This is a genomic window from Paractinoplanes lichenicola (assembly GCF_016785085.1).
GTDB lineage: Bacteria > Actinomycetota > Actinomycetes > Mycobacteriales > Micromonosporaceae > Actinoplanes > Actinoplanes lichenicola.
This window is the reverse complement of the sequence record NZ_JAENHO010000002.1, coordinates 451,666-564,282: the sequence shown is the minus strand read 5'-3', so window position 1 is coordinate 564,282 and position 112,617 is coordinate 451,666. Positions and strand designations below refer to the sequence as shown.

General features: G+C 70.1%; 108 protein-coding genes, 3 pseudogenes and 1 riboswitch (2 of these 112 cut by a window edge). Of the genes and pseudogenes, 53 read left to right on the top strand and 58 right to left on the bottom strand.

Translation table 11 applies throughout. The features are described 5' to 3' along the window. The 4 genes in view from JKJ07_RS07165 to JKJ07_RS07150 are tightly spaced (at most 34 nt apart) and all read left to right on the top strand, a layout consistent with a single transcriptional unit that may run on beyond the window. Positions 1–491 carry the 3' portion of a multidrug effflux MFS transporter gene (locus tag JKJ07_RS07165; protein ID WP_202990429.1) on the top strand. The gene continues 766 nt to the left of window position 1, outside the view, so 491 of the gene's 1,257 nt are visible here — the last part of the coding sequence; its start codon lies beyond the left edge, outside the window; its stop codon occupies positions 489–491. A gap of 34 nt (positions 492–525) precedes the next feature. Continuing rightward, positions 526–1,335, top strand: coding sequence for a PrsW family intramembrane metalloprotease (locus JKJ07_RS07160; RefSeq protein ID WP_202990428.1), 810 nt, complete (start codon positions 526–528; stop codon positions 1,333–1,335). A 10-nt stretch (positions 1,336–1,345) separates the two neighbouring features. Further along, a complete protein-coding gene (locus tag JKJ07_RS07155) occupies positions 1,346–2,332 on the top strand; it encodes a phosphotransferase family protein (protein ID WP_202990427.1) in 987 nt (328 codons plus the stop codon). Then, positions 2,329–2,775, top strand: a complete 447-nt coding sequence (locus JKJ07_RS07150; RefSeq protein ID WP_202990426.1) for a GNAT family N-acetyltransferase — start codon at positions 2,329–2,331, stop codon at positions 2,773–2,775. The genes JKJ07_RS07155 and JKJ07_RS07150 overlap by 4 nt, the downstream gene beginning before the upstream one ends. Here JKJ07_RS07150 and JKJ07_RS07145 read toward each other — a convergent pair. The 3 genes from JKJ07_RS07145 to JKJ07_RS07135 all read right to left on the bottom strand — a co-directional run bounded on the left by JKJ07_RS07145 (position 2,768) and on the right by JKJ07_RS07135 (position 4,720). Then, a complete protein-coding gene (locus JKJ07_RS07145) occupies positions 2,768–3,691 on the bottom strand; it encodes an NAD-dependent epimerase/dehydratase family protein (RefSeq protein WP_202990425.1) in 924 nt (307 codons plus the stop codon). The genes JKJ07_RS07150 and JKJ07_RS07145 overlap by 8 nt on opposite strands. 361 nt (positions 3,692–4,052) lie before the next feature. Next, on the bottom strand, positions 4,053–4,190 hold the full coding sequence (locus JKJ07_RS07140) for a hypothetical protein (protein WP_202990424.1): 138 nt from the start codon (positions 4,188–4,190) through the stop codon (positions 4,053–4,055). A 59-nt stretch (positions 4,191–4,249) separates the two neighbouring features. Then, on the bottom strand, positions 4,250–4,720 hold the full coding sequence (locus JKJ07_RS07135; RefSeq protein ID WP_202990423.1) for a MarR family winged helix-turn-helix transcriptional regulator: 471 nt from the start codon (positions 4,718–4,720) through the stop codon (positions 4,250–4,252). A 93-nt stretch (positions 4,721–4,813) separates the two neighbouring features. Between JKJ07_RS07135 and JKJ07_RS07130 the strand changes: the two genes are divergently transcribed. Continuing rightward, positions 4,814–5,581 (top strand): alpha/beta fold hydrolase, encoded by a 768-nt coding sequence (locus JKJ07_RS07130; RefSeq protein ID WP_202990422.1) that lies wholly within the window; start codon positions 4,814–4,816, stop codon positions 5,579–5,581. On the opposite strand, the gene JKJ07_RS07125 is transcribed toward JKJ07_RS07130, so the two are convergent. Continuing rightward, positions 5,565–5,816: a hypothetical protein gene (locus JKJ07_RS07125; protein ID WP_202990421.1), complete on the bottom strand. Its 252-nt coding sequence runs from the start codon at positions 5,814–5,816 to the stop codon at positions 5,565–5,567. The genes JKJ07_RS07130 and JKJ07_RS07125 overlap by 17 nt on opposite strands. A 9-nt stretch (positions 5,817–5,825) precedes the next feature. Further along, positions 5,826–6,605, bottom strand: a complete 780-nt coding sequence (locus tag JKJ07_RS07120) for an SDR family oxidoreductase (RefSeq protein ID WP_202990420.1) — start codon at positions 6,603–6,605, stop codon at positions 5,826–5,828. A gap of 80 nt (positions 6,606–6,685) precedes the next feature. Here JKJ07_RS07120 and JKJ07_RS07115 point away from each other — a divergent pair, with 80 nt between their 5' ends. Continuing rightward, on the top strand, positions 6,686–7,489 hold the full coding sequence (locus JKJ07_RS07115; protein WP_202990419.1) for a helix-turn-helix domain-containing protein: 804 nt from the start codon (positions 6,686–6,688) through the stop codon (positions 7,487–7,489). Positions 7,490–7,615: 126 nt separating this feature from the next. Continuing rightward, a complete protein-coding gene (locus JKJ07_RS07110; RefSeq protein ID WP_202990418.1) occupies positions 7,616–8,155 on the top strand; it encodes a hypothetical protein in 540 nt (179 codons plus the stop codon). Here the strand turns inward: JKJ07_RS07110 and JKJ07_RS07105 are convergent. Further along, positions 8,122–9,204 (bottom strand): alkene reductase, encoded by a 1,083-nt coding sequence (locus JKJ07_RS07105; protein WP_202990417.1) that lies wholly within the window; start codon positions 9,202–9,204, stop codon positions 8,122–8,124. The genes JKJ07_RS07110 and JKJ07_RS07105 overlap by 34 nt on opposite strands. A 122-nt stretch (positions 9,205–9,326) precedes the next feature. Between JKJ07_RS07105 and JKJ07_RS07100 the strand changes: the two genes are divergently transcribed. Next, positions 9,327–9,767, top strand: a complete 441-nt coding sequence (locus JKJ07_RS07100) for a MarR family winged helix-turn-helix transcriptional regulator (RefSeq protein WP_202990416.1) — start codon at positions 9,327–9,329, stop codon at positions 9,765–9,767. On the opposite strand, the gene JKJ07_RS07095 is transcribed toward JKJ07_RS07100, so the two are convergent. Next, positions 9,768–10,745 carry a class I SAM-dependent methyltransferase gene (locus JKJ07_RS07095; RefSeq protein ID WP_202990415.1) on the bottom strand — a complete coding sequence of 326 codons (978 nt, stop codon included), beginning with the start codon at positions 10,743–10,745 and terminating at the stop codon, positions 9,768–9,770. Positions 10,746–10,846: 101 nt separating this feature from the next. On the opposite strand from JKJ07_RS07095, the gene JKJ07_RS07090 reads away from it, so the two are divergent. From JKJ07_RS07090 to JKJ07_RS07070, 5 genes are read left to right on the top strand one after another with little or no spacing between them, the layout of a single operon-like run. Further along, positions 10,847–11,245: a TOBE domain-containing protein gene (locus JKJ07_RS07090; protein WP_202990414.1), complete on the top strand. Its 399-nt coding sequence runs from the start codon at positions 10,847–10,849 to the stop codon at positions 11,243–11,245. Next, positions 11,242–12,024 carry a molybdate ABC transporter substrate-binding protein gene (modA, locus tag JKJ07_RS07085; protein ID WP_202990413.1) on the top strand — a complete coding sequence of 261 codons (783 nt, stop codon included), beginning with the start codon at positions 11,242–11,244 and terminating at the stop codon, positions 12,022–12,024. The genes JKJ07_RS07090 and modA overlap by 4 nt, the downstream gene beginning before the upstream one ends. Next, positions 12,021–12,803: an ABC transporter permease gene (locus JKJ07_RS07080; RefSeq protein WP_202990807.1), complete on the top strand. Its 783-nt coding sequence runs from the start codon at positions 12,021–12,023 to the stop codon at positions 12,801–12,803. Before modA ends, JKJ07_RS07080 begins: the two co-directional genes overlap by 4 nt. Beyond that, complete coding sequence (locus JKJ07_RS07075; RefSeq protein WP_202990412.1) at positions 12,800–13,834, top strand: ABC transporter ATP-binding protein; 1,035 nt, start codon at positions 12,800–12,802, stop codon at positions 13,832–13,834. Before JKJ07_RS07080 ends, JKJ07_RS07075 begins: the two co-directional genes overlap by 4 nt. A 22-nt stretch (positions 13,835–13,856) precedes the next feature. Then, on the top strand, positions 13,857–14,435 hold the full coding sequence (locus JKJ07_RS07070) for a DUF1684 domain-containing protein (protein WP_202990411.1): 579 nt from the start codon (positions 13,857–13,859) through the stop codon (positions 14,433–14,435). Here JKJ07_RS07070 and JKJ07_RS49675 read toward each other — a convergent pair. The 3 genes and pseudogenes from JKJ07_RS49675 to JKJ07_RS07055 form a co-directional block, all read right to left on the bottom strand. Beyond that, positions 14,422–14,850 (bottom strand): annotated as a pseudogene (locus JKJ07_RS49675) (adenosylcobinamide amidohydrolase); the annotation flags it as partial. The gene JKJ07_RS07070 and the pseudogene JKJ07_RS49675 sit on opposite strands and share 14 nt — an antisense overlap. A gap of 423 nt (positions 14,851–15,273) precedes the next feature. Then, positions 15,274–15,594: pseudogene (locus JKJ07_RS07060) on the bottom strand (adenosylcobinamide amidohydrolase); the annotation flags it as partial. Then, positions 15,573–16,124, bottom strand: coding sequence for a GNAT family N-acetyltransferase (locus tag JKJ07_RS07055; protein WP_202990410.1), 552 nt, complete (start codon positions 16,122–16,124; stop codon positions 15,573–15,575). The pseudogene JKJ07_RS07060 and the gene JKJ07_RS07055, both read right to left, overlap by 22 nt. 100 nt (positions 16,125–16,224) lie before the next feature. Between JKJ07_RS07055 and JKJ07_RS07050 the strand changes: the two genes are divergently transcribed. Beyond that, on the top strand, positions 16,225–17,265 hold the full coding sequence (locus JKJ07_RS07050) for a hypothetical protein (protein WP_202990409.1): 1,041 nt from the start codon (positions 16,225–16,227) through the stop codon (positions 17,263–17,265). A 63-nt stretch (positions 17,266–17,328) separates the two neighbouring features. On the opposite strand, the gene JKJ07_RS07045 is transcribed toward JKJ07_RS07050, so the two are convergent. The 3 genes from JKJ07_RS07045 to JKJ07_RS07035 form a co-directional block, all read right to left on the bottom strand. Further along, a complete protein-coding gene (locus JKJ07_RS07045; RefSeq protein ID WP_202990408.1) occupies positions 17,329–18,057 on the bottom strand; it encodes a discoidin domain-containing protein in 729 nt (242 codons plus the stop codon). Positions 18,058–18,235: 178 nt separating this feature from the next. Then, positions 18,236–19,906 carry an alkaline phosphatase family protein gene (locus JKJ07_RS07040; RefSeq protein WP_307834152.1) on the bottom strand — a complete coding sequence of 557 codons (1,671 nt, stop codon included), beginning with the start codon at positions 19,904–19,906 and terminating at the stop codon, positions 18,236–18,238. Between the two features lie 51 nt (positions 19,907–19,957). Then, positions 19,958–22,240, bottom strand: coding sequence for a putative bifunctional diguanylate cyclase/phosphodiesterase (locus JKJ07_RS07035; RefSeq protein WP_236028456.1), 2,283 nt, complete (start codon positions 22,238–22,240; stop codon positions 19,958–19,960). A 49-nt stretch (positions 22,241–22,289) separates the two neighbouring features. Here JKJ07_RS07035 and JKJ07_RS07030 point away from each other — a divergent pair, with 49 nt between their 5' ends. From JKJ07_RS07030 to JKJ07_RS07020, 3 genes are read left to right on the top strand one after another with little or no spacing between them, the layout of a single operon-like run. After that, entirely contained in the window at positions 22,290–22,883 is a 594-nt protein-coding gene (locus JKJ07_RS07030) for a TetR/AcrR family transcriptional regulator (protein WP_202990407.1), read from the top strand. After that, the gene (locus JKJ07_RS07025; RefSeq protein WP_202990406.1) at positions 22,883–24,619 is read left to right on the top strand and encodes an ABC transporter ATP-binding protein; all 1,737 of its coding nucleotides are present in this window, start codon (positions 22,883–22,885) and stop codon (positions 24,617–24,619) included. The genes JKJ07_RS07030 and JKJ07_RS07025 overlap by 1 nt, the downstream gene beginning before the upstream one ends. After that, on the top strand, positions 24,616–26,571 hold the full coding sequence (locus tag JKJ07_RS07020; RefSeq protein WP_202990405.1) for an ABC transporter ATP-binding protein: 1,956 nt from the start codon (positions 24,616–24,618) through the stop codon (positions 26,569–26,571). The genes JKJ07_RS07025 and JKJ07_RS07020 overlap by 4 nt, the downstream gene beginning before the upstream one ends. 58 nt (positions 26,572–26,629) lie before the next feature. On the opposite strand, the gene JKJ07_RS07015 is transcribed toward JKJ07_RS07020, so the two are convergent. Both JKJ07_RS07015 and JKJ07_RS07010 read right to left on the bottom strand, forming a co-directional pair. Further along, positions 26,630–29,458, bottom strand: a complete 2,829-nt coding sequence (locus JKJ07_RS07015; protein WP_202990404.1) for a Calx-beta domain-containing protein — start codon at positions 29,456–29,458, stop codon at positions 26,630–26,632. Between the two features lie 90 nt (positions 29,459–29,548). Beyond that, positions 29,549–29,628, bottom strand: a riboswitch (cyclic di-GMP riboswitch). Positions 29,629–29,844: 216 nt separating this feature from the next. After that, positions 29,845–31,026: a hypothetical protein gene (locus tag JKJ07_RS07010; RefSeq protein ID WP_202990403.1), complete on the bottom strand. Its 1,182-nt coding sequence runs from the start codon at positions 31,024–31,026 to the stop codon at positions 29,845–29,847. 217 nt (positions 31,027–31,243) lie between these two features. Between JKJ07_RS07010 and phoA the strand changes: the two genes are divergently transcribed. After that, on the top strand, positions 31,244–32,593 hold the full coding sequence (gene phoA, locus JKJ07_RS07005; protein ID WP_202990402.1) for an alkaline phosphatase: 1,350 nt from the start codon (positions 31,244–31,246) through the stop codon (positions 32,591–32,593). Here the strand turns inward: phoA and JKJ07_RS07000 are convergent. The 11 genes and pseudogenes from JKJ07_RS07000 to JKJ07_RS06950 form a co-directional block, all read right to left on the bottom strand. Continuing rightward, positions 32,562–32,831, bottom strand: coding sequence for a ferredoxin (locus JKJ07_RS07000; protein ID WP_202990401.1), 270 nt, complete (start codon positions 32,829–32,831; stop codon positions 32,562–32,564). The two genes, phoA and JKJ07_RS07000, sit on opposite strands and share 32 nt — an antisense overlap. Beyond that, a complete protein-coding gene (locus tag JKJ07_RS06995; RefSeq protein ID WP_202990400.1) occupies positions 32,828–34,036 on the bottom strand; it encodes an NADH-ubiquinone oxidoreductase-F iron-sulfur binding region domain-containing protein in 1,209 nt (402 codons plus the stop codon). The genes JKJ07_RS07000 and JKJ07_RS06995 overlap by 4 nt, the downstream gene beginning before the upstream one ends. Then, a complete protein-coding gene (locus tag JKJ07_RS06990) occupies positions 34,033–34,755 on the bottom strand; it encodes a ferric reductase-like transmembrane domain-containing protein (RefSeq protein ID WP_202990399.1) in 723 nt (240 codons plus the stop codon). The genes JKJ07_RS06995 and JKJ07_RS06990 overlap by 4 nt, the downstream gene beginning before the upstream one ends. Beyond that, positions 34,752–35,678: an FAD:protein FMN transferase gene (locus tag JKJ07_RS06985; protein ID WP_202990398.1), complete on the bottom strand. Its 927-nt coding sequence runs from the start codon at positions 35,676–35,678 to the stop codon at positions 34,752–34,754. The genes JKJ07_RS06990 and JKJ07_RS06985 overlap by 4 nt, the downstream gene beginning before the upstream one ends. Position 35,679: 1 nt before the next feature. Then, positions 35,680–35,925, bottom strand: coding sequence for a hypothetical protein (locus tag JKJ07_RS06980; RefSeq protein ID WP_202990397.1), 246 nt, complete (start codon positions 35,923–35,925; stop codon positions 35,680–35,682). A 112-nt stretch (positions 35,926–36,037) separates the two neighbouring features. Continuing rightward, on the bottom strand, positions 36,038–36,655 hold the full coding sequence (locus JKJ07_RS06975) for a response regulator (protein ID WP_202990396.1): 618 nt from the start codon (positions 36,653–36,655) through the stop codon (positions 36,038–36,040). After that, the gene (locus JKJ07_RS06970) at positions 36,652–37,815 is read right to left on the bottom strand and encodes a sensor histidine kinase (RefSeq protein ID WP_307834151.1); all 1,164 of its coding nucleotides are present in this window, start codon (positions 37,813–37,815) and stop codon (positions 36,652–36,654) included. Before JKJ07_RS06970 ends, JKJ07_RS06975 begins: the two co-directional genes overlap by 4 nt. Then, the gene (locus JKJ07_RS06965) at positions 37,776–38,567 is read right to left on the bottom strand and encodes an ABC transporter permease (protein ID WP_202990395.1); all 792 of its coding nucleotides are present in this window, start codon (positions 38,565–38,567) and stop codon (positions 37,776–37,778) included. Before JKJ07_RS06965 ends, JKJ07_RS06970 begins: the two co-directional genes overlap by 40 nt. Continuing rightward, positions 38,564–39,411: pseudogene (locus JKJ07_RS06960) on the bottom strand (ABC transporter ATP-binding protein). Before JKJ07_RS06960 ends, JKJ07_RS06965 begins: the two are co-directional and overlap by 4 nt. Before the next feature lie 120 nt (positions 39,412–39,531). After that, a complete protein-coding gene (locus JKJ07_RS06955; RefSeq protein WP_202990394.1) occupies positions 39,532–40,290 on the bottom strand; it encodes an ABC transporter permease in 759 nt (252 codons plus the stop codon). Further along, positions 40,287–41,279: an ABC transporter ATP-binding protein gene (locus JKJ07_RS06950; RefSeq protein ID WP_202990393.1), complete on the bottom strand. Its 993-nt coding sequence runs from the start codon at positions 41,277–41,279 to the stop codon at positions 40,287–40,289. Before JKJ07_RS06950 ends, JKJ07_RS06955 begins: the two co-directional genes overlap by 4 nt. Positions 41,280–41,348: 69 nt before the next feature. On the opposite strand from JKJ07_RS06950, the gene rnhA reads away from it, so the two are divergent. From rnhA to JKJ07_RS06930, 4 genes are all read left to right on the top strand, one after another. After that, positions 41,349–41,816 (top strand): ribonuclease HI, encoded by a 468-nt coding sequence (rnhA, locus tag JKJ07_RS06945; protein WP_202990392.1) that lies wholly within the window; start codon positions 41,349–41,351, stop codon positions 41,814–41,816. After that, positions 41,813–42,931 (top strand): epoxide hydrolase family protein, encoded by a 1,119-nt coding sequence (locus JKJ07_RS06940; protein WP_202990391.1) that lies wholly within the window; start codon positions 41,813–41,815, stop codon positions 42,929–42,931. The genes rnhA and JKJ07_RS06940 overlap by 4 nt, the downstream gene beginning before the upstream one ends. Positions 42,932–42,994: 63 nt before the next feature. After that, positions 42,995–43,864 (top strand): hypothetical protein, encoded by an 870-nt coding sequence (locus tag JKJ07_RS06935; RefSeq protein WP_202990390.1) that lies wholly within the window; start codon positions 42,995–42,997, stop codon positions 43,862–43,864. A 38-nt stretch (positions 43,865–43,902) separates the two neighbouring features. Then, a complete protein-coding gene (locus JKJ07_RS06930; RefSeq protein WP_202990389.1) occupies positions 43,903–44,250 on the top strand; it encodes an MmcQ/YjbR family DNA-binding protein in 348 nt (115 codons plus the stop codon). 21 nt (positions 44,251–44,271) lie between these two features. Here JKJ07_RS06930 and JKJ07_RS06925 read toward each other — a convergent pair whose 3' ends face one another. After that, a complete protein-coding gene (locus JKJ07_RS06925) occupies positions 44,272–45,147 on the bottom strand; it encodes an NAD(P)-dependent oxidoreductase (protein WP_202990388.1) in 876 nt (291 codons plus the stop codon). 476 nt (positions 45,148–45,623) lie between these two features. On the opposite strand from JKJ07_RS06925, the gene JKJ07_RS06920 reads away from it, so the two are divergent. The 8 genes from JKJ07_RS06920 to JKJ07_RS06885 all read left to right on the top strand — a co-directional run bounded on the left by JKJ07_RS06920 (position 45,624) and on the right by JKJ07_RS06885 (position 52,818). Continuing rightward, the gene (locus JKJ07_RS06920; RefSeq protein ID WP_202990387.1) at positions 45,624–46,640 is read left to right on the top strand and encodes a LacI family DNA-binding transcriptional regulator; all 1,017 of its coding nucleotides are present in this window, start codon (positions 45,624–45,626) and stop codon (positions 46,638–46,640) included. A 365-nt stretch (positions 46,641–47,005) separates the two neighbouring features. Further along, complete coding sequence (locus JKJ07_RS06915; protein WP_202990386.1) at positions 47,006–48,277, top strand: ABC transporter substrate-binding protein; 1,272 nt, start codon at positions 47,006–47,008, stop codon at positions 48,275–48,277. Positions 48,278–48,410: 133 nt separating this feature from the next. After that, the gene (locus tag JKJ07_RS06910) at positions 48,411–49,238 is read left to right on the top strand and encodes a carbohydrate ABC transporter permease (protein WP_307834178.1); all 828 of its coding nucleotides are present in this window, start codon (positions 48,411–48,413) and stop codon (positions 49,236–49,238) included. Beyond that, positions 49,235–50,128, top strand: coding sequence for a carbohydrate ABC transporter permease (locus tag JKJ07_RS06905; RefSeq protein WP_202990384.1), 894 nt, complete (start codon positions 49,235–49,237; stop codon positions 50,126–50,128). The genes JKJ07_RS06910 and JKJ07_RS06905 overlap by 4 nt, the downstream gene beginning before the upstream one ends. 116 nt (positions 50,129–50,244) lie before the next feature. After that, the gene (locus tag JKJ07_RS06900; RefSeq protein ID WP_202990383.1) at positions 50,245–50,562 is read left to right on the top strand and encodes a hypothetical protein; all 318 of its coding nucleotides are present in this window, start codon (positions 50,245–50,247) and stop codon (positions 50,560–50,562) included. A gap of 18 nt (positions 50,563–50,580) precedes the next feature. Next, a complete protein-coding gene (gene ligD / locus JKJ07_RS06895) occupies positions 50,581–51,537 on the top strand; it encodes a non-homologous end-joining DNA ligase (RefSeq protein ID WP_202990382.1) in 957 nt (318 codons plus the stop codon). A 2-nt stretch (positions 51,538–51,539) separates the two neighbouring features. After that, the gene (locus JKJ07_RS06890; RefSeq protein ID WP_202990381.1) at positions 51,540–52,007 is read left to right on the top strand and encodes a hypothetical protein; all 468 of its coding nucleotides are present in this window, start codon (positions 51,540–51,542) and stop codon (positions 52,005–52,007) included. 43 nt (positions 52,008–52,050) lie between these two features. Next, positions 52,051–52,818: an SAM-dependent methyltransferase gene (locus JKJ07_RS06885; protein ID WP_202990380.1), complete on the top strand. Its 768-nt coding sequence runs from the start codon at positions 52,051–52,053 to the stop codon at positions 52,816–52,818. Between the two features lie 6 nt (positions 52,819–52,824). Here the strand turns inward: JKJ07_RS06885 and JKJ07_RS06880 are convergent, their stop codons facing one another. From JKJ07_RS06880 to JKJ07_RS06845, 8 genes are all read right to left on the bottom strand, one after another. Continuing rightward, the gene (locus JKJ07_RS06880) at positions 52,825–53,757 is read right to left on the bottom strand and encodes an LPXTG cell wall anchor domain-containing protein (protein WP_202990379.1); all 933 of its coding nucleotides are present in this window, start codon (positions 53,755–53,757) and stop codon (positions 52,825–52,827) included. A 250-nt stretch (positions 53,758–54,007) separates the two neighbouring features. Further along, positions 54,008–54,508: a DinB family protein gene (locus JKJ07_RS06875; protein ID WP_202990378.1), complete on the bottom strand. Its 501-nt coding sequence runs from the start codon at positions 54,506–54,508 to the stop codon at positions 54,008–54,010. Then, positions 54,505–54,915 (bottom strand): MmcQ/YjbR family DNA-binding protein, encoded by a 411-nt coding sequence (locus JKJ07_RS06870; protein ID WP_202990377.1) that lies wholly within the window; start codon positions 54,913–54,915, stop codon positions 54,505–54,507. The genes JKJ07_RS06875 and JKJ07_RS06870 overlap by 4 nt, the downstream gene beginning before the upstream one ends. Before the next feature lie 15 nt (positions 54,916–54,930). After that, the gene (locus JKJ07_RS06865; RefSeq protein WP_202990376.1) at positions 54,931–55,467 is read right to left on the bottom strand and encodes an AAA family ATPase; all 537 of its coding nucleotides are present in this window, start codon (positions 55,465–55,467) and stop codon (positions 54,931–54,933) included. Further along, positions 55,443–55,964, bottom strand: a complete 522-nt coding sequence (locus tag JKJ07_RS06860) for a P-loop NTPase family protein (RefSeq protein WP_202990375.1) — start codon at positions 55,962–55,964, stop codon at positions 55,443–55,445. Before JKJ07_RS06860 ends, JKJ07_RS06865 begins: the two co-directional genes overlap by 25 nt. 5 nt (positions 55,965–55,969) lie before the next feature. After that, entirely contained in the window at positions 55,970–56,629 is a 660-nt protein-coding gene (locus JKJ07_RS06855) for a response regulator (RefSeq protein WP_202990374.1), read from the bottom strand. Continuing rightward, positions 56,626–57,732 (bottom strand): sensor histidine kinase, encoded by a 1,107-nt coding sequence (locus tag JKJ07_RS06850; RefSeq protein WP_202990373.1) that lies wholly within the window; start codon positions 57,730–57,732, stop codon positions 56,626–56,628. The genes JKJ07_RS06855 and JKJ07_RS06850 overlap by 4 nt, the downstream gene beginning before the upstream one ends. A gap of 165 nt (positions 57,733–57,897) precedes the next feature. Next, entirely contained in the window at positions 57,898–58,560 is a 663-nt protein-coding gene (locus tag JKJ07_RS06845) for an alpha/beta fold hydrolase (protein ID WP_202990372.1), read from the bottom strand. Positions 58,561–58,614: 54 nt separating this feature from the next. On the opposite strand from JKJ07_RS06845, the gene JKJ07_RS06840 reads away from it, so the two are divergent. Beyond that, positions 58,615–59,577 (top strand): helix-turn-helix transcriptional regulator, encoded by a 963-nt coding sequence (locus tag JKJ07_RS06840; protein ID WP_202990371.1) that lies wholly within the window; start codon positions 58,615–58,617, stop codon positions 59,575–59,577. A 34-nt stretch (positions 59,578–59,611) separates the two neighbouring features. Here the strand turns inward: JKJ07_RS06840 and JKJ07_RS06835 are convergent, their stop codons facing one another. After that, complete coding sequence (locus JKJ07_RS06835) at positions 59,612–62,665, bottom strand: NACHT domain-containing protein (protein ID WP_202990370.1); 3,054 nt, start codon at positions 62,663–62,665, stop codon at positions 59,612–59,614. Positions 62,666–62,821: 156 nt separating this feature from the next. Continuing rightward, complete coding sequence (locus JKJ07_RS06830; RefSeq protein ID WP_202990369.1) at positions 62,822–63,670, bottom strand: PhzF family phenazine biosynthesis protein; 849 nt, start codon at positions 63,668–63,670, stop codon at positions 62,822–62,824. A 180-nt stretch (positions 63,671–63,850) separates the two neighbouring features. Here JKJ07_RS06830 and JKJ07_RS06825 point away from each other — a divergent pair, with 180 nt between their 5' ends. From JKJ07_RS06825 to JKJ07_RS06815, 3 genes are read left to right on the top strand one after another with little or no spacing between them, the layout of a single operon-like run. Next, positions 63,851–68,041, top strand: coding sequence for a GH92 family glycosyl hydrolase (locus tag JKJ07_RS06825; RefSeq protein WP_438871365.1), 4,191 nt, complete (start codon positions 63,851–63,853; stop codon positions 68,039–68,041). A gap of 53 nt (positions 68,042–68,094) precedes the next feature. Further along, on the top strand, positions 68,095–68,508 hold the full coding sequence (locus JKJ07_RS06820) for a PPOX class F420-dependent oxidoreductase (RefSeq protein WP_202990368.1): 414 nt from the start codon (positions 68,095–68,097) through the stop codon (positions 68,506–68,508). Further along, positions 68,496–69,563: a DNA glycosylase AlkZ-like family protein gene (locus tag JKJ07_RS06815; RefSeq protein ID WP_202990367.1), complete on the top strand. Its 1,068-nt coding sequence runs from the start codon at positions 68,496–68,498 to the stop codon at positions 69,561–69,563. Before JKJ07_RS06820 ends, JKJ07_RS06815 begins: the two co-directional genes overlap by 13 nt. Here JKJ07_RS06815 and JKJ07_RS06810 read toward each other — a convergent pair. Both JKJ07_RS06810 and JKJ07_RS06805 read right to left on the bottom strand, forming a co-directional pair. Further along, a complete protein-coding gene (locus JKJ07_RS06810; RefSeq protein WP_202990366.1) occupies positions 69,560–69,802 on the bottom strand; it encodes a hypothetical protein in 243 nt (80 codons plus the stop codon). The genes JKJ07_RS06815 and JKJ07_RS06810 overlap by 4 nt on opposite strands. Before the next feature lie 88 nt (positions 69,803–69,890). Further along, complete coding sequence (locus tag JKJ07_RS06805) at positions 69,891–70,304, bottom strand: hypothetical protein (protein WP_202990365.1); 414 nt, start codon at positions 70,302–70,304, stop codon at positions 69,891–69,893. Between JKJ07_RS06805 and JKJ07_RS06800 the strand changes: the two genes are divergently transcribed. After that, positions 70,304–70,822 (top strand): hypothetical protein, encoded by a 519-nt coding sequence (locus tag JKJ07_RS06800; RefSeq protein ID WP_202990364.1) that lies wholly within the window; start codon positions 70,304–70,306, stop codon positions 70,820–70,822. The two genes, JKJ07_RS06805 and JKJ07_RS06800, sit on opposite strands and share 1 nt — an antisense overlap. On the opposite strand, the gene JKJ07_RS06795 is transcribed toward JKJ07_RS06800, so the two are convergent. From JKJ07_RS06795 to JKJ07_RS51055, 4 genes are all read right to left on the bottom strand, one after another. Continuing rightward, a complete protein-coding gene (locus JKJ07_RS06795) occupies positions 70,812–71,423 on the bottom strand; it encodes a LysE family translocator (RefSeq protein WP_202990363.1) in 612 nt (203 codons plus the stop codon). The genes JKJ07_RS06800 and JKJ07_RS06795 overlap by 11 nt on opposite strands. 123 nt (positions 71,424–71,546) lie before the next feature. Then, positions 71,547–72,362 carry a hypothetical protein gene (locus JKJ07_RS06790; protein ID WP_202990362.1) on the bottom strand — a complete coding sequence of 272 codons (816 nt, stop codon included), beginning with the start codon at positions 72,360–72,362 and terminating at the stop codon, positions 71,547–71,549. Continuing rightward, complete coding sequence (locus JKJ07_RS51060; RefSeq protein ID WP_268919089.1) at positions 72,359–72,490, bottom strand: hypothetical protein; 132 nt, start codon at positions 72,488–72,490, stop codon at positions 72,359–72,361. Before JKJ07_RS51060 ends, JKJ07_RS06790 begins: the two co-directional genes overlap by 4 nt. 21 nt (positions 72,491–72,511) lie before the next feature. After that, positions 72,512–72,646, bottom strand: coding sequence for a hypothetical protein (locus tag JKJ07_RS51055; RefSeq protein ID WP_268919088.1), 135 nt, complete (start codon positions 72,644–72,646; stop codon positions 72,512–72,514). Between the two features lie 1,619 nt (positions 72,647–74,265). Here JKJ07_RS51055 and JKJ07_RS06785 point away from each other — a divergent pair. After that, on the top strand, positions 74,266–74,769 hold the full coding sequence (locus tag JKJ07_RS06785; RefSeq protein WP_202990361.1) for a hypothetical protein: 504 nt from the start codon (positions 74,266–74,268) through the stop codon (positions 74,767–74,769). A gap of 208 nt (positions 74,770–74,977) precedes the next feature. Here JKJ07_RS06785 and JKJ07_RS06780 read toward each other — a convergent pair whose 3' ends face one another. Next, positions 74,978–75,313, bottom strand: a complete 336-nt coding sequence (locus JKJ07_RS06780) for a hypothetical protein (protein WP_202990360.1) — start codon at positions 75,311–75,313, stop codon at positions 74,978–74,980. 472 nt (positions 75,314–75,785) lie between these two features. Here JKJ07_RS06780 and JKJ07_RS06775 point away from each other — a divergent pair, with 472 nt between their 5' ends. After that, positions 75,786–76,523 (top strand): S1 family peptidase, encoded by a 738-nt coding sequence (locus tag JKJ07_RS06775; protein WP_202990359.1) that lies wholly within the window; start codon positions 75,786–75,788, stop codon positions 76,521–76,523. A gap of 153 nt (positions 76,524–76,676) precedes the next feature. On the opposite strand, the gene JKJ07_RS06770 is transcribed toward JKJ07_RS06775, so the two are convergent. Then, entirely contained in the window at positions 76,677–77,435 is a 759-nt protein-coding gene (locus JKJ07_RS06770) for a phytanoyl-CoA dioxygenase family protein (protein ID WP_202990358.1), read from the bottom strand. 26 nt (positions 77,436–77,461) lie between these two features. On the opposite strand from JKJ07_RS06770, the gene JKJ07_RS06765 reads away from it, so the two are divergent. Both JKJ07_RS06765 and JKJ07_RS06760 read left to right on the top strand, forming a co-directional pair. After that, positions 77,462–77,839: a VOC family protein gene (locus tag JKJ07_RS06765; protein ID WP_202990357.1), complete on the top strand. Its 378-nt coding sequence runs from the start codon at positions 77,462–77,464 to the stop codon at positions 77,837–77,839. A 168-nt stretch (positions 77,840–78,007) separates the two neighbouring features. Then, positions 78,008–80,044 (top strand): NAD(+) synthase, encoded by a 2,037-nt coding sequence (locus JKJ07_RS06760; protein WP_202990356.1) that lies wholly within the window; start codon positions 78,008–78,010, stop codon positions 80,042–80,044. A 135-nt stretch (positions 80,045–80,179) separates the two neighbouring features. Here JKJ07_RS06760 and JKJ07_RS51615 read toward each other — a convergent pair whose 3' ends face one another. Beyond that, positions 80,180–83,401 carry a CHAT domain-containing protein gene (locus tag JKJ07_RS51615; RefSeq protein WP_202990355.1) on the bottom strand — a complete coding sequence of 1,074 codons (3,222 nt, stop codon included), beginning with the start codon at positions 83,399–83,401 and terminating at the stop codon, positions 80,180–80,182. A 73-nt stretch (positions 83,402–83,474) separates the two neighbouring features. Between JKJ07_RS51615 and JKJ07_RS06750 the strand changes: the two genes are divergently transcribed. From JKJ07_RS06750 to JKJ07_RS06735, 4 genes are read left to right on the top strand one after another with little or no spacing between them, the layout of a single operon-like run. Further along, positions 83,475–83,807 carry an immunity protein CdiI family protein gene (locus JKJ07_RS06750; RefSeq protein ID WP_202990354.1) on the top strand — a complete coding sequence of 111 codons (333 nt, stop codon included), beginning with the start codon at positions 83,475–83,477 and terminating at the stop codon, positions 83,805–83,807. A gap of 11 nt (positions 83,808–83,818) precedes the next feature. Continuing rightward, entirely contained in the window at positions 83,819–84,349 is a 531-nt protein-coding gene (locus tag JKJ07_RS06745) for a GNAT family N-acetyltransferase (RefSeq protein ID WP_202990353.1), read from the top strand. A 37-nt stretch (positions 84,350–84,386) separates the two neighbouring features. Continuing rightward, a complete protein-coding gene (locus JKJ07_RS06740; RefSeq protein ID WP_202990352.1) occupies positions 84,387–84,773 on the top strand; it encodes a YciI family protein in 387 nt (128 codons plus the stop codon). 5 nt (positions 84,774–84,778) lie between these two features. Next, a complete protein-coding gene (locus tag JKJ07_RS06735; RefSeq protein WP_236028454.1) occupies positions 84,779–85,477 on the top strand; it encodes a SprT-like domain-containing protein in 699 nt (232 codons plus the stop codon). On the opposite strand, the gene JKJ07_RS06730 is transcribed toward JKJ07_RS06735, so the two are convergent. Continuing rightward, on the bottom strand, positions 85,456–88,638 hold the full coding sequence (locus JKJ07_RS06730) for a GH92 family glycosyl hydrolase (RefSeq protein ID WP_202990351.1): 3,183 nt from the start codon (positions 88,636–88,638) through the stop codon (positions 85,456–85,458). The genes JKJ07_RS06735 and JKJ07_RS06730 overlap by 22 nt on opposite strands. A 170-nt stretch (positions 88,639–88,808) precedes the next feature. Here JKJ07_RS06730 and JKJ07_RS06725 point away from each other — a divergent pair, with 170 nt between their 5' ends. The 4 genes from JKJ07_RS06725 (at position 88,809) to JKJ07_RS06710 (ending at position 95,592) form a co-directional block, all read left to right on the top strand. Next, on the top strand, positions 88,809–91,511 hold the full coding sequence (locus JKJ07_RS06725; RefSeq protein WP_202990350.1) for a putative bifunctional diguanylate cyclase/phosphodiesterase: 2,703 nt from the start codon (positions 88,809–88,811) through the stop codon (positions 91,509–91,511). A 64-nt stretch (positions 91,512–91,575) separates the two neighbouring features. Then, positions 91,576–92,739, top strand: coding sequence for a type III PLP-dependent enzyme (locus JKJ07_RS06720; protein ID WP_236028453.1), 1,164 nt, complete (start codon positions 91,576–91,578; stop codon positions 92,737–92,739). Positions 92,740–92,785: 46 nt separating this feature from the next. Next, positions 92,786–94,000 (top strand): hypothetical protein, encoded by a 1,215-nt coding sequence (locus tag JKJ07_RS06715; RefSeq protein WP_202990349.1) that lies wholly within the window; start codon positions 92,786–92,788, stop codon positions 93,998–94,000. A 407-nt stretch (positions 94,001–94,407) separates the two neighbouring features. Next, positions 94,408–95,592 carry an MFS transporter gene (locus JKJ07_RS06710; RefSeq protein ID WP_202990348.1) on the top strand — a complete coding sequence of 395 codons (1,185 nt, stop codon included), beginning with the start codon at positions 94,408–94,410 and terminating at the stop codon, positions 95,590–95,592. Here the strand turns inward: JKJ07_RS06710 and JKJ07_RS06705 are convergent. Continuing rightward, on the bottom strand, positions 95,576–96,199 hold the full coding sequence (locus JKJ07_RS06705; RefSeq protein WP_202990347.1) for a lipoprotein: 624 nt from the start codon (positions 96,197–96,199) through the stop codon (positions 95,576–95,578). The two genes, JKJ07_RS06710 and JKJ07_RS06705, sit on opposite strands and share 17 nt — an antisense overlap. 92 nt (positions 96,200–96,291) lie before the next feature. On the opposite strand from JKJ07_RS06705, the gene JKJ07_RS06700 reads away from it, so the two are divergent. Next, positions 96,292–96,807, top strand: coding sequence for a hypothetical protein (locus tag JKJ07_RS06700; protein ID WP_202990346.1), 516 nt, complete (start codon positions 96,292–96,294; stop codon positions 96,805–96,807). On the opposite strand, the gene cobF is transcribed toward JKJ07_RS06700, so the two are convergent. Both cobF and dinB read right to left on the bottom strand, forming a co-directional pair. After that, positions 96,801–97,556, bottom strand: a complete 756-nt coding sequence (gene cobF, locus JKJ07_RS06695) for a precorrin-6A synthase (deacetylating) (protein ID WP_202990345.1) — start codon at positions 97,554–97,556, stop codon at positions 96,801–96,803. The genes JKJ07_RS06700 and cobF overlap by 7 nt on opposite strands. Before the next feature lie 78 nt (positions 97,557–97,634). Next, positions 97,635–98,810: a DNA polymerase IV gene (gene dinB / locus JKJ07_RS06690; protein ID WP_202990344.1), complete on the bottom strand. Its 1,176-nt coding sequence runs from the start codon at positions 98,808–98,810 to the stop codon at positions 97,635–97,637. Between the two features lie 97 nt (positions 98,811–98,907). Between dinB and JKJ07_RS06685 the strand changes: the two genes are divergently transcribed. The 5 genes from JKJ07_RS06685 (at position 98,908) to JKJ07_RS06665 (ending at position 102,915) form a co-directional block, all read left to right on the top strand. Further along, positions 98,908–99,633: an ABC transporter ATP-binding protein gene (locus JKJ07_RS06685; protein ID WP_202990343.1), complete on the top strand. Its 726-nt coding sequence runs from the start codon at positions 98,908–98,910 to the stop codon at positions 99,631–99,633. A 14-nt stretch (positions 99,634–99,647) separates the two neighbouring features. Next, positions 99,648–100,385 (top strand): ABC-2 transporter permease, encoded by a 738-nt coding sequence (locus JKJ07_RS06680; protein WP_202990342.1) that lies wholly within the window; start codon positions 99,648–99,650, stop codon positions 100,383–100,385. Positions 100,386–100,402: 17 nt separating this feature from the next. Continuing rightward, complete coding sequence (locus JKJ07_RS06675) at positions 100,403–101,692, top strand: sensor histidine kinase (protein ID WP_202990341.1); 1,290 nt, start codon at positions 100,403–100,405, stop codon at positions 101,690–101,692. Between the two features lie 15 nt (positions 101,693–101,707). Continuing rightward, the gene (locus JKJ07_RS06670) at positions 101,708–102,343 is read left to right on the top strand and encodes a response regulator transcription factor (protein ID WP_202990340.1); all 636 of its coding nucleotides are present in this window, start codon (positions 101,708–101,710) and stop codon (positions 102,341–102,343) included. 200 nt (positions 102,344–102,543) lie between these two features. Further along, positions 102,544–102,915, top strand: a complete 372-nt coding sequence (locus tag JKJ07_RS06665) for an Hsp20/alpha crystallin family protein (protein ID WP_202990339.1) — start codon at positions 102,544–102,546, stop codon at positions 102,913–102,915. Positions 102,916–102,946: 31 nt separating this feature from the next. Here the strand turns inward: JKJ07_RS06665 and JKJ07_RS06660 are convergent, their stop codons facing one another. The 8 genes from JKJ07_RS06660 to JKJ07_RS06625 all read right to left on the bottom strand — a co-directional run. Further along, the gene (locus JKJ07_RS06660; RefSeq protein WP_307834149.1) at positions 102,947–103,567 is read right to left on the bottom strand and encodes a carbohydrate-binding protein; all 621 of its coding nucleotides are present in this window, start codon (positions 103,565–103,567) and stop codon (positions 102,947–102,949) included. Between the two features lie 5 nt (positions 103,568–103,572). Further along, positions 103,573–104,631: an ABC transporter ATP-binding protein gene (locus tag JKJ07_RS06655; RefSeq protein WP_202990338.1), complete on the bottom strand. Its 1,059-nt coding sequence runs from the start codon at positions 104,629–104,631 to the stop codon at positions 103,573–103,575. Between the two features lie 12 nt (positions 104,632–104,643). Beyond that, complete coding sequence (locus tag JKJ07_RS06650; protein WP_202990337.1) at positions 104,644–105,732, bottom strand: ABC transporter ATP-binding protein; 1,089 nt, start codon at positions 105,730–105,732, stop codon at positions 104,644–104,646. Positions 105,733–105,781: 49 nt separating this feature from the next. Then, entirely contained in the window at positions 105,782–106,759 is a 978-nt protein-coding gene (locus tag JKJ07_RS06645) for an ABC transporter permease (RefSeq protein ID WP_307834148.1), read from the bottom strand. Between the two features lie 169 nt (positions 106,760–106,928). Continuing rightward, a complete protein-coding gene (locus JKJ07_RS06640; RefSeq protein WP_202990335.1) occupies positions 106,929–108,674 on the bottom strand; it encodes an ABC transporter substrate-binding protein in 1,746 nt (581 codons plus the stop codon). A gap of 31 nt (positions 108,675–108,705) precedes the next feature. Beyond that, the gene (locus JKJ07_RS06635) at positions 108,706–109,731 is read right to left on the bottom strand and encodes an ABC transporter permease (RefSeq protein WP_202990334.1); all 1,026 of its coding nucleotides are present in this window, start codon (positions 109,729–109,731) and stop codon (positions 108,706–108,708) included. Positions 109,732–110,504: 773 nt separating this feature from the next. Then, positions 110,505–111,410, bottom strand: coding sequence for a TIGR03619 family F420-dependent LLM class oxidoreductase (locus JKJ07_RS06630; protein WP_202990333.1), 906 nt, complete (start codon positions 111,408–111,410; stop codon positions 110,505–110,507). A 9-nt stretch (positions 111,411–111,419) separates the two neighbouring features. Further along, positions 111,420–112,617 carry the 3' portion of an Hsp70 family protein gene (locus tag JKJ07_RS06625; protein ID WP_202990332.1) on the bottom strand. It continues 269 nt past the right edge of the window, so only the last 1,198 of its 1,467 coding nucleotides appear in the window; its start codon lies off the right edge, out of view; the stop codon is at positions 111,420–111,422.

The following is a 112,617-nucleotide window of genomic DNA, read 5'->3' as shown; positions in this document are numbered from 1 at the left end:
AGCAGCAGTTCGCGTACGTCTTCGCCGGCGGTGCGGTCGGGCTGATCGGCGCCACGCAGTTCAACGTGCGCCTGCTCCGCCGCTGGCAGCCCGTGCAGATCCTGGGTGGCGCGCTGGTCGCGGGGGCGGTGTTCGGCGCGATCTTCCTGCTCTTCGCGATCACCGGCTTCGGCGGGCTGGCCGGCGTGCTGATCCCGCTGTGGCTGGTGCTGGCCACCGTCGGCCTGGCCATGCCGAACGCTCCCGCGCTGGCCCTGTCGCGGCACGGTGAGGCCGCCGGAACAGCGGCCGCGCTGCTGGGTGCGGTGCAGTTCGGGGTGGGCGCGCTCGCGGCGCCGCTGGTCGGCGTGCTCGGCAACAGCGCCCTGGCCATGGCGATCGTGGTGGCGGGCACGATGATCGCCTCGGTCGCGGTGCTCTGGGTGGTCGTCCGGCCCGGCCGCCTTCCAGTCGACGAGTCGGCCGAACCCGTGATGGCCGTCGCACACTGAGTAATCCGGCCCGCCGGTGGGGTAGAAGCGCGCCATGCGTGAACACAACCCCCGCCGGTGGGCCTGGCTCGGCGTCCTGGTCATCGGTCTTGCTCTGTACGCCGTGGTGCTGCGGACCCTGGTCCACACACAGAACCCCAACTTCGTGCCGGCCCTGATCCTGCTCGGCGCGACCGTCGTCCCGCTCTCGTTCCTCACGTTCGCCCAGGCCCGTACGGGGAAATGGCAGGTGCCCGCCTCGGCGCTGGCGATCGCCGCGTTCTTCGGCGGGGTGATCGGCATCGTGGTGGCCGGCACGCTCGAGTACGACACCCTGCGCGGGCTCGGCGTGCTGCCGATGGTGCTGGTCGCGGTCATCGAGGAGTCGGCCAAACTGATCGTGCCGCTGATCCTGCTGCTCACGATCATGTCGCGGCACGAGCGCCGGCTGCCCTCCGACGGCCTGATCATCGGCGTCGCGTCCGGCATGGGCTTCGCGGCGCTGGAGACCATGGGCTACGGCTTCACGGCCCTGCTCGCGTCGGGCGGCAACGTCGGCAGCGTCGAGCAAACCCTGTTCGTCAGGGGCCTGACCGCTCCCGCCGGCCACACCGCCTGGACCGGTCTCACCGCGGGCGCGCTGTGGGCCCTGATCGCGGCCCCGAACACCCGGCGCGTGCTCGCGTTCCTCGCCACCTTCGCCGGCGCGGTGGTGCTGCACACCTGCTGGGACACCTTCTCGAATCCGGTCGCGTACGTGATCCTGGCCGTCCTCAGCCTGGGCTGGCTCTTCCTGGCCCTGCGCCACTACCGCACCTTTGCCGAGCGCTCCGAAGGGGCAGTGCTGCGGCCGCTGACGATCTAGTCTTCGCCGCATGCGCAGCCCGACTCAGCCCTCGGTCGACGCCGACGACATCGCCGAGATCGTCCGTGACGGTCTCGGCCTCGGGGTGTCCTCGCCCGCCTCGTCTTCGCCCGCCCTGTCTTCGCCCGCTTTGTCTTCGCCCGCCGTCGAACTCAGTGGGGGCGGGTTCGCCGCAGTCTGGCGAGCCACGCTGACCGACGGACGCGAAGTGGTGATCAAGGTGGGGCCGCCGCCGGCGGCCCGCTTGCTCTCGTACGAGGCGGGACTGCTCCCGGCCGAGGTCGAGTACTACGGCCTGGTTCGCGGCCGGGCCCCCGTGCCGGAGGTGCTCGCCTCCTCCTTCTCCCTGGCTCGCGACCCGGAGGTGCGCCCCTCCTCAGACTGGATCATCTCGACGCTGCTGCCCGGCCGTCCGCTGACCGAGGGCGACTCCGTTCTGGCGCGGCGTCAGCTCGGGGCGGCCATCGCCCGCGTGCACGAGATCACCGGCCCGCACTTCGGCTACACCGGCGACCGGCCCTCGGCCGCCGACTGGCCCACTGCCTTCGCCGCGATCCTGGATTCGCTACGGGCCGACGCCGCCGAGTGGAACGTGCCCCTGCCTCCGCTGGACGGGCTGGTCGCCCGGCATCACCGCCTGCTGGCCACGGTCACCCGGCCCGCGCTGCTGCACTTCGACCTGTGGGACGGCAACGTGCTGGTCGCGCCGGACGGGTCGCTGAGCGGCCTGGTCGACGGCGAGCGCTACCTGTACGGCGACCCGCTGCTCGACTTCGTCTCCCCGGCCCTGTTCCAGCGGATCACGCCCGCACACCCGTTCGCCGCCGGTTACGGCGTCACCGACTTCACGCCCGAGGAGCAGACGCGGATCGCGCTCTACCGCGTGCACCTCTACGTGCTGATGCTGGCCGAGCAGCCGAGCCGGGGCATGCCGCTGACCGGCGGACGGCACGACCACGTGACGAAGCTGCTCGAGGCCGAACTGGAGGAGCTGTGATCACCTGGGTCGACTCCTCGGATTCGCTCTTCGCGCCCGTGGCCGCGCTGTTCGACGAATATCGGGTGCACTACGGCTTCCCGTCCGCCCCGCACGACACGCAGGCCTGGCTGACCGAGCAGGTCACGTCGGGCCGGTTCGCGGTTGCGGCGGCGCTCGACTCCGAGACCGTACGGGGCTTCGTCACCACCGCCGTGCTGCCCGCGTCGCTCACCCTGGGCACGGCCTGGCTGGTGCGCGACCTCTTCGTGCCGCCCCGGGCCCGGCGCCGCGGCGTGGCCCGCGCCCTGCTGGCCCACGTGGTCACCGCGGCCCGAACGGCCGGCGCCCGGCGCGTCTCCCTGCAGACCGAGACCGACAACGAACCGGCCCTGACCCTCTACGCCGCGGCCGGCTTCCACCCGGTCACCGGCCTCGACATGCTCAACCTCCCCCTCAACTGACCCTCTTGATCAGCGCCTCCTCGGCCTCGGCCGGGAACGGGTCGTCCACCGGCCCGCCGCGCGCGACGTCCCACGCCAGCACGTCCACTGCCGTCTCCCGCAGCGGCCGCGTCACCAGCCCGTGCTTGCGCGCCAGCTCCCCGTCCACCAGGTTGGCCGCGGCCGCCGCCGGGTCGCCGATCCACATCGGCACGCCCATCCACGGGTCGACCCCCGCATCCAGCAACGCCTCGCTCGACACCCACAGCAGCTCGGCCGGCACGGTCACCGGGCAGGCCTCGACCAGCTCGCGCATCGTGCAGGGCCGCCCCACGACGTTGCAGACCCCGGCCGCCTCCGTCGCGACAAGCCAGCCACCCAGATCCCGTACGTCGATCAACTGCATCGGATCCTCCGGCGCCCCCGGCACAAGCACCTGACCGCCGCGCGCCATCCGCCGGGGCCAGTGCGGAAACCTCTCCGTCGGGTCGTGCGGCCCCACGATCAGCCCCGGCCGGGCGAGCAGGGCCCGCTCGCCGAACCCGTCGAGGACCACCCGCTCGCAGCGCGCCTTGCGGCCCCCGTACGAGTCTTCGTCGAGCACCGGGGAGCTCTCGTCGGCCGGGACGCTCTGATCGGCGTACACGGAAACCGACGAGACGAAGACGTAACGCCCCACGCTGCCCTCGAGCGCGGCCACCGACCTGCCGACAACCTCGGGCTGATAACCCGCGCAGTCGACGACTGTGTCGAAGACGCGGCCGCTCAGCGCGAACAGGTCGGCCGTGCGGTCACCGACAACCGTCTCCGCCTCGGGATAAAGATGCGGAGCGGTGCGGCCGCGGTTGAACAGGGTCACCTCATGACCGGCGGCGAGCGCGGCGTCGACCACAGCCCGGCCGACGAACCGGGTGCCACCGAGAACGAGCAGACGCATGGTTTTGAGGCCTTTCGAGAAGCAGCACCGGGCCGTGCACGTCGCCGTGCCGGTTGACGCGCCGCCCGCCGATGGCGCCCCGGCCGTGCCGGCCCGGATCGCCGCCGTAGGTGCGGACAGCGACCCGATACTAACGACGCTGCAACATGATCCACCGGTTGTCCACAATGCAAAGTTATCCACAGGCCCACCCGCAAAGATCGCCCCGACCTGCGAAAATAGAGTTCGAGGGCGGGGGTCCCCCTTGGTTAGGGCGGGCCCTGTTCTTGATCAGTTGGGGTGGCGATCTTGGCAGGGCTCGGGTGGGTGTGCGTGGGGTTCGGGTGGGTGTGCGGGTGAGTCGGCACGTCACGTCATCGAATTAGTCGGGCCGGCCGAAGGCGCCGATCTCGGCACGGTAGATCGCTATGACCAGCACTCCCACCGCGGCGGCCGGGAGCGGGGCGCGGCCGGCGTCGGCGAGACCGGTCAGCGCGGCAGCCGGCACAAACATGAGCACCCGGCGACCACATTGATCAGCGGCGACCCTCGTATCGAGGAGTCCGCCGGCGGCCTGGTTCAGCCGAGGTCCTGAGCCAGCCAGCCCGGGGAGTCGAAGCGTACGGGTTGCGGGCCGGCCAGGGCGACGAGGTGCTGCTCCAGCGCCGCCAGCTCGGCCTCCCCGATCTTGGCGGCCCAGTCGTCGCGGAGCCGCTCGAAGATGGCCTCGCCTGTACGCATGATCTCGAAGCCCAGCGGCGTGACCTCGAGGCGTTTGCGGCGGGCGTCGCGCGGGTCGGGCCCGGTCGCCACCCAGCCCCGCTCCTGCAGCACCGCGATCGTGCGGGCCGCCGACTGCTTCGTGATCGTGAGGCGGCGGCCCAGTTCCGAGGCCGTGTCGGCGCCGGCCGCGATCGAGCGCATGGCGAAGTCGTGCACCGGTCGGACGTCCTCGTAGCCGCGCGAGGCCAGTTCCGCGGTCGCGGAGTCGACGAGCGTACGGAAGCCGCCGAGGAGCAGCAGGGCGAGGTCGGCACCGGAACGTGACATGCGCATCAGATTACGGCAGCTCTTGGCAATCGACAGGCTAGCTGTCTATCTTGGGATCGAGAAAGACAGTCAGACTGTCGAAAAGGAGAGGTCATGAAGGGCAAGATCAACGGCACGACGCTGCACTACCTGGAAGCGGGCACCGAGGGAGAGCCGATCCTGCTGGTCCACGGCTTCCCCGAGACCTCGTACGCCTTCCACGACGTGATCCCCTTGCTCGCCGAGCACCATCGCGTCTTCGCCGTCGACCTGCGCGGCTTCGGCGACTCCGACCCGGGCGACAACGACAGCGCCACCGCCGCCGAGGATCTGCACCAGCTGATCGGCCACCTGGGGGTCGGCCCGGTGCACCTCGCGGGCCAGGACATCGCCGGCGGCGCGGTCTACCGGCTGGCCGCCACCCACCCCGAGGACGTCCGCAGCCTGATCGCGGTCGAAATGGGCCTGGCCGGCTACGGGCTGGAGGCGCTGGCCGACTTCACGCACGGCGGCGCGTGGCACATCGGCGTGCTGGCCGCGCCCGGCGTGCCCGAGATGCTGCTGGCCGGTCACGAGCGCGAGTTCTTGAAGTATCTGCTGCCGGGCGACGTCGAGGAGTTCGCCCGCAGCTATTCACGCCCCGGCGGCTGGCGTGGGGCCGCCGGTCTCTACCGCTCGATGCTGCGCGAGGGCGACGAGCTGCGGGCCCTGCCGGCCCTGGAGATGCCCGTGCTGGCGGTGAACGCATTCACCATCGCCACCATGAGGCAGGTGGCCGCGAAGGTCACCGAGGTGGAGCTGGACGGCGTGGGCCACTACGTCGCGCTCGAGGCTCCCGAACGCCTGGCCCACGCCGTCCTCGACTTCACCCGAGGTTCTTGATCTTTTCCTGGATGCGCTCGCGCCGCTGCTCCAGCGTGTCGATGATCGCGTCGTTCTCGGCGATCCCGGTCAGCGTGGTCGCGATCTCCTCCGGCTCGATATATCCCTCGGAGGTGTCGGTGTCCTGCCCGCGACGCGCTTGGGCGTCACCCCCGACGCGGCGCAGCTCGGCAATCTCCGCCTCGACGTCCTTGAGTTCCTGACGCAGCTGGTCGGCCGTGATCTCATCGCTCATCCAGCCATCCTAGGCTTCCACGCCGGCCAGCCTGTTGCGCAGTGCGGCGGTCACACCCGCGTACGAGTCGTCGCCCAGCACCAGCCGCAGCGGCGCCGGCTCGACGTCGGCGCTCGCGATCACCCGAGCCGCGTATTCGCCCGGGTCGCCCGGAATCTCGACCGACCCGTCCCGCAGGCCGCGCACGAAGGCGGCGGGCGTGTTGTCGTACGCGCTCAACGGGGTGCCGGTCCGCAGGCTGCCCCGGGCGAACTCGGTGCGCGCGCCGCCCGGCTCGACCAGGGTCACCCCGATCCCGAACGGCGCCACCTCGCCCGCCAGGGCCTCGATGAAGCCCTCGACGCCCCACTTGCTCGCGTGATAGATCGACGCCCCCGGAAAGGCGGTCAGCCCGGCCACCGACGAGAGCTGGATCAGCCGCCCGCCGCCCTGGGCCCGCAGGTGGGGCAGGGCGGCCCGGGCGGTCTGGATCGAGCCGAGCAGATTGGTGTCGAGCTGATGGCGCACCTGCTCGTCGCTGACCTCCTCGGCCGCCCCGAACAGCCCGTAACCCGCGTTCATGACCACGACGTCGATCCGGCCGAGCTCGGCGAACGCCGCGTCCACCACCTCGCGTACGAGGGGAAGGTCTGTCACATCGAGCTGCCGCAGCCAGAGCCGGTCGCGCAGATCGCCGGCCGACCCCGCCCGCCGGATGGTGCCCGCCACCCGATCCCCGCGCGACAGCAACCGCGTCGCCATCTCTCGCCCGAACCCACTGCTGACTCCCGTGATGAACCATGTCTTCATGCCGTCGATCCTGGTCAGGCAGATGCCGACCAGGGAGTCCCCCGCTGATAGGGGGTAGTCGGAGGGATACCTTCGTAAGCATGGACAACGTCCTCGGCGATTTCCTGCGCGCGCGGCGGGAACTGGTGACCCCGGCCGAGGTGGGCCTGCCGCCCGGCACCGGCCTGCGTCGCGTGCCCGGCCTGCGCCGCGAGGAGGTCGCCCTGCTGGCCGGCATCAGCGCCGAGTATTACCTGCGCCTCGAGCGTGGCCGCGACCGCAACCCGTCGGCCCAGGTCGTCGAGGCGCTGGCCCGGGTGTTGCAGCTCGACGCCGAAAGCACGGCCTACCTGCTGGCCTTGGCCGGCCCTCGCTCCCCCCGGCGTCCGGCGAGCCAGCAGGTTCCCGCGAGCATCGAGACGCTGCTGCGCACGATCAACGTGCCGGCGCTGGTGTTCAACAAATACAGCGACGTGGTGGCCGCGAACGCGCTGGCCCGCGAGCTTTCGCCCGACATGGTGCCGGGCGTCAACCGCCTGCGCATGCTCTTCACCGATCTCGAAACCCGCGCCCATCACCCCGACTGGGAGCAATACACGGCCGCCGCCGTCGCCCACCTGCGCGCCCAGGCCGACGCCGACGACCAGCGGCTGCACGCGCTGATCGGCGAGCTCTCGGTCGAAAGCGACCGCTTCCGCCGCCTCTGGGCCCGCCACGACGTCCGCACCGCGAGTGGCGGCACCTTCGTGATCCGCCACCCCCGCGTCGGCGACATCGAGCTGCTGATCGACAAGTTCGCCGTGCTGGGCACCGACGGCCTCGAGACCCTGATGCTGCACGCCGAGCCGGGTTCGCCGTCGGCACTGGCGTTGGCCGAGCTAGCTGCCTTCGCTTCCGCCGATTAGCCCGTACGAATCGACAACTGCGACAAACGCATTGACCCGAACCGAGGGTGCCTGCGATCTGGGCGAGACGAACGGCCGTAGCGCAGCTGCGGGATAAGCCTTGCGCCGGGCGTTCACGATGGACTCATGTCGATAGACGCGGTTCGCCGCCGGGGCGCCGGCTTCATCGTCGCCGCGGTGGTGCTGGTCGTCGCGGCCGGGCTGGCCGTGTGGTTGTGGCCCCGCGAGACCGACCCGCGCACCGCGGCCACCGAGGCCGCCCTCGACCGGGCGCTCGACATCGGCGGCCCGCAGGGCTGGACCAGCACCGAACCCGTCTCGATGCTGCCGCAGGACGGCCAGACCGGCGAGACCGAGTCGCGCGACGGCGTCCTGATCGGCATCAACCGCGACAGCGGCGCCTTCACCGCGACCTGGACGACGACAATGACGCCCGAGGCGTGCGACGCGCTGGCGGCGTGGGCGGTGCGGGTGGTGCCGTCAACCCCGCCCGACGACACCCGGTCGAACTGCCGCGACAGCCGCGAAGGCGCAGGCATCTTCGCCGGCGCGGGCACCGAGCCCGACGCGAACGGCCGCCAGATGTTCTACGCCACGGCGGACGAAAACTCGATGCTCACGGTGTCGCTGGCTTACAAGGCTCCCGCGGACGCCGCCGCGGGGTAGTCCGTGTAGCCGCGGTGGTCGCCGCCGAAGAAGGTGTTTCGGTCGGCGGTGTTGAACGGGCCCCCGGCGGCGAGGCGGGCTGGCAGGTCCGGGTTGGCCAGGAACAGCGCGCCGAAGCTGATGACGTCGGCCAGCCCGTCCTCGATCAGCGTGAGGGCCTCGGGGCCGGTCGGTTCGGGGTGGGTGAACGGGTTGAGGATCAGTGTGCCCGGCCACTCCGCGCGCAGCCGCCGGGTCAGGTCGCGGTCGGCGCTCTCCAGCAGGTGCAGGTACGCGAGGCCCAGCGGGGCGAGGCCGGCGACCAGCGCGCTGTAGAGCTCCTCCGTCTCCTGTTCGGCGATGTCGTTGGCGACGTTGCCGGGGGACGCCCGGAAGCCGACCCGGTGCCCGCCGACGGCCGCCGCGACCGCCCGCGCGACCTCGACGCCGAAGCGGATCCGGCCCTCGATCGAGCCACCCCAGCCGTCCGTACGGAGGTTCGCGTTCGACGACAGGAACTGGTGCACGAGGTAGCCGTTCGCGCCGTGGATCTCCACGCCGTCGAACCCGGCCTCGATCGCGTTGCGGGCGGCGGCCGCGAAGTCGGCGATCGTCTCGGCGATCTCGGCCTCGGTCAGCTCGCGTGGCGTCTGCATGTCCTGCAGGCCCGTGTCGGTGAACGCCTGCCCGGCCGGGCGCACCGCGGACGGGCCGACCGGGGTCAGGTCGCCGGGCAGCAGGCTCGGGTGCCCGATCCGGCCCGCGTGCATCAACTGGGCGAAGATCACCCCGCCCCGGGCGTGGACGGCGTCGGTCACCCGCCGCCAGCCCGCGACCTGCTCCGCCGAGTGCAGCCCGGGGGTGCTGGTGTAGCCCTGCCCGGCCACCGACGGCTGCGTGCCCTCGGTGATGATCAGGCCGGCCCCGGCCCGCTGCGCGTAGTACTCCGCGGTCAGCTCGGTCGGGCTCAACCCGGGACCGTACGCCCGGCTGCGGGTCATCGGCGCCATCGCGATGCGGTTGGCCAGCTTGGTGCCGGCGAGATCATGCGAATCGAATGCGCTGCTCACGACTGCTCCCCAGATGTTCTTCGCGGCGCGAAACTTCGCGTCGCGAAGGAAACTACTTCGCGGCGCGAAGGTTTGCAAGGATTAAGATGGTCGGCAGCACGGAGAGTGTGAGGAGCGCAACGATGACCGGCTTCGGCATCACGATGGTCGGCCTGTCGGTCCTGATCCAGCGACGCTATGCGCAGATCTGCGCCGAGCACGACCTCACGCCCGCGCAGGCGCAGCTGTTGTGCATGATCAAGGACCAGCCCTGCGGCATGAGGGAGCTGGCCCCGCTGATGGGCATGGAGCGCCCCGGCCTCACCGGTCTCGTCATCCGGGCCGAGAAGCTGGGCCTGGTCCAGCGAGACTCTCCGGGCCGCGATCGCCGGGCCGTCGTCGTCAGCACGACGCCCTTCGGGCAGAAGACGGTCGAGGCCCTCTACGCCGACATCGACGCCTCCGTGCCCGACCTCCTCAACGACCTGCCAGCCGCCGGCCGCGCCAGCTTCGAGCACGTGCTGCAGGCGCTGGCCGAGGCCATGAAGAGCCCGATGCTCCACCCCAAGCCCGGCGCCTGCTGATCACCCAGTGGCGCGAACCGCCACGGCCAGGAAGTGGTCGTCCTCGTCCTCGTAGCGGGTGAGCGACCAGCCCGTGGCGACCAGGGCCGGGGTCAGGTTGTCCTCGTTGAGGATGTCGGACGGGGTCAGCTTGCGGCCGTGCCGGGCGGCCAGCGTGGCTCGCCCCGTGGGGTGGAAGAGGACCAGGCGACCACCGGGCCGAGCGACCCGGGCCAGCCCGGCCAGGCCCGCCTCGGGGTCGGGCAGGTGGTGCACGAGGCCGGCGGCGAAGACCACGTCGGCCACCGCGTCGGCGAGCGGCAGACAGCGGGCGTCGGCCTGGAGCAGGGTGGCGGCCTCGTCCCGGCCCTTGGCGTGGGCCTCGGCCAGCATCGCGGAGGTGCAGTCGAGGCCGATCACCCGGCCGGTCGGGCCGACGGCGGCGGCCAGCGCGGGCAGGGCCCGGCCGGTGCCGCAGCCGACGTCGAGGGCCAGGTCGCCGGGCGCGGGCGAGGCCGATTCCACCGCTCTCGCGTACGCGGGCAGGTCGTCGCCGAATTTGTCGTCCCAGCTCGCGGCCCGGGTGGCGAAGAAGGCCCGGCTCTCCGACAGGTGCCAGCGGTCGGGGTCGGCCAGTCGCGGGTGGACGTGCCTGATGACCGGCCACTGGGGATCGTGGTGATCGATCACCACCTGGGCCCGGCGCTCGCCCTCGCCGGCGTGGGCCCGGCGGCTGGCGCGCAGATAGACGATGACGCGGTCGGCTGCCGGTTCGAGCACGTTGAGGGCCGAGTCCAGCACTCCCCCGGACGGGCCGCTCAGGCCCATCACGGCGTCGACGTTCCACGCCCGGGCCGAGGGCGGGAACGCGGCGGCCAGCCGGGAGGCGAACTGCGCGGCGGCGCCGTGATCACCGCCGTCGACGATGACGGTGAGCGGCGCGCGGGGCGCGAGCACCTCGGCCAGGAAGGCGGTGACCTCGGCAATGCGTTCGGGCACGCCATCAGCATGCCGCCGGGTGTGTGAGCTGTGCAACGGTTCCGCATCTGCGAGCCGTACGAGGTAGGACGCCTCGCAACTGCGGCCCTAGAGTGACGGCTGTGACGACCTATCGCATCGGCGAGGCGGCCGACCTGCTCGGCGTGAGCGTGGACACGGTCCGGCGCTGGGTCGACTCGGGCCGGTTGAACGCCGGGCGCGACGACCACGGGCACCGGCACATCGCGGGGGCCGATCTGGCCGCGTTCGCCCGGTCGCTGGCCGACGAGCCCGACCCGGGCGCCAGCCGTTCCTCGGCGCGCAACCGGCTCCGCGGCATCGTGACGGCGGTCGTGCGCGACGAGGTGATGGCGCAGGTGGACATTCAGGCCGGCCCGTTCCGGGTGGTGTCGCTGATGAGCCGCGAGGCCGTCGACGACCTGGGTCTCGAGGTGGGTTCGACGGCGGTCGCCGTCATCAAGTCGACCACGGTGGTCGTGGAACGAGGAGACGACAGATGAGACGAATCCTGACCGGTGTGGCGCTGCTCGCGGTGCTCACGTCCGCGGCATGCGGCAACTCCGACGACAACTCGCCCGCGGCCGGTTCGAGCGCCAGCGCGGGCACCGGTGAGCTGATCGTCATGGCCGCGGCCTCCCTGACCGAGTCGTTCGACAAGATCAAGACGGACTTCGAGACGCAGAACCCCAACATCAAGGTCACGATCTCGTACGGGGGCAGCTCCGGCCTGGCCCAGCAGATCACCTCGGGCGCGCCCGCCGACGTGTTCGCGGCGGCCAGCCCGGCCACCATGAAGACGGTCGTCGACGCGGGTGACGCCAAGGGCGACCCGGTCGTCTTCGTCAAGAACCAGCTCGTCATCGCCACCGCCAAGGGCAACCCCAAGGGCATCAAGACGCTGGCCGACCTCAAGAACCCGGATCTGAAGGTCGCGCTCTGCGCCGAGCAGGTGCCGTGCGGCTCGGCCGCGAAGAAGGCGATCGAGGCGGCCGGCGTGGACGTCAAGCCGGTGACGCTGGAGCAGGACGTGAAGGCCGCACTGTCCAAGGTGAAGCTGGGCGAGGTCGACGCGGCATTGGTCTACCGCACGGACGCCAAGGCGGCGAGCGCCGACGTCGACGGCGTCGAGTTCCCGGAGTCGGCCGGCGCGATCAACGACTACCCGATCGTCGCGCTCAACGACGCGCCGAACCCGTCGGCCGCGGAGTCGTTCGTGACCTTCGTCCAGTCGGAGCCGTCGCTCAAGATCCTCACCGACGCAGGGTTCCAGAAGCCCTGAACCGCCGGAGAGCCCCGCTGGCCCTGGCGATTCCGGCCGCGTTCGGCCTCGCGTTCCTGATCCTGCCCCTGGCCGGGCTGCTGATCCGGGCCCCGTGGACGACGCTGCCGGAACGCCTGACCGAGCCGGGCATCCTCGCCGCGCTGCGTCTGTCGCTGCTCACCGCGAGCCTGGCCACGCTGGTGTGCCTGATCCTGGGCGTACCACTGGCCTGGGTGCTGGCCCGCCTGGAGTTCCCGGGCCGGCGGTTCGTGCGCGCGCTGGTGACCGTGCCGCTGGTGCTGCCCCCGGTGGTCGGCGGGGTGGCGCTGCTGCTGGTGTTCGGGCGGCGGGGGCTGGTCGGCGAGTGGCTCGACCAGACGTTCGGGCTGAGCCTGCCGTTCACCACCACGGGCGTGGTCGTGGCCGAGGCGTTCGTGGCGATGCCGTTCCTGGTGATCGCCGTGGAGGGGGCGTTGCGCGGCGCCGACGTGCGGTTCGAGGAGGCGGCGGCCACGCTCGGCGCCTCCCGCTGGACCACTTTTCGCCGGGTCACGCTGCCGTTGATCGCGCCCGGGGTGGCCGCGGGCGCCGTGCTCTGCTGGGCCCGGGCGCTGGGCGAGTTCGGCGCGACCATCACTTTCGCGGGCAACTTCCCCGGCCGTACGCAGACCATGCCGCTCGCCGTCTATCTGGCGCTGGAGCAGGACGTGGACGCGGCGATCGTCCTGAGCCTGATCCTCCTCGTCGTCTCGGTCGGCATCCTGGCCGCGCTCCGCGACAAGTGGGTCGCCGCATGAGCTTGGCAGCGCAGCTCGTGATCAAGCGGGACGGGTTCACGCTCGACGTCGACCTGACCGCCGAGCCGGGCGAGGTCGTCGCGTTGCTGGGCCCCAACGGCGCCGGCAAGACCACGACCCTGCGCGCGCTGGCCGGCCTGCTGCCGCTCGACGGCGGCCGGATCACCCTTGACGGCGTACGGCTGGACGGGCTCGCCCCCGAACAGCGGCGCATCGGCGTCGTGTTCCAGGACTACCTGCTCTTCCCGCATCTGAGCGCGCTCGACAACGTCGCCTTCGGTCCCCGGTGCCGCCGGGTGCCGCGGGCCGAGGCGCGCCGGCGGGCCCAGGAGTGGCTGACCCGGGTCGGCCTGACCGAGCACGTACGCAAGAAGCCGCGCCAGCTCTCCGGCGGGCAGGCCCAGCGGGTGGCGCTGGCCCGGGCGCTGGCCTCCGAGCCGCGGATGCTGCTGCTCGACGAGCCGCTGGCCGCGCTCGACGCCCGTACGAGGTTGGAGACCCGGGCCCAGCTGCGGGGGCATCTGGCCGCCTTCCCCGGCGCGACGGTGCTGGTCACCCACGACCCGCTGGACGCGCTGATGCTGGCCGACCGGCTGGTGATCATCGAGGACGGCCGGGTCGTGCAGACCGGCGACGCCGCCACGATCACCGCTCAGCCCCGCACCGACTACGTGGCCCGACTGGTCGGCCTCAACCTTTATCGCGGCCACGCCGACGGCACCACGGTGACCCTGCCCGACGGCTTCACGCTGGTGACCGGGGCCGAACAGCAGGGCGAGGTCTTCGTGGCCTTCCCGCCCTCGGCCGTCGCGCTCTATCCCACCCGCCCCGACGGCAGCCCCCGCAACACCTGGCCCGCGACCGTGACGACCGTCTCGCGGCAGGGTGACTCACTTCGCATCGACCTCGGCGGGCCCCTGCCCGCGGCGGCCGACGTCACCCCCGCCGCAGCCGTTCACCTGGGCCTCGAGCCCGGCCGCGAGATCTGGGCCAGCGTCAAGGCGACCGAGGTACGCGCCTATGAAGCCTGATCGTCCGGGGCATAGTGGGGGCATGGACGCTCTCGATCTGACCGACTACCGCGCGGCCGTGGCCCGGATGTATCTGGCCGGCACAAGCCTGACCGAGTTCCGGGCCGAGCGCGACAAGCTGTTCGCGACCCATCCGCAGTCGGCCATCGCCGAGCCGTCCTCGTTCACCGGCCTGCGCTACTTCCCGCCCAACGACAGCGTGATCGTCGAGGCCGACGTGCGCCCGGCCGACGGCGAGATCGACATCGACACGGGCGGCCCCGACGGCGTGGTCCACTACAACCGCGTGGGCATCATCGAGACGCCGTACGGGGAACTCTCGCTCTGGTGGATCAAGGCGTACGGCGGCGGCCTGTTCCTGCCGGTCCGCGACGCCACCTGCGGCAAGGGCGCGTACGGCGGCGGCCGCTACCTCACCGACACGGTCAAAGGCACCCACGGCCGCGGCCTGCAAACCCTGGGCGGTTCCCGGGTGCGGCTCGACTTCAACTACCTCTACAACCCGTCGTGCGCCTACAACGACGCCTACCTCTGCCCGCTGGCCCCACCGGAAAACACCGTGACCGCCGCCATCGAGGCCGGCGAACTCACGTACCACTGACGCGATCGGACCACGACTGGGTGCCGGCCAAGTTGACCGCTCCCCCGTCGAGCACCGCGGCATAGACGGCCCGGGCCAGCGGCGCACCCCACGTCGACCGCGGCCCGGCATAGGCGGCGACCGGCCCGTCAACGGGACACAACACGCAGACGGCATCGGTGGCCGTCCCGGTCGCCTCCAGCCCCAGCGCCCGAATCGCCTGCGCCTTGGCCTCAGTCACGGTCGCCACGGCATTGACGAGCGCACCATCACTGAGCCGCACAGGCACCCAAGCCACAATGTTGACAGTCCCCACTGCCGGTCGTGCCGTGCCCGCTCCCATGCCGGGCTGATAAGCGCTCACCCCACCCGCCTCGACACCGGGACGCTCACCGCTGTCCCCACCCGCCCCGGCCCCAAGACGCTCACCGCTCACCCCACCCGTCCCGATCCCAAGACGCTCACCGCTCACCCCGCCCGCCCTCATTCCAAGACGCTCGCCGCTCTCCCCACCCGTCCTCCCATCCGACAAATACGAAATGTCCGCATGGGTTGGACCCTGCGGCGTGGAGTGCGGGGAGGTGGATCCCTGGGAGCTGGGGTGCTGTGGCAGGGAGGCGGGTTGCTGGGAGCTGGGGTGCTCTGACGTGGAGTGCGGGGAGGCGGACTGGCGGAAGCTCTGCTGCTCCGGCGCGGAATGCCCGGAGGCGGACTGGCGGAAGCTCGGCTGCTCCGGCGCGGAGTGCGAGGAGGCGGACTGGCGGGAGGTGGAGTGCTGCGGTGTCGGGCGTTGGGGACTGGCGTGCTGGGAGGCGGGGTGTTCGGCGGCCGCCTGGATCGGGGCGCCGAGGCCGACCGTTGCCCAGAGGCGCACTCCCCCGTCGGACACGGCTACCACGTCGGCTACGTCGACTCCGGTCAGCAGGCCTACGCCGGGGCCGTGCAGGTTGAGGTCGGCGGCGATGGTGGTCAGGTGGTCGGCTGGGTCGTCGCGGTCGTAGGACATCGGGACCGTGGCGTTGATCAGCCACGTGCATTCGCCGATGCCGCCGCCCAGGACTGCTGACGAGATCGATCGTACGGGGAAGGGTAGTCGCCACACGAGAAGCGGCACATCGTGGCCGTTCTCGAAGCGGGTGGTCAGCGAAGGCTGCACGGTCAGTCCTCTACGCCGGGCCATTCCGGGGCCAGGACGGCCCAGATCTCGGTGTCGTAGCGGACGCCCTTCCACACGAAGTTCGCCCGCAGGGTGGCCTCGTGCTTGAGGCCCAGGCGGCGGGCCACGTTGGAGCTGGCGACGTTGTCGGGGCGGCAGTGCCATTCGACCCGGTAGACGCCGCGGTCGCGGATCAGCCATTCGATCAGCAGGGCGGCCGACTTGGTGATCAGGCCGCGGCCGGTGCCGGCGGGTTCGAGCCAGCAGCCGATCTCGCACACGCCGGAGGCGTCGTCGAGGTCGAACATCATCACGCCGCCGACGAGCAGACCGTCGAGCCAGATGCCGAGGATCCGGCCCTCGCCGCGCGATTCGAGGTCGGCGTACCGCTGCAGGGTCCGGCGGGCCGAGTCGAGGTCGGTGCTGCGGCTGGCCCACGGGATCCACGGGTCGACCGTGGCCCGCGCCCGTTCCATGTGGGCCAGGAACTGCTCGGCCTGCCACGGAACCAGCTGCCGTAACTCAGCGCCCTTGCCCAGATCGACCTTGAACACGGCCACAGCGTAACCGCTGCCGGCACGCCATTTTCCGGACTCCCCGTGTCCACCCGCCCCGCATAGATTTACGATCATCAATGCATGACGAGGAGGGCACATGGGGATGGTTCGCAGGATCGCGGCCGGGCTGGCCGGCCTGCTGGTGGCCACGGGCTCGGCGGCGGTCGTCGCCACGACACCCGCGCAGGCCGCCCCCAGCCGGGCCGAGCTCGCGCTGCGCTGGGCGCCGATCCACTATCAGGACGTGGACTCGACCGGCACGCACGCGCTGGGCGGCAAGAGCGACTTCATTACCCGGTACGACTTCGACGGCAATCTGAACGGCCGGGACAACTGGGACAACGCCGGCTCGAACACTTCGGCGGCTGTCTATTATTCGGTGCTCGAGACCAGCACGCACTACTACCTGACGTACTTCTTCTTCCACCCGCGCGACTGGATCGACCACCCGTTCTTCGAGACCGAGCACGAGAACGACGGCGAGGGCGTGCTCGAGGTCGTGCAGAAGGACGGCTCGACCTACGGCACGCTCAAGGGCGCGGTCACGGTGGCCCACAGCGACTTCTACTCGTACATCCCGAGCGGCAGCGACTGGACCAACGGCAGCGAGACCATCGACGGCACGCTGCAGCTCAAGGCGTCGCCGCACGACTCGTTCCAGCACCCGGTGACCGCCCAGGAGCGCGGCGGGCACGGGCTCAAGGCGTGGCCGCAGTACGACATCGACGGCGACGGCGTCATCTACTACCCGACGGCGAGCACCTCCGAGGCGCCCAGCAGCTCGAACGACCGCGACGTCAAGTATCAGCTGATCGACATCTTCGCGAGCGGCGGCCTGTGGGCCCAGCGCAACAACACGAACCTGTTCGCCAACCTCGGCACCTTCGCGGGTGACACGTCGGGCGGCTGCGGCCAGGGCACGTGGAGCTGCGGCACGAACTCGGCCAACGCGCCGTGGGGCTGGGACGACGGCAACGACGTGCCGGCACGAGGTGAGATCGCAACTGATCCGGCGAAGCTGGTTGCCTCGTACTTCAAGGTGCCCGGCTCGCTCGACCGCAGTTACAGCTACAACCCGTACTCCGGCGCCGCCGCGGCGCTGAAGGCGGCCAGGAACCTTCCTCCGACGGTCGACTAGGTCCCAGTCGACCGTCAAGGCGCTCCCCGCAGGCTCCCTGCGGGGAGCGCCTCATTTCAGGATTCAGCGAACCTCGAACTCCCACAGCGAGAAGCCGTACTGGTTGGACCGCTTGGTGCCGTACATCCGCACGAACCGCGCGACGGTTCCGCCCGCGTCGACCGTGACCGTGCCGCCCGCGCCGGCGGTCGTGGCGAAGATCCGCCGCCAGGTCTTGCCGTCGAGCGAGACCTCGACCCGGTAGGCGGTCGCGTGCGCGTGCTCCCAGACCAGCTTGACCTCGGTCAGCGTGCGCCGCTCGCGCAGGTCGACCCGCAGCCACTGCGGCTCGGCGAAGCCGCTCGACCAGCGCGACGCCGGGTCGCCGTCGACGGCCTCGGCGGCCCCGAAATGCGGGGCCTCGATGCTGCTGGCGGCCACGACCCCGGTCAGCGCGAGGTTGGCCCCGGACGGGTTCGCCTTCGCGGCCGCTGTCACTTTGGGTGATGACTTGGGCACACTCGTGACCGGCGCCGCCACGGCCCGGCTCGGCGGTGCCGACGGCGGCAGCACCGCCTCGGTCGCGACGGCGGAGGCGGTCGGCACGGCCAGCGACGGCACGCTGGGCGCGGGCACGGCCTTCTCCGTCGTCGCGCGATAGGCGACGTAGAGACCGCCCGCCAGCAGCACCGCGGTGATCAGCCCACTGGCCGCCCACCAGCCCTTACGTGACCGGCGCCGGGCCGGCGGCGGCGCCGGCGGCGCGGTCGCGGGTGGCGGTGCCGCGCCCCCACGCGGCCGCACATCCGGCATTTTCGTCAGCCTCAGACTGTCCGCTCGGGACGGTCGCCTCGGCTCTTCCACTTCGGTTCCCCGCTTACCCTCGAGGGCCGCCCCCTCGCGGCCTCCGACGGGTATCTAAGCGGATGATGGTTACGGAACGTCAGTTACGCGCGAGTAGATCCGTGTCGATTTGTTGTCAAGAAACCGATCAATGCGGCTCGCCCTGCGGGCTGTACGCGGTGAGGAACTTGTCGCGGAACTCGTTCATCGGCCACAGTGGCGCGTCGGGCGCGGGAGTGAGCCCGTCGGTCCAGCCCCAGGAGCCGATCCGGTCGAGCACCTTCGGGTCCTTGGCGACGATCGAGATCGGCACGTCCTTGGTCGAGTTGGTGCCGACCACGACCGAGGCCGGCTGGTGGTCACCGAGCAGCACGAGCACCAGATTGTCGTCGCCGAAATCCCGCACGTACGAGATGAGGCTGTCGATCGAGTAGGCGATCGACCCGGCGTACGCCTGCTTGACCTTCTTGCCGTCGGCGAAGAGCTGCTGCGGGCTCTCGGCGGCCGCCACCTCGGGGCCGTAGACCGAGCCGTCGCCGATCTTGTCCCACGGGAGCATGGTCGGCACCGGCGTCCACGGGGTGTGGCTGGAGGTCAGCGTCACCTCGGCCAGCAGCGGCGGGCGCTTGGCCTTGCCGAACTCGTAGTCGTGGACCTTCTTCATCACGTACTGGTCGGGCATCGTCGACCAGCTCAGCATCGGGCCGTGGTAGCCCAGCGTGTGCGAGTCGTAGATCTGCTGGTAGCCGTAGAACTGCCCCTCGGGCCAGGCGAACGTGACGCCGGGCTCGAACCCGACCGTACGGAAGCCGGCTTTGCCGAAGGCCGAGGTCAGCGTGAGCCGGTCGGTGGCCACCAGATTGCGGTAGCGGTTCTGGTTGTCGACCCAGAGGCCGGACAGGAACGTCGAGTGCGCGAGCCAGCTGCCGCCGCCGAACGTGGGCGAGGTCAGATAGCCGCTGCGGCCGTGGAAGCCCTTGGCCGCGAGCTCCTGCTGCCCGGTGCGCAGCTTGTCGGCGACGGGCTGGTTGAAGGCGGGATTTTCGACGGCGTCGCGGCCGTAGCTCTCGACGAACCCGATGATCACGTCCTTGCCGCGCAGCGCGCTCAGCAGCTGATCCTGCGGCAGGTCGCGGAAGTCGTCGTCCTGCACCTCGCGGGCGAAGCTCTTGCGGTCCTCGATGTCTTGCGGGACCGCCAGCACCGTGTCGCGGGCCAGGTCGGTCGCGGTCTGGCTGGCCACCGGGATGCCGCCGACGAGCTGGAAGCTCATGACGGCGAGCGTGACCCAGGCCGCGGAGAGGGTGACCACGCCGCCCCGGACCAGGCGCGGATGCGTGGGCAGCAGCCGGGCCAGACGCCGTACGGAGAAGGTCATCGCGACCAGGGTCAGCGCGGCCAGCAGGACGCCGCCCGCGGCCACCCCGATCGCGCCGCCCTTGCCCACCGAGTCGGTGAGGAAGTTGAAGCCGTCCTTGAACAGCATCCAGTCGAGCACCGGGTCGAACGCGCGGGCCAGCACGGCGAAGAACGCGATGTCGATGATCTTCAGAACGGTCAGCGCGCCCAGCAGGACGCCGAACACGGTGGCCGTGACGCGGCGGGCCCGGGCCGGCAGCACGAGCAGCAGGGCCGCCACGAGCAGGCCCTCGATCGGCACCCGGACCAGCGCCGTGCCCCAGAAGTTGCCGGGTGGGAGCCGGGTGATCTGGTCGGGGACCACCAGCGCGAGAAAGACGAGGAGCGCGGCGAGGGTGGTGACCACCGCGCCGCCGATCCGGCGTACGTGCTTGTTGACCGACACTGGGAACTTCCTCACCGCTGGATTACACACCTGCCATCAGGTACACGCTGGGTGAGGGCTCGCGGTTCAGCCGTGGGCGGAGATGGCGCTCACCCCGGCCAGCAGGGCGTTGATCTCGGCCGGGGCCGCGGGCTTGCCGAACAGGTAGCCCTGCCCGTGGTCGATGCCGATGCTGCGCAGCGTCGACCACTGCTCGTCGGTCTCGATACCCTCGGCCACGGTCTGCATCTTGAGCGCCTGCCCGAGGCCGGCCACGGCGTCGACCAGGGCCACGTCGTCGTCGTCGATGTGCACGTCGTCGACGAACGTCTTGTCGATCTTGATGACGTCGACCGGGAGCTGCTTGAGATAGCTGAGCGACGAGTAGCCGGTGCCGAAGTCGTCGATGGCCAGGCGTACGCCCAGCCCGCGCAGCGCGTGCAGGGTGCGCTTGGCGGTCTCGATGTCCTCCATCAGCATCGACTCGGTGATCTCGAGGGTGAGCGAGGCGGCGTCGACCCCGGCGTCCGCGAGCGCGGCGGCGACGTCGTCGACCAGGCCCGCGTACTGGAACTGCCGGGCCGAGAGGTTGACGTTGATCTTGAGGTCGGCCGCGGCCGGCGACTCGGCCCGCCAACGGGCGAGCTGGGTGCAGGCCTCCCGCAGCACCCACCGGCCGAGCGGCACGATCAGGCCGTTGGCCTCGGCGGCGGCGATGAAGTGATAGGGGCCGAGCAGCCCGTCGCGCGGGTGCTGCCAGCGCACCAGCGCCTCGACCGAGGTGACGCGCTGGGTCTGCATGTCGACCACCGGCTGATAGAGCACCAGGAACTCGTCGTGCTCGAGGCCGTGCTCCAGGTCGCTGCGCAGCTGCGCCTCCTCCAGCACCGACATCGTCATGGTCGGGTCGAAGACGGCGTAGCCGTTGCGGCCGGCCCGCTTGGCGGCGTACATCGCCAGGTCGGCGTTGCCCAGCAGGTGGTCGGCCGAGGAGCCGTTCTCCCCGTACGCGGTCGAGGTGGCGATGCCGATGCTCAGTGAGCAGGTGACGTCGCGGCTGGCCAGGCGGATCGGTTCGCGGATCGTGCGGACCAGCCGCTCGGCCAGCGCGGCGGCGTCACCCGGTTCGAGGTCGTGCATGAGGATCGCGAACTCGTCGCCGCCGAGGCGAGCGAGCACGTCGGAGGGGCGTACGTGCCGGCGCAGCCGACCGGCGATCGTCGAGAGCAGGTCGTCGCCCGCGCTGTGCCCCAGGTTGTCGTTCACCAGCTTGAAGTCGTCGAGGTCGAGCAGCAGCACGGTGACCGGGTTGCCGCCGGGGGCCGACACGGCCTCCTCCAGCCGCCGCCGGAACAGGGCGCGGTTGGGCATGCCGGTCAGCGAGTCCGTGTACGCCTGCAGGTGCAGCTTGTCCTCGAGCGCGCGGCGGGCGCCGATGTCGCGCAGGCTCACCACGACGGCCTCGATGTCCGGGTCGTCCATCCAGTTGGTGGCGAGCACGTCGAGGTAGACCCACTCGCCCTCCGCGTTGCGCAGCTGCGACTCGGCCCGCCTGCTCTGCCCGGTCGGCAGGGCCAGCAGATCGTCCAGGAACGTGCCGGCCAGGACCCGGCGCTCGTCGGGCAGCAGCTCGTTGAGCCGGTTGCCGACCATCGCGGCGGCCTCGAAGCCGAGGAGCTGCCCGACGGACTCGTTGGCGTACCGGATCGTGGTGTCCGGCCCGATGGCGATCACCGCGTCGGCCGAGGCGGCCAGCATCGTCTCGGCGCGGTGCTCGGTGGCCTGGCGGCGGTCGTCGAGCCAGCGCCGGCTCTTCGCGTAGATCGCGGTCAGGCCGACCACGCAGGCCATCATCGCGACGAGCACGAAGGTGGTGCCGGCGGTGGTACCCGCGCGGACCGGGAGCAGGACGGCGTAGCCACCGATCGCCATCACGCCGAGGCCGATGACGAAGCGGGGTGACCAGAGGGCGGCCGCCGTGACCAGCAGCAGCACCGCGGCGGGCAGATAGAGCATCCAGCCGTCGGGGTCGACCCAGCCGAACAGCAGCATCACCGGCAGCTCGCCGAACCACCAGGCCACCAGCCAGCGTTTGGTGCGCCCGTCGCGCACCAGCCGGCTCCACGGCAGCGAGAACAGGGCCAGCTGGGCCAGTACGGCCAGCGCCACCGGGATCAGCCACCACCGGTCCAGCGGGTCCCAGCCCATCGCGATGCGGGCGCCGCCGATCGCGGTGACCACGGCCGCGATGCCGGCCCCGATGCGCAGCTGGCGCGCCCAGTACTCGGCAGTGTGATCGTCCATCTCGACATTCCGCACGGGCGCCTCGATCGGCTCACCGTTCTGCAACCTGAGTCTTTCGGGGGTCATGACAAATGTCAGTGGCTGAGTGAGTGCTCGCTCATTAGAGTGGTCGGACGTGGAGAACAAACGACGGCGTGTGCCCGCGCTCGCGCCCGAGGAGCGGCGCGAGGCCTTGATCGCCGCCACGATCCCGTTGCTGCACGAGCACGGGGTCGACGTCAGCACCCGGCAGATCGCCCAGGCCGCCGGCGTCGCCGAGGGCACGATCTTCGGGGTCTTCGAGACGAAGACGTCGCTGGTCGTGTGCTCGGTGATCAAGGCGCTGGACGCCCAGCCGACTGTCGACGCGCTGGCCGCGATCGACCGGTCGGCCCCGCTGCGCGACCGGCTCGTGCGGGCGGCCGAACTGCTGCACGCCCGGTTCGCGGAGAACGCACAGATCATGACGGCCGCGCGCAAGCTGGTGATGACCGGCGACGCACCGGCCCACATGGTCGCGAACCGGGAGCGGCTGCACACGGCGCTCACCGAGGTCATCACGCCGGGCGCGGAGGAACTGCGCCGGCCACCGGCGGCGGTGGCCTCACTGCTGCTGCTCTTCTGCGGCGCCAACACGTACGGGCCGTTCGGCGACCCGGACAACTTCAGCGGCGAGGACACGGTATCCCTGCTGCTCGACGGACTGCTCATCCGACGGGGGACCCACTAGTGCTCATCCAGCTACTCAGGAAACATCTACCGCCCTACCGGCGAGACATCACGCTCGTCGTGCTCTTCCAGTTCCTGCAGACCCTGGCCACGCTCTATCTGCCCACGCTCAACGCCGACATCATCGACAACGGCGTGGTCAAGGGCGACACGGGCTACGTCATGCAGATCGGCGGCTGGATGCTCGCCGTGACCGTGGGCCAGATCGCCACCCAGATCGTCGCGGTCTACTTCGGCGCCCGTACGGCCATGGCGGTCGGACGCGACGTGCGGGGCTCGATCTTCTCGCGGGTGCAGGAGTTCTCGGCCCGCGAGGTCGGGCAGTTCGGCGCCCCCTCGCTGATCACCCGCACCACGAACGACGTCCAGCAGATCCAGATGCTCGTGCTGATGACCTTCACGCTGATGGTCTCGGCGCCGATCATGTGCGTCGGCGGCATCGTGCTGGCCCTGCGGCAGGACGTGCCGCTCTCGGGCCTGCTGCTGGTCATCGTCCCGATCCTGGTCACCGTGGTGGCGCTGATCATCGTGCGGATGCGGCCGCTGTTCCGCTCGATGCAGAAGCGGATCGACCGGGTCAACCAGGTCATGCGCGAGCAGATCACCGGCATCCGGGTGATCCGCGCGTTCGTCCGCGACGAGCGCGAGCAGGAGCGCTACGAGGTCTCGAACGACGAGCTGACCGACGTGTCGCTCAAGGCCGGCAAGCTGATGGCGCTGATGTTCCCGAGCGTGATGCTGATCGTGAACCTGTCCAGCGTCGCCGTGCTCTGGTTCGGCGGCCACCGCATCGACTCCGGCGCGATGCAGATCGGCGCGCTCACCGCGTTCCTCAGCTACCTCATGCAGATCCTCATGTCGATCATGATGGCGACCTTCATGTTCGTGATGATCCCGCGGGCCGAGGTCTGCGCCGAGCGGATCGAGGAGGTGCTGGACACGGAGTCGAGCGTCGCCCCGCCGGCCCGGCCCGTCACCGAGGTCACCCAGCACGGCCGGCTCGACCTGCGCGACGTCGACTTCCACTACCCCGGCGCCGAGTCGCCGGTGCTGTGCGGGATCGGCCTGACGGCCCGGCCGCGCGAGGTCACCGCGATCATCGGCAGCACCGGCAGCGGCAAGACCACGCTGCTCAACCTGGTGCCGCGGCTGTTCGACGCGACCGGCGGCCAGGTGCTGGTGGACGGCGTCGACGTGCGCGAGCTCGACCCGGGCCTGCTGTCCCGGCTGGTCGGCCTGGTGCCGCAGCGGCCCTACCTGTTCACCGGCACGGTGGCTTCCAACCTGCGGTACGGCAACCCCGACGCGACCGACGAGGAGCTGTGGCAGGCGCTCGAGGTGGCCCAGGCCCGTGACTTCGTCGAGCGCATGGAGGGCGGGCTCGACGCCCCGATCGCCCAGGGCGGCACGAACGTGTCGGGCGGCCAGCGGCAACGGCTCGCGATCGCCCGGGTGCTCGTGCACCGGCCCGAGATCTACCTGTTCGACGACTCGTTCTCGGCGCTCGACTACGCCACCGACGCCGCGCTGCGGGCCGCGCTGACCGACCACATCGCCGACGCCACCGTGGTGATCGTGGCCCAGCGGGTCAGCACGATCCGCGACGCCGACCGGATCGTGGTGCTCGACGACGGCCGGGTGGCCGGCACCGGCACTCATGCCGAGCTCATGGACACCAACGCCACGTACCGGGAAATCGTTCTTTCGCAGCTCACGGCTCAGGAGGCCACCGCATGACCGCGCCTCGTCGACCCGGACCGCCGGTGGGTGGACCGCCCGCCGTCCGGATGATGGCCGGGCCCGCCCCGACCGAGAAACTGCAGGACTTCAAGGGCTCGACCCTGCGGTTGCTGCGCCGGCTCAAACCGCAGCGGGTGCTGGTCGGCTTCGTGATGCTGGCCGGCGCGGTCAGCGTCGCCCTGTCCGTGATCGGCCCCTACCTGCTCGGCCACGCCACCGACGTGATCTTCCGCGGCGTGATCGGGCAGATGTTCTCGCCCGGGGAAACCAAGAACGATGTGATCGGGGCCCTCCGCGCCCGGGGCGAGAACACCCAGGCCGACCTGCTCTCGGCGCTCGACTTCACGCCGGGCCGGGGCATCGACTTCGACCAGCTGGCCCGGGTGCTGGCCTGGGTCGCGATCGTCTACGTGTTCGCCTGGCTGTTCGGCATCCTGCAGGGCCGGATCACCGCCACCGTGGTGCAGCGGGCGGTCTATCACCTGCGGCAGGAGGTCGAGGCGAAGCTGTCCCGGCTGCCCCTGTCGTATTTCGACCAGCAGCCCCGCGGCGAGGTGCTGAGCCGGGCCACCAACGACACCGACAACATCGCGCAGACCCTGCAACAGACGTTCGCGCAGCTCATCACGTCGCTGCTGATGATCGTCGGGGTGCTCGGGGCGATGTTCTGGATCTCTCCCCTGCTCGCCCTGATCGCGCTGGTCACGGTGCCGGTGTCGTTCTTCGTGACCACCGCCGTCGGCAAGCGCTCGCAGCCCAACTTCGTCGCGCAATGGGCCACCACGGGCCGGCTCAACGGGCACATCGAGGAGATGTTCACCGGGCACTCGCTGGTCAAGGTGTTCGGCCGGCAGGACGAGGCCTCGGCCGTCTTCCAGGAGCACAACGATAAGCTGTACGCGTCGTCGTTCCGCGCCCAGTTCATCAGCGGCCTGATCCAGCCGGCCATGATGTTCATCAGCAACCTGAACTACGTGCTGGTGGCCGTGGTCGGTGGCCTGCGGGTGGCCTCGGGGTCGTTGTCGCTGGGCGAGGTGCAGGCCTTCATCCAGTATTCGCGGCAGTTCAGCCAGCCGCTGACCCAGGTCGCCTCGATGGCCAACCTGATCCAGTCGGGTGTCGCCTCCGCCGAGCGGGTGTTCGCCCTGCTCGACGCGCCCGAGCAGTCGCCCGATCCCGCAGTCAAGGACCTTCCTCCCGTACGGGGTGAGATCGTCTTCGACGACGTCTCGTTCCGCTATGTTCCCGACAAGCCGCTCATCTCCGGCCTGTCGCTGTCCGTCGCGCCCGGTCAGACCGTGGCCATCGTCGGGCCGACCGGTGCGGGCAAGACCACGCTGGTCAACCTGCTGATGCGCTTCTACGACGTCGACTCGGGGCGGATCCTGCTCGACGGGGTCGACATCGCCACGATGCCGCGCGAACAGCTGCGCGAGGAGATCGGGATGGTGCTGCAGGACACGTGGCTGTTCGGCGGCACGATCGCGGAGAACATCGCGTACGGGGCCGACTCGTTCGACATGACCGCGGTGCAGGCGGCGGCCGAGGCGGCCCACGTCGACGCGTTCTGCCGCACACTGCCCGACGGCTACGACACGGTGATCGACGAGGAGGGCTCGAACGTCAGCGCCGGCCAGAAGCAGCTGATCACGATCGCCCGCGCATTCCTGGCCGAGCCGTCGATCCTGATCCTCGACGAGGCCACGAGCTCGGTCGACACCCGTACGGAGGTGCTGATCCAACGGGCGATGGCGACGCTGCGCGAGAACCGCACGTCGTTCGTGATCGCCCACCGCTTGTCGACGATCCGCGACGCCGACGTGATCCTGGTGATGGAGAACGGGTCCATCGTCGAACAGGGCACCCACGAGTCGCTGATCGCGGCCGGTGGGGCCTACGCGCGGTTGTACTCGGCGCAGTTCGCGCAGGCGGTGGCCGAGGTCGACTGAGCTCTGAACAAAAGGCGACGGGGGCGGCCGAGTGGCTGCCCCCGTCTTCGTTCTTTACTTACTTAACGGTCGACTTGATCTGGTCGGTGAAGGCCGGCAGGGTGCCCTTGCCAGGCTCGCCGCCAACCCACGCCCGCAGGACGACCGAGGTGCCCGACTTGAACTTGGGCGAACCGCGCCAGACACCGTCGGCGCCCGTCTTGCCGCTCCACTTGGTCACCCAGGCGCCGTTCACCCACTGCTGGACGGCAGCGGTCTGACCGGCTCCCCAAGGCATGCCCTTGACGCCCAGGTTCAGCTGACCCTTGGTCGAGGTCGAGACCACGAACACCGGGTCCTGCTGCACCCACACGGCGATCTCGTTGGACTTCACGCCCTGCGAGAGCGTCGCGAAGCGCGTGCCCCAGGTGATGTTCTGCTCGAACCAGTAGTAGCCGTCCTCGTCAGCGGTCACGTTCTTGACCCACTTGAGGGCGCCGCCACCGACGGTCGCGCTCCACAGCTGGACCTGCTTGCCGGGGGCAACAGTGCCCTCGACCTCGACCTTGGACGGGCCGACAACCTTCGTGGGCTTCGCCATGATGGTCGGCTTGGGAGCCTCACCGGGCTCACCCGGCTCCTCCGGCGCGGTGCCGTGGGCCGCGATGGTGATGACACCCTCGGTCACGGTGCCGACGTTGCCCTCGCCATAACCGGTGACCCGGATGGTCTCGGCCGGCTCAGCGCCGGGCGTCACGAGCAGCGGAACCTTGGCCACGTCGATGACAGTGCCCTCGACCGTGCCCTTGGCGATGGTCCACGGGGTGGCACCCGGGTTGGTGAAGTCGTCCGCACTCGCGGCCCGCTTGCCGTCCGACGCGCCGCCGGCGAAGACGACGGTCAGCTTGATGTCGTCGTCGGCCCAGCCGCTGACGACACCGGTCACCTGGACCGTCTCGCCTTCCTTGCCGGTCACATTGTTGATCTCGAGGTCCGGCGCCTTGTCATCGTTCGACAGGGTCAGCGTCGACGTCGTGGCCGCGGCGCCCGTCGCCAGGTTGGCGATAGTGCCGGCCGACGGCGTGGCGGTGAACTTCGCCCACTCCGCCTTCTCGTGGATCTTGTCGCCGTTCACCAGAACAACGACGTAACCCTCGGTCTCGCCGGCCTGGATGTTCACCGTCGCGTTGCCCTCGGTCAGCAGGCTGTAGTCACCGGAGCCGATGGTGTTCACGTTGAAGGTGTCCGAGGCCGCACCGGCGCCGGAACCCGTCGTGTCCGTGACGTCGAACGAGATCGCCTGGGAGCTGGGGTTGCTCAGCTTGACCGGGAGCAGGACCGCGTGCGGCATGTTCCCCTCGTCCATCGTCACGCTGTCGAACTTGAACGTCGGGGCGGCGTCGTCGTCCTTGATCGTGATCAGGGCCGTCGAGGGGCTGTAGCCGACGAATTCCGACGAGGTGGCGATGCTGAAGGTCTCGTCCGGCTCGTCCATCAGGTCACCGTTGATGTCGACGGTGAACGTCTGCTTGGTGGAGCCGGCCGGGAAGGTGACCGTGCCGCTGGTCGGCATGTAGTCGACGTTGGCCGTCGCGGTGCCGGGGGTCGTCTTCCACATCACGGTGACCGGGGTGGAAGCGGCCTGGCTCAGCGTCGCGGTGAAGGTCGCCGGCTTGCGGCCGTTGTTGCCCTCGTCGATGCTGACCGGCGTGACACCGGTGGTCAGGTCCTTCTCGTCGATGATCGTGCCCATGGCGGACGCCGGGGTGCCGACCGTGGCACCCGTCGCCTTGTCCAGCCCGATGGTGAAGTCCTCGGGCTGCTCGTAGACGTCGTCCTTCTTGAGCGGGATCAGGATATTGGCGGCCACCGTGCCTGCCGCCGGATTCGGCGCCGTGGCGGCGGGAACGGTGACGAACCGCTTGGTCGCGTCGGCGTCGTAGTCGAAGTCCGTGCCGGCAGTCGCGGTGCCGTGGCCGGTCATCGGCGTGGTGGTCAGCGACGACCACCAGGCCTTGATCTCGGTGTCGGAGCCGTGGTCGGCGGTGACCTTGAAGCTGGCGCTCGTGCCTTCCTTGGCGTCAGCGGCCTTGGCAATGCTCAGAACGGGGTCGACCGCATCCTTCGGGTCGTCCTTGATCTGGACCTTCACCTGCTGCGGCAGAACATTGCTCGCAGGACCGGTGCCCAGCACCGTCAAGTCCTCGACGAGCGCACTGTCCTTCAGGCCGTCGCTCGTGATCGTCACATCTTCGGCCTTAAAAGTGCCGCCGACCGGGATCGTCACGACCTTGTTCGCCAGCGCCGTGTAGTCGGTCGCGACCTTAGCGGTGCCGTCGAGAGTGGTCAGGTTGACCGTGTAGGCCTTCTCGGCCGTCCAACCCGTGGGCAGCGCCGCCGTGACCGTCGCCTTGGCCGGGGTCAGCGAGCCGGCCGCGGCTTCCTGAGCCGGCGTCGTCGACGCCGGCGTCGTCAGAGTGAAGGACGGCGCGTCACCGTCGGTGATCGTCAGATCCGCCGTCGTCGCGGTGTCGTCACTCCCGTTGACCGCCTTGACCACGAAGGTCTCGTCACCCTCGTAGATCTGGTCAGCCGCCGCCTTCACCGTGATGGTGCCAGTGGTGTGGGTGGTGTCGACCGAGATAGTGGCGGCGCTGGTGAGTGCGAAGTCCGTGGAGCTGGCGTGGTTCGCGCTGACCGACGGAACAGCGCTGATCGAGTACGAAGCGGGACTGGCGTTGACTGCCGCCCCGTTGTACTTGTAGTCGATTGTGAGAATGCCGTTCTCAGCGACCGTGGTCGACTGGGGCGTGAGCACAAGGTCACCCGGGTCGGCCATCGCCGGCGAGGAATACACGAGTGCGGGCGCAACGCCGATGGCAGCTGCGACGGCGGCAGAAAGCACCATCCGCACGGGCTTTTTGCCAAACAGCGCGAACGGAACGGAGCCGCTCGTCGCCGCATGGGCTTCTGAATAGGCCATGTCCTTCTGTTCTCCTTCGGCGGCTGGGCTGCCTCCGTCGGGGGAGGCCCCTGGCTTTGCGTCTCCGCCTCGCGGCGGGTTTGCCTGTTCGGGTACCGCACCGATGGCGGGGCTCGGGGAAACCGGCTTGGGCCGGCCGAGCAGCGAAAACCGAGAAAGATCCGGCTTCTCGCCTTCCGTAATCTAACCGGCCTATCGCCTCGTTACCGGCGGAACGGTTTTTTCGGCTTAAATCGGCCAAACGCTCTAAGCCGAGGGGTGCCGCAGCATGCATTCGACCAGCCCGGACGCCGGCAAACAGACCGGTCTGGTCAGGCGGAGACCGTAAGCCGTCGGCGTCGGAGGGCGGCCCGCAGCAGCCACGGCGCGGTGCCCACGGCCAGGAACAGCGTGAGCAGCGGCAGGCGCCACCACATGGAGATGTGGCGGGACGGCGGTTCCGCGGGCGGGGTGGCGACCCACAACCGGGCGGACTTGGACCAGGCCAGGAACGCGTCGCCGATCGGGGCCAGGCCGAGGGCGTACCGCTTGGTCCAGGGGGTGGAGAGCGGTAGGCCGGCCACCTCGCCGAACTGGGACAGGCCCGTGGCCAGGGAAGCATCGCCGTGGACGCGGGCGGCGCCGATGGTGACGGCGGTGGCGGAGAGGCTGATGCCGAGGACGAGCGGGCCCGAGTCGACGTTGGCGGGGCCGTCGAAGCCGACCGGATACTCCCGTACGGCGGGGCCGAGGCCCAGCGGGGCGTCGAGGAACCACGTACGGAATCGGGTGTATTGCTGGGTGGCGAAGTCGGCGTCGATCTCGGGCAGGAAGCGGTTGATCATGCTTTGCGAGGTGCCTTGGGCCCCGGAGGTGGGCTCGCCCGTGTCGGCGTCGGCCGTGTGCGGGATCAGCTGGGTGGCGGGGTCGAGGCTCGCCCGCACGTTGGCCAGCCAGACGATCGTCGTGACGTCGTATTTGGGGGTGAGCAGTTTGTCGTGCAGGCGGAGCGACGCCATGGCCACCGTCGAGTCGACCGGCCACGCCTGGCCGGGATAGGAGACCAGGTAGGGCGTGGGGGACCCGTCGAAGGCGGCGGCGATCTCGGCCGAGTCCTGCTCGAACCTCCGCACCTCGGCGGGGTCGCGCGACAAGGAAACGATGCCGCCGCGCAGCCAGTTGACCCAGCCGCGGTAGAAGACGCCGTACCGCAGGGGCATGTCGCCGCCGAAGGGGGCCCGGCCCGCGTCCGACTCGAGGTGGGTCAGGGCCCAGCGCGCGTCGTCGGCCCGGCCCTCGTCGACCGCCGTCAGACCGTACAGGGCGTACAGGAAGAAATAGCCCTCGGGGAAGAGCTCCTGCGCCTGCTCGGCCGCGCCCGATTCCAGCTCGGCGCGGAGGAAGGCCAGCTGCGGGGAGATGCCGCCGCCGGCCGGTGCGGTCAGGCGGGCCGCGCCCAGGGCGGCGGTAGCCGTGATCGCCACCGCGAGCACGAGCCGCACGATCCTCAGCACCGCACGAGCTTAGACGGCATGATCAAATGGGGATGCCTCTCCACTTACGCGTCGCGGCGATCTCAGGGAACTGACAGCGCGTGGTTGTTGTCCGTTCATCCCGAACATCACATCCGGCCCGAGTTGGCTTGTTCGTAACCTGTTGGCCACCGGAAAGCCGGACGAGACTGATGGCGTGAGGTTGACCAAGCTTCCACGCATATTGGAGTGCGCATTAATGAATGCTCTGCGTTCCAAGAAGACCCTGGCGCTGGTGGCGGCCGCGGTCGTCGCGATTCCGTCGGCCGCCCTGGCCGGCGACGGCCACCACGACAACACCCAGGCCGCCCGGCAGGCGATCAAGGGTGGTCAGGCTCGCAACGTCATCCTGCTCATCGGTGACGGCATGGGCGACAGCGAGATCACCATCGCCCGCAACTACCAGGTCGGCGCGAACGGCCGCCTGGCGATGGACAAGCTGCCGCTGACCGGCGCCTACACCACGTACGCGGTGCAGAAGGACGACCCGAGCAAGCCCGAGTACGTGACCGACTCGGCCGCCTCGGGCAGCGGCTGGGCCACCGGCCGCAAGACCTACAACGGCGCGATCTCGGTGACCCCGGACGGCAAGCCGCAGCCGACCATCCTCGAGCTGGCCAAGAAGGCCGGCTACCGCACGGGCGACGTCACCACGGCCGAGCTGCAGGACGCGACCCCGGCCGTGCTCGGCTCGCACGTGATCAACCGCGACTGCAAGGGCCCCGACGCGATGGCCACCTGCGCGGTCAACGACAAGGTCAACGGCGGCGCCGGCTCGATCGCCGAGCAGCTCGTGCAGACCAAGCCCGACCTGCTGCTCGGCGGCGGCAAGCAGTACTTCGACCAGACCGTCAAGGCCGGGCAGTACAAGGGCAAGACCGTCACCCAGCAGGCCCAGGCCAACGGCTACCACGTCGTGACCGACGCCGCCGGGCTGGCCGCGGCCAAGGGCGACAAGCCGATCCTGGGCGCGTTCGCCAAGAACAACATGGACCTCGAGTGGGTCGGCCCGAAGCCGACGCGGACGGGCACCACGCCCGCCAAGTGTGAGGTCAACACCGCCCGTACGGCGACGCAGCCGCACCTGGTCGACATGGCCACCAAGGCGATCGACGTGCTGGACAAGCAGACCAAGCACAGCCGCCAGGGCTTCTTCCTGCAGATCGAGGGCGCCTCGATCGACAAGCAGGACCACGCGGCCAACCCGTGCGGCCAGATCGGTGAGACCGTGGCCTTCGACGCCGCGATCAAGAAGGTGCTCGAATACCAGAAGCGCAACCCCGACACCCTGGTCGTCGTCACCGCCGACCACGGCCACACCAGCCAGATCGTCGAGGAGGCGACCCTCGGCTACACGGCCACGCTGATCACGCACGACAACGCGAACATGACGATCAGCTACGCCACGGCCGAGATCACCGGCTCGCAGCAGCACACCGGCACCGAGGTGCGGATCGCCGCGGGCGGCCCGCAGGCGGCCAACGTGCTCGGCGTGACCAACCAGACCGACCTGTTCTTCACGATGAAGCGGGCGCTGGGCGTTCGCTGACCAGTCGCAAGGCCAGGGCCGGGCAACGGTCCACCGCTTGACGTGCCGCCGGCTCCAGGGCCGGCGGCACCGTCATGTCACCCCGGGCCACCGGAAAGCCCCAGTCGTCCTCAGTGAGCAACTCGGGCAGCAACTCGGCGCACAGGCCGCGCCCGTCACACGCCGTCCAGTCGACGTGCAAGCGGCGGCTTGCCGGCTCTTGCCCGCGGCCGATCCTCGTCGTCTCGGCGTGGCTCATCGGTGGCTCCTCTCGGCCAGGCATTGTCCGGCCAGATGCGCGGTGGCGTCGGCGTGGAAGGCGCGCATGGCGCTGTGGATCAGGCGGGCCGTGCCGTCCGGGTGGCGGCAGGCGCCGCGACCGGTGACCAGGCGGGCCAACCGCTCGACCTCGGCCGGCAGGCCCGGTCGGGCTCGGCGTGCGGCCAGGTCGGAGAGCGTGCTCGCGAGCCTGGGCAGACCGTTGACGCACGGCCCGCATTGGCCGGCGCTCTGCTCGGCCAGATAACCGGCGATCCGGGCCGTCTCGACGAGCCCGCACGCGCCGACCGGCAGCGCCATGATCACGCCGGCGCCGGGACTGCCCCCGTACGGCGTAAGAGCCGCGCGACTGACCGGCAGGCGAGGGTCGGCCGGCACCCAGGCGCCGTGATACCCACCGACGAGCACCGCGGCGAGTGGCGCCGTGGCCCCACCCGCGGCCGCGATCAGGTCACCCAGCGCCACCCCGTAACCGGCCTCGACCACGCCCGGTGACGCGACCGCGCCACTGACCGTGGCCAGAAAGGTGCCCGGCTCGTCATAGGTGCCGGCCGCGCGGAACCAGCCGGGCCCGTAGCGCGCGATCATCGCCAGGTGCGCGAGTGTCTCGACGTTCTGCACCAGGGTCCCCGCGTCGGTGATCCGCACCAGCTTGTCGGCCGGGACCGCACCCTGGCCCGCTACGGCCGACGCCACCGCGCTCTCCTCCCCCGCGACGAACGCGTCGGGCGCCGCGACCAGCCGGACCGGCACCCGATCGAGCCCGGCCGACCGGCGCTGGTCGAGCAGGCGGGCCAGTGCGGGGTGGGCCGAGGCGGGCACATAGAGAACAGCGCTCCGGGCTCCGGCCGCGACCAACTGGAGGCCGTCGAGAACCAAGTTCGGCGCGTACGCGAGCAGGGCCTTGTCCTTGCCGCTGGCCGGCTCGCCCTCGGCGCCGTTCGCGATCACCACGGCGGGCCGGTTGGTGGCCGCGACGGCGGCGAGCTTGCGCCACAACGGGAAGCCGGCGCCGCCGCGACCGGTCAGCCCGGCGTCGCGGGCCATGCCGATCACCTGGGTGAGGTCGGCGGCGGGCAGGCGGCCGTGCTGGGTCAGGTGGACGTCGAGCCGGGTCCCGGCGGGGTCGGCAAGCAGCCTGGACTCCACCGAGCTGCCGGGTGGTGCCTCCGCGACGCTGGTCATCGAACCTCCTCGTACGAGCCGGGCTGAGCCGACGCCCGAGCGCCGAAATGGGCCGGCGGCGGAGTGCCGGGCTGGGGCGGAGTGCCGGGCTGGGGCGGAGTGCCGGGCTGGGATGGGGTGCCGGGCTGGGTCAGGGCTGGGGTGGGGGCGGGGAGCAGGCGTGGGTTGATGTGCCGTCGCGCTCGTTCGGGGAAGCGGGAGAAGGACGGGGCCAGGCGCCAGCCCACGGCGGCCACGACGAGCAGCGTGCACAGGGCCGAGATCGTCCAGAGCCAGACCGTGCCGTTGTCGGAGCCGGTGCCGAGGCCGTGCAGCAGCGCGACCGGCCAGCACAGGTAGGCCAGCCAGTGCACGATCCGCCAGACCCGGGCGCCGAGCCGCTTGCGGAGCAGGCTGGTGATCACGATGGCGAGCAGCAGGTCGAACGCCAGCGTGCCCAGGCCCTGCCAGACCGGGCGGTAGTTGCCCGCGAACGGCAGCACCAGGTCGAAGACGCGCAGCTGGGCGTACGGGTCGAAGAGCAGGCTGACCACGTGCCCGGCCAGGAACACCACGGCCAGCAGGGCGGCGTTGCGGTGCAGCAGGTTCACGGCGAAGCGGGGCAGGCCGAACGCCGTACGGCCGCTGCGGGCGCCGATGCCCAGCGCGACCACCACGGTCAGCAGCACGAGCGAGACCACGCCGCTGCCCCGCGCGAAATACCACAGGGCGTCGGTCATGACAGACCCGCAAAAGACGCCGGCCACCCGCCGAGCCGCAGCACGTCGAGGGCCGGGGTGACGAGCCGGCTGGGTGCGCCGCCGAGCAGGGCCGGGGCGTCGTGACCGCGGACGATCGCGGCCGTGCTCAGGGTGTTGGCCCGCAAGCAGGAAAAAGCGGCGACCGAGACCGTACGCCACACGCGCGGCGCGGGCCGGCCGGTGCGCGGGTCGACGATGTGGTGCAGCAGTTCGCCAGGCCGGCCCCACGTACGCGATGCCGTGCTCGACGTGGCCATAGCCGCGCCCGCCGGAAGCCGTACGGTGCAGGAAGGGTCTTCCGGACGGTCCCGCACCAGCACGCGCCAGCCGCCGTCGGGCCCGTCGCCGGCGGTCGCGATGTCTCCGCCCAGCGCGACCAGCACGCCCACGCCGAGCTCGGCCGCGATCCGGGCGGCGGCCCGGTCGGCGGTGACCGCCTTGGCCGTGGCCCCCAGGTCGAGCAGCACCCCGGCCGGCACGGTCAGCTCGCGGTCCTCGAGCCGCACGGACCGCCAGTCGGGGGCCGTGAAGACGCGGACCGCTGGCGCCACCTCGCGCCCGGTCAGCGCCGCGAAGTCCCGGTCGTAGCCGAGGCCGCACAGCGCCGCCCCCACGGTCGGGTCGACGTCGCCGCCGGTCTCGCGGGCCGCGGTCAGCGCCGCGGCGACCAGCTCGGCCAGCAGCGGGCTGACCGTGACGGGCCGGCCGGTGCAGGCTCGCCGCAGCTCGGAGTCGTCGCGGAACCGGCTGCAGGCCCGGTCGACGGCGGCCAGCTCGGCCTTGAGAACAGCGGCGGCCGAACTCAAGCGCTCGGGGTCGGTGACGACCACCCGGGCGACGGTCCCCCAGACATTCCACTGGGCCGTATCAACGCCGACGGGCAATGCCTCGATGAGCGGCATGTCACGAACCCCCGGAGGTCGCGGACTGCCCGCCGGACGACGAGCTGTCGCCGGACAGGGACGGCCAGTCCTCGGTCGACGAGGAAGACGAGGACGATGACGATGACGAATTGGCCGAGTCGTCGGTCGTGGTGACCGACGAGGACGCGTATGCCGCCGCGGCCACGGCGGCGGTCCCCGCGACACTGGCCGCCACCAGGACGCCGGTGAGCAGCACGGCGCTGCGCCGGCCGGACTCCCGTTCCATCCGTGCCTCCGTTCGTTGCGGTCCCCGACTGGTGGACACCTCAACTACGGTGCGCGTTCCCCTTGGCCCTGCCCTGTGGGCGGCCTTGGCGGTTCCTGTGAGAGTCGCGGCCTCAGATCAGGCCGTGCTCCATGGCGGTGGTGACGGCGGCCGTACGGTCGGCCACGTCGAGCTTGTTGAACGTGCGCAGCAGGTGGGTCTTGACGGTGGCCTCGGAGATGAACAGCTCCTTGCCGATGTCGGCGTTCGTCAGGCCCCGGGCCACCAGCCGCAGCACCTCGGTCTCACGCGCCGACAGGGCCGGCGGCGCGGGTTTGCGCACCTGCTTGACCAGCGACGACGCCACGCTCGGGGCGAGCACGGTCTCCCCCCGGGCGGCGGCCCGCACGGCGTCGGCCAGCTCGGTCGGCGACGCGTCCTTGAGCAGGTAGCCACCGGCGCCGGCCTCGATCGCGCGCAGGATGTCCCGGTCCGCCTCGTACGTGGTTAGCACCATGACCCGTACGCCGGAGGTCTTGGCCACGATCTGCTCGGTCGCCGCCACCCCGTCGCCGCCCGGCATCCGCAGGTCCATCAGCACCACGTCGGGCCGCAGGGCCACCGCCCGCTCGACCCCCTCGGCGCCCGACGACGCCTCGCCGATCACGGTCAGGTCGGGTTCAGCCTCGAGCATGCCGCGCAGCCCGTGCCGCACGACGGGGTGGTCGTCCACCAGCAGGATCCGGATCACGCCGGCACCTCCACTTCGACTGTCGTGCCGGTGTCGGGGTCGCTTCGCACGGTGACCGCCCCGCTGACCTGCTTGGCCCGCGCCCGCATGCCGGACAGCCCGTAGCCGTCGGCCGCCCCGGGCTCGAACCCGCAGCCGTCGTCCCGCACGACCAGCCGGACCGAGCCGGGACCGTACGCGAGCAGCACGGCCGCCTCCCGGGCCGACGCGTGCCGCCGTACGTTGGTCAGCGCCTCCTGCGCGGCCCGCAGCAGCACGACCTCGGCCGCCGTCGGCAGTTCCCGCTCGTCGCCGGTCACGCGCAGGCCGGCCCGGACGCCCGACTCCTCGGCGAAGCGATCGACCTGACGCCGTACGGCGGAAGGAAGTGACCCCGAGGCCAGGGGCGAGGGCGACAGGGCCGCCACGAGCGACCGCGACTCGGCCAGGTTCTCGCGGGCGGTCCGCACGGCCAGCGCGATCTTCTCGTCCTTGAGCTCGGGGTCGGCCGCCTGCAGGAGTGTGATGATGCTGGTGAAGCCCTGGGCCAGCGTGTCGTGGATCTCGGCCGCGAGCCGGGACCGCTCGGCCGTGACGCCGGCCTCGCGGGAGAGCCGCGCGACCTCGGCCCGGCTGGCCTCCAGCTCCTGGTTGAGCCGGTGCCGCTCCTGGCTCTGCTCGATCACCCGGATGATCCAGAAGCCGAGCCAGATGCCCGCCGCGGCCGAGATCGTCGCGATGACCAGGTCGGGGCCGAACGCCTCGGGGCGCAGGATCAGATCGGAGACGGGCAGCGCGGTGTTGGCCAGCACCACCCCGACCATCGCCGTGCGCAGCCCGGCCAGCTGGAAGATCAACGGGATCAGGCCGAAGAGCAGCCAGTTCGACTCCGGCACCAGCGTGACGGCCGTGGCGAACAGGACGAGCTGCGCGGCGAGCAGGCGGCCGCTCGGCCGGTCGGCCCGCACCAGGCGCCGCCCGAAGACGGCGTGCAGCACGGCCATCGCGGCGATCGCCCCGGCCGCGCCGAGCTTGGCCGGCCAGGGCGACTCGCCGACGGCGATCACGACCACCACCGCGACCGCGATCACCGCCGTGTAGAGATCCCAGAAGGCCGGATACGGGACCTGGTCGTCGGATTTCACCGGTCGGACCGGCTCCACCGGAACGTCGTCAGGCACAGCACCAATCCGATCACACACCAGGCGCCGAGCACCAAGGCGATGCGACCCAGCTCCCACTGGCCGGCCGGCTCGTTGACGCGCATGCCGTCGGGCAGGAAGACGTACCGGAAGCCCTGGGCCATCCACTTCACCGGGAAGAACGACGCGACCGTGATCAGCCACGACGGCAGCTGAATGACCGGATAGATGAAGACGCCCGAGATGAACTGCAGCACCACCACCGGCACGTTGAGGATCGCGCCGGCCGTGCGGGCATGCTTGACGATCGCGCTGACCGCCATGCCGAGCAGCGACGACGAGATCACCGAGAGCACGAAGATCCAGGCGAACGTCAGCCAGTGCGACGCGTCGGGCAGCGACATGCCGAAGACCAGGGCGCCCACCGCGATCATCAGCACCGCCTCGGCGACCGCCAGGATCAGGACCAGAAGGAGCTTTCCCAGTACGTACGAGGTGGCGCTGATCGGCGTGCCGTGCAGGCGCTTGAGCGTGCCGTCCTCGCGGTCCATGGCCAGCCCCGCGCCCATGGTGACAAACGCGGTGGTCAGCACCCCGTACGCGATCATGCTGGCCGAGAAGACGTGGGCGGCGCTCACGCCCGGCTGGTCGTACGAGTCCGAGAAGATCGTGCCGAACAGGAGCAGCAGCAGGGCCGGGAACGCGAACGTGAAGACCATGGCCGTACGGTCGCGGAAGAACTGGAGCAGCTCGACGTGGCCGCGGCTGACCCCCAGGGCGACAGTGCTCATCGGTTCGCTCCGATCAAATTCAGGTAGGTGTCCTCGAGCGACGGGCGGGTGATCGTCAGCGTGGCCAGGTCGACCTCGGCCGCGAGCAGCTTGCGCAGCAGCGGCGCCGGGTCGGTCACCTGCTCGCTGTGCTGCACGCCGTTCTCGAGCCAGGTCACCCGCGAACCGGCCGAGGCCCGCCCGCCCAGCCCGGCCGGGGTGCCCTCGGCGACGATCCGGCCGCCCGACAACACGGCCAGCCGGTCGGCCAGCGCCTCGGCCTCCTCCAGGTAGTGGGTGGTGAGCAGGATCGTGGTGCCCTCGGCGGCCAGCTCACGGATCAGATCCCAGAACTGGCGGCGCGCCTCGGGGTCGAAGCCGGTGGTCGGCTCGTCGAGGAACAGCAGCTCGGGCCGGCCGACGATGCCGAGCGCGCGACATCCAGCCGGCGGCGCTGACCGCCGGAGAGCGTACGGATCCGGCTCTTGCTCTTCTCCTCGAGCCCGACCAGGCCGATCACCTCGGCCACCGGCCGCGGCTCGGGATAGAACCCGGCCAGGTGCTTGACCATCTCGGTCACGGTCAGGTCGGCGGCGTCGTCGGTGTCCTGCAGCACGATGCCGATCCGGGCCCGCCAGTCCGACCCGGCCGTCCCCGGGTCGGCGTCGAGCACCCGCACCTCGCCGCCGTCGCGCCTGCGGTGCCCCTCGAGGATCTCGGTGGTGGTGGTCTTGCCGGCGCCGTTCGGGCCGAGCAGGGCGAACACCTCGCCGCGGGCCACTTCTAGATCGATGCCGCGGACCACCTCGTGGCCCTTGTAGGCCTTGCGCAGGCCGCGCACCTCAATGGCTGTCATGCCATCGATCCTGCTGGTTTTCCGTCGCGGCGGGGACGACCGTGCGGTCGTCAATCGCTGTCAACCGATCGGTGGACAGCCTGTTTTTAGAAGGTCATGCCCAGCGGAACTTCTTGGCGGCGGCCGTCACTATTCCCAGCGGAACTTCTTGGCGGCGGCCGTCACCATGACGACGGCCCACGCCGCCAGGCTGAGCCAGATCGCGAGCGGCACACTCTCGCCGTGCGACAGGGTGGCCCGCAGCGCCTCCGCGTGCGCGGCCAGCGGCAACAAGAACCAGCCCGCCGTGCCCAGATCGGGGGCGGCGAACATGATGCCGCCGGCCGCCAGCATCAGCACATAGATCAGCGTGGCCGCGCCAGTGGTGGCCTCGGGCCGCAGCAGGCTCGCCATGAGCAGAGCCAGCCCGCTGTACGCCGCGGTGGCCAGCACGGTGACCCCGAGCGCGGGCAGCAGCGCCTCGAGATGCGGCCGCCAGCCCACGGCCGCCCCCACCGCGGCCAGCACGATCAACTGCCCGGCGATCAGCCCGAGCACCGCGGCCGTCTTTGCGAAGAGCAGGCCGGGCCGGCTCAGCGGGGACGCGCCGAGCCGCTTGAGCACCCCATAGCTGCGCTCATAACCGGTGGTGATCGCCTGCCCGGTGAACGCGGTGGACAGCACGGTCAACGCCAGCACGCCGGGCACGACGAAGGCCAGCCGGTCGTCGCCGGGCACGTTGGTGACCTCGGTCAGCCCGGCCCCGAGCATCACCAGCAGCGGCACGGCCAGGGCCAGCACAACGGCCTCCCCGCGCCGCGCCGTCAACGTCAGCTCCATCCGGATCTGGCTGGCCACGACGCTGCGCACGGGAGCCCGCCCGGGAGCCGGGGCGAAAGTGCCGCTCATCGGTGAACCCGCTCCCCGGTCGTCTGGTCGCTGCTCTCCGCATGGCCGCCGCGCACCTTGACAACGTCGACCCCTGAGCCGCCCGATCTATCGGCTTTTGTCAGCTTAAGGTAGACGTCTTCGAGAGTTCGGCGTCGCGTGTTGACCGCGGTGACCTGCGCGCCGGCGCCGGCGAACCAGCCGACCACTTCGGAGATCGCCGTCGCGTCGAGGGCACCGCTGATCGAATACTCGCCCGGCGTGGATTCGGTGACCTTGAAGTCGGCCAGCCGGCCCGCGGGCACCAGGCCCGGGTCGGCGCGCACCTCGAGCAGGTCGATGCCGGCGGCCGCGGTGAGCTCGGCGGGCGAGCCGGTCGCGGCGACCACGCCCGCGCGCATGATCACGACCGCGTCGGCCAGGCGCTCGGCCTCGTCGAGCAGATGCGTCGTGAGCAGCACGGACACGCCGTCGGCGCGCAGTTCCTCGATCAGCTGCCAGGTGGTGTGGCGGGCCTCGGTGTCCATGCCCGCGGTCGGCTCGTCGAGGAAGACCAGCTCGGGCCGGCCCACCAGCGCGATGGCCAGCGAGAGGCGCTGCTGCTCGCCCCCGGAGAGCCGGCGCCACCTCGTACGCTCGAATTTGCGCAGGCCGAGACGGTCGAGCAGCATGTCGACGTCGAGCGGGGTGGCCGCGAACGAGGCGAACAGGCGCAGGATCTCGCCCGCCGTCGCCCACGGATAGACGCCGCCCGACTGCAGCATGATGCCGAGCCGGGGCATCAACGCGTCGTGATCGTCGATCGGGTCGAGGCCCAGCACCCGGGCCGTGCCGCCGTCGGCCCGGCGGAAGCCCTCGCAGACCTGCAGCAGGCTCGTCTTGCCGGCCCCGTTGTGCCCGAGCAGGGAGAGCACCCGGCCGCGCGGGACGGTGAGCGAGACACCGTCGACCGCGGTCGTGTCGCCGTAGCGCACGACGATGTCGCGTACCTCGACCGCCTCGTCCGTCACGGTCAACCACTTTACGTGGCGTCCGTTCCTCCCCGGCTGTGGGCGGGGCCGCGCCGTTAAGGTGCTCACATGACCGTGGTGGAGATCTACACCGACGGGGCGTGCGTCCCCAACCCCGGCCCGGGTGGCTGGGGCGCCGTGCTGCGCTACGGCGCCAAGGAGAAGGATCTGTGCGGCGGCACCGCGGAGTCGACCACGAACAACCGGATGGAGCTGATGGCCCCGATCCGGGCGCTCGAGACGCTCAACCGGGAGCCGATGACGGTCAAGCTCTACACCGACAGCATCTATGTGCGCGACGGCATCACGAAGTGGCTGCCACGCTGGTCGGCCAACGGCTGGCAGACGTCGGCCAAGCAGCCGGTCAAGAACGTCGACCTGTGGCAGCGTCTCGACGCGGCCGTCAAGCGTCATGACGTGCAGTGGCATTGGGTGAAGGGGCACGCCGGGCACCCGGAGAACGAGCGGGCCGACCGGCTGGCCGCGCGGGGCCTGCAGGAGGCGGTCGCCTCGGGAAAGATCGTCGGTGGGGCGTGATCGCTCCGTTTTCCGTCCCGATCACTGCCGCCGACGTCACCGATTTGCGAGACCGCCTTTCCCGTACGAGATGGCCGTCGTCCTCGCCCCTGCCGGGGTGGACTCAGGGCTCCCCGTTGTCGGATATTTCGGGCCTGTGCGCGTACTGGGCCTCGGGCTACGACTTCGACGCCGCTCGCGATCGACTCAATCGGCACCCCCAATTCCGTACGGTGATCGACGGGTTGGGCATCCACTTCGTGCACGTCCGGTCAGCGCGCGCCGATGCCGTGCCGCTGCTGCTCACGCACGGGTGGCCGGGCTCGATCGTCGAGTTCTTCGACGTGATCGGGCCGCTGTCGCAGTCGTTCCACGTGGTGGTGCCGTCGCTGCCCGGTTACGGCTTCAGCGACGCGCCCGCCGAGGCCGGTTGGGGCGTGTCGCGGGTGGCCGACGCCTGGGCCGAGCTGATGTCCCGGCTCGGCTACTCCCGATTTGTCGCCCAGGGCCACGACTGGGGCACGAGCGTCAGCACCGCGCTGGGGCTCCGGCACCCGTCGCGGATCATCGGGCTGCACCTGGTGCCGCCGCTGGTCGCGCCCGACCCGGCGACGTTCGACTCGCTCACGCCGGCCGAGCAGTCCGCCCTGGACGATCTCGCCGCGGCCCAGCAGGGCGACGGGTATTCGTTCGTGCAGTCCACCAGGCCCCAGACCATCGGGTACGGCCTGGTCGACTCCCCCGCCGCGCTGTGCGCCTGGATCATCGAGAAGTTCCACGCCTGGACGGACGGCGACCCGCTCACCCGTGATCAATTGCTCGACAACCTGATGATGTATTGGCTGCCCGGCGCGGGGGCGTCGGCCGCACGCATGTATTGGGAGAGCTTTCCCGAAGTTCAGGCCGTCTTCCGGGGCGACGGCAGCGCGGCCCCCGTCGTATCGGTGCCGGTGGGCTGCTCGATCTTCCCGCGCGAGAATCCGCGCCCGTCACGCCGCTGGGCCGAGCGCCGCTTCACCGACATCCGCTACTGGAACGAGCCGGCCCGGGGTGGGCACTTCGCCGCCTTCGAGCAGCCCGAGTTGTTCGTCGACGAGGTCCGGGCGTGCGTGGCCGCCCTCGCGCCCTCCGGTTAATACGATCGGGGTACGTCAAACGGGCCATAGCTCCCGGTCTATTGAAAGCGCAACAATTGGGCCATGACCGCGCCGGGCGACTCTGTGCTGATTTTCATCCTGCTGGCCCTGTTCGTCGCCTGCTGTGGATATGCGGCCGGGCGCGTCCACCAGCGCCGCCAGCTGAAGCAGGATCGCGACGAGGCCTACCGGGACGGCTACGAGACCGCCTCGAACCGGGTCTTCAGCCTGGCCGTGCGGACCACGGTGCCCAAGCGGTCACCCGACGCTGATCCCGGGCGGGCCGTCCGGCATCAGGGCGTCGCCCCGGCCACTGCTCCCCAGGCGGCTGCCCATGTTCCTTCGGAGCCACCGGCCTCGGACCCCACCGACCGGCGCCCGCGTCAGCGCAGCTCCGCGGAGTCCACCCGGCACGGGATGGCGCTCGGCTTTCCGGCCCCGCCGCCGCCCCCACCCAACACAGTGGCCGAACCGGGCGCGGTCGGCGGCGTGAACTACCAGCCGTTCCCCGTTCCGCGGCACCCCGACCTCCCCGCGCCCCCGCCTCTTCCCGACACTGACCCCGCCGCGCCCCCGCCTCTTCCCGACACCGACCCCGTACGCCTGGCCGAGGCCGGTCGCCCCACGCCCGCCGAACCCACTCGGCACCTGCCCGAGCCCGCGCCCCACTCTCGATCCGTCAACCCGGAGCCGGGCAGCCCCGCCAATCTCTCCCGTACGGGAGGTTATGTCTCCCGGGCGGCCGGCGATCAGGACGAGCCGGAGGACGAGCCGCGTTCGGTGGGCAAGCACACCGTCCCCGACGAGCTCGTGCAGGCCACCACCTATCGGCTCCCGCCCGACCGGGTGTTCCGCGCGAAGGTCCCCAACAGCACCGCCCTGCCGGACGAGCCGACGACCAATCTCGGCGTGCCGAAGCCTCGTCGCTCCTGACGGCGGTTTCTGTCGTACCCCCGCCGTACCGTCTTCGCATGGTCACCGTCGAGGACGTCCGGCGGGTCGCAGCCGACCTTCCGCGCAGCTCCGAGCATCTGATCCACGACCGCGTGAAGTTCCGCGTCGGCGCGATCGTCTATGTGGCGTTCTCCCGCGACGAGACAGTCATGGGCTTCGGCTATCCCAAGGAGGAGAGGGCCGCCCTCGTCGCCTCCGACCCGGCGACGTTCCACCTGCCTCGCGAGTCCGACATGCGCTTCAACTGGGTGCAGGCCTGGCCGGCCCAGCTCGACGAGGAGCAGATGACCGAGCTGGTGCTCGAGGCGTGGCGCATGGTCGTCCCGAAAAAGGTCTGGAACGCCTACCTACCCCGCCTGGCCTGACCGCTCTTAACCCGCCTGGCCCTATTCCCGCAGCCGCGCGACGACCTCGGCCGCCGTAAGTTCCCGCTCGCGCTCCGGATCGCCTACCGCCAACTCCGTACGCGCGATGCCGGCGTACACCTCCGCGATCGCGCTGAACAGGGCCGGGCTCAATCCGGCCGCTTCCTGGGTGGCGGCCACCTCGCGCATCTCGTCGACGAACCGGTGGGCCTTGGTGGCCGACCGCGCCACGCCGTCGCTGTCGCCCAGCCCGTTCCGCTCCAGATCCGCCACCACGAAATCCAGCACGCCCTGAGCCCCCGCAGTCCGCATCGCCTGGGTCACGAGCGCGGTCAACCCCTTGTAGACACTTCCGGTGCACATCTTGACCGCACTGGCCGCCCCGACCCGCTCCCCCACCACGACGGTCTCCACCTGCCCGTCCCACGGCAGCCCCGCCACAACCCGCGCGGCCGCCCCCGAGAGATAAATCCGCGCCCCCGCCTTGACACTGGGCGGCGGCCCCGAGATCGACCCGTCCACCACCCGCAGCCCCACCAGCTCCGCCCCGACCCGTTCCATGGTCGCCGGCGAAACCGCATTCAAATCCGCCACCACAAGCCCACCACCGGCCTCGGATTCGACGCCGGGAAGCCGACCGGCCTGTCTGGCTGCGGCCGCGACCGCCCGAGCGGTGTCCACCGCGGCTCCCGGCGGCGTCACCGACAGCACAACGTCGGCCGCGGCGACCACGTCCGCGAGAGTGGGCAGCAGTTCGAGCCCGGCCTCCGTCGCCAGCCGAGCCGTCCGCGCCGATCGCCCGTCCAGGGTCGTGACGACCCGAGCGCCACCCCCGATCAGCGCCCGCCCCAGCCCGGCCCCCATGAACCCCGCGCTGACCAGCCCCACCGTCACCATGGCTACCCCTCACCCAAGATCCACACAGGCCGCTGACAGCTCCAACCTAGGCCGCGGTGATTCGCTGATCCTCACGAACCCGCGGGTTCCCCGATCAGCGGCCGTGCCCCGCCCCGGCTCAATCCGCGCCCACCGGCGGCCGGGGCACGGCCGCCCCCGCGCCCGGACAACTCCTCCGACAAATAAATCTTGCGGAGTCGGCCATCCCTAACCCCCGCCCACCACGGGGAGACCGGGGCTTGACCTTACGGCTTGTCAAGCCGGGAGGGCCTAGTTATCCACAGGCGAGGCCGACGCATCGAACGGCCCTGTGGACAACGCGCGACGTGGACCGGTCGAAGTCGAGCGTGTGGGCGCCAACCGGGAGCAACGAGCGCCGCGACCGATAACCGAGCGGCCCGGTGCGTACCGCGGTGGGGCGCATCGGCGTCGATGTCATACTGGGGCGTCCCGTTGCTGAGAGTGCTCGGAGCGTTATGCCCGCCGACGATGTGACCGTTCGCCGGCCCACGTTGACTCAGGTTGCCGCCTTGGCCGGGGTCAGCCTCAAGACCGCCTCCCGCGCCCTCAATCAGGAGCCTAATGTCGCGCCCTCGACCGGGCGGCGGGTGCGAGATGCGGCCGATCTGCTGGGCTATCGGCTCAACGGGATCGCCCGCGAGTTGCGCCGCGGGGCCACCTCGGCGCTGGTCGGGCTGGTCAGCGGCGATCTGACCAACCCGTTCTACTCGGCGGTGGCCAGCGGCATCGAGCGGGAGCTGCGGCAGCACGGGCTCCTGCTGATCACCGCGAACAACGACGAGGACGCGATGCTCGAGCGCAGCCTCGTCGACGCGTTCCTGGAAAGACGCGTACGGGCTCTGCTGGTTGTGCCCAGTGCGGACGATCACGAGTATCTGGCCATCGAGGGCAATCGCGGCGTGCCGTTCGTCTTTCTCGACCGGCCGCCGGACGGGCTGGCCGCCGACGCGGTGCTGATCGACAACGCGGGTGGGGCGCGCTCGGCCGGTGAGCATCTGCTGGCGGCGGGGCACAAGCGGATCGCGATCGTGGCCGACCTGGCGCGGATGGCGCCGCAGCGGGCCCGGATCGACGGTTTTGTCGGGGCGATGCGGGCCGCCGGCAATCGGGCCTGGGAGCCCTATCTGCGCACGGACGTGCATGACGTACGGCATGCCGAGCGCACGGTGCGCGAGTTGCTCGCGCTCGACCCGGCGCCGACCGCGATCTTCACGACCAACAACCGGCTCACGACGGGTGCGCTGCGGGGCATGCGGGGACTGGCCGATCCGCCGGCGCTGGTCGGGTTCGACGACTTCGACCTGGCCGACGTGCTCGGGACGACTGTTGTCGCGCATGACATGACCGCGCTCGGGCGGGAGGCGGCGCGGCTCGCGTACGAGCGCATCAGCGGGCATTCCGGCCCCGCCCGAACCATCGTGATTTCTACCTCTATCATTGCCCGCGGCTCGGGCGAGCGACCGCCACGCTGAGAGAGGCGAGCGACCGCCGCGCTGAAAGGCGAGCGGCCGCGGCGAAAAGGCGAGGCAAGACAAGCAATAACGCTCAGCGATCACCCCGAGACTCACCACAACCGAACACAAGCGACGGAGAGATCAAACCCGCGGCGTACGGGAGGTGACCGTTTTGTCCGTCACCCGGGTTGACCACGGCACTTCGACGATCGCCGAAGCAGGGAAAATCGTCGATGAATGTGCAGGTCAGCGATCTTCCGCTCAGGTAACAACAGAGTGCGCACGTAACGACACGGAAACAGGCGTTGACACGTGTTCGGTTGAGACGGCACGGTACTCCCCATCGTGTGACAACGATGTCAATACTTCGATGGGAGATAACCATGCGCTTCACTCGACGGGCTGCTGTGGCAGCTGTCGGTGTCGCCGCGCTCCTGACCGCCACGGCCTGTGGGTCCAGTGACGACAGCAGCGGCGGCGGCTCCGGTTCGACCAAGGTAGAGGTCTTCACCTGGTGGGCCGACGGCGGCGAGAAGGCCGGCCTCGACGGCCTGGTCAAGCAGTTCGGCACCGACTGCGCCGGGCAGACCTTCGAGAACGGCGCGGTGGCCGGTGGCGCCGGCGCGAACGCGAAGAGCGTGCTCGCGTCCCGCCTGCAGCAGAGCGACCCGCCGGACACGTTCCAGGCCCACGCGGGCGCGGAGCTGCAGGATTACATCAACGCCGGCCAGATCGAGGACCTCAGCGCCGACTACGATAGCTGGGGCCTCAAGCAGGCGTTCCCGCAGGGCCTGATCGACAACCTGACGGTCGAGGGCAAGATCTACTCGGTGCCCGCGAACATCCACCGGGCCAACGTCGTCTGGACCAACAAGAAGGTCCTGGCCGACGCCGGCATCACCAAGGACCCGGCCGACATGGCCGCCTTCATCGCCGACCTCGACAAGGTCAAGGCGAAGGGCATCGCGGCCCCGCTCGCGGTCGGCAAGGACTGGACGCAGCTGATGCTGTTCGAGTCGGTGCTGATCACGGACCTGGGCGCGGACAAGTTCACCGGCCTGTGGACCGGCGCCACCGACTGGAACGACGCCGGTGTCACCAAGGCCATCAACGACTTCAAGACGCTGCTCACGTACACCAACAAGGACCGTGACGCGCTCGACTGGACCGACGCCGAGAAGCTCGTCATGGACGGCAAGGCGGCGTACCAGCTGATGGGTGACTGGGAGGCGGCCGACCTGGACGCCAAGAAGTTCACCGACTACGCCTGGTTCACGTTCCCGGGCAACGGCGACACGTTCCAGTGGCTGGCCGACTCGTTCGTGCTGCCCAAGGGCGCGAAGAACGCCGAGGGCACCAAGTGCTGGCTGAAGACCGTCGGCTCGGACGCCGGTCAGAAGGCGTTCAACACCACGAAGGGCTCGATCCCGGCCCGTACGGACGCCAAGCCGGCCGACTACCCGAAGTACCAGCAGGCCGCCATGGCCGACTGGAAGTCGTTCAAGCAGGTTCCGTCCTGTGCGCACGGCTCGGCCTGCTCGCAGGGCTGGCAGGGTGCGGCCAACTCGGCCCTCGGCAAGTTCTCCACCAACCAGGACGTCGCCGAGCTGCAGAAGGCCATGGCCACTGCCGCTTCCGAGTTCGTCAAGAAGTAAGCACCAGCTGAAGGTGGGGGCGGCGAATGGCCGTCCCCATTTTCAGCGTTGACACCAAGGAGCCCGGATGCGCAAACTCCGGCACTGGGGACCGGGCCTGCTGCTGCTCTCCCCCTCACTGATCCTGCTCGCGATCTTCGTCTACGGCCTGATCGCCTGGACGACCAAGGTCTCGGTCTCCGACGAGCACAACGCCCTGGGCTCAAAAGGCTTCGTCGGGCTCGAGAACTACACGAAACTGTTCACCAACGACATCAACGACCGGTTCACGCACTCGCTCAAGAACCTGCTGATCTTCACGGTCGTGTTCCTGGTCGGGGCCATGTTCTTCGGCCTGCTCTGGGCGTTCATCCTCGAGCGCGGCGTCAAGGCCGAAGGCTTCTTCCGTACGGTGTATCTGTTCCCGATGGCGGTGTCGTTCGTCGCGTCGGGTGTGGTGTGGCGCTGGCTGATGAACCCGAACAAGGGCGACAGCGCGGGCGGCCTCAACTCCGTACTGGGTGGGCTCGGTCTTGATTTCCTGCAGAACACCTGGTGGACCAACCCCGACTGGGGCATGGCGGCGATGGCGATCCCGGCGATCTGGCAGCTGTCGGGCTATGTGATGGCGCTGTTCCTGGCCGGCTTCCGGGGCATCCCGCAGGAGCTGCGCGAGGCCGCCGCGATGGACGGCGCGTCGACGTACCGGCTCTATCGCAACGTCATCTTCCCGCAGCTGACCCCGGTGGCGCTGTCCGCGCTGATCATCCTCGGGCACATGTCGATGAAGATGTTCGACCTGATCATGAGCGTCTCGGGCCCGCAGTGGCTCACCGAGGTGCCCGCGATCTACGTCTGGCAGACGCTGCTGACCAGCGACTACGCCAAGGCGGCGGCCATCTCGATCATCCTGCTGCTGCTGGTGGCCGTGGTCATCGTGCCTTACCTGATCTACACGAACCGGCAGGAGAAGAACGCATGACGTCGACGTCTGTGGAAGCTCCCCCGCCGCCCAGCATCGAGACCCTGGCCCCCGTACGCAAGCCGAAGCGTCGCGGTGGTCCCGGGGCGATCGTCAAGTACGCCCTCGCGCTGATCTTCCTGATCGTCGTGCTGATGCCGATGTACGTGCTGATCGTGACCAGCTTCAAGTCGGGCTCGGACATCGGCGTGGCCAGCCAGTGGAGCCTGCCCGAGACGTGGACCCTGGCGTCGTGGGAGAAGGCCTGGACCGCCCTGCAGCCCGCCTTCTTCCGCACGTTCCAGCTGGCCATCCCGGTCGCGGTCATCTCGTCGCTGATCGGCGCGGCGAACGGCTTCGTGCTGTCGCGCTGGCGCTTCCCCGGCGCCGACGTGGTGTTCACGCTGATCCTGTTCGGCATGTTCATCCCGTACCAGGCCGTCATGATCCCGCTGCGCGAGATCGTCACCACCCTGGGCATCCCGCCGGGCATCACGACGCTGGTCTTCGTGCACTGCGTCTACGGCATCCCGATCTGCACGCTGATCTTCCGGAACTACTACGCCACCACGGTTCCCGAGGAGCTGATCGAGGCGGCCCGGGTCGACGGCGCGGGCCTGCTGCGCACGTTCGGCCGGATCATCCTGCCGATCTCGATCCCCGGCTTCGTGGTGACGGTCATCTGGCAGTTCACGTCGGCCTGGAACGACTACCTGTTCGCCATCTTCCTGTCGAACACCAGGAACGGGCCGATCACGATCGCGCTGAACGCGCTGGCCGGCGCCCAGTCGCCCGACTACGCGGCGTCGATGGCCGGCGCGCTGATCACGTCGCTGCCGACGCTGGTCGTCTATGTGCTGCTGGGCCGCTGGTTCATCGGTGGCCTGATGGCGGGCTCGGTCAAAAGCTAGAGCCGCCCCGGAGGCCCCCGGCATACCGAACGGTGTGCCGGGGGCTCATCTCTATTCGGTCAATTCACCCTTGGCGTTAAAGACGCGGGCCCATGATCACCACTAGGCTCGGCGGTGTGAGCTTCACCGATCGCATGGCGTACGCCCTGGAAAAGGACTTCTCCGACGACGAGCGTCACACCAAGGTCGGCCTGCGGTGCACCGCCATCCTGGTCGGCTGGGCGGTCATCGTTCCCATTCTGATCGGGTACGCCGTGACGGGCCGCCAGCGCGAGACCGAGGTGATCTCGATCGCCGCGTCGCTGACCCTGCTGATGCCCTTCACGGCCGCCGTCGTCGCCACCCATGGCCGCCGGTTCGGCCTCGGTGCGGCGTACGTGGTCCTCACGCTCCTGATGGTCTTGCCCGCGGTCTGGGTCGCCCAGCTCGGCTGACTCGGGCACGATGGGCGCATGGCGGAGAAGCCCGAGGAGCGCGACGGCGTCAAGCTGACCAACCTCGACCAGGAGCTGTTCGAGGACGCCGGGGCGACCAAGCGTGACCTGGTCGACTATCTGGACGCGGTGCGCGACCGGATCCTGCCGGTGCTGCACGACCGGCCGCTGTCGGTGATCAGGCTGCTGCGCGGGCAGGACAAGTTCATGCAGAAGAACCTGCCGAAATACACGCCCGACTGGGTTCCGCGTACGAAGGTGTGGGCCGACTCGTCCCACCGCGAGGTGACGTACGGCCTCTGCAACGACCGCCGTACGCTGCTGTGGTTCGGCAACCAGCGCGCGATCGAATATCACCCCGCCCTGATGCTCGCCGACTCGCACCACCCGACCCACCTGATCATGGACCTGGACCCGCCCGAGGGCGGCGCGTTCGAGCTGGCGGTCAAGGCGGCCCGGCTCGTCCGCGAGGCCCTGGCCGGCGCGGGCATGTCAGGGGCGGTGAAGACCAGCGGCGCCAAGGGTGTGCACGTGTTCGTGCCCCTCGACGGCAAGTCCGACCCCGAACAGGTGGCCGCGGCAACCCGGGCCGTGGCCGCCCGAGCCGAACGCCTCGACCCCGAGTTGGCGACGACGGCGTTCATCCGCGACGACCGCCACGGCAAGGTCTTCCTGGACGCCACCCGCTCAGGCGGCGCGACCGTGGTGGCGGCTTACAGCCCACGCGTACGGCCGGGGGTGCCCGTCTCGTTCCCCGTGGCCTGGGACGAGCTCGACGACATCAAGCCGAGCGACTTCACGGTGCACACGGCACTCGCGCGGCTGGGCGAGAAGGACCCGTGGGCGGCGGAGATGCCTGCGCCGCAGTCCCTCGACGAGGGGCTGATCGAGGAGGGGCGGACGATTCCGGTCGCCCGGGTGCAGGCCATGCACGAGGGCAAACGCCGAGCCAAGGCCCGCCGGGAAGCCGGCTGAGCATGACTGACTGGGAAGCATGGGTGCGGCAGTGGGCCGGCGACATCGACGCCGCCGCGAGCAGCCTGATGGCGACGTTCGAGGCGAGCTACGGCTACCCGCCCGGCGCCAACCTCGTACGGTGGGCCGCCGACGACGACCTCGAGCCCGAGGCACACCCTGAGGCTCCGACACCGTTGACCGGCTTCTCTCGGGTCGTAGCCGAGGTGAGGCTGCCGGATGTCGCGAACGGCATCTTCATCCACCGCGCCGCCGGCGCATACCCCCACGGCCTGCTGATCGGCTCGACGGGCGGCGGCACTCAATTCGTCATCGACGGAACCGGCCGCGTCCAGCGATCGATCGGCGCCTCCCTGGAGGGAGACTTCAAGCCGGTGGCCGACTCACTCGAACAGTTCCTGACCGAGGTGCGCTTCGCGGTGACCGAGTTCGTCAGCCACAACCGGATCGTTGGCCTCGACAACTGGTGATCCGGTCCGTCCTAATCGGACTCTTTTCGTTTAGGCTGTCGGCGTGGTCAGTGACGAACCTTCTGTTCCGCACACCGCACGGATCTGGAACTACCTGCTCGGCGGCACGGACAACTTCGCCGTCGACCGGGCGGTAGGCGATCAGGTCCTGGTCGGCCAGCCCGCGCTGGCCGAGAACGCCCGGCTCAGCCGCGCCTACCTCACCCGCGTGGTGCGGTGGCTGGCCGGCGAGGCCGGCATCCGGCAGTTCCTCGACCTCGGCGCGGGCCTGCCCACCGCCGACAACACCCACGAAGTCGCCCAGTCCGTGGCGCCGGAAAGCCGCATCGTCTACGTCGACAACGACCCGCTGGTCGTCTCGCACGGTCGCGCCCTGCTGACCAGCCACCCCAAAGGCGAGACGGTCTATCTCGAGGCCGGCCTCGAAGACCTGGCGCACGTCATACGTGAAGCGGGGCGCACGCTCGACTTCGACCAGCCGGTGGCAGTGCTGTTCATGGGCGTCCTCGGCCACATCGAAGACGACGCAACAGCGCAAAACCTGACCCGTACGGCGATGGCCGCGGTTCCGTCCGGCAGCTACCTGGCCATCTGCGACAGCACCGACACCACCCCCGAGGTCGTCGAGGCCGCCCGCATCTGGAACGAATCCGCGGCCCTGCCCTACCACCTGCGCGGGCCGGACCGCCTGGCCCGGCTCTTCGAAGGCCTGGAACTGGTCGGCCCCGGGCTGGTTCCGGTGACCCGCTGGCACCCGGAGACCGACGTCCCCGACATCGACCAGTACGGTGCTGTCGGCCGCAAACCCTAGGCTCCGCTACGCGATGAAACTCGGGCGGCGTCGACGGGCGATGAGCGCGACAACCAGCCCGGCGATCAGGATGGCGGCACCGGCCCCGGCAAACAGGGCGGTCTTGGAGCCGGTCTGCGCCAGCCCACCGCCGGTGCCGGACGGGGGCGGCGGTTCGGTGGTCACGGCCGCGGTAGGCGAGGGTGTCGGTGTGGCCGACGGCGACGAGGGCGGAGCGGTGGGGGCCGAAGTGGGGGCGGTGGTCGGCGGCGTGAGGGCCGGATCGTCGTCGAGGGGCGGCGGGGTGAACGGCGGCATGCCCGGCGCTCGCGTGGAGTCGGGAACGGTCGGGGTGGCCCGAGGGGTCGGAGGCGGCACGGCGGCGCCGTCCAAGTGCACGTAGGCCATACCGTTGGACGGGGCGGCGGTCACGACGAGCTTGCTGTTCTTCGCCAAGGTCAGCGCCGGGCCGGTGCCTCGGACCGGGTCGGGCGTGCCCGGCAAGCCCTTGACCGGCGGCCTGGTGCCGAGCGGGTGCCACTCGAAGAAGACGCCCGGCAGCTGGTCGGCCCGGGCGCCGGGCACGGCCCCGACCTCGAACCCGGCGAGCGAATATCCCGTGCCGAACTCGATGCGCTGCTCGATGTCGCACCAGGCTTGCTTCGTGCTCCCGACGACGGAGTACACGCAGTTCCCGAACGTCCGCGGAAGATCGACATCGGACAGCGCTCGCACGTTGACGGTGACCCCACTGGCCGGGGCGTTGGCCAGGAACGCGACCCCGACCGTGATCGCAGCGGTGCCACCCGCCCGGACCGGCACGGACACGGGCTTACCATCGCCGCCGAGCTCACTCAGCGCGGCGAACCGGGGCTCCACGCCGGGCGGATTCGCGATCGCCACCCCGGGCGAGAGCAGCACGCCCGCGACCACGGCGAGCAGAGGCAGATACTTCTTCACGTCGTCTCCCCGGACCGGCGGCAAGGACCGCGTCACCGTACAGAGGTCCACTGCCGGACTGGGATCGTTCGTTCAGAGGAGACCCCGTTCGCAGTCAGCGACTTTCCCTGCTCTGTAGAGCCGCCCGCAACGATGAGCTCCGGTTCGGGCTGGCGGTGGGTGATTTGCGGACTGCGGTTGCGGCGCACCTGGCTGCGATCGCCGAGGAGCTTGAGTTCGACGCGCCACCGTGGATTCGGCGCGGGGAGATTCAGGTGCCGGTGACGCCGTCGGCTAGTTCGCGGAGGATGTCTATGTGGCCGTTGTGGCGGGCTGTTTCCTCGATGAGGTGCAGGAGTATGAAGCGCATCGTCACGGTCTCGCCGGTGCTCATTGTCTTTTGGGAGCGGTCGTCGAGGTCCGTCTCGGCGACGAGTTGACGGTAGCGCTCCGACTGGGCGTCATAGTCGTCGAGGAGTTCGGCGAGTGGTGCGTCGAGGGCGATTCGCATTTCTCGGTCCGGGTCGTCGTCTGTCCAGGGGCCGCGATCCTCCTGGCCCAGGAAGACGACGTCGAACCACGAATACTCGACCCAGCGGACGTGGCTGACCAGGCCGGCGATGGTCGTCAGCGGGGATGTCGGCAGCGGGGCGCGGCGAGCATCGTCCTCGGACAAGCCCTCGCACTTGGCCCGTACGGTGGCGCGGGCGTAGTCGAGCATCGCGGTCAGGGTGCCTCGCTCGTCCCACGACGCCGGCATGTCGGTCCTCATCGGACCAGCCCTGCGCGGGCGGCGAGGAACTTGGGGGCCATCTCGCAATAGCTGTCGGTCAGCACTTCGGCCACCTCGGTCCAGTCGGTGTCGGAGTTCAGGAACATGCCGGCGACGTTGTGACCCCAGCCGGCCCGGAAGAACGGGAAGCCGCTGCCGGTCAGGCCGAGCAGGTCGTCGGGCGGCACGCGGAACGTCATCAGGACCGGGGGCTCGTCGGTGACCCAGTCGCGCGGATAGGCGAGCTGCCGCTCCGGGTCGGCCGTGTAGACGTGGGCCACCGTGCGCTGACGGATGCGCCAGCGAAGACCGATCCAAGCCGGTTCCTCGTACGCCTCCGGCAGCGCACGGCAGATCGGGCGTAAGCGGCTCAGGATCTCGGGCGGCACGTCACCGGGAGCGGACATGAAGCGACAGTAGCGTCAGGGTCCGACAACAAATCCCCGAACGAGCGCCGCACGTTCCTCCAGTGGCGCCGCGGGCACGTCGACGAGCGTGAAGCCGGCGGCCAGGTAGGCCTCCTCGTGCAGCCGCTCGAAGGACAGCGCGTCCTCGTACGAGATGCGGCGGGCGGCCGTGGGCTCGACGAAACCCAGGTTGCGTACGAAGAAGACGGTCGGCTCGTAGACGCATGCCCGGATCCGGTCGAGCTCGGCGAGCAGCCTGGGCGGCGCGGGCAGGCCGAGGTGACGGCTCAGCGCGAGGGTGCACACCGGCGAACGGTCGAAGAAGACCAGGCCCGGGCCGGCGGCGAGCTGCCGCGCACGTTGCAGCGCGACGATCCGGTCGAGGAAAGCCGGATCGCGCCAGGGCTCGTCGACGCCCAGGGCCTGCTGCAGGGCGATGACGTCGGTGGCGGCCTCCTCGACGACGGCGTGGCCCGCGACCTCGAGCCGGCGCAGCAACGCCGTCTTGCCCGAGCCGGGGGTGCCGGTCAGGATGAAAGACCGGCCAGCCACTTCTCGACCTCGGCCGGGGAACGCAGCAGCACCGTCTCGGGGAAGTCGGGGCTGGCGTGCCACAGGCGCATCCGCTTGCGTTTGCGCGGGAACGACGTGATGTGGAAGAGCAGGATCGATTCGCGGTCGAAGAAGGATGCGCGCCACGTCTCGTAGTTGCCGTTGCACGTGGGGGTCTTGCGGACGATCCGGGTGACCGTGCGGCGCAGCAGCTGGCTTCCGGAGCGCCAGCGGGGCAGGTCGAGGCCGACGATCAGGTCGGCGCGTTGCAGGGCCAGGTCGTGCCAATAGCCGTACGCGGCGTCGATCACCCACTCGTCGCCGGCCAGCAGCTTCTCGATGACGTCGCGCTGCTCGTCCACGGCGAGCGGGACCCAGCCGGGCCGCCACATCAGGTCGTCGATCGAGTGGTAGGGCAGGCCCAGCCGGGCGCCGACCCGGGCGGCCAGCGTCGACTTGCCGGAACCGGTCACCCCGTACACCAGGATCCGTCGCATAACGGTCACGATAGCGGTCCGGCCAGCCCGTCCTCGAACGCGATAATCACGAGCTGGACCCGATCCCGTACGCCCAATTTCGCGATCGCCCGGGTGATGTGGGTCTTCGCCGTCAACGGGCTGATCACCAGCTCGCGGGCGATCTCGTCGTTGGACAGCCCGGCCGCCACCAGCCGTACGACCTCCCGCTCGCGCTCGGTCAGCACGGCGAGCCGGCTCTGACCAGAAGCGGCGGCGGCCACCGGGCGATGCGCGAACTGCCCCACCACCCGCCGCGTCACGCTCGGCGAGAGCAGCGCGTCCCCGGCCGCCACGACCCGCACCGCCTGCCGCAGGCCGTCCGGCCCGATCTCCTTGGTCAGGAACCCGCTGGCCCCGGCGGCGAGCGCGGCGAACACGTAATCGTCGGTCTCGAACGTCGTCAGGATGATCACGCGGGTCGGCAGGCCCGACGCCAGGATCGTGCGGGTGGCAGTGATCCCGTCCATCCCGGGCATGCGAATGTCCATCAGGATCACGTCAGGAGACAGCGCGGACGCCGTACGGACGGCCTCGTCACCCGTCGACGCCTCGCCGACGACCTGGATCCCCTTGTCGCGCCGGAGCAGACTGCGAAACCCGGCCCGTACGAGGTGCTGGTCGTCGGCGAGAAGCACTGAGATCACTCGCGGCCGCCGTAGGGGATCGTCGCCCGTACGGTGAAACCGCTCTTGCCCGCGCCCGCCGTGAGCGCCCCGCCCAGCGCGGCCACCCGCTCGCGCATGCCCGCGATCCCGTTGCCGTCGATCACCAGCTCCGGGGCCGTGCCGTCGTCCTGCACGTCGACGAGGACGCTGGCCGGCGCGTACCGCAGGGTGATCGTCACCCGCTGCGCCATCGCGTGCCGCACGGTGTTGGTCAGCGCCTCCTGCACCACGCGATAGATCGCCGTGGCCACCGCGGCCGGCACGTCGGCCCGCTCCCCGAACTCGTTCAGCGTCACCGTCAGCCCGGCCCCCCGCACCTGGTCGGCGAGCCGCTCGATCCCGTCCAGGCCCTCCACCGGTTCCGCCAGCTGCCCGTCGCGCAACACGTCGACCAGCGACTTCAGATCAGACATGGCCTTTCCCCGTACGTCCTGAGCCAGCCGGAGCGACGAGCGGGCCTCGTCGGGATCGTTGTCGAACGCGTCGAGCGCGACGTTGAGGTGCACGCCCACCACGGCCAGCGTATGGGACACGACGTCGTGCAGGTCGCGGGCGATGCCGACCCGCTCCTCGGCCCGGCGCCGCAGGGTGTCGAGCTCGCGCTGCTGCTGTTCCTGCTCGAGGCGCAGCGCCAACTCCCGCTGCCAGCGGCGGGTGCTGAGGAACGCGTTGGCCGCGGCCAGCACGGCGGCCAGCCACAGGGCGTCGCCGCCGACGTGCGCGAGCGCCCAGTTGCCGTCGTGGTCCTGGTTGACGAAGGCGTCCCAGCCGATCCCGTACGCCAGGGCCAGCCCGCCCGCGACGACGGCGAACCGGAGCCCACCGGCCAGCACGACAGCCACGAACGCGGCGGTGGCCGGCCACACCCAGCCCGCCCCGACGAGGCCGGCGCCGCGCATCCCCGCCACAGTCAAGAGCGAGAGCACGAGGACCGTACGGGGGAACCGGCTGACGAAGCAGGCGAAGACCGCGAGCCAGCCGGCCAACGAGAGCGTCATGGTCGTGTCGACGTTGCCACCGGTGATCGCAAGCCCGGCCGGAACGCCGACAAGGGTCAACGCCGGAGCGAGATATCTGTTCATGCCCCGGACGCTATGGCCGGCGACGGGGCCGGCACGTCGTCCCGCCGCTGACACTTCCATCGACGCCTCCCGACTACCGGCTACACCATTCGGAGTATGCCTTGGCCGTCTTTCTCAGGCGCCGACCTTTCTCAGGCGCCGACCTTTTTCAGGCGTCGACCTTTCTCAGGCGTCGGCCAGGATGCGGGCCAGTTCGGCCGGCTTGGTGAGCTGGGGCCAGTGGCCCGAGTCGATGTCGACCAGCTCGATGTGTTTGGCCTTGGCCAGCTCGGGGAGGTCGCCCGAGTCGATCCACTCGCGGGCCTCGGCCGGGCTGAACTCGGGGCACACCAGCACGACCGGCACGTCGAAGCGGCGCTCGTCGGACAGGTGCACGATCGCCTTGGAGACGCCCTCGGGCACCGGGACGGCCTTGGCCGAGAAGTCCGCGCGGGCGGCCGGGGTGAGGTCGGCCGAGTCGGCGCCCTCGAACGGCTCCCAGCCCGGGAACGCCATCACGCCGTTCTCGGGCGGGAAGAAGTCGGCGTAGCTCTCGCCGTCGGCCTTCGGGAAGCCGCCGATCATCACGACCTTGGCCACCTTGGTGGGCCGCGCGTCGGCGACCAGCCAGGCCAGCGCGCAGGCGGCCGAATGCCCGACCACGACCGAGGCCCCCTCGGCCGCGTCGACCACGGCGAGGGCCGCGTTGACCTGGTCGTCGAGCGTGGCCCCGCTCAGGTCGACCGGCACCGCGCGGCGGCCCCGCCCGGTCAGTTCGGCGACGACGCCGTCCCACGTCGAGGGGGTGAGCCAGAGGCCGCCGAGGAGCACGATTTGTTCGTCAGTCATGCGGCCCAATCTAGGACCCATTCCGGACGTTTCTCTTCCGGTAGCGTTCGGCCCGTGGAGAATCCTTCGAGCCCCACCTCCCGCGCCCTGCGCACGCTCGAGATCCTGCAGGCCCGTCCGGGCACCACCGCCGAGCAGCTCGCCGACCAGCTGGGCGTCACCGAGCGGGCCGCGCGCCGCTACGTGGGGATCCTCCGCGAGGCGGGCATCCCCGTCGACTCGGTCCGGGGCCCGTACGGGGGTTATCGCCTCGGCCGCGGCACCCGGCTGCCACCCGTCGTGTTCACCGAGGAGCAGGCCCTCGGGCTGGTGATGGCCGTGCTGGACGGCCAGCCGGCCGCGATCGACGCCGACGACCTGGTCGGGGCGGCGCTGAGCAAGGTGATCCGAGCGCTGCCCGAGAGCATCGGACGGCAGGCGGCGGCGCTCCGGGCGTACGCGTCGGCCGCCCCCGACCGCAAGGCCGCCCGCGCCGACCCGGCCGTCATGAGCGCGCTGGTCGCCGCCGTGGCCGACCATCATCGGGTCACCGTCACGTACGCCAACGAGAGCGGCGATCAATGGGACGCCGAAGTGGACCCGTGGGCCGTGGTGGTGCGGTTCGGCCGGTGGTATCTGCTGTGCCATTCGCATCGGGCCGACGCCATCCGCACGTACCGGATCGACCGGATCCGCGCCGCCCGGCAGCTCCCGCAGAAGTTCATCCCGCCGGACGACCTCGACCCGGTGGCGGCACTCGAAGAGAACCTGGCCTCGGGCTGGAAGTATCCGACCCGGATCGTCTTCCACGCCCCGTTCGACCAGGTCGCACCCTGGATCCGGCCGACGATGGGCCGCCTCGAGCCATCCGGTGCTACGGAGTGCGTGCTGATCGGCAGCACGACCAACACCCGCATGTACGCCCAGGAGTGGCTGCCCGCCGTGCCGTTCCCCTTCACGGTCGTGGAGTGCCCTGAACTGCGCGAGGCCGTGGCAGAGGTGGCGGCCCGCTTCACCGCCGCCGTGCAGTCGGACTGACTTGGCGTCTCAGTTCAAAAGCCGGATGGCCAGGTCACACGACGGCGCGGACTATCTCCAGCCGAGCGGCCGTGATCGGGGGCGCGAAAGGCAGCAACCCGATCCCTTGATGGTCCAACCGAAGTGACTTCAGCGCGGTCAGCCTTCGCAGCGGGGAGCTGTCGGCGGGGGCAGTGAAGAAGGCGAGGTCGAGTTCGGCCAGTCCGGACAAGCTCGCGAGGGGCGCGAAGTCGTCGATCACAGCACCGTTGATCTTCAACGTACGGAGATGCGGAAGGCTCGCCAGGACGCTGAACTCGCTCTCTGTCGGCCAACCGGCCACAACCAGGTACTCGAGCTTTCGGTGCTGCGCCAGGGGAAGCAGGCTCATGCCCGGAGCGGTGCTGATGAGCCGCGTCAACGGTACTGCTGACGAGAGGTCGGCAAGGTCGGCTTGGTCTGGGCCGAGCTCAAGCTCGAAGGTCTCGAGAGCGGGCGACCCCGCCAACGTGGCCAGCTCGACGCGGCAGCGTCGAATGCCCAGCCGGCGCAGCCTGGCGCCTGACAGCCAAGAGAGATCCCGGATCTCCGAACAGCCTTCCAAACTGAGTTCGGCCAGAATCGGCGGCAGCGTCAGCTGGCCGCCGTCGCGGAAGGCGGGGTTATCGGCGATCTCGAGAGTCTTTAACCCATGGACTCGGCCCAGCGCGGAGAGATCTGGGAGAGCGCCGGTGCAGCGCAAGCGGCGAAGCAAGTTGATCTGAGAAAGCTGCTCGAGACACTCGGGCTGGTCCACGGCAACCGTAACGTTGTGAACTGCGGCGTCCCGCAGGATGTGCGAGGCGTACTCCGCCACGTCGAAACGTTCCCAGGCCCTGACCAACTCCGCCACCACGGTGGTTCGGGGATCGCGTGCGTGCTTCTTGATCAGCTTCAACGCGAAGGCGCCTCCTATCAATGATGCCGTCCGCACCACAGCCGCTACTTGTTGCTCGGTGTGGCTCACTTGCTCGTCAAGCAGCGGGAGCAGGGCCGGCCCGCACAGGGCGAGATCACCGGCCTGCGCGACGTCATCGACGGGAAGCAGTACCTGTAGCAGCTTTCTCTTCAATTGAGAGTCGCCATCGACGGCCGCCAGTCCGCTGCCGACCAGGCGGAACAAGTCTTGGCGAACGCCGGGGCCCGTCTTCGCCTGCTCGACCAGGGCGGCGGCGAGTGGCGACTGGCCGTGCCGGCGTACTTCGACGGCTATCGCCAGCGAGGTCACCTCGTCCCAGCGTCCGTCGGCTGCTTGATTCGCCAGCATCGGGGCGTCACCGGAATCGAGGGCACCGACCGCACCCAGGTAATTGCGTAGCGTCTCGTTCGAGAAGGTGACCGCTGAAGGGTCAGTCTCGGTCAGAATTCCTGAACGCACGAGGAGGAAATGGAGGAACTGTTCAGACCGGTCTCCGTAGTCGTTCCGGAGGTGCCGCGTGACTGCCTCGGCGGACACACTGTCGAGACCGTTGCGTATCATCCACCAGGCGAGAGCAGCTATCACACGAGCCTGTTGTTCCGGCGAGAGCCTGATGCCGTACTCGACGGGGTCGATACCCCGCACAACGTCCCGGCTCGCTAGAGAGTCGGTGCCGAGGAATAGCCTGAGGCTGCGTTCACACAGCCTCACCAGGCTGCTCGGAACGCCTCCATCGAGGATCAGCAATCGCGCCACCAGGACGCAGAGTGCGGGATTGCGCACCAGTTGGGCCAAGCCGGGATCGCTCGGAAGGTGCTCGACCAAGCGCTTGACCGCGGACCGGGAAGAGCGTGAGAGGCCAACTGTCTCCATCCACCGCTCGATCATGGTGGTGCTCTCGGCCAACGTCATCGGCATGATCTCGTAGGCCGCGAACTGGTCCAGGCCGGCCCAGGCGGTGTCGAGCGCTGCCGGACGAGAGGTCACGATGAAGCGCGACAAGCCGTACTCGTCGACCAGGGTCTCCAACCATTCAAGCGCGGCCCTTCGGCGCGCTCGAGGTATTTCGTCGATACCGTCGACGAGGACGGCAGCGCGCCCGGTACGCAGGCAGTCGTGGACCCACCCGGGCGGCATGTCGCCTGCGATGTGCCCGGCGATCGGCCCCAAGAAATGCTCGGGGGCAGGAAGCGCGCGGTCTTCGCGGAATCTCCGGATCGGTAGAAAGAAGGGAATGACGCCACCCAGGTCGGAGGCGGCTGCACCGTCCAGAGCCCCGACGGACGTCAACGCAAGCCATTGCAGGATTGTGGTCTTTCCGGCGCCCGCCGGGCCCGTGATGATCAAGCGGCGATTGCTGGTGAGAACGCCCTGCGGGTCAAGGCCGCCAGCCGCCAGCACTCCGGCGGAAACGCGACGAGTCGGTGCGAGCCGCAAAGACACATACGCCGTGTCCAGCGGGTGGTGTCTGTTGAGCTCGGGCGAGAACTGGGGGCTCTCCAGGCCGTAGAAATAGACGCGATTGAGCCGGCGCGCCACTGTCTCGCGATACCGCCGCTCAAAAGTCAGATACTGATCGGCAGTGGTAGTGACCTTGTCCGCCAGGCCGGCGATATCGGAGCGGGCCGCCGCCAGTTTCCGGACCGTCTCAACCTGGGAACGCAGCGCGAACTGTGGCCGAGATGTGAAGAACTCGACGATTTGGATACTCACGTTGTCGAGCAGTTGGTCGTAGAGACGACCCTCGTCACCCATCTGGGCACGGCGTGACTTCGCAGCAGGACTCTCCCGCACCAAGGCGCTGAGCCGCTGCGGGTCGAGGTCCAGGTCGAACAGTGTGGTCGCGTCGAGTGGCGTGATGGCTACGAAGGCCGCGGCCACAGCCGATGTTGCTGCTGCGACGTCAGCCTCTCCCAAACTCGAGAACTCGGCCGCACGCAGCTCGGTCAGTCGATCCTCGAGCTTCGAAGCCAGCTTTCCGATGTCGGTCTCTTCGAGTTCCTTTTTGGGCTTTGTGCCGGGCAGTCGGCTGTCGAGGCGCGGCGGCGCCGTCCCGACCAGACCGGCGCCTGGGCGGGTCTCGGTCAGCTGCTTCCACAGGAGCTTGGCCAGAGGCGTGATCGCCGCGGTGAGAATCTTCTCGATCGGCAACGATTGACCCTCCTGAGTCGACGGCGAGTCTCACGCTACTCGGCAACCTCCTGGAACGGGTCAGCCGAACCGGCTTCTCGTCATCGAGCAGCGAACGCCCGCCCGGCAGCCCCGTCTGCTCACCCGGCAGGCCGGGAAGCGGAGGACGGTCGGTGATCAGTCGAGGCGGAGTTTGCCGGTGATCGTGGCTTCGCCGCCCACCTCGACGGCCCCGCCGGGGCGAGCTGACGCGAGGATGGTGGAGGGGGCGCCCACCGTGTCGCCCATGTCGACGGCGATCGTGCGGCCGGCCAGGGCGGCGGCCAGGCAGGCGGTGCTGTTGGCGTTGGCCACGTCCTCGGGGATGCCGATGGCGGGGGCGAACATGCGGGCGGCCAGGCGGCCCTCGGCGTCCGGCGGGGAATGCACGTAGCAGCCGAGCAAGTTCAGCCGGTCGCACACTTCGCGCAGGTGGCCGGGGTCGGGGGTCAGCCGGGTCAGGGCGGCCCGGGAGTTGATCGGCACCAGCAGGCGCCAGCGGCCGGTAGAGGCGGCCAGCACGCCCACGGGCAGGCCCGGGAGGCCCAGCGCCGGCAGCACGCCGGCCAGTTCGGGGTCGGTGGGGAGCCGCAGGACGATGCGGCTCTCGAGGAAGGTTGCCATCGTGCCGTCGGTGACATAGCCCGTCAAAGACCGACTGCCGATGCGCAGGGGCACGGTGTGGTCGCGTTTTCCGGCCCGGGCGGCCAGGAAGGCCAGGGCGGCGACCGTGCCGTGGCCGCAGGCGGGCAGTTCACCGGTGGCGGTGAAGAACCTCAGGGTGACCGGGCCCTCGGGTGGACCGTCGACCACCACCGCGTGGGAGGCTCCGGCCCGCGCGGGCAGATGGCTCAGCGACGACAGGTCGGACGGGGCGTCGGATCGGCAGACGACCGCGGTGGGGCTGCCACCGCGGCCGTCGCGGCGGCAGGAGTGGACCACGGCGACGTCCGTCGGGACCCCCTGGAATCGAACACGTTTGAACATGGGAACTCGGAGACACGGGCGCCCGAAGTGACCATATCGGGAGGCAGAACGGGACACAAGGGCTCCACTGACATCGATGTCAGCCGTTGCGCGATTGTGTGCGATCCGGTCTTGCTCATTGGTTGATTTACCAGTAACGATGTGTCGCGCACGTTACGTGGATTGATCGGAGGAGGTCGGATGCGCCGACCACGGTGGATAGTCGCGGCAGTGCCCCTGACGATGATGGGATCGATGCTGATGGGAGCGCCGGCTCAGGCCGCGGCGCCGGATTTCGCGTCCTCGTTCGAGGCGGGGCAGCCGCAGCCCGACTGGACCGATACGACCGAGCGGGCGAGCGGCGTCGACGGCACCGTGACCGTCGGCATGCCGGGCAGCCTGCGGGGCAACGTCACGGCCATCGCCGTCAACGCCCAGCCGAACGGCAACGAGGGCGCCAACAATCTCAACGACGGTGACGCCGCGACCAAGTGGCTGGTCGACACGCCGACGAGCTGGGCCCAATACACGCTGGACGCCCCCAAAGAGGTCGTCAAATACGCCCTGACCAGCGCCAACGACTCCCCCGAGCGGGACCCGAAGGACTGGACGCTCGAGGGCTCGGCCGACGGGCAGAGCTGGACGACTGTCGACACGCAGACCGGGCAGACGTTCGACGATCGGTTCCAGACCAAGACGTACGAGGTCTCGAGCCCGGGCAGCTTCAAGATCTATCGCCTGAGCATCAGCGCGCACGGCAGCGGCAACCTGACGCAGCTGGCCGACCTCGAGCTGGCCGACGCGAACACCACACCCCCGCCGACCGGCCCGATGCAGAGCCGGCTCGGCAACGGCCCGGCCAGCTCGCCGACGGCCAAGGCCAACGCGGGTTACACGGGCCTCAAAGCCTTCCAGATCGCCGGCCGCCACACCGCCGAGGGCCGGGGCTACGCGTACAACAAGGTCTTCGACGTCAACATCGCGGTAACCGACAATTCCGAATTGTCCTACCTGGTCTTCCCCGAGTTCAACCGGACCGACCTGAGCAACCCCGCCACGTACGCGGCAGTCGATCTGGCCTTCACAGACGGGTCATATTTGTCCGAATTGTCGGCTAAGGACCAGCACGGCATCGAACTGAGCCCGGCCGAGCAGGGCAAGAGCAAGACCCTCTACACGAGTCAGTGGAACCTCAAGAAAAGCAGGATCGGCCAGGTCGCCAAGGGCAAGACCATCGACCGCGTCCTCGTCGGCTACGACAAGCCGAGCGGCCCCACCAGCTTCCGCACGTGGTTCGACGACATCGCGATCGGCGACGTCGCGCCGGCCCAGCCCAAGGCCAACCTTTCCGCGTACGCCGACACGCGCCGGGGCACACAGTCGTCAGGCGACTTCTCGCGGGGCAACAACTTTCCCGCCACCGCCGTCCCGCACGGCTTCAACTTCTGGACGCCGGTGACCGACGCCGGCTCGACCAGCTGGCTCTACCAGTGGTCGCGGCAGAACAACGCCGACAACAAGCCGACGATCCAGGCGTTCTCGGCCAGCCACGAGCCCAGCCCGTGGATGGGTGACCGGCAGACGTTCCAGGTGATGCCGTCGACGGCGCTCAACCCGGCCCGCGCCGCGCGGGCGCTGCCGTTCAGCCACGACAACGAGGTGGCCAAGCCGTACTACTACGGGGTCACGTTCGACAACGGGCTCAAGACGGAGTTCGCGCCGACCGACCACGCCGCGCTGTTCAAGTTCGAGTTCCCGCAGAATCAAGGCAACCTGATCCTGGACAACGTCAACAACAACGCCGGGCTGACCATCGACGCGGCGAACAACGCGATCAGCGGCTGGACCGACGTCAACAGCGGCGGGCTCTCGGCCGGCTGGACCCGGATGTTCGTCTACGCCACGTTCGACAAGCAGGTGACCGCGAGCGGCTCGCTGGCCGCGGGCAACCGGCCGTCGACGGGCTACGTCAGCTTCGCCGACAAGACCGTGCAGATGCGGATCGCCACGTCGCTGATCAGCGTGGCCCAGGCCAAGCACAACCTCGACCTGGAGATCGGGACCGACGCGACGATCGAGTCCGTGCGCGACAACGCCCAGAAGCTGTGGGACGCGAAGATGAAGACGATCGAGGTGGAGGGCGCAACCGAGGACCAGCTGGTCACGCTCTACTCCAACCTGTACCGGTTGTTCCTCTACCCGAACTCGGCGTTCGAGAACACGGGCACCAACGACGCGCCGGTCTACAAGCACACCGTGCAGTCGGCGGTGACCAGCCCGGCCAGCACGCCCACCGAGACCGGGGCGCCGGTCAAGGCCGGCAAGGTCTACGTCAACAACGGGTTCTGGGACACGTATCGCACGACCTGGCCCGCGTATTCGCTGCTGACGCCCAAGATGGCGGGCGAGATGGTCGACGGGTTCGTCCAGCAGTACCGGGACGGCGGGTGGATCTCGCGCTGGTCGTCGCCGGGCTATGCCAACCTCATGGTGGGCACCAGCTCGGACGTCGCGTTCGCCGACGCGTACCGGAAAGGGGTCAAAGGTTTTGACGTGGAGGAGGCCTACGCCGCGGCGGTCAAGAACGCCACGGTGACGCCGCCCAACCAGAACGTCGGGCGCAAGGGCCTGGCGAGCTCGATCTTCAAGGGCTACACGCCGAGCGACGTCACCGGCGAGGCGATGAGCTGGGCCATGGACGGCTACATCAACGACTTCGGCATCGCCAACATGGCCGCGGCGCTGGCCGAGAAGACCGGCGAGAAGCGGTACGCCGAGGAGGCCGAGTACTTCCGCAACCGGGCGCTCAACTACGTCAACATGTTCGACAAGTCGGTCGGCTTCTTCCAGGGCAAGAGCTCGGCGGGCGTGTGGCGGCAGACGCCGGAGCAGTACGACCCGCGCGTCTGGGGCTACGACTATACCGAGACGAACGGGTGGAACATGGCGTTCCACGTGCCGCAGGACGGTCAGGGCCTGGCCAACCTGTACGGCGGGAAGAAGGGGCTGGCCGACAAGCTCGACAAGTTCTTCGCGACGCCCGAGACGGCGACCTTCCCCGGCTCGTACGGGGGAACGATCCACGAGATGCTCGAGGCGCGCGACGTGCGGATGGGCCAGTACGGCCACAGCAACCAGCCGTCGCACCACATCATCTACATGTACGACTACGCCGGGCAGCCCGCGAAGGCGCAGAAGCTCGCGCGGGAGGCGCTGTCCCGGTTGTATCTGGGCAGCGAGATCGGCCAGGGCTACCCCGGCGACGAGGACAACGGCGAGATGTCGGCGTGGCAGGTGTTCTCGGCGCTCGGCTTCTACCCGCTGCAGATGGGCTCACCGGCGTACGCGGTCGGGTCTCCGCTCTTCAAGAAGGCCACGGTCAACCTGGAGAACGGCAAGAAGATCGTCATCAACGCGCCCGCCAACAGCGATTCGAACGTCTACGTGCAGGATCTGAAGATCAACGGGGCTTCTTATAAATCAACGTCGATCCCCCATGAAAAGCTGGCCGACGGCGCGGTGCTGGACTTCAAGATGGGGCCGAACCCGTCGTCGTGGGGCGCCGACTCGCCGCCGCCGTCGATCACCCAGGGCAGCGCGCCGGCCAACCCGCTGCGCGACCTGACCGGTCCCGGCAAGGGCACCGCCACCACGCCCACGCTGGTCGACGACGCCAGCACGACGCAGGGCAGCGGGCCGTTCAGCTACGAGTTCGCGAGCGCCGGCGAGCAGGCCACGTATTACACGCTGACGTCCGGGGCCACGGCCGGCACCGACCCGTCATCGTGGACCGTGCGGGGCTCGTACGACGGCACGACCTGGACGACGATCGATACACGCTCTTCGGAGAAATTTGATTGGCGGCTGCAGACCCGGCCCTTCAAGATCGCGTCGCCGGGGCGGTACAAGCACTACTCGATCGAGTTCGAGGGCACGCTGGCCGAGGTCGAGCTGCTCGGCAAGCCCGCGCCGGCCTGCACGACGACCATCTCGGACGAGGTGTCGGGGGCGCTCACGGTCAGCTCGGGCGTCACTTGCCTGGCGCCCGGATCGACAGTCAAGGGCCTGGTCACCGTACGGAATGGGGCGTCGCTCTATGCCACGGGGGCGACCCTGAAAGCGGCCCTCACGGCCACCGGCGCGGGGACGATCTCGCTGCTCGGCACCAACGTGACCGGCTTCGTCACCGCCACCAACTCGGGTCCGGTGTCGATCGAGGGCTCCACGGTCCGCGGGATCGTCACGCTGACCACCGGCAAGACCGCCACGGTGGTCGCCGGCAACACGATCAACGGAGCACTGACCTGCACGGGCAACAACCCGGCGCCGGTCAACAACGGGCTCAAGAACGCGGGCTCGGGCCTCCGACTGGGGCAGTGCGCGAAGCTGTGACAAAAGGGGCGGCGGGGCACACCCCGCCGCCCCTTCCTAGTAACGTAGTAACCATGTCAGACGAGAAGCTCTGGGGTGTGATCGCGGCGGGCAACTTGGGCACCGTCGCGACCATCAAGAAGGACGGGCGGCCGCAGCTGTCCGACGTCAGCTACATCGCCCTGCCCGGCCTGATCCGCTTCTCCACCCGCACGTCGCTGGCCAAGGTGCACAATCTGCGCCGCGACTCCCGGGTGAGCATCAAGGTCTCGGGCGAGCAGGGCTACGCCGTGGCCGAGGGCACGGCCGAGCTCACCCAGGTCGCCTGGGGGCTCGAGGACGAGGTCGTCGAGGAGCTGATCGAGATCTATCGGCTGATCCGCGGCCAGGAGCACCCCGACTGGGACGAGTATCGGCGCGCGATGGTCGCCGACGGCCGGCTCGTGGTCCGGATCAAAGTCGAGCACCTGTACGGATGGGTCATGTGACCGTCTCGCTGACGCGGGCCGAGGCGCGGCGGATCGCCGTACGGGCGCAGCTTTTGACTTTGCCCCGGCCCTCCTCGATTTCTTCCGCCCTCGCGCGCTTGACGTTCCTGCAGTACGACCAGACCGCTGCGGTGGCTCCTCATGCCGATCTTGCTTTGTGGAGCCGGTTGGGGTCGCGTTATCAGGCTTCGGCGCTCGCTGATGGGCTAGCCGATCGGTCTTACGTCGAGCTTCGCGGAATGATCCGCCCCTTCTCGGACATTTCGCTATTTCGTGCTGAAATGTCCGAGCGCTCGGCGCCGGATTCACAGTTCGGGATGCCCGCGGCGCAGCATTGGGTCGACGCCAACGATCGTTTTCGGCGGGACATTTTGGACTTGCTGGACCGCGACGGGCCCGTCCCGCAATCGGATATTCCGGATACGTCAGCAGTGCGGTGGGGTTCGTCCGGGTGGAACAACAACCGCAACGTCGGCATGATGCTGGAATGCCTGGTCGTGCGGGGCGAGATCGCGCTGGCCGACCGCGACGGCCGCGACCGCATGTGGGATCTGGCCCACCGCGTCTACCCGGCCGAGGTGGTGCCCCTGGAGGAGGCGCTGCGCATTCGCGCGGCCCGGCTGCTCCACTCGCTGGGCATAGCGCGCCGCGTCGACGCCGGCATCGAGGCTCGCATCGAGGGCGTCCGCGGCTCGTGGCGCGTCGACCCGGCGTTCCTGGAGGGCCCTTTCGAAGGCCGGACGGCGCTGCTCTCCCCGCTCGATCGCCTGATCTTCGACCGCAAGCGCATGCTCGACCTGTTCGAGTTCGACTACAACCTCGAGATGTACAAGCCGCCCGCCAAGCGCCGCTGGGGCTACTGGGCGATGCCGATCCTGCATCACGACCGCCTGATCGGAAAGCTCGACGCCACCACCGACCGCAAACGGGGTGTGCTGCGCGTCGACGCGATCCACGAGGACGCCCCCTTCTCCCCCGCGGTGACCGCCGCCGTGCACGCCGAACTGCACGACCTGGCCCGCTGGCTCGGCGTGGCCCTCGACCTGCCGGGTTAGATCAGCGTGGCCAGCGGGGTGTCGGGGCCGGGAGCTTCAAGACCAAGTTCAAGTTCCTCCCGTACGCCCTCAACCGTGTCATCCTCTCCGAGAACCTCGGGCACGTCGTTGCTGAGCTCGAACTGCTCGAGCATGTCGTACGCCTCCCCAAGCGTCACGGCGCCGTTCTCATACGCCCACCGCAACACATTCGCGGCCGCCACCGACGGCGCGAACTCCTCGTCCCACGGGTTCCCCATCCCCCTAATCTAGACACCCACAGACCCCGGCCGCCGGACAGCGACCAGGACCGCCCACCGCAACACGCCTCAGGCCGCCGAGCCGGGCTCAGCAGTTGTAGGAGTCGATCAGCTTGATTTTGACGCTGCGCTTTCCGGCGTAGGCGCCTGACGTCGTGTAGGCGTACACCGTCGCGGTCAGCTTCTTGCGTTTGACGTCTTGGACGAAGCCCTTGGAGACGCAGCCGGGGGTGATCGAGACGTAGTTCTGGTAGCTGTGCACCGTCTTCGTGATGGTGCCGCGGGAGGTCCTGACCTCCAGGTCGAACTCGACGACGTTGCGCAGCGGGGCGTTGAAGTAGACGCTGAAGTAGCCGTTTCGGCAGTTGCCTTTGTCGATCGTGTAGGTCTCGGCCACGAGTTGCCGGACGGGCGGGGCGGCCGCCTCGGCCGATGGCGCGAAACCGAACACGCCGATCGCGGCGGCGCAGAACCCGAGGTTCTTGACTGCGGTGCGATTCATTGTCCGACCTTTCTTCCCGGCTGGCTGTGCGTCTGATCGGCACGCACCCGGCCGGCGAAAGGCTTCTGTTCCGGGTTCGGCCTGCCGAAACGTGGGCCATGGTTCGCAAAAGCATCGCCGGCATGACTCTTGCCCTTACCGCCAGTGGCGTCGTGCTCGGCCTCGGCGCTCCCGCACAGGCCGCACAGGCGACGACGACGCATTCCTTCTCGCACGTTTACGGGCCGGTCCACAACTTCGCCACGGACTTCGAGGTCACCAACTACGGGTCGGACATCTCGCTGTCGGTGGAGAGCTATTCGACGGCGGACCGGATGTCCTGCACATCGACGATCGTCAAGGGCGGCAAGACCGTACGCACGCTTGGGAAGCTCATCCATGACGAGCAGAACGGTGTTTACACGGATTGGTACAAGTACGTGGATCTGAAGAAGGGCACATACAAGGCCCGCGTCACCTGCAAGGTGGGCAAGGAGAAGGCGACCATGACCAGCAAGGCGTTCACCCTCAAGAGGTGACGTCGTCTAGGGCGAGCAACCCGGCCAGGCCGAGGAACGTGATGCCGGCGCCGAGGTCGACGCGGCGTTGCGTGCGGGCGGGAATGCCGGTGGCGCCGAGAGCGCGGCCGACGGCGATATAGCCCAGGCCGACGAGCAGTTCGATGCCCAGGTAGGCGACGCCGAGCAGGGCCAGGCGCAGGCCCGCGCCGGGCGCGGACGTGTCGGTGAACTGGGGCAGTAATGCGGCGAAGAGCAACAGGGCCTTGGGGTTGCTGATGGCCACGACGAACTCGTTGACCATGACGGCGGGGCGGTCGGGGGCGGACGGGCCGGGGTCCCGGCGGGCGCTGCGCAGGCTGGTGATGCCGAGCCAGGCCAGGTAGACCACGCCGATCCACTTGACGATTTCGAGGGCGGCCGCGGAGGTGGCCAGCACGGCCCCCAGCCCCGCCACGACCAGACCGATCAGCACGACGAAGGCGGCCAGCCGGGCCAGCACCCCGGTCAGCGCGCGGGCCGTGCCGTAGCGGACGGCGTTGCGCAGGCCGAGCAGCTGGTTGGCGCCCGGGATGAGCGACACCAGGGTCGCGGCGACGAGGAAACCGGGCCAGTCGATCACGCCGGCGAGTCTGTCAGAAGCACCAGGGCCCGGCCACCGGGTCCGGCGCCTCGCCGGGCAGCAACACCTCGGGACCGCCGAAGCTGACCGCGTGCACTACTAGCATGCGACCTCAAGCCGGGTTCAGGTCAACCACGCCTCGAAACTGGCTTCCGCGGCCCGGCAGGCGCTGATGACCTCGGTCCGGCGCACCGGCAAACGCATCGGACGGCCGCGCGGCGGCGTCCATCGCGGCGGCGGCGCCCAGTCGTCCCGGCGGTTCGACGCGAACTCGAAGATCAGGTCCTGGTCGGTGGCCGCCAGCGTGACGTGCACGTGGTCGAAGGTGTCGCCGAGGATCAGGGGCGCCTTGCGGCGCCGGGCCGGGTCCTCGGCGATGCGGCGCAGTGCTCGCAGGTTGACCAGGTGCGGGGCCAGGGCGGTGGTGGTCGCGTTGCCGAGCGGGGTTCCTCGGATGTAGAGCTGATAGTCCCCGAAACGGCCGTCGGCGCTGGTCGGGGTGTATTCGGCCCGGAACTCGTGGATGTCGCCGCCGCCGATGGTCCCATCGCGGGGCACCAGCCGATACCAGATCAGGTTCCAGCGCCGCTCGGGCAGCGGCTCCAGCGGCGGGAAGTAGGCCTTGTGGAGCGGCATCTCTCCCGGGCGCGGCTGACGCCGACCGGCCGCCTTTTCGCTGCGGCGACGGGCCTCGTACGACCGGGTGTCGGCCAGCCACCGGGTGCGGGCCGGCTCCAGCAGCGCTAGGGCCCGCAGCAACGCATCCGGGTCGGTCTCCAGCCACACCGGGATGCGCGCCGCGCGGATCAGGTAATGCCAGGTCGGGCCGAACCCGTACGGGGAGAAATGCAACACGCACTCGCGCAACGCCAGCAGCCGGCGGTCGAGCGGCCGGTCGGTGTCGCGGACCCGCGCGGCCTGGGCCGGAAAGCTCGTCATGACCTCCATCGAAGCAGCCAGGCCACCAGCGTGGTCACGGCGGCCACCGCGAAGCAGGCGAGCGTGATCGTCAGGGGCGCCGCGAAGTACGTCATCTGCGCCCAGGTGACGTAGCGGCCGTTGGTCACCGAGGTAGTGGTTCAGGGCCGTTACTTCCAGGCGTCCATGGCGTCCCAGCGTTCGAGGTCGCGCAGCCAGGCGTTGGCGTTGCCGTCCGAGGGGGCCCGCCAGTCGCCGCGCGGGGAGAGCGAGCCGCCGGCCGAGACCTTTGGCCCGTTGGGCATCGCCGAACGCTTGAACTAGGCGAACGCGAAGAACCGGCGACAGAACGTCTCGAGCCACCGGCGGCGGATCTCGGGCAGGTCGTAGGCCACCCGTTTCGGTGCCGGGAAGTTCGGGGCCAGACGCTGGCCATCGCGCGCGCGGCCACGATCAGCGCGTGCGTCGAGTCGAGCCCGCCCGAGATGCCGATCACGACCTTTTCAAAACCGACCGGCCTGTCTCGACGGCCAGCCTCCATCACCCCACTCGACAACCCGGTTGGATGACACTCCTAAAACGGTGAGAAACGTCCACCCGGTGGATGCCGGCAGCCGCCCGCCAGCCCGCACACGGTGCATGCAGACGGGCTTGAATCGCTCGGGGACGCGAACGCGGATCAGCCGATGTGAGGGGCGCCGGGTTATGGCCGTGCCGGCTGTTCCGCTTCGTTTTCTGTATTTCGAGAGGCGAACCCTTGCTTGAGGCCGTGCTGCTGGGGCCGTGGCACCGGTGATCCGGCAGCGGTTTCGGTGACGCACTGCCGATCTTTCTTGGATGTCGGGCGATAGTGTCATTCAGATGCCTGAGGTGCTGCGTAAGTGCGGGTGAACGTGTTCACGCTCGGCATTGTCTTGTTTTGGCGGCTGGGCGTTTGACGGGGCGGGCCCACCCCCGTCGGCCGTTGTGTTGCGGGGGTCGAGTCGCTGTGGTGGCCGGTTGTGGAGGTGGCCGGGTTCGGTTGGCCTGACGTGGTCGGGTAGTTTCCGCTGCGGTTCGGGTGCGGTAGCTCGGTCGGGGCCAGTGGCCCCGATCGTGGTGGGTTGAGGTGACCTTGTTCGGGTGTGCCGGCGTGCAGCTGCCGTGGTCTCGGCCTGCCGGCTCGGCCAGCGATGCGGTCACGGCCTGCGCTCCGGGCACGTCCTTCGATGCGGAGTCGGTTGCCTGCGGCGCGGACACGGTCTGCGGGCCGGACACGGCTTGCGGTGCAGGCCCGGTCCGAGCTGCACGTTCCAGCTGGGACGGAGCCGATTGCTGACCATTGATCACCGGCTGGCGGGCGGCCGGCTGCGGGGTGCCGGCCGGCTGATCGTCTCGGGCGGCGACTGCACCGCCCGGTGCTACCGCTGACGGCCGCACACAGCTGGCACCCTCGGGCCAGATCAACGGCGGCACCACCTCGACCTGATCGTGCAAGCCCAGTTCCCCGCACCGCCGGGAGCAGCCCTGCAACCGGCACGACTTCAACCCGTGACGACGGGCGAGTCCCCACCGCCGCCGACGCGCGTGATCACGACGGAACTCGTCGCGCGACGGCGAATAGTTACGTGCTTTGGTGCGATCCAGCAGAGCAGCAGTCACCGGCCGGGTGAATAGTGAAAGCTGCTGGTGCGGCATGTCGACAATTATCCCGCGCCCATAACATGGTCCACCAGTTGTGGATCATGCCATTCCGAAACAGGCATTGAGGTGATGTAATGGAGGTGAAAATAATGCGGTTTCTTTGAAAAGCGCGGCCGAGGTTCGAGTAGTCGCGAGGACCGTGAAAATCGACGCCCGGATCTGCAGCGAGGCGCGCGTGGCCGGCCCCGCGGCGGCGGGGTAGTCGCGTCCTCCGGGTGCGCAGGTATCGATGGTCGTTCGTATGATCTTCACCGGATCTGGCGCTCTTGCGATGTCAGACGGTTCGATCTTGGATGGGGATCTCGTGCAGCAGAAGTTGGAAGCCCGAGCTTTCGAGTACGTCGCGTCGTACCTGCAGACGGGCGAGCAGCCTGTGGCGGCCGCACGGGCCGTGGTGGGTAAGTTCTCGGCCAGCCGGCTGGGAACGGTCGTCAAGCAGGGCATCGCGCTGGAGGCCGGCGGGGCACTCGCAGCGGCGCTCACGAAGAACCGTAAGCAATTCGTGGTGGTGACCGACCGGCGGGTGCTGTTCCTGCCGCAGACCTTTCTCGGCGGTCCGGGCAAGAAGCTGCTCGGCGAGGTCCCGCGTGACCAGGTGACGTTGGCCGAGACGAAGTTCGGTGTGGTCAGCCTGCTGCGCCTGGGTTTCGCGGCCGGCGAGGGTGTGTCGCTGACCTTCCCGCGGGTCGACCGTAAGAATGCCGAGTCTCTCGCGGCGGCACTTGAGCAGGCACCGGTCGCCTGACTACCCGCCACAGCAAGACGAACGGATCCAGTCTCGGATCCGTTCGTCGCTGTAGCGCCGAGCTGAGTTCAGCGCCGCTACCCCGACCGCAAATGGGGCGTCCTGCGCGTCGACGCGATCCACGAGGACCCCAGGCGGCGCAAACTCGATCCATCAAGGCCTGCGCGACATTGGCACCGCATTCCGCCGCGCGCTGCTCGGGCACTCATCACACCGCGGCGGCCGCTGCCACCAACGCGACAGCTGACGCCCCCGCGCGGATGCGGTCGACGCGCAGGAGGGTGGCAATCCGGCCCGGATCATGCGCCGCGCCCAGCCGGGCATGAGCGGGCGCCGCCGCGGCCGCGGTGACGGTGAACGCAACCGCGGTCGCCGCCAGCGCCACCACCGTCCAGGCGCTCAGGCTTGACCGCAGCGCCCAAGCCCCGGTCACGACCAACGCGCCGTAGACGATGACGACAAGCTTGGTGATCGCCCGAGAATGAGCATCGTGCGCGACCCGCCATTGCGCCGGGGGGACCCTCGCCAGAGGCGGATACACCACTGCCGTGACCGTCACCTGAAACCCGAAATGGGCCGCGGTCGACGCCAGCAGAGCGGTCCCAGAAGTAATCCGTCTGCGAACGAATCATGCTCGGCTGCTGGATCAACCGGCGTGGCGCGTCAAAGCCGGCCACGAACATCCGCAAAGCGATTCGACCAAGGACGGCGATGGCGGGCGCCCCTGAGCCGTCCGACCAGCGGCGCTGTAACTGGTTGAGCCCATCGGTCGGCCCACCACTGGCGTACCAGCTCGAGAGTCCAGTGGTCATCGCCGTCCGCGGCGCAGGCACAGCACGGATCGTTCCAGGCAGCAGTCAGGAGCAGGTGAATCTCACCGGCGTTCCTGGGCTGCCTGGACATCACCTTGTGATAGGCCCCAACTAACATGTATCGACGCTTGTCTATTCAAGGTTACTGTTTGGCCGGGCCGCCGGCCCGTCGTCACCCCCACCGGCCAAGACAGGACGTCATCCATGCGCCTCCTCGCCCGGACCCTGCTCACCGCCGCGAGCGTGCTCGCCGCGGGTCTGCTCTCCGCCGCCCCGGCCGTCGCCGCGGCCGACCCCGTGGGGCCGTCGGTCGTCGGCGGTCAGCAGGCCACCGAGAACTACCCGTTCATGGTCTACACCTCCGGCTGCACCGGCTCGCTGATCAAGGCGAACTGGGTGGTCACCGCCAAGCACTGCCCGACACCGGCCTCCGTACGGGTGGGCAGCATCAACCGCAGCAGCGGCGGGACTGTCGTGTCGGTGCGCCGCGCGGTCAGCCACCCGAGCATCGACGTCAAGCTGTTCGAGCTGGCCTCGTCGGTCAGCTACGCCCCGGCCCCGATCCCGGCGACCTCGGGCGCGGTCGGCACGGCCACCCGCATCATCGGCTGGGGCCAGACGTGCGCGCCGCGCGGCTGCGGCTCCTCGCCGACCGTGGCCCACCAGCTCGACACGTCGATCGTGGCCGACAGCCGCTGCGCGGGCATCAACGGCCCGTACGAGATCTGCACCAACAACACGGGCGGCGTGGCCGGCGCCTGCTACGGCGACTCGGGCGGCCCGCAGGTGCGCACGGTCAACGGCCGCTGGAACCTGATCGGCGTCACCAGCCGGGCCGGCAACAGCAGCTCCACCTGCGCCACGGCCCCCAGCATCTACGGCGACCTGCCCTCCATCCGCACCTGGGTCAACACCCAGGTCGGCGGCCTGCCCACAGCCTGACCCCGCCATCCCGTAGCCCGGCGGCTGTCGCCGGCGCCGGGCTTCGGGCACCGGCCTGGTCGGAGCGGGAAGAACGTGACGTCCAGGTTCACCCCGGCGTCGGCCCCGCGGTCGGCGGTGTCGCGGGCACCTGACGTAGAGCACGGTCAGCCGTTATGCGCCGTTCAGGGCTTGGCGGATGGTGCGGGCGATGGGGCTGTCGCTTCCCTCGTACGGCTTGAGCATGTGGTTGTCGGTGGGGGAGATGCACGGCTGGGACAGGAAGCGGGGGCGGGTGCCGTGGTTCGGCTGGGCCGCGTGGACCAGGAACGGGTGGCAGACGAACACGTCGCCCGCGCGGCCGGTGCCCAGGACGGTGGGGCGGTGGGCCGACGCGGCGGCCACCAAAGGGGACAGGACCTCGCCCGAGGCGCCCGTTTCCCCGTACGGGAGGAGGACGCGCGGGACGTCCATATGCGAGCCGGCGCGGATGCGGGTGGGGGCGGTGTGCTCGTCGACGTCGGTGAAGAGAAACAGCAGCAGCAAAGCTCGGTAGCTCGAGTGGACGTTGGTCCAGTACGAGGTCTCGCCGGGGGGCATGTAGGCGCCCTCGATGTGCCAGCCGGCGTCGTCGGGCTCGTCGGCGTGCGGGAATCGTAGGGGGAAGGCGCCCATCTCGTTGCGCGGATGCCAGCGGCCCGGCCCGATCACGGTGTTCATGGCGTCGACCAGCACGGGCATGTTCATCGCCTGCTCGAACGGCGGCTGCCCCATGTTGCCGACCCAGTGCACCGGCTCGGTCCAGGTGCGGGGGTCGTCGGGTTCGGGGTCGATCCGCTCCCACAGCAGGCGCACGCAGGCGTCGACCACGTCGGCGGGCACGGCCTGCTCGAGCTTGACGAACCCGTCCCGGACAAAGGCGTCGACATCCATGATCCCAGTGTGGCTACGGTGAGCCCATGACGTCCAAGGACTTTCAAGTCACGTTCGACTGCGCCGAACCCGAGCGGGTCGGCTCCTTCTGGTGCGAGGTGCTGGGGTACGAAGCCACGGTGTCGACGGAGTCGGCGTTCGCCTGCGTCGACCCCGACGGCGTCCGGCCGCGGCTGTTCTTTCAGCGGGTGCCCGAGGGCAAAGCCGTGAAGAACCGGGTGCATCTCGACGTGCGGGTCGGCACCGGGCTGGTGGGTCAGGAACGGCTGGACGCGCTCGAGGCCGAATGCGTGCGACTCGAGGCGCTCGGGGCGAAGCGGGGCACACTGCTGGTCGCCGACGGGGTCAACGAGTCATGCCAGAACATGCAGGACCCCGAGGGCAACGAGTTTTGTCTCGACTGAAGCGCGACCACCGGGAACATCCCGGTCGTGCGCTACGGCCTTGAGCGTCGCTCAAGCTCGCAGTCACCCCCGGTTCCGCCCCGATGCTTTTGTCGACGTGACGATTCGTACGGGAAAAGGGGTTGAAGTTGCGGGGACAGACGGCGGGCGCTTGACCATGATGGGGTGGTGAACTTTCGGTCGATTTATCAGCACGGGTTCGCGCGCGTGGCCGCGTGCACCAATCACGCTGTCGTGGGGGATCCCGCGGCCAATGCGGCGGCGATTCTGCGCCTGGCCCGCGAATGCTCGGAGCAGGGGGTGGCCGTCGCGCTCTTTCCCGAGCTGGGGTTGTGCGGCTATTCGATCGAGGACCTGCTGATGCAGGACGTGCTGCTCGACGACGTGCTGGCCGGTCTGCGCACGGTGGTCGAGGGGTCGGCCGGCCTGCTGCCGATGCTGGTGGTGGGGGCGCCGCTGCTGCACCGGAACCGCATTTACAACTGCGCGGTCGTCATTCACCGCGGGCGGATTCTGGGGATCGCGCCGAAGTCGTATCTGCCGAACTATCGCGAGTTCTACGAGAAGCGGCAGATCGCGGCGGGCGACGACGAGCGCGGCGGTTTCTACAACGGCTTCGGGGGCGACATTCCGTTCGGCACCGATCTGCTGTTCGCGGCGGAGGACGTGCCGGGGCTGGTGGTGCACGCCGAGGTGTGCGAGGACATGTGGGTGCCGATTCCGCCCAGCGCCGAGGCCGCCCTGGCCGGCGCGACGGTGCTGCTCAACCTGTCGGGCAGCCCGATCACCGTGGGCCGGGCCGAGGACAGGCGGCTGCTGTGCAAGTCGGCGTCGTCGCGCTGCCTGGCCGCGTACGTGTATGCCGCCGCGGGCCTGGGCGAGTCGACGACCGACCTGTCGTGGGACGGGCAGACGATGGTCTACGAGAACGGGGTGCTGCTGGCCGAGACCGACCGGTTCCCGCTCGACGACCGGATGGCGATCGCCGACGTCGACCTCGACCTGCTGCGCCAGGAGCGGCTGCGGATGGGATCGTTCGACGACAACCGGCGCACTCACGCCGATCGGACCGGCGAGTTCCGGTCCGTACGGTTCCGGCTCGACGCCCCGGCCGGCGATCTGGGGCTGCGGCGGCGGGTCGAGCGCTACCCGTTCGTGCCGGCCGACGTGGCCCGGCTCGCGCAGGACTGCTACGAGGCGTACAACATCCAGGTCGCGGGTCTGCAGCAGCGCCTGTCGGCGATCGGCAACCCCAAGGTCGTGATCGGCATCTCGGGCGGGCTCGACTCGACGCACGCGCTGATCGTGGCCGCGCGCGCGATGGACCGGGCCGGGCGGCCCCGCAGCGACATCCTCGGGTTCACCATGCCCGGCTTCGCCACCAGCGACAACACGAAGAGCAACGCCCACCGGCTGATGCGTTCGCTGGGCGTGACCGCGGCCGAGCTCGACATCACGGCGACGGCCAAGCTGATGCTGACCGAGATGGGGCACCCGTTCGCGTCGGGCGAGCCCGTCTACGACGTGACGTTCGAGAACGTGCAGGCCGGACTGCGCACCGACTACCTGTTCCGGCTGGCCAACCAGCGCGGCGGCATCGTGCTGGGCACGGGTGACCTGTCGGAGCTGGCGCTGGGCTGGTGCACGTACGGCGTGGGCGACCAGATGAGCCACTACAACGTCAACGGCGGCGTGCCCAAGACGCTGATGCAGCACCTGATCCGCTGGGTGGTCTCGGAGCAGATCTTCGACGCCGAGGTCGGCGCGGTGCTGGGCGACGTGCTCAACACCGAGATCAGCCCCGAGCTGGTGCCGGGGGCCGAGCTCCAGTCGACCGAGAGCACCATCGGCCCGTACGCCCTGCACGACTTCGCGCTGTTCCACGTGCTCCGCTACGGCATGCGCCCGTCGAAGATCGGCTTCCTGGCCTGGCACGCGTGGCACGACGCCGAGGCCGGCGCCTGGCCCCCGAACTTCCCGGCGCCGAAGCGGGTGGCCTACGACCTGCCCGAGATCCGGCAGTGGCTCGAGACGTTCTGCCGCCGGTTCTTCGCGTTCGCCCAGTTCAAGCGTTCGGCGATGCCCAACGGGCCCAAGGTCTCGGCGGGTGGGTCGCTATCGCCCCGCGGCGACTGGCGGGCCCCCTCGGACGGCAACGCCAACGCCTGGCTGCGCGACCTCGAACGCTGGGACGCCATCGAGTAACTTTCGTCAGGGGCCGGGGAGGCCCGCTTCGAGGAGTTCCTCGACTTGACATGAACCCGGCTTGAGGTCGCATGCTGCTGCCGTAATCGACTGGTCAGTTCTTGCTGCCAGGCGTTCGCGGCAGGTGGCCCCCGCTCAGGGTCCGGTATGCGTGAACGGGGTCCACACGCCGGGCCGGTTTCGGAGGGCCTCGCGTAGGCGTCGGACCGCGTCGTGCAGCGCCCGCGCCGCGCCTCCCGGCTGGAGGACGCCGTCGCGCACCAGCGCAAGGTAAACGTCCTCCGCGACCTGCGCGGCATGATCATCCCGTACCGACCACAACGTTGCGATGACATGCCGGTATCCCATGTAGTACAGCGCCGCGGCCAAGCTGATCGCCTCGTCCGGCAGGGTGAAACCGCCGACGGCCGTCTTGCAGCCGGACAGGTAAGCGAACTCGCCGTGAAACCGCCGCGAGGCGAAATCCGTGACTGTGAGGTCGCCGTCCTGCAGAAACAGCCTGCCCAGCGACGGGTCGCCGAGGCTCTGTTCGCCGTGACACGCGAAGTGGACACTATCGTGCTCCAGCAGCGCTTTCATGACTGCTTCACGTTCGGCTGCCGGGCCGACCAACCGGGTGCACCGGTCGGCGAACAGCCTGACGATCGACTCCTCCTCCCGATTGACGTTCGGCAGGTCGGCCTGGCCGGGTGTGTCGGGCATGCCGACGAAGAGCAAGCGGCCACCGCCTGCCCGTCCCTCGCGGGCCGCCAGCAAAGCACGCAGAGTCGGGGTGTACGAGGAAACCACCCGGTCGAGCACGGCCTTCCCCGGCGTGCTGTGGTAACCGGCAGCGTGGATCGGCAGCAGCGCGAGCAGGCCGGTCGGACACCACCAGATCCGCGGCCAGTCGCTGCCCGGAACGGGTGGCGCGACATAGCCGAGGTGGTCGAGCACCGGGGCAGCGAAACTGTCCCACATCCATCTGAGGCTGTCGCCCAACGCGTCGTCTTTCGCGTCGGCCTCGGCGGCCGATGCCAGGTCCCGGCCCTGCCACCCCCTGACGATCTCAAGGTATGCCTGTACCCGCTCGGTAACGATGTCCGCCGTGAGCAAGGGCAGTTCGACGACCTCCACACCGGAGGTCCGGACTATGAGGGCATCACATCGCCACTGGCTGACATTCAGGATGACCACCGGCCCGTCCGCGGCGGCCGGCAACAGCGCCTCAAGACGCGGCGGCCGCAGAAAGCCGGCGAAACCGGGCCGCGCGCGAACCCGCGCGACGAGGTCATCCCACTCACGGGCCAGCGCCATACGGCCGTCGACATCCTCGGCTGTCTGGTGTGACCGGCCGGACGGGGCCAACGCGGACCGGCCGGCCGCGTCCAACGCGGACCTGACCTCGTCGAGCCGGTCGGCCAGGCCGGGATGGCTCTTGTGTAACTGGCTGAGATCGCCACGGATGTCGAGGACCTGGGACCAGAGGATGGTGCGGCCCTCCTCCAAGTGCTCGACCGCGACGGCCGGCCGGCCGGCCTCGATCGCGCACCCGGCCGAGTCGGAAGCGGCGCCGAACATCGTCGTCAGGAGCCTCCGGCGGTCGGCGCCGCCGATGCCGTGCCACGCCAGAAGGGGCAGCAGCGCGACGATCGCGGCGGAGGCGGCCACAGCTTCGGCCAGGTCGGCGCGCGCCATTGACGCCGTTTGCCACCCTCGTGCTGCCCGCACCCGCAGGCCGACCGGTCCGGACTCCGGCGCCGCGATGGCGACGTCGCGATACCGCCTCTGCGCGAGTGCCGCATCGCGGGTATCTCCCCGGTGCAGGAACCGTTGCCAGCACCCTACCGCGGCGTTGAACAAAGCCACCGATCCGCGAGGGCCTGGTGCTGCCTCGGCGAGCGCCCTTTCGGCCACCGACACCAACTCATCGAGTCCGACATCGCGGTGCCCGCGCCGGAGGGATTCGAGCATCACACTGAGGTGCCCCTCGACAAGCCTGCCGTCGCGGGAGAGAGCCACAGCGGCGCCGCTGAACTCGACCGCCCGGTCCAGGTCGGCCGGGGCGCCGGAGCGCCGGTATCGGAGGCAGTAGGACCGGCTGAGGTCGCCGAGGACAACCGCCCGCTCGGGGAAGTCTTCCCCACACTCAGCAAGGCACGTCGTCAGCAGGCTGATCGACTCGGCGATCTCCTCCGGCTCGCCGTCGCGGTCGTAGGACTCCCGCAGCGACATGGCGAGGTTGAACAGGCAGGTCACTCGTTGCGGCGAACCGGGCGGGAGCAGTTTCAAGAGCCGACGCCCAACCGCAATGGATTCTCGCAGGTCTGAGGTGTCGGCCAACAGGTCGTACCGGCTCTGGAGGATGATCTGCAGCGTGGTCGAGGCTACCGCTGTCGCTACGGCGTCATCAGGCTGGGGAAAGGCTGCCGCCGCACGGGCCAGCTCAACCGCCTCGCTGAGATCCTCGCGGTTCCCGGTGTGCTCGTGACGGCGCATCAGGGCGAGCGCGCAGCCCGATCGGTGATGGGCCACCGCCTCCGGTCGCGACTCGGCCAACCGGACGGCCTGGCGCTGAGCCTCGACCGCCTCATCGAGATCGACCTCCTGGCCACACCTTTCGAAGCGCAGGACCAGCGCGCCGCCGAGCCCGCCGAGGGAGTCCGCGCGTTTCATCGGGTCGTTGCAGGCGAGGCGATCGGCGGCGCGAAACGCCGTGATGGCGTGCCCCACGTCGGCATGGTCGACGGCCACCTGCGCCCGGCTGAGCAGGACTGAGCCCCGGACGTGCCAGTACCGGCCGTCGCGCCCTGAATCGTCCACCCGATCCAGCAACTCGACCGCCTGGCCCAGGTCCCGATCGCCGCCGCGCTGATGGAAGCGCTCCTCGAGGGCATGGGCCAGATCGACCGTCCACCCGCTCGATCCCGATACCGCCTTCCCCGCGTCGAGGGCCGCCCGCCCACAGCGGACCGCGACGTCGAGATCACCTGGCCTGCGACGGGTCAGCAACGCCGTGCAGAGGATGACGAACAGCGCGGCGTTCGGAGCTACGGCGAGCGCCGCCCGGGCCGCGCCGATCGCCTCGTCGAGATCGGCCGGATCCGCTGTCTTCTCGTGGCGCGTCAGCAGGGTGCCCGCCAGATGCTGCATCAGGCCGAGCCAGGAGGGGTGACCCGGCGAGAGTCGATGCAGGACGTTTCCTCCGTACGCGATCGATGCGTCCAGCGCGGGTAGGTGCTGATCCTGGCGATACCGGACGAGGTGCGCCAGGCTCAGCTGGAGCGAAACGGCCAGCCGATCGGGATCGTCCTCAGGCAGTGCGTGGTAGAGGGCCGTAAGCTCGTCGATAACCTGAAGCTGCTCCACCACCGTCACTGACGGACAGTACGATGCCGGGTCGTTCGTGCAGTCTCCGGCTCCCGAGCCCCGGGTGAGGCATCATCGCGGTATGGATGAGCCGTATCGACCCTTGGCCCTGCGGGTCATGGCCGAGCACGACGGTGACGGGCTGTGGGACACCGATCGGGAGCATCGAGGGCCGGCTGACCTGGACGACCTGGGTCTGAGCGCGGAATTGGCGGTCCGGCTGCGCTCGTGGAACGGGCAATATCAGCGGACCGCCCTGACCGATTTCGAGTTCCCGAGCCCCGAGGCGGAGCGGCGCTGGGTCGCCGACGGGCTGCGTCTGGCGTACGAGCTGCAGAACGAGCTGCCCGACATCGACGTCAGCTATGCCCACGACGACGACCACCGGCCGATGCGGGAGCGGCGCGGCCCCTAGGATCGGCGGCGATGATTCGTTTTGTGCGCCTCGCGCCGGCCACTCTCACGGCCCTGCTCGACGGCGATCTGGCCACGGCCCGCGACCTGTCCGGGGCCGGGCTGACCGAATGGTTCCTGTCCGACGAGGTGACGTGGCTGTGGCGGCTGCGGCTCGACCAGATCGCCCAGGATCCCCCGGCCGCCGACTGGGTCGTACGGGCCGCGGTTTCCGTCCCTGACGACGTGGTGGTGGGCGCCGGCGGTTTCCACGGGCCGCCCGACGACGACGGCATGGTGGAGATCGGATACAGCACCGACCCCGCGCATCGCCGGCGGGGTTATGCGCGGGCGATGGTGACCGAGCTGCTGCGCTGGGCCGCGGCCGAGCCGGCGGCCGTGACCGTGCGGGCCAGCATCCGGCCCGACAACGAGGCCTCGCTGGCCACCATCGCCGGGTTCGGCTTTGTGCACGTCGGCGAGCAGTGGGACGAGGAGGACGGCACCGAATTTCTTTACGAGCGCCCGGCGCGAGGTGTCGGATCCGGGGGCGGTCGTTCGTAGCACAAGCAAGAGGTAGTCACGACGAGGGAGTCATGCGATGGCGCAATACCTGATCTCGTTCAACGAGGGCGCGATGGATCACATCACCGCCGAGGACCTGCCCGCGGTGGGCGAGGCCGCCAAGGCGGCGTGCCAGGAGGCCGCGGACGCCGGCGTGTTCGTGTTCGGCGGCGGCCTGAACAGTCAGCGGGCGAGCATCGTGACCCCGGACGGCATGGTCAGCGACGGCCCCTACCCCGAGACCAAGGAGGTCATCGGCGGTTTCGTCGTGGTCGACGTAAGCTCGCGCGACGAGGCGCTGAAGTGGGCCGCCAAGATCGCCGAGGCCTGCCGGTGCGCGCAGGAGGTGCGGGAGCTCGGGGCCGATTCCGCCCGCGACGAGATGGTGCGCCAGGCCGGCGCGAGGAGCTCTGCGAAGGGGTAGCACGGTTGGAGCTGGGGGACGTCCGCGAGCTCGCCACGGGGCTGATGGCCGATCATCGGCTGAGCGGGTGGCGGCTGGTGTTCGACAGGGCCAAGACCCGCGCCGGGTCGTGCCGCTCGGACCGGCGGGAGATCGCGTTGTCGGGGCCGCTGATGCGGTTGTACGAGCCCGAGCAGGTGCGGCAGACGATCCTGCACGAGATCGCGCACGCGCTGGCCGGCGCCGGGCACGGGCACGACCGGGTGTGGCGCGGCATCGCCCGGCGCATCGGCTACACGGGCGGGCGGTGCCTGCCGGCCGACACGCCCAAGGTCGACGGGACCTGGGTCGGGGTGTGTGCCGCGGGTCATCGCACGACCGCGCACCGGCGGCCGGTCCGGGTGCGGTCGTGCCCCGAGTGCTCGAAGACGTTCGACCTGTCCGCCCGCTACGAGTGGACGCACCGGGGCCGGCCGGCGGCGATGGACCCGCGCTACGCCGCCGAGCTGACCCGGCTCCTCGAGCGCCGGCCCACGCCGCGGCCGGCCCTCGCCGCCGTCGGTGACCGGGTCCGGCTGACCGTCGAGGGCAAGTACGCCGGGCTGACCGGAACCGTCGAGAAGCGCGGGCGCAGCCGCTATCAGGTGCGTACGGGGAAGGGTCTGTTGAGCGTCTCGTTCGGCGGGGCCGAGCCGCTGACGAATCAGGCCAGCGTCAGCGCGTAGAGGTAGACGCGGGCGTCGTCGGGCAGGGTGATCGAGCGGAGCTGCTTGCCGTCCGCCAGGGGCAGCCGCGCCTCGAAGAGCGAGACCGGCGGGCCGTCGACACCCTGGCCGGCCTTGATGCGGTGGGGCAGGGCCAGCAGAGCGGTGGTGCCCGCGGCCGCCGTGCCGCACCAGTCGGCCACAGTTACCGGCACGGAGGCGTAGGTGCCGTCGGTGTACCCAAGCGTCACCGAGCTCCCGACTGGCCCGTTGTGGCTGGTCAGCACCAGGTTGGCCGACGTGTGGGAGCCGGCCGGCAGCAGCAGCGTCTGGCCCGTGGCGGCCGTGAAGTTGGCCGCCGTGCCCGTGGGGTCGGGCGCGTCGTACGTCACGCCCGACCAGGTGACCGGGCCGGCCGCGGGCATGAGGTCGGCGTCGTAGCTCCAGCCGCCGCCGTCGAAGTTGCCCGAGTCGGAGGCAGCCACGGTGGCGGTGCCGTCCCGGGTCGGCGCGAGCACCACCGCGCACTGCCCCTGAACGGCGGAGGAGCAGGCGGACGGGTTCGTGACGATCAAGTTGGCGGTTCTCGCGACGCCCGAGACGTCGACCGTCAGCGGATAGGTGCCCACCGCGATCGAGGCCGGGGCCGTCACGGTGACGGTCGCCGTGGCCGAGACCGGCAGGTGCCGCGACACGATCGGGCCGGGCTGTTTGACGACCGCGCGCCACCCGGCCGGTGCGGTCGCCGTGACCCGGGGCCGCAGCGTGCCGGGGGCCTGGCCGACGATGTCGACAGTGAGCGTGGCGCTGCCGCCGGGCGGGACGGCGGCCGAGGCCGGGCGGATCGCGGCCGACAGTGCGGTGCGGTTGTCGAGCGGCGCCTGGTTGACCGACGGGGGCTCGGCCGCGGCCGCGGTGCCCCACGACGACGGGGAGGTGCCGAGCGTGTGCGCGATCGTCCCGCCCGAGCCGACCGCCGACCACGGCACCCAGTTCTTCGTGAGCGAGGAGCCATTGACCCGTACGCGCTGGATGTACCGGTTTTGATCGGACGCGCCGGGCGCCGTGATGGTCAGAGTGCGGTTACCGAGCTTGACGGCGGCCGACGGGAACTGCGGCGACGACACGGCCAGGAAGTTGGCGCCGCTCATGGTCGGATAGAGGCCGAGCGACGAGAAGACGTACCAGGCGCTCATCGTGCCCAGGTCGTCGTTGCCAGTCATGCCGTCGGGCCCGGTCGTGAAGAGGGTCATCGCCGCGCGGACCACGGTCGCGGTCCTGGCGGGCGCGCCGGCCCAGTGATACATGTACGGCGCGAGCAGGTCGGGCTCGTTGTTCGGGTTGTACGTCGGCTTGGCGTAGTAGTCGTACGGGCTGGCGATCCAGTCGGTGCGCGCGGTTCCCGCCGGGTCCTTCAAGAGCTTCTCGTACGCGAAGAAGCTGTCGAGCCGGCGCGCGGTGGCCGCCCGTCCGCCCATCAGCTGCACCAGTCCCGCCGGGTCCTGCGGCACCAGCCACTGATACTGATACGCCCCGCCCTCGTGGAACTGCTGGGCCGCGGCCACCGGGTCGTACGGGGTGAGCCAGGTGCCCTCGGTGGTGCGCGGCCGGAACTGCTTGATCGAGCCGTCCCACAGGTTGCGATACCACTGCCCGCGGGCCGCGAACAGCCGCGCGTCCTCGGTCTTGCCCAGCCCCCGGGCCATCAGCGCGAGCGACGCGTCGGCGGCCGAGTATTCGAGCGTGGCCGAGGCCGGGTGCACGCAGTCGTTGTCGCCGCCCTTGTGCACGCAGTCGGTGCCGAGTTTCAACCCGGACGGGACGTAGCCGCGGGCGTTGTAGTACTTGCTGCCCGTACGCCCGTTGTACGGCGAGTCGGCCGGCGGCTCGCTCAGCGCGTTCTTGCGCAACAACTCGTACGCGGTGCTCTCGTGGCCCTTGAGCAGGCCCTTGGACCACGCCTCGACGAGGAAGGGCGTCACCGGGTCGCCGGTCATGATGTTCGTCTCGCTGTTCGCGAGGGCCCAGCGGGGCAGCCAGCCGCCGTCGCGGCCGATCGCCAGCACGCTCAGCGCGACGTCCCGGGCGACGTCGGGAGTGAGCAGTTCGAGCAGCTGGTTCTGCGGGCGATACGTGTCCCACAGCGAGAAGTTCTGATACGGCGTGTAGCCCTCGGCCTTGTGCACGGTCCGGTCGAAGCCCACGTACGAGCCGTCGACGTCGCCGGCCACGTTGGGGTGCAGCAGCGAGTGGTAGAGCGCCGTGTAGAACGCCGCGCGCCGCTCCTCCGTACCGCCGCCGATGTTGATCTTGCCTAACGCCGCGACCCAGGACTCGCGCAGAGCGGAGCGGGCCGCGTCGAAGTCGAAGGACGACGAGGTCTCCGCGGCCAGGTTCGCTCGTGCCCCCGCCATACCCGTGTAGGAGAGACCGACTTTGACCACGACATCCCGGTCGGCCGTGGCGTCGAACGTGACGTAGGCGCCGTTCGACCCGGCCCCGGCCGCATCCCGGGTTCCGGCACTGATCGCCGACCCGCGCCAGGTCCCGTACGCGGAAAACGGCCGATCGAAGGAGGCGGTGAAGTAGACCGTGTGATCGTCCTTGCCGGCGCAGAAGTTGCCGGCCTCGACGCGCCCCTCGATCGTGCGGTCGTCGACGACGTGGATCTCGGAGTCGAACACCGACTGGTTGGCCTTGCCCGTGTTGAACAGCACGTTGGCCGCGCCGGTGGCCGGGAACGTGTAACGCTGCCAGCCGGTGCGCGCGGTCGCGGTGAGCTCGGCCTCGACGTCGTACTTGGCCAGCCCGACCCGGTAATAGCCGGGCGAGGCCTCCTCGTCGTCGTGGCTGTACGGCGACTTGTAGACGTTCGGGTCGACGCTGGTGATCGCGCCCGTCGTCGGCATCATCGGCAGCTCGCCGGCCACCCCGCAGCCGACGCCGGAGAGGTGCGTCTGGCTGAACCCGTAGATCGTGCTCTGCCGGTAGTCGTAGCCGCCCTGCCCGCCGGTGTCGGGGCTGACCTGCACCATGCCGAAGGGCGCGCTGGCCCCGGGGAACGTGTTGCCGAAGTTCTCGGTGCCCACGAAGGGGCGGACGAGGTCGACGGGCTGGGCGTCCACCGGCGCCGGCGCCGCGAGCACCGAGGTGACTAGCGCCGCGCTGAGCAACAAGTGCATGGATGAGCCTCTCGTGACCGGCGTGATCGGGCCTTGACAACGTTGTCACCAGACAGAGACGTACGTCAATAAGTTCTGCACCCGATTCGCAACCGGCTGCCCGGCCGAACCTCTCAAGCCCGGCCCGCCGATCCCGATCTTCCGCTGGACCGCCTATCTGGGGAGACGTGATGGCAACCAGCACCCGCGCGGCCGACTGGTACCGCTTGTGCGGTGCCGTCGGCGCGGTCGTCGTCGCCTTCGCGGTCATCCTGAGCACCGGCGCCGGCATGGCCGTGGCCGTCTCCAACTTCGGCCTGTGCCTGGCCGCGCTCGTCGCCGCCGTCGCCTGCCTGCGCCGCTCCCGCCGCTTCACCGGCCGCATGCGCTGGGGCTGGAGCCTGATCGGGCTGGGCGTGCTGAGCTGGGGCCTGGGCCAGAGCGTGGCCTGCTGGTACAGCATCGTCGGGCGGGAAGTGCCGCTGCCCTCGAACGCCGACCTCGGCTATCTCGGCATGGTCGTGCTGACCCCGATCGGCCTGCTCGTGCTGCCGAGCCGCACCCAGGCACTGGCCGGCCGGATCCGCAGCGTGCTGGACGGGCTGATGATCGCGGCCTCGCTCGTGCTGATGGCCTGGATCTTCGTCGTCGTCCCGCTGCTCGAGGACGGCCGGGCCGGCCTGGCCCTCTACGTCAGCCTGGCCTACCCGCTGGGCGACGTCGTCATCGTGACCATGGTGCTCTACATGCTGGCCCAGCAGCGCCGCAGCGGCCGCACGTTCAACCAGCTGGCGGTCGTCGGCGTCGGGATCGTGGCGTTCGCGGTCTCCGACATCGGCTACGCCTACCTCAACCTGCTCGACGCGTACACCGCGGGCGGCGTCACCGACATCGGCTGGTTCACCGGGTTCTCGCTGATCCTGCTGGCGGCGCTGATGCCGGTCAAGCGGGCCGAGGACGTCGAGGACGAGGACAGCCAGCAGCCGGTCGGCATCCTGCTCCCGTACGTGGCGGTGCTCGCGGCCCTGTTCACGTCGGTCGTCTGGTACGCCACCACCGGCCACACCAACCTGTTCGTCGCGTACACCCGGTCGGCCCTGATCCTGCTCATCGTCGGCCGGCAGCTGCTGACCCTCCGCGAGAACCGCAACCTCACCCGTACGCTCGAGGCCCGCGTCGCCGCCCGTACGGCCGAGCTGTTCGCCAGCGAGCAGCGGTTCCACGCCCTCGTGCAGCACAGCTCCGACGTGGTCACGGTGGTCAGCCCCGAGGCCGACGTGCTCTACCAGAGCGAATCCGCCCAGCGCGTCTTCGGCTATCCGGCGCGGGCCCTCACCGGCCGCCGCCTGACCAAGCTGATCGACCCCGAGTCGGGCATCCGCCTGGCCCAGGCGCTGCGCCAGGTCGCCGGGCGCCCGTACGCCACCACCGTGCTCGAGCTGACCGTCCAGCACCGCGACGGACGGCTGCGCCAGGCCGAGATGACCATCACCAACCTGCTGAGCGACCCCAGCGTGGCCGGCCTGGTGCTCAACACCCGCGACATCAGCGAGCGCAAGGAACTGCAGGACCAGCTCGTGCACGAGGCCTACCACGACGCGCTGACCCAGCTGGCCAACCGCGCGCTGTTCCGCGAGCGGGTCGGCGAGGCGCTGCGCGGCAAGCCCGCCGACGACGAGGTCACCGTGCTCTTCCTCGACCTCGACGGGTTCAAGGAGGTCAACGACAGCCTCGGCCACCTGGCCGGCGACCAGCTGCTCGTGCAGGTGGCCGACCGGCTGCGGGCCTCCGTACGGGAGAACGACCTGGTGGCCCGGTTCGGCGGTGACGAATTCGCCGTGCTCATCCAGGCCCCGGCCGACGGCACCGACGCCGAGCAGGTCGCGCGGCGCATCATCGACGTGCTCGAGGAGCCGTTCGCCAGCGAGAGCCGCAACATCCACGTGCAGGCCAGCATCGGCCTGGCCGCGGCCGGGCTGCTCGACGCGGGCGAGACCGACGGCGCCGAACAGCTCATGCGCAACGCCGACCTGGCCATGTACAAGGCGAAGTCGGCCGGCGGCAGCGGCTACGCCAGCTACGACCCCGAGATGCTGTCGGGCCTGGTCGAACGGCTCGAGCTCGAGGCCGACCTGCGCCTGGCCCTGGAGCGCAAGCAGCTGCACCTGCACTACCAGCCGACCATCGACCTGGCCAGCAGCGAGGTCATCGGCTTCGAGGCGCTGGCCCGCTGGGAGCACCCGACCCGCGGGCTGATCCCGCCGGCCGAGTTCATCCCGATCGCCGAGGCCACCGGGCTCATCGTGCCGCTGGGCCGATGGGTGCTGCGCGAGGCGTGCCGCCAGGCCGTCGCGTGGAGCAAGGCCGGCGGCGGGCGCCCCGTCAAGATGGCCGTCAACGTCTCGGTCCGCCAGTTCGACCGGGTCGACCTGGTCGACGTCGTCTCGGGCATCCTGGCCGAGACCGGCATGCCGGCCAACCAGCTCTGCCTCGAGATGACCGAGAGCGTGCTGATGACCGACACCGACGACAACCTCGAACAGCTCGTCCGCCTCAAGGCGCTCGGCGTCACGCTGGCCATCGACGACTTCGGCACCGGGTATTCGTCGCTGGCCTACCTGCGCCGCTTCCCGGTCGACACCCTCAAGATCGACCGCTCGTTCGTGGAGCGGCTCGGCGCCCTGACCGACGACACCGCGCTCGCCGACACGATCGTCCAGCTCGGCAAGAGCCTCGGCATGGACACCGTGGCCGAGGGGATCGAGGAGTTCGGCCAGCTCGCCGCGCTGCGCGAGATGGGCTGCCACTTCGCGCAGGGCTACTACTTCTCCCGCCCCGTCCCGGCCACCGAAGCCGGCCGACTGTTCCTGGAAGGCGCTTCCGCCCGTGCTTGATTCCTCGAGCCCTTTTTCCTCGTGGCCCGCCGCCCTGAGCCCGGCCATGCTCAAGGCGATCGACATGCCGACGCCGTACCTGGTGACGGACCTGGGCACGGTGGCCGACCGGCACGCGGCGTTCCGGGCGGCACTGCCCGGCGTCCAGGTCCACTACGCGATGAAGTGCAACCCGTCCCCCGAGATCCTGCGCACGCTGCACGCCGAGGGCGCCGGCTTCGAGATCGCGTCGATCGGCGAACTGCGCATGCTCGAGACGATCGGCGTCGACCCGGCCGACGTGCTCTACAGCAACCCGGTCAAGCCGCCCCAGCACATCGCGGCCGCGCACGCCGCCGGGCTGTGGCGCTTCAGCTTCGACTCCCCCGGGGAGCTCGCCAAGATCGCCGAGCACGCGCCCGGCGCGGCCGTCTACGTCCGCCTGCGCGTCGACGACGAGGCCAGCGTCTTCCCGCTGTCCCGCAAGTTCGGCACCGACCTCGAGGACGCGTACGACCTGCTGCTGCTGGCCAAGCGGCTCGACCTCAAGCCGTACGGGATCACCTTCCACGTCGGATCGCAGTGCACCCGCCCGGACGCGTGGGCCGAGGCCGTCGACGCCGCGGGCAAGCTGATGGACCGGCTGCGCCACGACGACATCGACCTCGAGATGCTCGACCTGGGCGGCGGCTTCCCGGCCCGATACACGTCGGACGTGCCTGCCATCGCCGAGATCGGCGCCGCGACGATGGAGGCGCTCGACGCCCTGCCGTACCGGCCGCCGCTGATCGTCGCCGAGCCCGGCCGGCACCTGGTGGCCGAGTCGGGCGTGCTGGCCGCAACCGTGATCGGCCACGAACGCCGCGGCGAGGAGAACTGGCTCTTCCTCGAGGTCGGCGCCTACAACGGGCTGATGGAGGTGCTGCAGACCCCCGGCGGCTGGGACTTCCCCATCCGGACCACGTCGTCGGGCGACCTGATTCCGTACACGATCACGGGGCCTTCCTGCGACAGCACCGACACCATCGCGTACGGGGTTCTGCTGCCGGCCGCTTTGACCGTGGGGGACGTGCTCTATCTGGGCAGCACCGGCGGGTACACGCTGGCATACGCCTCGAATTTCAACGGCTTCGCCCCGCCCACTCCGCTCTTCGTCGGCGGCGCAGATCTCTCCGCCCACGCCGGCTTTGTCGGGGCCGATCTCTCTGCCCACGCCGGCTTTGTCGGGGCCGGCCGGTCGCGTGGCTGAAGCCGTCATGTTCCGCCGGGGCCGCCGCAGGGCCGGTCCTGGTGGCATGCGTCGCGCCGGCCGCCTGCGCGAACTCCTCTTCTCGGGCATCGTCGACTCGTTCGGCATGGCCCTCGGCTGGACCTTCATCGTGCTCATCGCGACCGCCCGCGGTGGGCTCGCGGAAGCCGCCCTCCTCAACGCGGCCATGCTCGTGGGCGTCGTGCTCTCCGCCCCCGTCACCGGCTGGCTGTCCCGCCACCTCGACGGCCGCACCCTGCTCCGCGGCGCCGCCGGCATCGAGGTGCTGCTGCGCTTCGGCACCCTCAACGGCCTGATCGCCGGCTGGCCCTCCTGGCTGGTCGCGCTGCTCGTGGCCCTGCAACACGTCGCGGCGTGGGCCGGCTTCGCGGGCATGCGCGCCGAGGTGTCGGCAGTGGACGCCTCGCCACGCTCGATGACCCGCTACGCGGTCGCGATCGCCGGCGTCGAAGCGGCCGGGACCGCCCTGGCCGCCATGCTGCCGACGGGCACCCTGGGACATCCGACGGGCTGGCTGCTCACGGCCGTTTACGTCGTCTATCTGGGCTCGCTGCTGCCGACGGTGCTGATCGCCCGCCGGGCTCGCATCGCCCCCTCCCCTATCGCCGGTCGTGATTCGGCCCCGGCGCGTTGGCGTCACGCGGCCACTCCCCCCGCGACCCCCGCGCCCTGGCGTCTCCCCCAGCCCCGGCTGCTGCTGGCCGGCGCCGGCATCATGCTGCTCGCCTCCGGCCCCACCCTCCTGGCGATCCCGGTCACCTCCGAACTGCACGGCGAACGCTGGGTGGCCGTCTCCGCGATCGCCTTCTGCATCGGCACCCTGCTCGCCACCCGCGCGGTCGCCGTCATCGGCCGGCTGCGACTGCCCGCCGTGCTGCGCTGGTCGCTGTGGGGCCTGGGCATGCTCGCGGGCTGGATCCTCGCCCCCGCGCACGCCTTCATGGTCGTCGTGGCCCAGTTCGCCGCGGGCCTGAGCCAGACCGCCTTCGAGGGCGACATGGACGCGCGCGTGGCCGCCGGCGCCAAGCCCGAATCCGTGACCCGCGACCTCGCCTACAGCGCCTCGGTGCGCGCACTTGGTGGTGCCATCTCCGTCCGCCTCCTTCCCATGCTCGTCGCCGCCCCCGCCATCGGCGTGGCCGCGAGCGGGGCCGCCCTGATCCTCGGTGTGCTCACGCTGACCTTGTGGGCCGGCCTGACCACCGCGCCCCATATTTTCCGCCGAGTCGCCCACGGCTGACGGCCCTGTGGATAAGTCCGAGGGACAAATCGCCCCTGTGGACAATGCAAGTTCCTGCAAGCCATTCGGCGTAAAATTGGTCCGGGACGGGGGCCCCCGGGGAGGGCGGGTTACGCCGCGGGACAGGTGGACGGCCACGCAGCAGAACCGGCGAGCGGCCACGCAGCGCGACAGGTCAGCGGCCACGCAGCAAAACCGGCGAGCGGCCACGCAGCACGACATGTCAGCGGCCACGCGAATTCGGTTGACCGCGGAGGTCGCAAGCGTCGATCATCTCGGGCATGACAACTGCGCGCGGCATCGTCGGCTTTTCCGGTGCCCTGTGTCGTCTGCCGGGCTGATGACCCTGTAGTAGCGGCGCCACACCTCACGGCACCGGGTCATTCGCGATCCCGGAGCGCTTCTGCATGTCCGCCTATCGGCTTTATCTGCTCGTTTCCGGCGTCGGGTCGTTTGCGTCCCGCACCGCCTTCACTCTCAACCTGATCTATCAGGCGACCGTCGTCGGGCTGTCGCCGCTTCAGCTTGTGCTGGTGGGCACGCTGATGGAGGCCGTCTGTTTCGTCGCGCAGGTGCCGACGGGGGTGATCGCCGATCGGTACAGCCGGCGGTTGTCGGTCATCGCCGGCTATCTGCTGATGGGCGTGGGCCTGCTGGTCTGGGGCCTTTTTCCCTCGTACGCCGCCATCCTCGTCGCCAATGTCGTCTGGGCGATCGGGGCGGTCTGCGTCGACGGCGCCGAGGAGGCCTGGGCCGCCGACGAGATCGAACCGGAGCGGGTGACCCGGGCCTTCGTCCGCGGCGGCCAGGTCTCGCAGGCGGGTGCGCTGGCCGGCATCGTGGCCGCGGTCGGCCTGACGGCGATCGAACCGGCCCTGCCCATCGTCGTCGGCGCGGTCGTCACGTTGGCCCTGGCCGTCCTGCTGATCGCGCTGATGACGGAGGACCGCTGGAGTCCGGCCACGAAACGCGAAAAAGTGTCCAGCCAGCTATCCGCCGTCAGAGGCAACGTGGTGCTCGTCGCGATCCTCGGCGGCACGCTGTTCGCCGGCATGAGCAGCGAGGGCTTCGACCGCCTGAGCCAGCCGTTCCTGATCCCGTTCGTCGGCGGGCACCCGGTCGAGCTGGTCTTCGGCGGGCTCGCGATCGTGGCCGCCCTCGGCTCGATCGTCGTCACGGGGCTGGCCGGGCGGTGGATCGACGTGGTGCGGCCGCAGCGGGTCGGGCGGGTGCTCGCCGTCGTGCAGGCGCTCACCGCGGCCGGCATGATCGGGCTCGGCCTCGCCGGTCACTGGTGGTCGGCGGTCGGGCTCTATCTGGCCGTACGCCTCCTGCGCGACACGGCCGGCCCGATCCTCAACGTCTGGCTCGTCTCGGCCACCGCCCCGGAGTCGCGGGCCACGGTCTTCTCGATCGTGTCGCAGGCCGACGCGCTCGGGCAGGTCGCGGGTGGCCCGCCGGCCGGGTTCGTGGCGCAGCGCCGGGCGATCGGGGCCGGCATCTCGGTCGCCGGCCTGTTCGTGGTGCCCGCGGTGGCCCTCTACGTGCTAGCCACCGCGAGCCGTCCACGAGAGCTCACGAAGTCGCGGTGAGGCTGCTCTTGGCCAGTTCGTAGGCCGGCAGCATCTCCTCGTACTCCCCGCTGTCGAGGCTGTCGAGGGCCACCACGACCAGCCCGGCATCGGTCGCCACGGCGAAGGCCCGCTCGGGGTCGAGCACGTCCTCGAGCGGGTTCTTGGCCTTGTAGACCACCTCGAGCCCCTCCCGGTCGCCGACCTTCACGGCCCGGAACCGCTTCTCCTGCGCGGTGGCGCCGGCGAAGGCGGTCAGGTTCGCCTCGAGGTCGCCCGTCTTTCCGGTGTAGACCCGGAGGAAGCCGATGTTGCCCGCCGGCTTGGCGTCGATCTCGCACTTCATCGTCATCGGGCCCCGCCGGGTCAGCTCGGCCAGCGGGTCGTCGGCCTTCATCGGCGCCACCGCTTTGGGCTTCCACGACTCGGCCACGCCGAACGTCACGGGCAGCTCGCAACCGCTGCCCGCGGCACCGACCCGGGTCGCCTCGAGATCGGACCCCGGCGCGGGAGCGGCGGCGGACGGGGCGGTGGCGGCGGGCGGGGTCCAGACCGGCTCGTTGCCGCTGTCGCAGGCCGCCAGGGCGAGTGCGGCGGCGCCGAGGCCGGCCAGAGCTAGTTGTCTCACGGGATCGAGAGTGTAGGCGTTGATTTGATCTCGCTCTATCCCCCCGCTACAGTCCCGCGCCAACACCACATTTCGTACGGGGGTCCAGTTCCATGCTTCGCTTTCGCACTGTTCTCACTGCTCTCGTCGGCGCCTCGATGATGTCCCTGGCCGCCTGTGCCGGCGACGACGCCACCGAGGCTTCGAGCACCACCCCGGCCACGACGGCCACCAGCGCCGCCCCGGCCGCCACGACCGAGGCCGCCGCCCCGGCGGCCGGTGACGCGCCGGACGACAAGACGATCTGCACCGCCGCCGGCAAGGCCGACAAGGCCATGAAGGCCGAGCTGATCAGCCAGATGCAGAAGACCCAGGGCGAGCTCGACGGCGCGGGCTACCAGAAGATCCTGGTCAGCCTGGCCGACCAGCTGACCACCGCCGCCGGGTCGAGCGAGTCCGAGGTCGGCAAGGCCGTGAAGACCTTCGCGACCCTGGCCACCGAGGCCGGCGCGAACGCGGCCAAGGCCGGCGCCAACCCGGAGGCCGCGCTCGACGCCCCCGGCTTCGAGAAGAGCGGCACCGACCTCACGGCCGCCTGCAAGGCCGCCGGGGTCACCGTCAACTACTGATCTTGGGGCCTGCGCAGCAGGTAGGTGTCCATGATCCAGCCGTGTTCGGTCCGGGCGTCCGTACGGGTCTTGACGATCTCGTCGGCCACTTCGGACACCCGGCCCGACCGCAGGATCTCGTCCTCGGTGCCGACGTAGGCGCCCCAGAAGATGTCCACGTCGGGATAAGCGGTGAAGGCCTGCTGGGCGTCGAGCATGACGACCACGTCGTCGACGCCCTCGGGCCAGCCCTCGGCGAGCCGGCGGCCGGTCGTCACCTGATACGGCCGGCCGACCCGGTTGAGCGGCACCCGGTGCTTGGCCGCGAGCGCCGAGACGCTGCTGATGCCGGGGATCACCTCGTACTCGAAGTCGATCGCGCCCCGGGCCAGCACCTCCTCGAGGATCGCGAGCGACGAGTCGTACAGGGTGGGGTCGCCCCAGACGAGGAACGAGCCGGTCTCGTCCTCCTTGAGGTGCTCGACCAGCATCTCCTCGATCACCTGGGAGCGGCGGCTACGCCAGTCGTCGACGGTGCCTTCGTAGTCGGCCGGGGTGCGGTCGCGGTCGGGGTCGCGGCCGGTGACCATGCGCCGGCTCGGCTTCGAGTAGCCGCGCACGATCCGCTCCCGCAGGTCGACCAGGCTGGCCTTGAGTTCGCCCTTGTCGAGCAGGAAGAAGACGTCCGTACGCCCGATGGCCTTGGCCGCCTGCAGGGTCAGGTGGTCCGGGTCGCCCGCGCCGATCCCGATCAGATAGATCTTCCGCACCCGCACCAGTGTGCCGCACCGGCCCGGCGGCACCGCGAAGCACCCGCACCAGTACGCCGCACGCGTCCGGAGCCGGGGTCAGTCGGGGAGGATCGGAACCGACGGCCCCAGTTCACGCCCGATCGTCGCCGCCCGGGTCAGAAGCGAGGAGCCGAAGCGATCCCGTACGGCGTCCATCGCCACATCGAGCCGATCGTCCTCGGCGTCGTCGAACAATGACGGCTGCACATGACCGTCCCCGTCGAGGTTGCTGACCGCCACCCCCACCAGGGTCAGCCCCCGCGCGCCGATCAGCTCGCCCGCCTCGGTCAGCAGGTCGCGCGCGGTCGACTGGATCAGCCGGGTCTGCATGGTCGCCTTGAGCAGCGACCGCGATCGGGTGGCCCGGCCGAAGTCGTCGAAGCGCAGCCGCAGGGTGACCGTGCGACCGGCCCGCTGGGCGCCGCGCATGCGCCGGGTCACCCGGTCGACCAGCGCGTCGAGAGTGGCCTCGATCTCGGCGAACGGCCGCGGCCGGCGACCCAGCGCGCACTGCGCCCCGATCGAGCCGCGGCGGTGCCCCACCCGTACGCGCCGGGGGTCTTGATTGTGGGAAAGCGCGTAGAGATGGCGGCCGTAGCCCGGGCCCAGCATCGACACCAGGGCCGCCTCGCCGATCCGGGCGACGTCGCCGACCGTGTTGACCCGGCGCTCGCGCAGCTTGGCCGAGGTGACCGGGCCCACCCCCCACAGCCGCTCGACGGGCAGCGGGTGCAGGAACGCGAGCTCGCCCCCGGCCGGCACCTCGAGCAGCCCGTCCGGCTTGCCGACCGCGCTCGCCACCTTGGCCAAAAACTTGGTGCCCGCGATCCCGACCGTGATGGGCAGCCCGACCTGGGCCCGCACCTCGGCCCGGAGCCGGGCGGCGATCTCGCGCGGGGTGCCGCTGACCCGCAGCAGGCCGCCCACGTCGAGGAACGCCTCGTCGATCGAGATGCCCTCGACCAGCGGGGTGGTGTCGCGGAAGATCTCGAACACCGCCTTGCTGGCCGTCGTGTACGCCTTCATGCGCGGCGGCACCACGACGGCATGGGGGCAGAGCGCGCGGGCCTGACCGATGCCCATCGGGGTGCGGACGCCCAGGGCTTTGGCCTCGTAGCTCGCGGCGAGCACGACACCCCCGCCGACCAGCACCGGACGCCCCCGCAGGCTCGGGTCGTCACGCTGCTCCACCGAGGCGTAGAACGCGTCGAGGTCGGCATGCAGGATTGCCACCGCGCCACTATAGAACACACGTTCGAATGGCGTGGAGGAAAACCCCCGGGTGGTTTCCGGCTTCTGACCTCGTGCGACGCTGCCTAGCGTCAGATGCGTGATCGAACTACGCGAACTGACCAAACGCTACGGCCGCCAAGTCGCCGTCGACGGGCTGAGCTTCCGGGTGCGGCCGGGCGTGGTGACCGGCTTCCTGGGCCCCAACGGGTCGGGCAAGTCGACGACAATGCGCATGATCCTCGGTCTCGACGCCCCGGACGGCGGCGAGGCGCTCATCGACGGCGTCCGCTACGGGGCGCTGGACCGGCCGCTGACCCGCGTCGGGGCACTGCTCGACGCGGGCGCGTTCCATCCCGGCCGCAGCGCCCGGGCCCATCTGAGCGCCTTGGCCGCGAGCAACGACCTTCCCCGTACGAGGGTGGAAGAGGTGCTGCGCATCGTCGGCCTGACCGGGGCGGCGGGACGGCGCACGGGCACGTACTCGCTCGGCATGCGGCAGCGGCTCGGCGTCGCGGTGGCGCTGCTCGGCGACCCGGGGGTGCTGCTGCTCGACGAGCCGGTCAACGGGCTGGACCCGGAGGGCATCCGCTGGATCCGGGACCTGCTGCGCGGGCTCGCGGCCGAGGGCCGGACGGTGTTCGTCTCGAGCCACCTGATCGCCGAGATGGCCCTGACCGCCGACCGGCTGGTGGTGATCGGCCGCGGCCGGCTGCTGGCCGAGACGACCGTGGCCGAGCTCGCGGCCGGCGGCGACACCCTGGAGGACGCCTTCTTCCGGCTGACGTCCGAAACGACCGACTACCGAGGAGCGGAAGCGGCATGAGAAGCGCGACCCGAATGGAATGGATCAAACTGCGCAGCGTGCGGTCGACGTGGTGGCTGGCGATCGCCTCGGTGGTCGCGATGGCCGCGGCCGGGGCCGGGGTGGGGCTCGGCTACCGGTCGCACGCCCCGGTCGCCACCGTCGCCCAGATCTTCAACAACAGCCTGGCCGGGGCGATCCTGGCCCAGCTGCTGCTGGGCGCGCTCGGCGTCCTGATGGTGACCGGCGAGTACGGCACCGGCATGATCCGCTCGACGCTGGCCGCCGTCCCCCGGCGCCGCACCGTGCTGGCCGCGAAGGCCCTGGTCGGCGGGGCCGCGGCCCTGACCGTGGGGCTGGCCGCGAGCTTCGCCGGCTACCTGGCCGGGCAGCTGGCGATCCGCGGCACCGCCATCCCGGCCGCCTCGCTCGGCGACTGGGCGATCCTGCGGGCGGTGCTGCTGACCGGCGCCTATCTGGGCGCGACGGCGCTGATCGGCGTCGGCCTGGGCACGCTGCTGCGGCACTCGGGGGCCGCGATCGGCACGCTGTTCGCCCTCGTGTTCGTCCCGATCTTCGTGGTCGGCCTGTTCGGCGAGAGCGGCATCGCGATCGGTCGTTTCATGCCGCTGCTGATGCTGCTCAACGCGGTCGCGGTGACCACGCCGACCCCGGGCCTGTTCTCGGGCGGGGTCAGCGTGCTGCTGATGTGCGGGTACGCGGCGGTGGCGGTGCTGCTTGGCGGCGTCCTGTTGCGGCGCCGCGACGCGTGAGCGCCGACAATGGGCCGATGACCGCGCTGCGCGCCCCGTTCACCCCGCTCGCCCTGCGCCGGCTGGTGTTCTGTGTCGCCGGCGTGGTCAGTGCGGTCGCGGTGCTGGCCGTGCCCGCGCTCGTGCCGGGTGCCGCGGCCCTGATCCTGTGGGCCACCGGCGCCCTGGCCCGGCAGCCCGCGCCCGTCGTGGCCCCGGTCTTCCTGGTGCTGTTCCCGCTGACCCTCGCGCTGCTGGCCGTGCTGGCCGTCCCGGCCGCGCGCGCGATGGCCGCCGCCCACCGCCGGCTGGCCGACCGGCTGCTCGGCGAGCGGGTGGACTCCCCGTCGCCCCGGCCGGGCTGGCGCGGTGTCGGCTACTGCCTGCTCAAGGTGCCGCTGGCCATTCCCCAGGGCTACGGCGCCTTCTGTTACGTGTTCGGCGTGGTCAACCTGAGCTACCCGGTGTGGTGGCCGTTGTTCCGCAACCACCCGCCCGGCACCACCCTCGACCCGGTGCGGGCCCTGACGCCGTTCGGCTTCCTCGACGCGGGGACGTTCCCCGGCACGTTCGTCATCGCCGCCGCCGGCCTGGCCATGCTGCTGGTCGCGCCGTGGCTGATGCGGGCCGGCGCCGCGCTCGACGTGGCCGCGATGCGGTGGCTGCTGAGCCCGCGCGGGCTGGCCGAGCGCGTCCGCGAGCTGCGGGCCAGCCGGGCCCGCGCGATCGACGACGCGGCCGCCATGATGCGCCGGCTCGAGCGCGACCTGCACGACGGCGCCCAGATCAGACTGGCCACGCTGGCGATGAACCTCGGGATGGCGACCGAGAAGCTCGGCGCCGACGGCCCGCCGCCCGACCTGGCCCAGGCCCGCGAGCTGGTCGCGCTGGCCCACCGCGGGGCCAAGGACGCCCTGGCCGACCTGCGCGACCTGGTGCGCGGGATCCACCCGCCGGTGCTCGACAACGGCCTCGGCGACGCGCTGGCCACGCTGGCCACGGGCAGCGCGATCCCGGTCGCGGTGAGCGTCGAGCTGCCCGTCCGCCCGTCCCCGGCGATCGAGACCATCGCCTACTTCTGCGCCGCCGAGCTGCTGGCAAACGCGGCCAAGCACAGCCGGGCGGCGCGCATCACGCTCGGCGTCGCCGGGGCCGGCTCCGGGCTGACCCTGACCGTGACGGACGACGGGGTGGGCGGGGCCGCGCCGGCCGGCCCCGGCCTGTCCGGCCTGGCCCGCCGCATCGAGGTCGTGGACGGCCGGATGCGGGTGCACAGCCCGGCCGGCGGCCCGACCCGGGTCGAGATCGAACTGCCCACGCAGGTGTGAAACGGAGGCGACGACATGCGGGTGGTGATCGCGGAGGACGCCGCGATGATGCGCGAGGGCCTGGTCCGGCTGCTCACCGACCGCGGTTTCGAGGTGTGCGCGGCGGTGGCCGACGCGGAGGCGCTGCGGGCCGCCGTCGACGCGGACCGGCCGGACGTGGCCGTGGTCGACATCCGGATGCCGCCGACGCACACCGACGAGGGCCTGCGGGCGGCGATCGACATCCGGCGCGACCACCCCGGCGTCGGCGTGCTGGTGTTCTCGCAATACGTGGAGACCCGCTACGCGACCCGGCTGCTGGCCGACCGCCCGGCCGGCGTCGGCTATCTGCTCAAGGACCGGGTGGCCGACGTGGCCGACTTCACCGACGCGCTGATCCGGGTGGCCTCGGGCGGCACCGCGCTCGACCCGGAGGTCGTCGGTCACCTGATGCGCGCCGGCACGGGCGTCGCCGAGCTGACCCCGCGCGAGCGCGAGGTGCTCGCCCTGATGGCCGAGGGACGCTCCAACGCCGGCATCGCGACGGCCCTGGTCATCACCCCCGGCGTGGTCGAGAAGCACGTGGCCAACATCTTCGCCAAGCTCGGCCTGCCGCCCTCGGACGGCGACAACCGCCGGGTGCTGGCCGTCCTGCGGCACCTCGGCGGCTGACGGCGAGGGAGACAGCCGTCACGCTCGGTGTCGACGGCGCCGCCCCGACGACAACGGATCGTAACGAAGTATTAGGGCGCATCGTGACGCCGGTCATGTCCATCCGGGAATCGGGGGGCCAGAATCTCCGTTGGTCATAACCGGACCGGGCCCACCCCGCCCGCGTCCAGCAGAGAAGAACTCCGCCTGGAGGAACCACCATGTCGCCTCACGGCGCGACGGTCCGCGAGCTCGACCAGCTCACGTGCCGCGTGTTCGACAGCACCCGCAGCTCCGGGGCGCGCCTCGCCGCGTACCGGATCGACGGGACCTTCTACGTCGACATCGACCTGCCGGGCATCGACCGGGCCGGTATCGACATCACGGTGGACGACGGCGTCCTGACGATTCGGGCCGAGCGGCGCGCGGCCGAGGGCGAGGCCGGTCAGCCGGTCAGCGCCCCCGTGACCCGCGAGGTCGACCTGCGCGAGTCGGAGAATCTGGACACCGATCGCCTCGAGGCCCGATGCGACGACGGAGTCGTGACGCTGCACATCCCGGTTGTGCGGGAATCGGTCCTGGCCGCTGTTTGAGCAGAGAAGCCGCGCGATGAGCGCGGCTTTTCTAATGGACGAAGCGCAGCCAGTTGATGTTGAGGAACTCGTTGCCGTCCTCGCGGACGAAGACCAGGAAGACCGTGTGCTTGCCGGTCGTCGGCGTGATGTCGACCTGGTCGGTCCGCCAGTTCTGCCACCCGCCCGTACGGGTGACGTTGAGCGTCCCGATCGGCGCCTGATCGGGGCCGTCGAGCCGGATCTCCATCTTGCCGCCCTCGGCGTCGCCCGCAACCCGCACGTCGAGCTTGGTCGCCGCGACCGGTCCGAAGTCGACGTCGTCGAACCGCAGCTGGTCGCCGTTGGCGATCCACCCGACGTTCTGCCCGCCGCCCTCGTCCTCGGTCTCCTGCGACTGGATGCCCTGGTTGCCGTCCGCCGCCTCGGCCTCGAGCTTCGGATAGACGGTCGGCGCCGGCGGCTCGGTGGTGGGCGCCGGCGACGACGACGGAGCGTCCGACGGCTCATTCACCACCACGGGAGGCACGGCCGCGGCCGGGGCCGGCGTGTCCTGCCAGCGGCCGAGGCCGTAGCCCACGGCGACCAGCCCGAGCCCGGCCAGCGCGACGAGCGAGCGCTGCCGGACCCGGTAGGCCTTGGTGCGATAGACGGACGGGTTCGGCGAAGCCACCAGGGTCAGGCCGTCTCGGCGAGGATCGACTCGGCCGGCGGCTCGGCGAAGTGGCAGGCCACCCGCTGGGCCGGGGCCCGCTCGATCAGCGCCGGGTCGTCGGTGGCGCAGATGTCCTGCGCCTTCCAGCAGCGGGTGCGGAACCGGCAGCCCGACGGCGGGTCGACCGGGCTGGGCACGTCGCCGACCAGGCGGATCCGGTTCTTCGGGGGCACGCCGCGGACCACGCCGATGTCCGGCACGGCCGACAGCAGCGCCTGCGTGTAGGGGTGCTGCGGCTTCTCGTAGAGCGAGTCGCGCGGACCCTCCTCGACGACGCGGCCGAGATACATCACCGCGATCCGGTCGCAGAAGTGCCGCACCACGCCGAGGTCGTGCGCGATGAACACGAACGCGATGCCGAGCTCCTTGCGCAGGTTCTCCAGCAGGTTCATGACCTGGGCCTGGATCGACACGTCGAGCGCGGAGACCGGCTCGTCGGCCACGATGATCTTGGGGCGGGCGGCGAGCGCGCGGGCGATGCCGATGCGCTGGCGCTGACCGCCGGAGAACTCGTGCGGGTAGCGGTTGTAGTGCTCCGGGTTGAGGCCGACGACCTCGAGCAGCTCCTGCACCCGCTTGAGCTCGCCGCTCTTGGCCACCATGTCGTGGGTGCGCAGCGCCGTGCCGACGATCGTGCCCACGGTGTGCCGCGGGTTCAGCGACGAGTACGGATCCTGGAAGATCAGCTGGATCTCGCGCCGATACGGCCGGAGCTGCCGCTCGTTCATGTGCGCGATGTCGACGCCCTGGTAGCGGATCTGGCCCCCGGTGGGCTCGAGCAGCCGCGTGATCAGGCGCGCGGTCGTGGACTTGCCGCAGCCCGACTCGCCGACCAGGCCGACGGTCTCGCCGGGCGAGATGGTCAGGTCGACGCCGTCGACGGCCTGCACCCACTTCGTGCCGCGGGCGAAGAACCCGTCGCCCTTGGTCTTGAAGTGCATCTTGACGCCGTCGAGCTGGAGCAGCGGCGCGCCCTCGACCGAGCGGACCCCGGACTTGGCGGGCGTGGTGGTTGTGCTCATGATCGATCCCTCTTACGGCAGCCGGGGCAGAATTTCGGTCTGGAACACCTGGTCGGGTTCCTTCAGATGGCACCGCGAGGTGCGGCCCAGATCGGCGGTCCGCGGGATCAGGTCGGGCTTGAGGGTGGTGCAGAGGTCGCCGGGCACGCGGTCCTTGAACTCGCAGCGCGGGTGGAACGGGCAGCCGGTCGGCACGGCCAGCAGGCTCGGCGGCGACCCGGGAATCGGGTGCAGCGGCTGCGGCTCGCCGGTCAGCGCCGGGATGCTTTCGAGCAAACCCCACGCGTACGGGTGCAGGGGTTCGCCGAGGATCTTGTTGACCGGGCCGTGCTCGACCGCGGTGCCGGCGTACATGACCAGGATGTCGTCGGCGATCTCGGCCACCACCCCGAGGTCGTGGGTGATGAAGACGACCGCGGAGCCGAAGTCGCGCTGCAGGTCGGAGATCAGGTCGAGGATCTGGGCCTGCACGGTCACGTCGAGGGCCGTCGTCGGCTCGTCCGCGATCAGCAGCTTGGGGTCGTTGACCAGCGCCATCGCGATCATCGCGCGCTGCCGCATGCCGCCGGAGAACTCGTGCGGATACTGGTCGACGCGGCGGCGCGGGTTGGGGATGCCGACCCGGCCCAGCATCTCGATCGCGCGGTCCTTGGCCTTGCGCTTGCTCACGTTGTTGTGCGCCCGGTACGACTCGGTGATCTGGTCGCCGATCGTGAAGTACGGGTGGAGTGAGGACTGCGGATCCTGGAAGATCATCGCGGCGTCGCCCCCGCGGTAGCCCTCGAGCTCCTTGTCGCTCATGTTGACGATCTCGCGGCCGCCCACCTTGATCGAACCGGAGATGCGGGCGACCTTGCGGTCGTGCAGGCCCATGACGGCCATGCTGGAGACGCTCTTGCCGGAGCCGGACTCGCCGACGATCGCCAGCGTGCGGCGCAGCGGAACCGAATAGCTGAGCCCCTGCACGGCCCGGACCAGGCCGTCCGCGGTCGGGAACTGCACCTGCAGGTCGGTGACCTCGAGGTAGGCCTCCTCGTTCGCCGCGGGGTTGCGGGGAACGCGGGCCACCGTGTGCGGGGCCTGGGTGCTCTGGTCGCTCATGCTGCCGCCTTCGTGCTGCGGAGTGGGGATAGAGGGCTGCGGACCGGGATCATCCGAGACGCACCCGCGGGTCGAGGAACGTGTAGGCGATGTCGACGACGAGGTTCATCACCACTAGTACCACCGAGCCGACCAGGACGCCGCCCATGAGCACGGGCAGGTCGTACTGGCCGAAGGCGCGCAGGGTGAGCTGACCCAGGCCGGGCAGGTTGAAGATGCTCTCGGTGAAGATCGCGCCGGTGAGCTGGAACGCCAGGTCGATGCCGAAGATGGTGACGACCGGGGTGAGGCCGGCGCGCAGGCCGTGCCGGTAGACCACGCGGCGCCGGCTGATGCCCTTGGAGGCGGCGGTGCGCACGAAGTCCTGGCCGAGCGCCTCGATCATGGAGGCCCGGGAGTAGCGGGTGTAGGCGGCGGCGTTCGTCAGGCCGACACAGAGCCAGGCCGCGAGCAGGCCGCTGGCCCACGTCAGGGGATTGTCGAGGAACGGGTGATAGCCCGAGTCGGGCAGGAACGTCGCGTAGAGCGCGACGAGCAGGGCGAAGACGAAGTACGGGATCGACTGCACGATCAGCGTCGAGCCGACCACCAGCTTGTCGAGCGAGGTGCCTCTGACTTGTGCCGCGATCGTGCCGGTCAGGATGCCGACGAGGAGGTAGACGACCGCGCCGCCGACGACGATCGAGACGGTGACCGGCAGGGCCGCGGCCAGCAGCTTGGTCACGGGCTGGCCGAGCGTGTACGAGTAGCCGAGGCAGGGCGCCGAGCACTCGCGGACGGTGCCGCCGGTGTTGTACTCGCGGCCGACGACGATGCCCTTCATGTAGCTGGCGATCTGGCTGACCGCGGGCTCGTCGAGATTGAGACTGTCCTCGATGTCGGCCAGCCGCTCGGGCGTGCAGCGCGGACCGCAGATGACGCCGGCCGGATCGGTGGGCGCCAGGAAGAACAACGCGAAGCTGGCCACCAGCGTCACGATCACGACGGAGATCGCGCTCAGGACGCGTTTCAGGATGTACAGCAGCACCGCTTGCTCCTCTTTCCGCACGGCGCCGGGTGGATGTCCCGGATTCTCTGATCTCGGTGTGCGGTGCCGGTCGCCCGACACGCCGAGAGGCCATTTTCACGCCCGGGGTGGTCCCGTCCGCCGGTTGAGCGGACCGGACCACCCCGGGTTTCAGCTAGTTACTGCTGCTTCAGCTCTTCAGGTACATGTTGCTGAAGTTCGGCATGCCCATCGTCGGGTCACCCGTGGTGGTGCCGACGTTGGTGCCCTGGACGACCGCCAGCTTGTCGTAGTAGGTCGGGAGCGCGATGTACTGCTCCATGATCTTCTTGTCCAGCGCGGCCCACTTCGAGGTCGACTCCTCGGCGGGGAGGTTCGCGACGTCGTTGATCTCCTTGTCGAGGGCGGCGTCGCTGAGCATGCCCCAGCTCTGCCCCTCGGCGATGCTCTGCGAGCGGAACAGCACCGGGAACCACGAGCCACCGGCGGGCCAGTCCGAGCACCAACCGGCCGGGCTCTGGCCCATGTTCACCGGGGCGTCGTAGTCGCCCTTCTTGGTCCGCAGGTCGGCGGTCGAGACGCCGATCGGCTTGACCTTGAAGCCGGCCTTGGTCAGCGCGTCGGCCTTGATCTGGCTGACCTGCTGCGCGAGCGGCTTGGTGTTGTCGTAGTAGTAGCTGAGCTCGAAGCCCACCTTGCCCGCGGCCTCCAGCATCGCCTTGGCGGCGGCCGGGTCACCGGCGCCGGTGCCGGTGAGGTCGGCGACGGGGGCGTACTTCTCGTAGCCCGGGACCGACGGCGGCATCACCGTGCTGGCCGGCTCCGCGACGTAGTCGTTGAGGCCCGAGGCCTTCCAGATCTGGTCGTTCGGGTACGCCTTGGCGACGGCCTTGCGGATCTCCAGCGGGATCTTCCGGCTGTCCAGCTGCCAGACGATCGTGCAGGGGCTCTCGCCCTGGACCAGCTGCGCCTTCTTCTCGCCGGTGATCTGCGGGATCAGCGACGCGTCGAGGACGTCGTAGTTGATCGCGTTGGCGTCCTGGCCGTTGCTGTTCAGCACCGCCTGCTGCGACTTGACCGCGTCGCCGCCCCACTGGAAGTTGAAGCCGTCCAGGTACTGGTGACGGGCGGCGTCGGTGTTCGGGTCCCAGTTGGTGTTCTTCTCGAGCACCAGCGAGGTGCCGGCCTGGTAGGTCTTGAACTTGTACGGACCCGTGGCCAGCGGCTTGTTCTTGTACTCCTGCCGGGTGTCCTTCGCCTTGGGGATCGGCGTGAACATCGGGAAGGTCATGTAGAACGGCAGGTCCTGGAACGGCGTCTTCAGGTGGATGATCAGGGTGTCGGTGCCCTGGGTCTCCACGCCGGAGTAGGTCTCGCCGTCCTTGTACGGGCCCTTGTACTTGTCGCCGTCCTTGAAGTAGCTCAGCTGGTAGGCCGGGCCGTTGACGAAGACGTCGTGGGCGAAGGACCGCTTGATCGCGTAGGCCAGGTCCTCGACCTTGACCTCGGTGCCGTCCTCGTACTTGATGCCCGGCTGCATCTTGAAGGTCCACGTCAGCTTGTCGGCCGACGGGGTGCCCAGGTCGGTGAGGTCCGGAACCAGGGTCGGCTTGCCGTCGCGGATGTCGAACTGGGTCGGCGTACGGAAGAGCAGCTTGCCGATCTGGTTCGAGTCGACGTAGTAGATGTCCGTCGGGTCGAACGTGTTCGGCGTGGTCTGCGCCTGCACGGTGAGCACGCCACCCGGGCGCGCGCCCTCGATCTCCTTGGCCGGGCCCTTGGCGTTGGGGTCGGTCGCGTTGGACTGCGTCGAGATCTTGCCCGAGTCGGTGTCGCCACCGCTCGAGTCGTTGTTCGACGAAGGACTGCTGCAGCCAGCCAGGCCGAGCGCCAGGGCGGCGGTGGCCGCCACGGCAACGTTAAATCGCCTTGCCATTTCTCCTCTTCTCATACGGGGCGTCACCACGTCACCGTCGGGTGCGGGGATCGAATGCGTCACGAATCGAGTCGCCGAGCAGGCTCAGCGAGAGCACCAGGATCGTGATGGCCAGAACCGGGATCCACAGGTAAAGCGGGTCGGCCCGGTAGTAGTTCTGGGCTGCGGCGATCGTCAGGCCCCAGGACGGCGTCGGCTCCGTGAGGCCGACGCCGAGGAAGGTGAGGCCCGCCTCGACGACGATGTAGCTCGGTAGAGCCATCGAGACCGAGATGACGATGGGTGCCACCAGGTTCGGCAGCAGCTCCTTGAAGAGGATCTTGCGGGTCGGCACGCCGAGCACCTTGGCCGCGGAGATGAACTCTCGCTCGCGCAGGGAGAGGACCTCGCCGCGGATCAGTCGCGCGAGGCTGGCCCAGCCGAAGAAGGAGAGCACAATGATCAGGGAGAAGAAGCGCGCGTTGGCGACGTCCTGCGCGGCGGCGTTCTCGGCGGTGCCGACGAAGAGGGTCAGCAGCACGGCCGGCACGGCGATCGCGAAGAGCAGGTAGGGCAGGCTCAGCACGAAGTCGATGACCCAGGAGACGATCCGGTCGAGCCAGCCGCCCACGAAGCCGGCCAGCAGGCCGATGGTGACACCGATGATCGTGGTCAGGATCGTCACCGTGCCCGCGACGATCAGGGACGGCCGCGCGCCGTAGACGAAGCGGGCGAACAGGTCGCGGCCCAGGCGCGGCTCGACGCCGAACCAGTGCTCGCCGTTCGGCGGGATCGTCGGATACCCGTACTGGTCGATCAGATCCTGGTGCAGGGTCGTCGGGTCCTGCCCCTCGAGCTTGGCCAGCAGCGGCGCGAAGATCGCGATCAGCACGAAGAACGCGAAGATGCTCGCGCAGATCACCGCGACCTTGTCCTTGCGCAGCCGCGCGAGGGCGATCTGCGTCGGCGACTTACGCCGGGTGTCGACCTTCTTCTCGGGGTCGACGGCCGGGCTCGCCATGGCATCGGTCGGGGAGCCGGCCCGGGCAAGCTCGGCTTCCTCGATCAGCGGTTCCACGCGTCGGTCACCTCCATCGGACGACACACCTCACATGCGTCGTGCGTGAGAGGTATTCGGATGCTGCGCTGGGAAAGGTAGCCCGGAACTGGCTCGTAGGAAATGAGTTGACGCATCGAATGAATAACAGCCCGCTGAAAGCGTTGGACGCTCAACCTCACAACGAGTCCCACTGCGGTAGGGCGCGAAGCGCCACTCTCGCGGATAAATCACCCGTAACGACGATCATCTTTGCCCCTGTTGTCCGATATGGAAAGCCAGAGGGCAATCGTACTGTTGCGCAAAGTTATCGAAGTCGCGTACACGACACAGCAGGCCGCTGTTTCGTTCCCGTTTCGCGGCGGGGTCGATCTTGGCGAACGACCGCCGTGGTTTCCTCCGGTGCATGTGCCCAGGTAGCGCAAGATCTTCGGTTGTCACGTCACTCCGGGGCCGTATCGACGGCCATCCCGCGTTCCGGGACGCGGTTCGACGGTGATCTCCCCGCCCTCGGCGTGTCGCCGGGACTACGCCGCGTAGGGCCGGGAAAGGGCGCCATAGGAAGACGGCCGCCATTTCGATAACGAATGACCCCTCCATTCGGCGCTATATAAGACTTCGAAGCGCGTCTTCCCGCATGGGCCCGACTCATCGACAACGAGCTACCTCCGGGCGACGCGCAGCGACCTCGCGCGAGCCCGTGGCAGCGTCCGCCACCCCCCGCGTTCGCTGCGGCGACACCCCGTGAACGGGTGGCCGCAAGCCGCGATCAACGAGGCGACGCAGAGTGATCGTCAGGGGCGCGGGGCCAGGGCCGCGAGGATCTCGCCGGCCCGCTCCCGGGCCACCGCGGGGTCGGCGTCGGGCGCCCCGATCAGCGGGTCCCAGTTGAGGTCGTAGAACAGCTCCGTGACGCCCGCCTCGGCGTAGCGGTCGGCGCCAGCCCGGATCTGATCCCAGTCCCCGGACAGCGGGACGGCGTCGTCGCGCAGGCCGGGACGCACGACCGCGCGCACGACGATCCGTACGGCGTCGGGGTCGCGGCCCGCCTCCTCGGCCGCCCGCCGCACGACCTGGGCGCCCCGGGAGATGTCGTCGAAGCCGAGCCGGCTGCTGCTGACCCAGCCCGCCGCGAGCCGCCCGGCCCGGCGCAGGGCGACGTCGGCAGTGCCCCCGAGCAGCACCGGCGGGCCGCCCGGCTGCACGGGTCGCGGGGCCGCCGTGCTCCGCGGCACGCGATAGTGCTGGCCGTCGAACGACGCCACCGGGTCGTTCCACAATGTCCGCAGCACCTCGAGATACTCCCGCAGGCGCGGGCCCCGCGGGTTCGGGTCGGAGCCGGTGGCCTCGAACTCGGGCTGCGACCAGCCGGTGCCCAGGCCGAGGTCGAATCGGCCGCCGGAGAGCACGTCGAGCGTGGCCGCCTGCTTGGCCAGGTACGCCGGGGCCACGTACGGGATGTTGATCACCGCCACGCCCAGCCGGATCGTGCTGGTGCGGGCGGCGGCCCAGGTCAGCGCGAGCAGCGGGTCGAGCACGCTGTGATAGACCGGCAGCATCGGCTGGTCGACGCCGACCAGCAGCCGCTGGAACGACCAGAGGCCGTGATAACCGAGCCGCTCGGCCCGCTCGGCGAACTCGCCCAGCGTCGCCGGCCCGGCCCACGCCCCCGCCACCGGGGCACCCGTACTGATCAGCATGCCCGGAGCCTAGCCGGACGACCTTTCCAGCTCGGCGCTCAACTCCTGGCCCAGCTCGGCCAGGCGGGCGTCCGGGGCCGCGGCCAGCACGGCGGCGATGAAGGCGCCGTAGGCCGCGCCCAGCGCGCCCAGGTCGCCGTCCTGCAGCAACAGCATGTAGGTGGCCTCGGCGACCCGGCGGAAGTCGGCCGGGGTCTCGGCCGGCGGTCCCGGCGGCCCGGGCGGGTCGGGCGTCTCGGCCGGCTCCTCGGCCGCCGCCGGGGTCTCGGGCCCGGCCAGCTCGGCCCGCAGCCGCAGGCTGGCGCTGAGCAGCCCGACCGGCGAGCCCTCGAACAGCGACGCCGGCTCGTAGTCGCGAGCCACCAAGCCGGCCCCCCGCGCGACCATCTCGTCGGGGTCGAGGTCGACGCGGATGCGGGCCGCGCCCCAGCCGAAATAGCCGGCCAGCCGGTCGCGGATGGCCGGGATCCGGGTCGAGCCGCCCGCCAGCACCACCTCGTCGATGTCGCCCCAGCCCACGCCGTGCGCCGCCCGGGCCGCCGCGATCGCCTCGGTCAGCAGGTCGAGCGAGCGCTGCACGTCCGGCTCGATCATCGCCTCGAACGCGCGGCGGCTCAGCGGCACGCTGGCGCTGACCGTGGCCGTGAGCACCGGCAGCTCGAGCGTGGTGGTGTCGGTGATCGACAGTTCACGCTTGCGGATCTCGGCCTCCCACCGGATCCGCTGCCGGATGGCCGGGTCCAGGCTCAGGTCGACGTGGTGCCGCTCGCGGATCTGCCGCAGGGCGTAGGCGACGATCAGCTCGTCGAAGTCGTCGCCGCCGAGCCGCTGGTCGCCCGACGTGCCCAGCACGTCGACCGTGCCGTCGGCCACCCGCACGACCGAGGCGTCGAACGTGCCGCCGCCCAGGTCGTAGATCGCGTACGTGCCGGGGCGGGCCCCCACGCCGAGCGCCATCGCGGCCGCCACCGGATCCTCGACCAGCCGCCGCACGTTGAGCTGGGCCAGCCCGGCCGCCTCGCGCAGCGCCCGCCGCTGGGCCTCCCCGGCCGCGGCCGACACGGTGATCACGGCGTCGTGGATGGCCTCGCCGACGAACGCCTCGGCCTGCCGCTTGAGCTCGATCAGCAGGAACGCGCAGATCTCGCGGGGCTGATACGCCCGGCCGCGGAAGCGCACGTTCTCGCCGGTGCCGAGCCGCCGCTTG

Bases quoted from the DNA above. Each gene is read 5' to 3' on its own strand.
- JKJ07_RS06860 (WP_202990375.1), bottom strand. From the start codon at position 55,964: ATGCGACGGATCCTGGTGTACGGGGTGACCGGTTCCGGCAAGTCGACG.
- JKJ07_RS06725 (WP_202990350.1), top strand. From the start codon at position 88,809: ATGGCAACCAGCACCCGCGCGGCCGACTGGTACCGCTTGTGCGGTGCC.
- JKJ07_RS06670 (WP_202990340.1), top strand. From the start codon at position 101,708: ATGCGGGTGGTGATCGCGGAGGACGCCGCGATGATGCGCGAGGGCCTG.
- JKJ07_RS07125 (WP_202990421.1), bottom strand. From the start codon at position 5,816: ATGAGCGATGAGATCACGGCCGACCAGCTGCGTCAGGAACTCAAGGAC.
- JKJ07_RS06965 (WP_202990395.1), bottom strand. From the start codon at position 38,567: ATGAGCACTGTCGCCCTGGGGGTCAGCCGCGGCCACGTCGAGCTGCTC.
- JKJ07_RS06655 (WP_202990338.1), bottom strand. From the start codon at position 104,631: ATGAGCACAACCACCACGCCCGCCAAGTCCGGGGTCCGCTCGGTCGAG.
- JKJ07_RS06815 (WP_202990367.1), top strand. From the start codon at position 68,496: ATGGGTCATGTGACCGTCTCGCTGACGCGGGCCGAGGCGCGGCGGATC.
- JKJ07_RS07000 (WP_202990401.1), bottom strand. From the start codon at position 32,831: ATGAGCCACGCCGAGACGACGAGGATCGGCCGCGGGCAAGAGCCGGCA.
- JKJ07_RS07100 (WP_202990416.1), top strand. From the start codon at position 9,327: ATGACCGGCTTCGGCATCACGATGGTCGGCCTGTCGGTCCTGATCCAG.
- JKJ07_RS07045 (WP_202990408.1), bottom strand. From the start codon at position 18,057: ATGCCGGATGTGCGGCCGCGTGGGGGCGCGGCACCGCCACCCGCGACC.
- JKJ07_RS06935 (WP_202990390.1), top strand. From the start codon at position 42,995: ATGACCGCGCCGGGCGACTCTGTGCTGATTTTCATCCTGCTGGCCCTG.
- JKJ07_RS06775 (WP_202990359.1), top strand. From the start codon at position 75,786: ATGCGCCTCCTCGCCCGGACCCTGCTCACCGCCGCGAGCGTGCTCGCC.
- modA (WP_202990413.1), top strand. From the start codon at position 11,242: ATGAGACGAATCCTGACCGGTGTGGCGCTGCTCGCGGTGCTCACGTCC.
- JKJ07_RS06680 (WP_202990342.1), top strand. From the start codon at position 99,648: ATGGAATGGATCAAACTGCGCAGCGTGCGGTCGACGTGGTGGCTGGCG.
- ligD (WP_202990382.1), top strand. From the start codon at position 50,581: ATGGCGGAGAAGCCCGAGGAGCGCGACGGCGTCAAGCTGACCAACCTC.
- JKJ07_RS06650 (WP_202990337.1), bottom strand. From the start codon at position 105,732: ATGAGCGACCAGAGCACCCAGGCCCCGCACACGGTGGCCCGCGTTCCC.
- JKJ07_RS06955 (WP_202990394.1), bottom strand. From the start codon at position 40,290: ATGAGCGGCACTTTCGCCCCGGCTCCCGGGCGGGCTCCCGTGCGCAGC.
- JKJ07_RS06740 (WP_202990352.1), top strand. From the start codon at position 84,387: ATGGCGCAATACCTGATCTCGTTCAACGAGGGCGCGATGGATCACATC.
- JKJ07_RS06720 (WP_236028453.1), top strand. From the start codon at position 91,576: ATGCCGACGCCGTACCTGGTGACGGACCTGGGCACGGTGGCCGACCGG.
- JKJ07_RS06920 (WP_202990387.1), top strand. From the start codon at position 45,624: ATGCCCGCCGACGATGTGACCGTTCGCCGGCCCACGTTGACTCAGGTT.
- JKJ07_RS06830 (WP_202990369.1), bottom strand. From the start codon at position 63,670: ATGTTCAAACGTGTTCGATTCCAGGGGGTCCCGACGGACGTCGCCGTG.
- JKJ07_RS06750 (WP_202990354.1), top strand. From the start codon at position 83,475: ATGGATGAGCCGTATCGACCCTTGGCCCTGCGGGTCATGGCCGAGCAC.
- rnhA (WP_202990392.1), top strand. From the start codon at position 41,349: ATGACCGTGGTGGAGATCTACACCGACGGGGCGTGCGTCCCCAACCCC.
- JKJ07_RS06810 (WP_202990366.1), bottom strand. From the start codon at position 69,802: ATGGGGAACCCGTGGGACGAGGAGTTCGCGCCGTCGGTGGCGGCCGCG.
- JKJ07_RS06905 (WP_202990384.1), top strand. From the start codon at position 49,235: ATGACGTCGACGTCTGTGGAAGCTCCCCCGCCGCCCAGCATCGAGACC.
- JKJ07_RS06630 (WP_202990333.1), bottom strand. From the start codon at position 111,410: ATGCTGATCAGTACGGGTGCCCCGGTGGCGGGGGCGTGGGCCGGGCCG.
- JKJ07_RS06890 (WP_202990381.1), top strand. From the start codon at position 51,540: ATGACTGACTGGGAAGCATGGGTGCGGCAGTGGGCCGGCGACATCGAC.
- JKJ07_RS06990 (WP_202990399.1), bottom strand. From the start codon at position 34,755: ATGACCGACGCCCTGTGGTATTTCGCGCGGGGCAGCGGCGTGGTCTCG.
- JKJ07_RS07015 (WP_202990404.1), bottom strand. From the start codon at position 29,458: ATGGTGCTTTCTGCCGCCGTCGCAGCTGCCATCGGCGTTGCGCCCGCA.
- JKJ07_RS06985 (WP_202990398.1), bottom strand. From the start codon at position 35,678: ATGCCGCTCATCGAGGCATTGCCCGTCGGCGTTGATACGGCCCAGTGG.
- JKJ07_RS06730 (WP_202990351.1), bottom strand. From the start codon at position 88,638: ATGCACTTGTTGCTCAGCGCGGCGCTAGTCACCTCGGTGCTCGCGGCG.
- JKJ07_RS07110 (WP_202990418.1), top strand. From the start codon at position 7,616: ATGTCGATAGACGCGGTTCGCCGCCGGGGCGCCGGCTTCATCGTCGCC.
- JKJ07_RS06850 (WP_202990373.1), bottom strand. From the start codon at position 57,732: ATGAACAGATATCTCGCTCCGGCGTTGACCCTTGTCGGCGTTCCGGCC.
- JKJ07_RS07135 (WP_202990423.1), bottom strand. From the start codon at position 4,720: ATGTCACGTTCCGGTGCCGACCTCGCCCTGCTGCTCCTCGGCGGCTTC.
- JKJ07_RS51055 (WP_268919088.1), bottom strand. From the start codon at position 72,646: ATGCCCAACGGGCCAAAGGTCTCGGCCGGCGGCTCGCTCTCCCCGCGC.
- JKJ07_RS06665 (WP_202990339.1), top strand. From the start codon at position 102,544: ATGTCGCCTCACGGCGCGACGGTCCGCGAGCTCGACCAGCTCACGTGC.
- JKJ07_RS06770 (WP_202990358.1), bottom strand. From the start codon at position 77,435: ATGGATGTCGACGCCTTTGTCCGGGACGGGTTCGTCAAGCTCGAGCAG.
- JKJ07_RS07120 (WP_202990420.1), bottom strand. From the start codon at position 6,605: ATGAAGACATGGTTCATCACGGGAGTCAGCAGTGGGTTCGGGCGAGAG.
- JKJ07_RS07070 (WP_202990411.1), top strand. From the start codon at position 13,857: ATGGACGCTCTCGATCTGACCGACTACCGCGCGGCCGTGGCCCGGATG.
- JKJ07_RS07035 (WP_236028456.1), bottom strand. From the start codon at position 22,240: ATGACCCCCGAAAGACTCAGGTTGCAGAACGGTGAGCCGATCGAGGCG.
- JKJ07_RS07050 (WP_202990409.1), top strand. From the start codon at position 16,225: ATGGGGATGGTTCGCAGGATCGCGGCCGGGCTGGCCGGCCTGCTGGTG.
- JKJ07_RS07130 (WP_202990422.1), top strand. From the start codon at position 4,814: ATGAAGGGCAAGATCAACGGCACGACGCTGCACTACCTGGAAGCGGGC.
- JKJ07_RS06870 (WP_202990377.1), bottom strand. From the start codon at position 54,915: ATGTCCGCTCCCGGTGACGTGCCGCCCGAGATCCTGAGCCGCTTACGC.
- JKJ07_RS06715 (WP_202990349.1), top strand. From the start codon at position 92,786: ATGCGTCGCGCCGGCCGCCTGCGCGAACTCCTCTTCTCGGGCATCGTC.
- JKJ07_RS06915 (WP_202990386.1), top strand. From the start codon at position 47,006: ATGCGCTTCACTCGACGGGCTGCTGTGGCAGCTGTCGGTGTCGCCGCG.
- JKJ07_RS06640 (WP_202990335.1), bottom strand. From the start codon at position 108,674: ATGGCAAGGCGATTTAACGTTGCCGTGGCGGCCACCGCCGCCCTGGCG.
- JKJ07_RS06710 (WP_202990348.1), top strand. From the start codon at position 94,408: ATGTCCGCCTATCGGCTTTATCTGCTCGTTTCCGGCGTCGGGTCGTTT.
- JKJ07_RS06980 (WP_202990397.1), bottom strand. From the start codon at position 35,925: ATGGAACGGGAGTCCGGCCGGCGCAGCGCCGTGCTGCTCACCGGCGTC.
- JKJ07_RS06845 (WP_202990372.1), bottom strand. From the start codon at position 58,560: ATGACTGACGAACAAATCGTGCTCCTCGGCGGCCTCTGGCTCACCCCC.
- JKJ07_RS07155 (WP_202990427.1), top strand. From the start codon at position 1,346: ATGCGCAGCCCGACTCAGCCCTCGGTCGACGCCGACGACATCGCCGAG.
- JKJ07_RS06790 (WP_202990362.1), bottom strand. From the start codon at position 72,362: ATGACGAGCTTTCCGGCCCAGGCCGCGCGGGTCCGCGACACCGACCGG.
- JKJ07_RS06805 (WP_202990365.1), bottom strand. From the start codon at position 70,304: ATGAATCGCACCGCAGTCAAGAACCTCGGGTTCTGCGCCGCCGCGATC.
- JKJ07_RS06995 (WP_202990400.1), bottom strand. From the start codon at position 34,036: ATGACCAGCGTCGCGGAGGCACCACCCGGCAGCTCGGTGGAGTCCAGG.
- phoA (WP_202990402.1), top strand. From the start codon at position 31,244: ATGAATGCTCTGCGTTCCAAGAAGACCCTGGCGCTGGTGGCGGCCGCG.
- JKJ07_RS07115 (WP_202990419.1), top strand. From the start codon at position 6,686: ATGGACAACGTCCTCGGCGATTTCCTGCGCGCGCGGCGGGAACTGGTG.
- JKJ07_RS06875 (WP_202990378.1), bottom strand. From the start codon at position 54,508: ATGAGGACCGACATGCCGGCGTCGTGGGACGAGCGAGGCACCCTGACC.
- JKJ07_RS07075 (WP_202990412.1), top strand. From the start codon at position 12,800: ATGAGCTTGGCAGCGCAGCTCGTGATCAAGCGGGACGGGTTCACGCTC.
- JKJ07_RS07145 (WP_202990425.1), bottom strand. From the start codon at position 3,691: ATGCGTCTGCTCGTTCTCGGTGGCACCCGGTTCGTCGGCCGGGCTGTG.
- JKJ07_RS06785 (WP_202990361.1), top strand. From the start codon at position 74,266: ATGATCTTCACCGGATCTGGCGCTCTTGCGATGTCAGACGGTTCGATC.
- JKJ07_RS07160 (WP_202990428.1), top strand. From the start codon at position 526: ATGCGTGAACACAACCCCCGCCGGTGGGCCTGGCTCGGCGTCCTGGTC.
- JKJ07_RS06825 (WP_438871365.1), top strand. From the start codon at position 63,851: ATGCGCCGACCACGGTGGATAGTCGCGGCAGTGCCCCTGACGATGATG.
- JKJ07_RS06820 (WP_202990368.1), top strand. From the start codon at position 68,095: ATGTCAGACGAGAAGCTCTGGGGTGTGATCGCGGCGGGCAACTTGGGC.
- JKJ07_RS06700 (WP_202990346.1), top strand. From the start codon at position 96,292: ATGCTTCGCTTTCGCACTGTTCTCACTGCTCTCGTCGGCGCCTCGATG.
- JKJ07_RS06930 (WP_202990389.1), top strand. From the start codon at position 43,903: ATGGTCACCGTCGAGGACGTCCGGCGGGTCGCAGCCGACCTTCCGCGC.
- JKJ07_RS06745 (WP_202990353.1), top strand. From the start codon at position 83,819: ATGATTCGTTTTGTGCGCCTCGCGCCGGCCACTCTCACGGCCCTGCTC.
- JKJ07_RS07020 (WP_202990405.1), top strand. From the start codon at position 24,616: ATGACCGCGCCTCGTCGACCCGGACCGCCGGTGGGTGGACCGCCCGCC.
- JKJ07_RS06925 (WP_202990388.1), bottom strand. From the start codon at position 45,147: ATGGTGACGGTGGGGCTGGTCAGCGCGGGGTTCATGGGGGCCGGGCTG.
- JKJ07_RS06675 (WP_202990341.1), top strand. From the start codon at position 100,403: ATGACCGCGCTGCGCGCCCCGTTCACCCCGCTCGCCCTGCGCCGGCTG.
- JKJ07_RS06765 (WP_202990357.1), top strand. From the start codon at position 77,462: ATGACGTCCAAGGACTTTCAAGTCACGTTCGACTGCGCCGAACCCGAG.